Raw genomic sequence first — 109,078 nt, 5'->3', positions numbered from 1 at the left:
CAATGCACGCGCCGGGTTCCTCGCCGAAGAGCCATCCGAACTTCCGCATGCCATCCGCGACTATGTCGAAAGACTGGTCGCGCCCTATTTTGCCGCTGTCGTCGACTGGTACGAAGCGATCGGCATCGGCACCACGGGAGGCACGCTGTGGAAAGCGGTGCATGACCGCATAGGCGATCCCTTCTTTGGTGTTTCACTCAATCCCGGCCATCTCGTCCATATCGACGAATGGATGCATTCGCCGGTGTTTTCCGGCTCCGACATCAGACTGCGATCGGGCATGGCGCTGCAGGTCGACGTCATCCCGGCGACCGGCAGCGCCTATTTCACCACCAATATCGAGGACGGCATCGCGCTCGCCGACGAGCCTCTGCGCGAGGAGATCGCGGCGCGCTATCCCGAGGCCTGGAGCCGCATCGAGGCGCGACGCGGCTTCATGGCGGATGTACTCGGCATCCGCCTCAAGCCGGAGGTGTTGCCCTTCTCCAACATTCCGGCGTTTCTGCCGCCGTTTTGGCTTTCGCGCAACAGTGCGATGACTGTGACCGGGCGCTGACCACATTTCGGCTGGACGCGACTTAGTTCTGCCGCACTCTGGCTGTCCGGGATGTCGCGGGGGTAGGCAGGCCTTTTGGCCGGAGTTGGAATTTCTGAGTGCCTTTGAAGAATATCTTTGCCATTGTCCTTGCCTTGCTCGTCGCCGGCTGCGCCGGTACGCAAACACAGGAACTGCTTGGTAGCGCGATCGTCGCGACGCCGGTGACGGAGATCGCCGGCAACCACAGCATCTTCATCGCGACGACGCGCAAGAAATCCGACGATCCCAACAAGGTTTTCGACGGTGAGCGCTCGGCCACGCTGAATTACGCCCGCGTCACCGTCACGGTGCCAGGCTCCCACCAGACCGGCCAGATCGAGCGCCGGTCGCGCGGCAAATCCGACGACCCGACGAAATATTTCATGGCGTCCGAAGTCGTCGGCTACGACGCACAGCCGAAGTTCTCCAGCGCGCTCGACGCTGACATCGCGGCGCGCGGCGGCCGCGTCATGGTCTTCGTCCATGGCTACAACACCGGCTTCGATGATGCCGTCTACCGCTTGACCCAGATCGTTCATGATTCCGGCTATCCGGGCACGCCGGTGCTGTTTTCCTGGGCCTCCGGCGCCAAGACCACCGACTATGTCTATGACAAGGAAAGCGCCAGCGCGGCCCGCGACCAGCTCGAAGTGACCTTGAGGATGCTTGAGCAGTCCGGAGCGCGGCGCATCGACATCGTCGCCCATTCGATGGGCACCTGGGTGACGATGGAAACGCTGCGCCAGATGGCCATCAGCGGCGACCGCGATCTCGGCGGCAAGCTCGGCGACGTGGTGCTGGCCTCGCCCGACATCGATGTCGATGTGTTCAAGAGCCAGATGAGGCGCTACGGCAAGCCTGACAAACCATTCATCCTGCTGTTGTCCGACGACGATCGGGCACTGAGGCTCTCCGGCCTGATTGCCGGCTCGCGGCCACGCGTCGGCGACTACAAGGATGCCGCCGATCTTGCCTCCTACGGCGTGACCGTGGTCGATCTTTCAAAGGTCAAGGGAAGCGATAGCTTCAACCACACCAAATTCGCCGACAATCCCGAACTGGTGAAGATGATCGGCCAGCGGCTGCGCGACGATGACGGCTTTGCCAGCGATCGTGACGTGACCGATCGCATCGGCCTGCTCGGGAAATAGACGAAATCCCACGATTTTGCCGTGCCTGTTCAGCATTGCCGACGTCTAGGCGCACTTTGAACTGGACCGCGCCGCGCTCTGGCTTTATCGGGATATCCAGCGACGTCATGCGTTTGACGTCCCCCTTTGCGGAGCCGGCGTGTGACCGTGCGTTCGAAGAGCTACCTTGTCGTCGCATTCGCGCTCGCTGTCACCGGCTGTGCCGGCCAGAAAACCCATGATCTGCTCAACAAGACGACGATCACGGTGCCCGCTTCCGACATCGCTGCGACGCATGAGATCTTCGTTGCCACCACCCGGCAGAGGGCAACAAAGAACCCGCGACAGGTCTACGACGGCGACCGTTCGCTGACCACCAGTTTTGCCCGGGTCGACGTGACCGTTCCCAAAAGCCATCAGCTCGGCGCCATCGAGCGGGTCAAGGGATCCGCAAACAGCAATCCGGCCAAGGATTTCACCGCCAAGGACGTGACCTTCTATGAAGGCGCGCCGCAATTCGCCAAGGCGGTCGGCGCCGACATCGCCATGAGCGGCGGACGTGCGCTGGTTTTCGTGCACGGCTTCAACAACGGTTTCGACGACGGCATCTATCGGCTGACGCAGATTGCCCACGACACGAAATATCCCGGCACTCCGGTGGTGTTTTCCTGGGCGTCAAGCGGCAAGACGACCGGTTATATCTACGACAAGGAAAGCGCCAACGCGGCGCGCGACGACCTCGAGGCGACGCTCAGGATGCTGGCCAAGACGCGGGTCAAGAGCATCGACATCATCGCTCACTCGATGGGAACCTGGGTGACGATGGAAGCGCTGCGGCAGCTCGCCATCACCGGCGATCGCGATCTCGGCGGCAAGCTCGGCTATGTCGTCCTGGCCTCGCCGGACATCGATGTCGATGTGTTCAAGAAGCAGATGATCCGCTACGGCAAGCCGGACAAGCCGTTCGCCATCCTGCTCTCGGGCGACGACCGCGCGCTCAAGCTGTCTTCCCTAATCTCTGGCGACAAGCCGCGCGTTGGCGATTACGGCAATGCCGCCGACCTTGCCAGCTATGGCGTGGTCGTGGTGGACCTGACCAAGACCAAGAGCGGCGACCGTTTGAACCATGCCAAATTCGCCGACAACCCGATCCTGGTGCAACTGCTCGGCGACCGGCTGCGCACACCGGCCGCTTTACGAGCGGACGAGCCCGACGCGGTGCGGTTCGATGACATCGGCCAAGGTATAGGCAAGGCCGTCGGCTCGGTCGCCGAGGTCGTGATCACCACGCCGTTCAAGGTGCTGACCGTCGGCGCTGGCGGGTGATCAGCCGAGCGCCGACGGCTGATCTCAGACGAAAAGATCGACCTTCTGGAACGTCGTCACATCGATCAGCCCGACGTCGGAAATCCTCAGTTCCGGAATGACGACCAGTGCCAGCAGCGAGTGCTGCATATAGGCGTTGTTCAACGAACAGCCCATCTTGCGCATCGCTTCGGTCAGCTTCTCGGCCTTGGCGGCGACGATTTCCGCCCGCTCGTCCGACATCAGCCCCGCGATCGGCATTTCGACCAGCGCCAGTTCCTTACCCTTGGAGAACAGCACGACGCCGCCGCCGACCTCGCCCAGTCGGTTCACGGCCAGCGCCATGTCCTGCTTATTGGTGCCGACAACGATGATGTGGTGCGAATCGTGCGCCACGCTGGAGGCCATGGCGCAATCGCCCATGTAGCCGAAGCCGGAGACGAAGGCGTTGGTGACGCCGCCTGTGCCCTTGTGGCGCTCGACCAGCGCGATCTGGCAGATATCGTTGCGGCGATCCATGGCGACCAGCCCGTCCTCGACCGGCAGATCCGCTTCCAGTGCACGCGTCGGCGCCTGGTTCTCGATGACGCCAATGACGCGCACGCGGACCTCGTTGGCGCCCTTGGGAGCCGCGATGTCGAAGTCGCCGGCCTTGAGTTTCTTGCCGAGCTTGACGGTGTTCTTGGCCGTCTTCGGGTAGTCATAGGCCGGAATGTCGATTTCGAGCTTGCCGCCCTTGGCCAGCCTGACGCCACGCGCATAGACCTCGTCGATGGTCATCGCCGAGAGATCCGAGACGATCAGCAGGTCGGCCAGCCGGCCCGGCGCGATCGAGCCGATCTCGCGTTCGAGCTTGAAATGCTGGGCGGTGTTGAGCGTCGCCATCTGGATTGCCGTTACAGGCTTCAACCCTTGCTGGATGGCGTGCCGCACCACCCGGTCCATATGGCCTTCATGGACCAGCGTACCGGAATGGCTGTCGTCCGTGCACAGGATGAAGTTGCGCGGATCGATGCCGCTCTCGGTCACCGCCTTGATCTGCGAGGCGACGTCATACCAGGCCGAGCCGAGCCGCAGCATCGCCTTCATGCCCTGGCGCACACGCGCAATGGCATCTTCGGCCCGCGTACCCTCGTGGTCGTCTTCCGGCCCGCCAGCGACATAGCCATGGAACGGCAGGCCGAGATCGCGCGAGGCATAGTGTCCGCCAACCGTTTTCCCCGCTTTCACGGTCGCCGCGATCTCACCAGACATGACCGGGTCGTTGGCGGCGACGCCGGGGAAATTCATCACTTCGCCCAGCCCGATGATGTTTTCCCAAGTCATCGCTTCGGCGACATCGGCGACCGTCAGCTCGGCGCCGGCATGTTCCAGCCCTGGTGCCGAAGGCACGCAGGACGGCATCTGAACATGCACATTGACCGGCATCGCGACGGCTTCGTCATGCATCAGCCGCACGCCGGGCAGGCCCAGCACATTGGCTATCTCGTGCGGATCGATAAACATCGAGGTGGTGCCGTGCGGAATGACGGCGCGGCAGAACTCGGTGACCGTCACCATGCCGCTCTCGACATGCATGTGCGCGTCGCAAAGGCCGGGAACCAGATAGCGCCCGCCGGCGTCGACCACCTTTGTGCCCTGGCCGATGGCATGGCTGGCGTTCGGCCCGCAATAGGCGAAGCGCCCGCCGGCAATGGCGATGTCGGTCCCGGCGATGACCTCGCCAGAATGGACGTTCACCCAGCGGCCGTTGCGGATGACGAGATCGGCGGGTTTGCGGCCCATGGCGACATCGACCAGCTGCGTTGCCATCTCGGTCCAGGGTTTGGGTTTTGTCGCATGCGCCGATGGCTTCTTGGCCATGAAAGACTCCTGTTTGCCCGACTGTGCCAAGCCGGTGTGGTTTTGACCAGCATCAAACTGGGACCTGTTGCGCCATGACAAAGGCCGTCCGGCTTTTCACCAAGGCTACTGCGCGCTGACGTCGACCGTGACTTTCGCCTTTCCGGCCGAAATTTGATCGGCGAGACGCCTGAGTTCGCCCTTGGCGAACCTGCCGTTGATCATGACCTCGCCGCCGAGGATGGGTTCGACCAGCCGCGGCGACATCACGACGTTGCCGCCAACGCTGAGATCAATCGTCTTCCCGACATTCGCCTTGGTGAAAGCGGCGAATGCACGCCCACTGTCCGGCGCCATCTTGAGGTTGAGCGCCACTTGTCCTGGCGCCGGATCGGGTACCACCACGGCCTTGGCGATTGTTAGCGTCAATGGCTCGGCCATGGCGAGGCCTCAGGCGAGCAGTCCGATGGCCGTTGCAGCAATCGGGAGAAACAGGACGCGCATCGGGAATTTTCTCCAAACCGCCGATCTTGCACGGCGACGCTGCCGCGCCAATGCCGCTTGTCTCCGGTCTGGCGGCACCGGGCTTGCGACCGGTATCGGCCAGAATAGGATTCCGTTTTGTCGTAAATCGGGTTACCCTTCCGACAAGGGCCTTTCTGAATTCGTCATTTCGGGGAGTTCGATGTGCGTCGCCTGATGGTCGCAACTGCCGGTTTTCTCGCTGCCCTGGCCGTGCCGGCTTCCGCAGCCGACCCCACCGTCGACGTCCCGATGACCGCGCCCGGCTTCGACTGGACCGGCTACTACGCCGGCCTGCAGGCTGGATATGGCTGGGGCCAGTCCGATATCAACGGGACGGGGGGCGAGCCATTTTCCGTCTCGCCCGATATCGACGGCGGTTTTGTCGGCGGCCATATCGCCGGCCTGTGGCAGTTCGACCAGGCAGTGATCGGCGCCGAGGCCGACCTCAACTATTCCTCGGTCGACGGCTCGACCGAGGCGGAGCCGGGAAACACTTTCGGCACCGACGTCAAATGGTTCGGATCAATCAACGCCAAGGCCGGCTACGCAATGGACCGGCTGCTGGTCTATGGCATCGGCGGCATCGCCTTTGCCGGCATCGAAACGTCGCAAGCGACAGGCACGGCGTTCGACAGCTCACGCACGAGTGTCGGCTGGGCAGTGGGTGCCGGCGTCGACTACGCGCTGACCGACAAGTTCGTCGTCGGCGCCCAGTATCGCTACTATGATTTCGGCTCGGAGCATTTTGACGCGTCCGGCGATTTCACCGACCGCGACCAGGATGTGAAGCTGAACACGGTGGGTATAAATTTGAGCTACAAGTTCTGAGCCTCGCCAGCGGCCTGGCGCGACCCGGCCAAGGCTGTGGCTTAAGAAGCTCTCTGGTGGAAGGGGCGGCCGACGCCCCCAGTTGGGCGGGGTGATGGGTTGGGCTGAGAAGCGCCGGCCTGGGCGGGTTTGATCCGCCGAGTAGTATCATACCAGTACCTCCGGCGCGCATAATTCCGTGATCGCACCATTCTGTTCAAACCGCCCGGTCTGGCTTCCGTATTCAGACTTGACCAGGAACACGACTGGACGGCCCGCATCCTGACATCTGAAAAAGGCCGGCCTGCGGATGTGGTAGAATTGGTAGAGGCAAGGGATCTTAGATGCGAGCTAGCCCATCCAGACGCGTCCTTCGCAGTCTTGGCCGGCCTTGTTTTCCGGGCTTTGCAGGCGCGACCTGAGCCCGACATATCTATCAATCCCTACCCTTCCCTGCTCTTCCGGTGCCAATTGCGGTGCCAAATCAAAAGCCCGCCACCTTGAGGCGGGCCGTTGGCGGCGCGGTGTACCTCATCCGGCTGTACCTCATAGAGCCATCTTGCATTTCGCGTTCTTCCCTGCACTCCATCGGGAGCGGCCCGCTTCAGGGGAACGCTCAAAGCTGGTTGACCAGGGGAGAGGTTGACCAAGATTTGTTCAAGTGCCACGAGGGATGTACCTCGTGTTTCCGCCTTGAAGAGGCCCGCCGTCGTTAGCCAGGCGGGCCAAGACGAGAAGGAGAACGAACTTGGACACCTTATTAGCGCTTGCCGCTCTGGCCGTATCTCTGGTTGCACTTGGCATGTCCGTCTTCTTCTGGAGGCGACAATTTCGCCCGATCGTAACGGCCGCGGTTAAAACTCACAGCGGCGGGAACGATGGGATCGCCTACAATCTCGTGGTGCTGAACTCTGGATCAATTCCCGCGAAAAATATCCGCCTGATCGTTCACGACCAGGCCGGCCTCAAAGCGGCGCTCGGAGTCGGTGCCAATGAGGATGCCAAAAAGCGGTGGCTGGCGTGTTTCACTCAGTCGACGGAAATTCCACTCCTCCAAAACGGCGATAAGACGACCTGCTCATTTGGGATGACACACAGCGATCCGCGGCGAAGCTTTTGGAAACCGCAAGCCCAGTTTTGGATCCGCATTGAATATGAAGGTTGGTTCGGCGCTAAGTACGATTCGGACCCGCTTAACGTTTTGCAGATCGCCGATTCGGACAGCTTCACCGGAGGGATGTGGGCACCGGTGAGAAACCCGCCACCAGGGACAGCGGGAATGTCTCAAACCGGGTCGAAACTCAGATTCCGTCCACCGTCCGGCATTCCTCGGGCATCTCCCCAGCGTCCTGTTCGCCATCCTCGATCCACGCGGTATTATCGACCTTCATCGTGAGCCGCTGATCGGTTGCTACGGTCCGGCCGAGTGATGGCTCGTCTGCACCCGTGCGGCTCGTCCAGCACGTCGCCGCCGTGCTCGTTTCCGGCTTCGCACTCGTCTTTGCTTGGGAACGTGGCGTATGCCCAGCCAAAATGCGGTTGCACGACCTTACACCCCAGCTCCCGCACTGATCGCCAGTGGGCTCGATGTGGTTGCAATCAGCCGTCGCCTAGGGCATGCGTCACCTGTGGTCACGCTGTCAGTCCACGCCCATCTGTTCACACAGTCGGACGAAGGTGTTGCAGCGGCGATTGAAACCGCAATGAGAATGGGCGCAGAACAGTAATCCGGCCTTTCAGTGCCAATCCGGTGCCAAGCGGGCTTGAATGGCTGGACCTATGTTCGCTTAAGTGCTTGTAATCGCGGCCTGCGGACGTGGCGGAATTGGTAGACGCAAGGGACTTAAAATCCCTCGATCTCTGATCGTACGGGTTCGATTCCCGTCGTCCGCACCACTCTTGGCTCACGCGCCTCCAGGCAAAAGGCTCCCTCGGACGAACCAGGGACCGCAGCCGAACGGCTGCCGGCGCGCAGTGTCACGCCAGCGGCTTAGCGAAAAGGCTGTTCGGGGCCTCTGCGGTGAGGCGAGCGCCCTTACTTGATATAAACCAGCACGTAGCGGCCCTTGTAGGGCTGGTAATACTTCGTCCCGCATTTCCAGACCACGGCGCCACCGCTGTAGGTGGTCTTCACGCATCCTTTGGGCAGGGTCGTGATGTAGATGGTCGTCCTCTGGATCACGACCGTCTTTGCTTCCGCCGAGTTGACCATGCGAAAGCCCAAAATGCCGTCAAAGCCGTCGCCGGCCACCGAAGAGATCGCGAGCACGCCACAGATGGCGACCGCGCGAAAGAACGAACTGCAACTGATCATAAGCATTCCCCTTCCCTTTACTTGCCGCTTTGGCAGCCTACCAGCAACGCGCAAAGCCTCAAAGGACTTAAAATCCCTTGCGCTTTGATCGTGCGGGTTCGATTGCCATGTTGAAAATAAACGCTCAATGGAGAAGCCCGCCACCGGTCGGGCGGCGGGCCCTTCGTCGCGCCCCTGCGATCAGGACTTCTTGTCGCCATTTGGATTTGGTGCCGGGGCCTCTCGCACGTCTCGCGGTGGCGGATCGACATGTTCAGGCTCCGGCGATGCTTCCTTGTCAGGACGACGGAGTGTCTTCTTCGTGTCAGGCTTCGGTGGCGGGTCCTTGACTTTGCTTGGCATGTCCAGTTCCTCCCATCCCCCTGAAACCGGATCCCCGCTCTCTTGTTCCGTGAGCCGGTCAAAAGGCTCGCCATGTGAGGCGCGGCTGTACCTCATCCGGGTGTACCTCATAGAGCCATCTTGCATTCGGGGTTCGTCCCTCACACTCCGTCGGCAGCGGCGCGCTTCAACCTTTCGGTGGTAGCCCTTCATGCGGATGCGCTCTGGCTCTCGCATTAGCGCGGGCGCATGCTTCGGGTCAGCCAGCACAGCGCCTCCTCGAGCCCGGACTGGTTAGGCCCAGCGGCCACCGCTGCTAGTCCCCTAGCAAGTCGCTGGGCCGCCCCGGCAAAAATCCACTCCCGTCAACGCATCACCTTCGGCGCGATCTCCTCGACCCTCACCTTGTCGCCGATCTCCCTTGCCGCCATCGCTTTGGCCCTGTCTCTGGTGGTCCAGCACGGTCCGCCAATGCGGCTTCTCGAAAACGCTCACCATCTAGATTGCGGCCGGTTTGTGCTCCACCTTTTGCTACTTCCTTCGTTCATATGGGTGTGTTCCCCTTATATTAGCAGTGGCATATATATCGTCGCCAGCCGGCGCCGCCCCAACCCGCCCCGCCGGTCAGGCCCAGCCGCCTAGCTGCCGGTCACAACTAGCAACCAGGCCGCTGGGCCGCCCCGCCCGGGTCGTGTCCACCGCAAAGTCGGTATGATCCAAACGGCAAAAATGCAGGCTCCGCGCCACTCTCCGATATCGTCAAACACGTCCCGCACCAGTTTCCCAATGCATCGACTCGCGATCCGGCCGAGCCAGTCGATCAGCGCTTGAACATCCAGCTTTGTGGACTTGCAGCACAGCGGCCAATAGCAGGGGAAAACGTCCGAACAGGCTTCTGTTGCAGGGTAGCTAATATTAGGGTTGGCTTCAGCCGGCTTGCCCCAACAAGAAGCCCCAAGCCGGTTAGGCTCGGCGGCCTCTCGTCACCCCGATCGGCTGTCGAGCCGCATGAAGGCTGATGGCTGAACGAAAAGCCTCGCCGCTCCATTTGCGAAGCGGCGAGGCCCCCACCCACCCCAATGCCGGCCCCAACACCCGGCATTGCTGACACTGCAAATCTGGTGCCAAGCGCAAGTGACCCATTACGGGACATCTGCGTGCGTCAGCTTGGGAGGCCGTGGGCAAGGATTGGTCCGGCCGGAATCGCGCGTGGGCGCAGGCGTGGCACGGTTCTTGCTCCGACAGTTTCAGACATGCCGGGCGCAAGACGCTGTTCCACATCGACACCGGCGTGTGAGGTTGGGACAATGATGTCGCGCAAGCTTCTGTTCGGCCTTCCCGCAGTGTTCCTGGTCACGGCCCTGGCGGTAGCCCTCTTGTCGTCCGAGATGTCATGGGAATTTCTGACGGCGATCCAATCCGATTCGGTCTTTTGTTCAAGCGGTCCATCACGTGAGACCGTATCGGCGTCGGCTTCAACGTCACGGACTTTGCCGTCATGTGGATAGCACAGCCAAAATTCGAAAACGAACAGCCTCCTGCGGCGGCGTCTTACCTGGATTGGGTCATGGCACGCTTGGCCTTGATCACTCGGTTGACATCGGCCTTTCGCGAATTCGTCGCACCGCGCTACCGGCCAGAACTTCACTATATGCGCGGCCCCGGGCCGGCCTCCGCGCGCCGGGCGCGCGAACGCTGAATATCCACGGCCAACGTCCTTATTCGGCCATCGATCCGAGAGCCCGCCTGGCGACAGGATGCAACGCGAGAAATCGATCAAGCAGGAATCGGATTCAGCTTCAGATGCTGGATGAGGATGATGGTCTTGGCGTCGATGATGCGGCCATCGGCAATACCGGCCAGCGCCTCGTCGAGCGGCATTTCCAGCACTTCGATGTCCTCGCCCTCTTCCGGCGCGCCGCCGCCGGCCGAGATGCGGTCGGCAGGCGAATAGCGGGCGACGAAGAACCAGAGCCGTTCGGTGACGCTGCCCGGGCTCATATAGGGTGAAAACAGCCGTTCCACGTTCTGCAGCCGGTAGCCCAATTCTTCCTCGGCCTCCTTGCGGATGCAGGTTTCCGGATCGTTTTCGTCCAACAGGCCGGCACAGGCCTCGATCAGCGGCTCGCGATGACCGGTGACGTAGGCGGGATAGCGGAACTGGCGCACCAGAAGCACGGTCGAGCGCGAGGGATCGTAAGGCAGGATCACCGCGCCGTCGCCGCGATCATAGGTCTGGCGGATCTGCGTTTCCCACTGTCCGTCACGCCGGCGGTAGTCGAGGACGGTCTTCTTCAGGACAGCCCAGTCGTCCGAGAGGATTTCCTCCGAACGGATGCGAATGCGATCTTCCATCGTGGTCTCCATGCTACCCAGTCGAGGCGTAGCCGCGAACCGGCATTTGCGCAATGCAGGCAATCGGTCCAAAAAGGGCGTGTCACCTTCTCGTGTCTGGCGCGTCTTCGATCCACTACCTAGATAGCGGTTTACCCCTCCCGGAGCCCTTTCTCATGACCGCATCGCTTTTTCAGCCAATCACCCTTGACGGCCTCACCTTCCCCAATCGCATCGCCGTCGCGCCGATGTGCCAATATTCCGCCGAAGACGGCTCGGCCAGCGACTGGCACCTCTACCACTGGATGAACCTTGCCATGTCCGGCGCCGGCATGGTCACGGTCGAGATGACCGATGTCGAACGGCGCGGGCGTATCACGCATGGCTGCCTCGGCCTTTATTCCGAAGACAATGAGGCGGCCGCCCGCCGCACACTGGATGCGGCCAGACGCGTCGCCGCTCCCGGCACGAAGTTCGGCACGCAGCTTGCCCATGCGGGCCGCAAGGCCTCCAACCGCAAGCCGTGGGAGGGCGGCGGGCCGCTGCAGCCAAACGAGGATCCCTGGCAGACGGTGTCGGCCTCGGCCATCGCCTACGACACCGGCTGGAACGTGCCGCGAGCGCTGGAGGAAGAAGAAATCCTGCAGCTCATCGAACGCTTCGCCGAGGCGGCAAGACGTGCCGAACGCGCCGGCTTCGATTTCCTCGAACTGCACGCGGCACACGGCTATCTGATCTTCCAGTTCCTGTCGCCACTGTCCAACCAGCGCACGGACCGCTGGGGCGGCTCGCTGGAAAACCGCATGCGTTTTGCCGTCGAGATCGCCAAGGCAGTGCGGAAGGCAACGCCAAATCTGATGCTCGGCGCGCGGCTGTCGGTAAAGGACTGGGTCGACGGCGGCTTCGACATCGAGGATGCGATCGAAGTGGCAAAAGCCCTCAAGGATGTCGGCGTCGCCTATCTCTGCTGCTCGAGCGGCGGCAATTCACCGTTGCAGAAACTGCCCACCGGACCGGGCTACCAGGTGCATCTGGCGGAAGCCGTGCGCAAGGGCGCCGGCATTGCGACCCGCGCGGTTGGCCTGATCGACGACCCGAAGCAGGCCGAAGCGATCGTCGCCGAGGGCCGCGCCGACATCGTGGCGCTGGCGCGCGCCTTCCTGGCCGATCCGCGCTGGGGATGGCGTGCGGCGGCCACGTTCAGCGAGACAATCCACCCGGCGCCGCAGCTTGCCCGTTCGGTGACGACGATGCAGCACTGGATGAAGGCGGCGGGCTGATCGATCGGTTCTCCTGATCCCGGCGCGGCCCGCAGTTCTGGACAGTTTGCCACGGCTTGGCTTCAATTCTGTCCGCGAACTGTTACCTTGGGTGAGGCTGCGGCGGGCGCGGTCAGGCTTGGGAGGAAATCATGTCGTTCAGGGCATTCTTGCCTGTTGCAGCACTGACAGCTGTGGCCGGACTTTGGATCGGCGCGTCGACACCGGCCAGCGCGCAATATTGCGAGGGCACGGTGCACGGCCTGTCCGGCCGCTACAATTTGGCGACCGGCAGCGGCTTTCTTGCCGTGCGGACACGGCCGAACTCGTCATCGCGGATGATCGGCCAGCTGTTCAATGGCGATCACACCGAGATCTTCGACCGCCGCGGCAACTGGTATCAGGTCGAGATCGGCGGCAGGACCGGATGGGCAAATGCACGCTGGTTGCGCAACGATTGCGGCTACTGAGACGCCCGAGCATGTCACCCAAAAGTGGATCCGGTTTGGAATGACGACATGCGTCAAACACTGACCTAGAGCGTGTCGCAAACGCGACGCGACTTTTGGGCGCAGGCTGAAGGACATGGTTGCAACCAAATTGGCTGCTTTGCGTTGCGGCCATGATGGACAACAAACCTTTTGAAGTGCCGGTCGTCGTCGAACTTGGCCACGTCGGCAAATATCGCCATATCCGCAGCGCCCAGGAAGCGGCGGAGTGCCTGATGACCGTTTGGCCGCTCAATCGCGGTCCGCGCCATCGTGATGCCCTCGACACTTGCCTCAAAGTGCTGGAAGGTTATCGTTCGACAGCAGATGCGCGCCGGGCACTGATTGAAGCCGCCAAGGAATCGGAAGTGCTGGTGCCCGACGACAGACTGCCCGACGGCCGGCTGCATTGAGCAGACGGACCTTTCAACTGGAGGTTTTGATGGCGAAGCTGACTTACAAGATCGTCGAGCATGACGGCGGCTGGGCCTATAAGGTCGGTGCGACCTTCTCGGAGACGTTTCCCACGCATCAGGACGCGCTGCGCGCCGCCGAAATCGCTTCGGCCGAGCAACAGGTGGCCGGGGCTACGGACGGCATCCAGTACGAGGACGCCGAAGGCAAATGGCACGACGAACTGGCCGACGGCCGGGACCGCCCGCAGACAGAAGTCTCCGAGTAAATTCTTGTATCCTGGTCTCAGTAATCGGGCAGGCACGGCGCCGACCGCAGACGTCTGGAGAGAAGACGTCCCGCAGCCGGCGGTTGCCCTGCGGGTTTTGTCTTTTGAGCGAGATCTTTTCCGAAAACCGATTACTCGGTTTTCGGGCTCGTGCTCCGACTATTTGCCGCAATACTGATCGTTCACGTTTCCTTGGGCATTCGCATCGGGACCGGCGGTGTCGGAGGCACAAGGGCCGATCGGGCCGGTATTGCCCAGGGTGTTCAATCCTGAGCGGTCGCTGTTGATGCTTCCGGTGGTGGTGGTATCGACGCTTGTATGGTTTCCATTGCCGAACGGCCACCAGTCGTGATTGTTGGAATAGGTGCTGTCCAACGACTGTGCCATTGCCGATGTGGCAAGACCAATCGTCAGGACGGATGCTGCCAGAAGTTTCGTGACCATTGAATTGCTCCGTGTCTTTGCCGCCTTGGGTGCGACACGGGTAAAACCGGCAGTCAGCCTGATGGTTCAGTGAAATTGTCGTGAGCCGGCGGTGATGCCCGACCGGCGAAGGCTCGATTGGCGACGCGCTCGATGAAGGCGACGATCCGCTCCGGCGCGACGAATTGCGGCATGTGCCCCATGCCCTCGACCAATTCGAAATCGAGCCCCTCGATCCTTGACCTCATCGGCGCACCCTGGGTGTGAAAGGTGGTGACGCGATCGGCATCGCCGAAGAGAATGCCGGCCGGCATGGCGATCTCGCCATAACGCTTCTCGATGCGGCCAAGGTCGCGCTCAATCGCCACGACATCGGATGACATGGCGTAGAAATGGGCCGGCCTGAGCCCGAGCCAGCCGCCGCCTCCGACCATGTAATCGCCGGGCAGGACCTGCGGCGCGAAGATGAATTCCATTGTCGGCCGCGCATATCTGAGGCTTGTCGGTATCGCCACCGTATAGCTCATGATCCAGCGCCACAGGCGTGACGGAATATAGAGTGAGCCGAACTTTTCGCGCCCGCCCGCTTCCATATGGGTCAATGGCGCCAGGAGAGCGATGCCGGAAATCGCCTCGGGATGTTCCACCGCCAGGGTCAGCGCGATGGCACCTCCCAGGGAATGACCGACCACCAACGGCTTTTCCAGCCTGAGAGCTTCAATGAAGCGTCGCACGATCTCGGCCTGTTCGGGCAGCCGCCCCGTTGCGCCGCTCGCCCGCACCGAATAGCCCGCTCCCGGTCGATCGAGCGCGATCAACCGGTAGCCCGCACCTAGCCGCCCGAACAGCCGGTAGCCCGCACCTAGCCGCCCGAACAGAGTGTGCCGGAAATGGTGGAGCTGGGCGCCAAGCCCGTGCAGGAACACGATCGGCAGCCCCTCGCCCTGGTCGACATAGTGGATGCGGTTGCCGTCTACCTCGATGAATTTTCCGACCGGCGGCACCAGCCTTTCGGCCTTGGCCGCGATCCACAGCGTCGCCAGCACCAGGCTTGTGATCCCCAGGACCGCCAGCAACAACAGTCCGGCCAGCAGCCATGACAGAATCGACAGGAGCATTGTTCACCCGCACCAGAACCGGCTTGAGCTTAGCCGCATCCGGTGCCGCTGCAACCTTGCATCGAAACCGGCCCGGTTCGATGGATATCTCGCATATCGATACAGATTGTTCGCCGCCCAGCCGGCATTGCGGCTGCTGCCGCGCCGCGCTATCTGAGGCGACTCGTCTTGCCGGAGCCTTCCATGCCCGAAATCGTAACCGCCGCCATGCTCGTCATCGGTGACGAGATCCTGTCCGGCCGCACCAAGGACAAGAACATCGGCCATCTCGCCGATATCATGACGGCGATCGGCATCGACCTGAAGGAAGTGCGCATCGTTCCGGACGAGGAAGACGAGATCGTCGCGGCGGTCAATGCCGTGCGCGCACGCTACACCTATGTGTTCACCACCGGCGGCATTGGCCCGACACATGACGACATCACGGCCGATTCGATATCCAAGGCCTTCGGCGTGCCTTGCGAATACGATGCCAAGGCCTATGCCATGCTCGAGGCAAGCTATGCCGCGCGCGGCATCGAATACACCGAGGCCCGCAAACGCATGGCGCGGATGCCGCGCGGCGCCGATCTCATCGACAACCCGGTGTCCGTTGCGCCCGGCTTCCGTATCGGCAACGTCCATGTCATGGCCGGTGTCCCGTCGATCTTCCAGGCGATGCTCGACAATGTCGTGCCAACGCTGAAGGCCGGCACCCGGATGCTGTCGGCGAGCGTGCACTGCCCATTCGGCGAAGGCCTCATCGGCGGACCGCTGGGCGACATCCAGAAAGCGCATCCGGACACGATCATCGGCTCCTATCCGAAATATGGCGATGGCAAATTCTGGACCGAACTGGTCGTGCGCGCCCGCAGCCAGGAAGCGCTTGACGCAGCGCGTGCCGATGTCGAGGCAATGGTGGCCGGGTTCGCCAGCAATCCCGGCTGATCTGGTCCAGACCGGAACCAAGCACGACGCTGCGACGTTTCCTTCTGGCGAGTTCGATCGGCCGCAATTCTATCGCTTGTAAACTGAGGGGATTACCATGCGATTCAAGACCATCGTCGCCATTTTGCAAAACGAACAGGACGCCGAGCGCGTGCTGGACTGCGCCGTTCCGCTCGCCAACCGGTTCCAGAGCCATCTGACCGGTATCCACGCCGAAACGCTTCCGGTGCCCTACACCTCGGCCACCGGCTTTCCGGACACCGAGTTCCTGCAGGTTTCGGCCGACATGAACCGGGAGCGGGCCGAGAAGCTACAGGCCATTTTTCTCCGACATATCGAGAACTCCGGACTTTCCTTCGAGTGGCGAAGCCTGGAGAGCTTTTCGGGCGACAGCGCGCTGACCGGCATTTCCAGCGTGCGCGCCGCCGATCTGATCATCGCCGCGCAGCGCGAGACGGGCGGCGACCCGAGCGCGGATGTCGATACGCTGGTCTATGATGCCGGGCGGCCGGTGCTGGTGGTGCCGCACGCCGGCCCGCTGGTCACCACCTTCAAGCATGTGCTGCTCGCCTGGAACGGCAGCAAGGAGGCCGCCCGCGCCGCCTTCGACGCGCTGCCGTTCATCATCGAAGCCGAGAAAACCGACATATTGGTCATCGACCCACCAGACTCGCTCGACGAGAGCCCGGAAGCCGCCGGCGCCGAAATCGCGTCCGCGCTGTCGCGCCATGGCGCCACCGTCAGCGTTTCGGTGCAGAGATCGGGCGGCAATTCGATCGACGATATCATCCAGACCAGAATCGCGGAAACCGGCGCGGATCTGCTGGTGCTCGGCGCCTATAGCCATTCGTGGCTGCGCCAGCTTCTGTTCGGCGGCGTGACGCGCACAGTGCTGCGCACGGCGCCGGTGGCGGCCTTCCTGTCGCGCTAGTGCATGTGGCCAAAAAGTGACCCTGGTTTTGGGAGAACGACATGCAGAAAACAAAAACTTAAAGCGCGTCGCTTGAATCCGTTCAACGCGACGCGCTTTAAGTCCACAGCGATCGCTGGCCCTGCCCTTGCCAAGGCCAAGGCTTTCCAGTTAATTCCGCGCGCATTCCCTTGTTTTCTTGCGCGCGGTCCCCGCGCGCTGCGGAGTGCGCGACATGTCCCTTCCCGAAAAAGCCTTTCCAGTCTCCTGGGACCAGTTCCATCGTGACGCCCGGGCGCTTGCCTGGCGGCTTGCGGGTGCCAACAAGGGGCAATGGAAAGCGATCGTCTGCATCACGCGCGGCGGGCTGGTTCCGGCTGCCATCATCTCGCGCGAACTCGGCATCCGTGTCATCGAGACGGTCTGCGTCGCCTCCTATCACGACTACACCAGCCAGGGGCAGTTGCAGGTTCTCAAGGAGATCACCCCCGCCCTGCTGGCCGATGACGGCGCCGGCGTGCTGATCATCGACGACCTGACCGATACCGGCAAGACGGCGGGCATTGTGCGCGCGATGATGCCGAAGGCGCATTTCGCCACTGTCTACGCCAAGCCAAAAGGCAGGCCGCTGGTCGATACGTTCGTCACCGAAGTCAGCCAGGACACCTGGATCTATTTCCCGTGGGACATGGGCTTCACCTATCAGAAGCCGATCGCCGACGATCACGCCGGCTGATTCGCGACAGCGCGTTTTTACTAAATTTGTAGCCACTCCCGGGTACCATTTGCTTTCGGAATGGGCCCACAGGGTACGATTTCCTGTGAATTCGACCTTTGTTGGCGGAAATTGGCCAGTGCATCCAAAGTTTTTACTTTTATTGCTGACCATTGGCCGTAAGATTCGTGAGGCGGCAAAACGATTCTGGAGGCTGGGGCTAGCTTCTCCGATGTTGACAAGGCCAACGACGCACAACCATCTGGCTGAAAGGGTCCGGCGACTCTTCGGCACGGCGCCGTGCCGCCTGCAGGTTGCCGCCCTGCCCTGGCGGGATGCCGGCAACGGCGTCGAGGTCATGCTGATCACCAGCCGCGATACCGGGCGCTGGGTGTTGCCCAAGGGCTGGCCGGAGGCCAGGGAGCCGCTCTGCGAGGCTGCCGCGCGCGAGGCCGGCGAGGAGGCCGGACTGCGCGGAACGGTGTCGCACCTTGAGGCCGGTCGTTATTTCTACGCCAAGGTGTTGGCTTCCGGCGAAGAAGTGCCGTGCGAAGTCCTGGTGTTTCCGCTGCACGTCGACAAGATCGCCGATCGCTGGAAGGAAAAAAACTCGCGCACCCGCAAATGGGTCAACTCCAAGGACGCGGTACGCATGATCAACGAACCCGACCTTTGCCAGATCATCGCCTATTTCTGCGCCGACCCACATAGATTTCCCTGATCGGACGTCCGGCGCCAAGGGCCCCGTCCACACCTGTCAGGCACACCGGCACGGTTTTCGATGCGACGTCATGAATGGTTTGCTAACCATTCACGGATAAGAATCGTTCGGCGTGTTATCGATGGTGAACCCTGTAGACCCACTGCCGGAAGATCCCGGCGAGCCCAAGCGCGAGCATCGTCCGCGCGTGCTCAAGGGTGGAACGATCATCACCGGGATTCAGAACTCGGAGGTCGGCTGCACGCTGCGCAATCAGCACGACAGCGGCGCCGAATTGAAGATACCGCTCGAGGCCCGGGTTCCCGATCGCTTCCTTCTCTACGTGCCGCTCGACGGCATCGCCTATCGGTGCGAGGTTCGCTGGCGCCGCAAGGACCGTGTCGGGGTGCAGTTCACCGGCACCGAGCCAAAGCCGAAAATGCATTACGGCTGATCCCTCGTGATTCAGCGGCGAAGTGGTCGCCGCGCGGCAATTCTATCCCCGTTATCCACATATGTGACACACAAGATGTTGGGGTCACAAAAGCTACGCAAACGAATCCTTGACGGCGCAAAACGAGTCGCCTTTTATAGGCCATGCGCTCCTGTTGAGAGTGCGACCGGAAAGTTCTGAGCCCGGTCTTTTTCCCGGATTATGTGCGTTTTTGCCCGCATTTCCGCCCGTTTACGAGGCCGGCGGAAGCGTTGGGGTTATGGGGCGGTTGGGGACAATAGGGAGAATTGTCGGACTGGAATAAATTGTCTGTTAACACTATATTTAGTGTTTGCAGGCAGGTTCGACGCTAGATAGTGTGAACTTCCCTCGAGTGAGGGAATCGGAAAAAAAATCAGTTTTGAGGGACCCGCGGGGTTCGTCAGCACGTTGGACAGGCACTTCGCAAGGAGTTTGACCAGCAAGGCCGGCGGAGACTGCGAAATGGAGAGCCGGCCGTTTTCGAACGCCGGCAGGCGGCGGACATGCGCGTTTCGCATTGGGGGCAGAAATCCCCTGACGAAAGCGCTATATATAGACAAAAGGGATCGGACCAATGCGCATCGAGCGTCGTTTCACCAAGCAAGGGCAATCTGCTTACGCGGAGATCGAATTCCGCAAGGCGCTTTCGGAGATCAAGAATCCGGATGGCTCGGTGGTGTTCCGTCTCGACAATATCGATGTGCCGGCGCAGTTCTCCCAGGTTGCCGCCGACATCCTGGCGCAGAAGTATTTCCGCAAGGCTGGTGTCCCTGCGCGGCTGAAGAAGATCGAGGAGAACGACGTCCCCTCCTTCCTGTGGCGCTCCGTTGCCGATGAGGCCGAGCTTGCCAAGCTGCCGGAAGCCGAGCGCTACGGTTCCGAGATCGACGCGCGCCAGGTCTTCGACCGGCTGGCCGGCACCTGGACCTACTGGGGCTGGAAGGGCGGCTACTTCAAGGCGTCGGAGGAAGACGCGCGCGCCTTCCGCGACGAGCTTGCCTACATGCTGGCCACCCAGCGCGTGGCGCCGAATTCGCCGCAATGGTTCAATACCGGCCTGCACTGGGCCTATGGCATCGACGGCCCAAGCCAGGGCCACTTCTATGTCGACCCGTTCACCGGCAAGCTGACCAAGTCGAAATCCTCCTATGAGCATCCGCAGCCGCATGCCTGCTTCATCCAGGGCGTGCAGGACGACCTCGTCAACGAGGGCGGCATCATGGACCTTTGGGTGCGTGAAGCGCGCCTGTTCAAATACGGCTCCGGCACCGGCTCCAACTTCTCGCTGCTGCGCGGCGAAGGCGAAAAACTGTCAGGCGGCGGCCGCTCGTCCGGCCTGATGAGCTTCCTCAAGATCGGCGACCGCGCGGCGGGCGCCATCAAGTCGGGCGGCACGACGCGCCGCGCCGCGAAAATGGTCATTGTCGACGCCGACCATCCGGACATCGAGGAATTCATCGACTGGAAGGTCAATGAAGAGCAGAAGGTCGCCTCGCTGGTCACCGGCTCCAAGATTGTCAAGAAGCACCTCGAAGCGATCATGAAGGCCTGCGTCAACTGTGAAGGCCATGACGACGATTGCTTCGACCCGTCGATCAACACCGCGCTGAAGCGCGAGATCAAGGCGGCCAAGAAGTCCGCTGTGCCGGAGAACTACATCTACCGTGTCATCCAGTTCGCCAAGCAGGGCTACACGTCGATGTCGTTCAAGACCTACGACACCGATTGGGATTCGGATGCCTATCTCACGGTTTCGGGCCAGAACTCGAACAATTCGGTGTCGCTGAAGGACAATTTCCTGCGCGCTGTCGAGGACGATGCCGACTGGCACCTCACCGCCCGCAAGGACGGCAAGGTGTTGAAGACGCTGAAGGCGCGGGACCTGTGGGAAAAGATCGGCTACGCCGCCTGGGCTTCGGCCGATCCGGGCCTGCATTTCAACACGACGATGAACGACTGGCACACCTGCGCTTCGGCCGGTGCGATCCGGGCGTCCAATCCGTGCTCGGAATACATGTTCCTCGACGACACGGCCTGCAACCTGGCCTCGATCAACCTCCTGCCCTACCGCAACGCCGACGGCACGATCGACATCGCTGCCTACGAGCATACGGTGCGGCTGTGGACCATCGTTCTCGAAATCTCGGTCATGATGGCGCAATTCCCGTCGAAGGAGATCGCCAAGCAGTCCTACGAATACCGCACGCTCGGTCTCGGCTACGCCAATATCGGCGGCCTGCTGATGACGTCGGGCATCCCTTACGACTCCGACGAGGGCCGCGCCATCTGCGCCGCGCTCACCGCGATCATGACCGGCACGGCCTATGCCACTTCGGCCGAGATGGCCGCCGAACTCGGCGCCTTCGCCGATTACGACCGCAACGCGCAGAACATGCTGCGCGTCATGCGCAACCATCGCCGTGCCGCCTATGGCGAGAAGCAGGGCTATGAGAAGCTCGCCGTCAACCCGGTGCCGCTGGTCGCTTCCGACCTGAAGCAGCAGGACCTTGCGTTGCACGCCAAGGCCGCCTGGGACCGCGCCATCGAACTCGGCGAGGAGCACGGCTACCGCAATGCGCAGGCAACCGTGATCGCGCCGACCGGCACGATCGGCCTGGTCATGGATTGCGACACCACCGGCATCGAGCCCGATTTCGCGCTGGTGAAGTTCAAGAAGCTGGCCGGCGGCGGCTACTTCAAGATCATCAACCGCGCCGTGCCGGAAGCGCTGCGTACGCTCAGCTACTCCGAAGCCCAGATCGGCGAGATGGAGGCCTATGCGGTCGGCCACGGCAATCTCAACCAGGCCCCCGCGATCAATCCCGGCGCGCTCAAGGCGAAGGGGTTCACGGACGACAAGATCGCGGCGCTCAACGCAGCCTTGAAGTCGGCCTTCGACATCAAGTTCGTCTTCAACCAATGGACGCTCGGCGCCGACTGGGTGAAGGAGACGTTTGGCTTCACCGACGAGCAGCTCAATGACTTCTCATTCGAGATGCTGCCGGCGCTGGGCTTCTCCAGGAAGGACATCGAGGCCGCCAACATCCATGTCTGCGGTGCGATGACCTTGGAAGGCGCGCCCTTCCTCAAGGCCGAACACCTCGCCGTGTTCGACTGCGCCAGCCCGTGCGGCAAGATCGGCAAGCGCTCGCTGTCGATCAATAGCCACATCCAGATGATGGCGGCGGCACAGCCCTTCATCTCCGGCGCCATCTCCAAGACCATCAACATGCCGAACGACGCGACGGTGGAAGACGCCAAGGGCGCCTACATGCTGTCGTGGAAGCTGGCGCTGAAGGCCAACGCGCTCTACCGCGACGGCTCGAAGCTCTCGCAGCCGCTCAACGCCTCGCTGCTCGCCGATGGCGAGGACGACGAGGACGAGGCGATCGAACAGCTGATCGCCGCCCCGGCGGCGGCGCGCGCCGCACAGATCACCGAGCGGATCGTCGAGCGCATCATCGAGCGCGTGTCGCGCGAGCAGGAAAAGCTGCCCGGCCGCCGCAAGGGCTACACGCAAAAGGCCAAGATCGGTGGCAACACCATCTTCCTGCGCACCGGCGAATATGACGATGGCCGTCTCGGCGAAATCTTCATCGACATGAACAAGGAAGGCGCGACGCTGCGTGGCCTTCTCAACAACTTCGCCATCGCCATCTCGCTCGGCCTGCAATATGGCGTGCCGCTCGACGAATATGTGCACGCCTTCACCTTCACCAAGTTCGAGCCGGCCGGCATGGTGCAAGGCAATGATGCGATCAAGAGCGCGACGTCGATCCTCGACTACGTGTTCCGGGAACTCGCGATTTCTTATCTCGGCCGCAACGACCTCGCCCATGTCGACCAGTCGGACTTTTCAAACACCGCACTTGGCCGCGGCATCAGCGAAGGCAAGACCGACGCTGTCTCCAAGGGCCTGACCCGTGGCGCCTCGCCGGTGAAGCTGGTGTCGCGGGTGAGCGGCAACGATCCGAAGGGCTTCGCGGCTCCCTCGGGCGCCCCTACCCGCTCAGCGCCGACCGCCTTCTCCGGCTCCAACGTGCTGGCGCTGAAGCCGGCCACCGACGAGGCGGTCGCGTACAAGCGCGACTATGAGGAACGGGCGAAGGAATTGGCCGAGGACATCGCTTTCGAGGAAGCGGCGGGCGCTGCTTCGGACGCCACGGCGGCACTGTTCACCGACGCCGCGGCCAATGAAGCGGCCGAGGCAAAGAAACTCGCCAACGACCGCCGCGCCAAGTCGCTGCTCCAGGGCTACACCGGCAATTCCTGCTCCGAATGCCAGAACTTTACGATGGTGCGGAACGGGACTTGCGAGAAGTGCGATACGTGCGGCGCGACGAGCGGGTGCAGCTGAGGAAATTCTGAGGCGCTAGTCTAAAACGTAACGTTGTCGGCCCGGTCGTAAGATCGGGCCGAAATATTTTAAGAGTAGCGATCAGGTGAGTCTCCCCTTCTCCCCTTGTGGGAGAAGGTGGCCGAGCGAAGCTCGGTCGGATGAGGGGTGCTGGAAGGGTCACCGCGCCCAAGCCGTAAAGATTTAAAATCATTCGATATTTTATAACGCCCAGTTTCTTCCAGCACCCCTCATCCGTCTCGACGCTGCGCGCCGATCCACCTTCTCCCACAAGGGGAGAAGGGGAGAGTCGCCCGCCCAATCCGGATCACACTCCCTACCCCGACGGCAACACCCGCAATGTCTGCTCATCGAACAACGGTTCGTCCTGGCCGATGCGGACAAACAGCACCTTGTGCGCAGCGCCCTTCGGCACCTCGAAATACTGGATGCCATCAGGCATTTCGCCCCGATCGCCGCAGGGTGGATCGGGGACTTCGTTGGGATCGGCCTTCGCTTCCAGCTCTCTTGCGTAGGCGGCGTCGGGGCTGAATGTGTAGCGTTTGACGCCGGCGGGCACCGCTCCCTCCGTGTAAGGCGCCAGCACGCAGCGGGCGCTGACGGCCTTGTCGGTCTTTTCCTGGAACAGGCGCTGCAGTGCAGCCTCTGCGGTTTCGCCGGGCTTGATGTCATACAACTCGACAAGAGGATCGGCCGCGCCGCCATCGCTGTATTTGATGGCGAGAGCGTTGCCGGTGAATTCGAAATGGATCTGGCGGAAGCCGAAATCGCAACGCTGCACCCAGGCGGCAAGCCCGACAGTTTTGTCCGTCAACTTCTCCCAGACGCATTTGTCGATGGGCGGGCGCGACGGAGCCGGCTCGTCCGCACGTGCCACGGCGGATACCGTCACGCATGCAAACAGGGCGCAGGCCCGGGTGATCGATCTCATGGCGCTATTCATCGCTGCATCCTGTCAAAGTAAAGGCGTCCCATGCCGAGCCATTGGGATTGGCATTGGCGAAATCGGCCCATTCGGTGAAAGCGGCGCCGAAATCGGGCAGCAGAAGCCCCTTCGGCGCCGGTGTCGCTTCGCTCGAATTCAACTGCTCGGCGCCGCCGCCGGTCAAGGCATAGACCTGTCCATCCCATATCCTGCACAGGCCGCTGCCATCCTGCAGGCCGGCTTCGCGGTCGTCGTCGGTGCAGGTGTGGCGGATGGTGCCGAGCGGAAACGAATTCTTGCCGTTGGTCCAGGTGATGTCGGCCGGCAGGTTTTTGTCGGCGTTGGGCACGCTCAGCGAGAACACCTGCGCCGTCAGCGCCGCCGGCTCGTTGGCGAGCGGCCGAAATTGCATGACCGCGCCCGAGCGCGGTTCCCGATAGGTGGCATGGCTCAGCAGACATTCCCCGGCGCTCGCCGTCTGCGGCGGGCCGAGCAGGCCCAGGAACGCGAAGGCCAGTTTGCGGATGATCATCAAATGTCTCTGGGAAAGCGTGGTGACAGCCAAAAACCTGTCCTCACAGCAGCCCGACCAGAAAGGCAGCGCCGCCGAGAAATCCTGCCGAACAGACCCACAGCAGCCAGAGCCCGCGCACCCGGCATTCGAGCACGGCCGAGCCGGGGTTGGCGGGATCATAGTGCACGTCGACCTTGCTGCCCTCGACATAGCGACGCGCCTGGCCACCGACGAGGCCGGGCAGCGAAGCCGTGACCGTGGCGCCGAAGGTGACGCGGTCGGCGCTGTAGCGCTGGCCGGCGACGCCATAGCTGTAGACGATGCGAGATTTGAAAACGGTGCGCCAGCGTTGATAGCTTGAATGGCTTCGCAGCGCCTGTAGACCTGACGCATCGATGCGGCCGGCGGCGACCGGCCATTTTGCCGCCTGCTCGGCAAGCGACTTCTGGGCAAAGCCCATGCGCAGGACGAACAGGCCCATAAACAGCAGCAATGCCGCGGCACCGAGGTTTTGCGGTTTGGGCAGATGCGGCCGGATCGCCTCGAGCACGCCGCCGACGGAAAACACCAGAACCGCCGTGCCGATCACCAAACCGGCCGAGAGCTGGACCATGAACTTGAAGGCACCATCCGGCATGGTGCGCTCGATTACGGCTTTGCTCGGGTCGGCTGGATTGTAGAAGACGGTCACCTCCGCGCCGCGGGGAAACTGCGCAAGGGTTTCGGGGACTTCAAAGTTCCCCAAGTTCTCCTTCACGCTGTAGCGCGAGCTTTGAAATTTCTTGCCGCCGACTTTGTATTCGAAGGTGATGGCCGGGAAATTGCGCATCTCCGTGGTATCGGTGCTGTCCGAGCCAGCGCCCGAGCTTCTGACCTCACGCGCCTCGACGCGTGACGAGATGATCTTTCCCGGCGTCGGCAACCAGCGGCTGAGGGTCTGCACCTCACGCCATTTCACGAAGGTGATGAGCGACAGCATGCCGGAGACCGCGCAGGCAAAGCCGACAAGCAGAAATTTGAGTTCCAGCTCCACCCTGATCCCCCCGGAGCGCAGGAACAGACACTAGACAGCACTGCGGCGGCAATGTCTCGCTTATTCGCAAAGGCGAGAGATGAGCGATGGGGCGTAACGCTCGCCCCTCTCCTTCTCCCCTTTGTGGGAGAAGGGAAAAGGTCCCTTCATGACGGCCTCACAGCCAGGAACGTGTTCCACTCTTCGTTGTTGCGGCCGATGTTGAAGTCGTCCCTGATAAGGACCAGCCCAGCGGCTTCGATGCGGGCGGCGAAGTCGTCCCTGCGCCAGTAGACCGTGTGATATTCGCCGCCCGTCTCGCCATCGCCATTACGCATCGACACGAGGAAGGCGCCGCCTGGCCGCAGCGACCCGGCTATCTTGGCAAGGACCTGGTCGGTCTGGTCGCGAGGCACATGGATCAGGACGCACAGGGCCAAGACTGCGTCGTAGGGGCCGCGGAGATCATCGGTGATGAGATCGAGCAGTTCACCGTGCTTGCCGCGCGCGGCCTGCAGCTCAAGAAACCGCCTTGTCGCGTCGGTGCGCCGAACCCTAGCGCCCAAGGCCTCCAGAAAGTCGGCGTCGTATCCCGCTCCCGACCCGACTTCCAGAATCTGGCCGCCTGTGCCGGCGATCGCCACGAGGCGCTTTAGCGCTGCTTGCTCTCTCGGGTTGGGAACGTGGCGCACGATTGCATCATACTGTTCCGCATAATCCTCATAGGAGGAGATCGTCTGACGGCTCTTCGCCAGGGCCTCTGCAGATACGCTCATCTTTTCCTCCTGTTGCACCAGTCAATGCACGCAAGTCAGCGGGGCACGCAAGTCAGCGGGGCACGCGAGTCAGCGGGTGCTGCCGGCAGAGGCGTGTCCGTCGAGCACGCCGATATCACGCAGGAAATGATCCGACAGCGCACGCTGGTCGAGCACGCCGCGCGTGCGGGGTCTGAACGGAGCGGTGAAGAGGTCGAGCACCGGACGACGAAGTGTGTTGTAGAGGGTCATTGCCGTGTCCTTTCGGGTTCGAGTTGATGACCAGAGTATGCCTGTTCGCGGCCTTGGCTTCCAATCGAACGTCGCGTAGCATGCATCAGGAGGATTGATGCGTCATGAGTTGGGAGCTACCACCACTGGGTGCCATTCGCGTCTTTGAAGCCGCGGCGCGGCTGGGCAGTTTCACCAAGGCGGCCGAGGAACTCGGCATGACACAGTCGGCGGCCAGCTATCAGATCAAGGTGCTGGAAGAGCGCGCCGGAACGCCGCTTTTCATAAGAAAAACAAGGCAGGTCGCTTTGACCGAAGCCGGACAGCAATTGGCGCCGCACGCAACGGGCGCATTCTCGGCCCTGGCCGACGCGTGGGTCGCCACGAAGGGTGGAGCGACTGGCGTGCTGTCCGTCACAACCTCGGAAACATTCGCATCGAACTGGCTGGCCGTGTGGCTCGGAACATTCCAGCTGATGCATCCCGATCTCGCCGTGAAGGTGAATACATCGTCCCGGCTGGTCGATTTCACACGCGAGGACATGGATATCGGGATCAGAACCGGCACCGGAAAATGGCCCGGCCTGACGGCTCATTACCTGTTCAAAGCAGACTATACGCCAATGCTCAGCCCGAAACTGGCCGAGAGCGTGGGCGGCATTCGCCACCCCGAGGATCTCTACAAGGTGGCGCTGTGCTGTGCCGACGATCCCTGGTGGAAAATCTGGTTCGAAACAGCCGGCGTACCCTTCGAGCCCGATCGCGTCATGGCCGGACCGAACTTGGGTTCGCAGGCTTACGATGCAATGGCGGCGCTGACCGACCAGGGCGCCGCGATCCTGACCCGCAACATCTACAGCGCCCTGCTGGCGAAGGGCCAGTTGATACAGCCATTTGAAGTGCTGGGATCAGATGGCGACGGCTATTGGCTCGTGCACCTGGAAAGCCGCCGCAACACGCCGAAGATCAAGGTGTTCCGGGACTGGGTGCTGGCCCAGACGGCTGACATACGCGAGCGCGAAGTACGCCGGGCCTGATAGGCTGCCTCAGTCAGCGTCGGCGACGGAAATCCGTCCGCCGGCCCAGGCGCGCCATTGCCGTTCGTCGCCATGGAAGACGTTGAGGTCGATGCGGCCGGTGACACCATGCGACAGGCCTGAGCCGGAATACTGCCAGAACAGCCATTTGCGGTCGGGGTAGACCTTCGACGGATGCCGCGCGACGGCGCGCACCCAGAACGGATAATCGAGGAACTCACCCCGAAGATTGTCGCGGTAGAAATCAGGCGCGGTGTAGATGATGGGCCGCTGGCCGTAATGGCGCTCCAGCTTGTCCATGAACACCTGCATCTTTTCCAGCACCTTTTCGCGCGACGGCCGCCGCTTGCAGCTGGATTCGCCGTTCCATTCGACGTCGATCACCGGCGGCAGTGCACCATCCATCTTAGGCACGTTGCGGATGAACCAGTCGGCCTGTTCGCCCGCCGTGCGGCACCAGTAGAAGAAGTGATAGGCGCCGCGCTTCAGGCCGGCGGCGTCGGCATTGCGCCAGTTCTTCATGAACATCGGATCGAGATGGTCGCCGCCATCGGTCGCCTTGATGTAGGCGAAGTTGGCGCCCTGCGCGCGCAGCTTTTCCCAATTGACGTTGCCTTGCCAGCGAGAGATGTCGACGCCATGCACGGCAAGGTGCCGGGGCGAGGACCGACCAAAATTGATCGGCTTGGCATCGCGAAAGCCGTAACGGGTGACCGGCCCGGCGAGCATGGGCGGCGCCGCGCGGCTCAGCAGCCTGGGCGGCGACACGAGCGCAGCCGGCTCGACCGGCGGTTCCGCGCTGTCGGGCAGCGCCGGAAATGACACTGTCTCTTCTTCCGCCAGGCCGAAAGGCCGAGCATTTTCGGCGGCGGCATTGTCGTCTTCCAGACCATTTTCAGGCAGACCATTTTCAGGCTCGGGCGCCCTTTCGGCCCTCGGCGCGCTCCTGGCCATCGCCTTCGGAGCCGCGGCGATCGGCGCGGGCGGCCGTATCACGGAACTGGTGGTTTCGTTCGACGGTTTCTGCAAATCCAGCGCGTCGACGCCGGCCGTCGATGTACAGCCGGCAAGGCATAGCGATGCGATCAAAAAACTGATGGCGCCCGGAATCCGCATCTGGACCTGTACTCAAAACACAACAGACCGAGGGCAAAACGACAGCCGACGGACAAACCAGATCGAGTTATGAACGAGAAATTACCAATAAAGTTTGAATCAAGTTTTTTTCGAGCGCGACAGGTCGCAAAATCTGGCTCCCGGTGCGAGCGATCGGCGGGGCAAGCGGGTTGGCAAAGCCGCTAGGATTTCCTGAAGACGCCGATCATCGGCCCGAGATTCCAGTAGTCGTCGTTGCGGCCGATGGCCGGCGCGAACAGGCTCGATATCGTGCCGTCGAGGAAAAGCGCGTTGTCGCAGCCGAGCGCATCGCGGAAAAGACGGGCGAAGGCATGGAAGGTCACCGTGCCGTTCGAAATGGCAAAGACGGCAACACCGTCCTTTCGCACGCCGACGCCGTCGCGCGTCTTGCGCGAGGTGCTGTCGGCCTGAAATTTCGGATGCAGCTTGCCATCGATCACCAGCATCGGCCCGGATTGCGTCGCATAATCGAGCGGCGGTCGCTTTTTCAGGAAGTCCCTGGTGGCGCGGACCGTGGCCTTGCCGTTGCTCATGTAGAAAATGCCGTTCGGCTGCAGGGAAAAATTGCCGCTTCCCGATCCCGTTTTCACCGATGCCATTTCGTTGCCGCGCTCGACATACAGACCGACCGGATCGAGGTCCGGGTGATACATGCCGGCATTGATGGCAAACAGCATGGTGCGCCCGGCCGCCTGCTCCGAGGCATTGAGATTGTGCAGCGACTGAAACGGCTTGCCCGCCGGATCTTTCCAGAACAGTTCGATCGAATACCGTTTCGGGTCGACCTCGCAGACGAGGTAGCTGGTCGCCTCAAAGGCAAAGTCGCGGCATGGCGGCAGCGAAGCGACCCAATGGCCAAATCCCATGCCGAGCGCCGCCACCGACGGCAGCGCGCCCTTGGCGAGCGCCAGCAGCAGCGGCAGCGATTGCAGGAGGGTCAAAAAGTCCATGCGTGTACCGGAATCGAAGTTCAGGAGGATCCGGTAGGGATATAGCCCGTTTCAAGCGAGACTGTGAAAGTGCCCTAGGCAAGCCATCCCATCGCCACGCATAGCAGCAGGACGACGCCAAGCACACCGCGATAGATGACGAACGGCCAGGCCGAAAAACGCTCCAGAACGCGCATCAGGCCCCATATGGCGAAGAAGGCGGAAACCGAGGCGACGACCAGTCCGACGATCAGAACCGACCAGCCATGCGCGTCGAGATGGACCTTGTGCAGTTCCCAAAGCTCCTTGAGGCCGGCCAGTGCAATCGCGGGCAGCCCAAGCAGGAACGAGAACCGCGCCGCCTCGGCCCGCTTGAAGCCGAGCCCGAGTGCGGCCGTCAGGGTCGAGCCGGAACGAGAGACACCCGGAATCAGCGCGCCGATCTGGGCGACGCCGACTAGCAGCGCGTCAGTCAGCGATGCCTCGCCGACGGTGCGCCGGTGGCTGGCAAAAATCTCGGCCAGCGCCAGAAGGATCGCCATCACGATACAGGCCCAGCCGATCACCGTCAGGCTGCGCAGCGGCGAGTTGCAGGCGTTGAGCACGCCCGACAGCGCCACGCCGGCGATGACGATCGGGATGGTCGCCAGCACGATCCACAGCGCCAGCCGGAAATGCCGGTCGCCGAAATCACGTCGCGTCAGGGCGTCGAGCGAACCAAACAGGATATCCCTGACATCGCTCCAGAAATAGCTGACCACCGCGGCCAAGGCCGCAAGCTGCATGGCGGCGGAGAAGGCGGAGCCCGGATCCTGCCAGCCGAGTACGGCCGGCACGATGCGCATATGGGCGGTCGAAGAGATCGGCAGCAATTCGGTGATGCCTTGCACCAGGCCGAGGAACGCCACCTTGGCGAATCCCAGCCCGACAAAGCCGGTGTCGACGCCTTGGGTGCAGATGTCTGCCATATCGAGCCTTTCTGTCGAACAATCGTGAGGGGCGATCCCCGCCGAGCCATAGTCTGGCGATCCCCGGAATCCAATTTACGGATTTGTAAGGCGCCGCTTGACAAGCCATGCGGTTATATTAAAATCCGCTAATCTTACACTGTAAGGCATATGACGGAGGAGAGCCATGCAGACCGCCCTGTCAGAGTTGCAGCCCCTTCCCGAACCATGCCCGCCTGTCATCGCGATCGAGGATGTCTCGCGCGACCTCAGCCGTATTATCGAGCACGCCGAGGTGAATGCCTGGCTCGACCTCTACGCCGCCGTGCCTGCCGATTTCGCCGCAAGCCAAGGCCTTTCGATAACGGAAGAAGGCGGCCTGGCCTGGACCACCTGCACGACAATTCCGTTCGTCCATTTCAACTGCGTGAAGAACTTCGGCGTCGACAGCCCGGCCACCGAAAGCCAGCTCGACGCGCTGCTGGCGCACTACCGCGCCGCCGGCATTTCGCGGCCCTGGTTCTATGTCAATCCGCACACTGAACCATCGCGCCTCAGATGCTGGCTCGAGGCGCGCGGCCTGCAGCGCCAGGGCGGCTGGGAGCGGATTTATCGCGGGGCAGAACCGCTGTCATCCGAGCCGCTCTTCACGGCTGAGGGGGTTTCAGTAGAACGTGTGATGAAAGCATCGGCAAGCGAATGGGCCCGCTTCATCGACAGCCGCTACCGGCTGCCCACCTCACCATGGCTGATGGCGTTGGTCGGCCGGAAGGGCTGGCATCACTACATGGCCAAGCGGGACGGCGCGGTGGTGGCGGTGCGCTCGCTGTTCATCGGGCCTGACGGCGCGACCTGGAGCGGCATCGACGCGCCGGTGCCCGGCGTCATGGCGCCGAGCTTCGATCTCGACGCGGTGCTTGGGGAAGCGCTGGTGCGCGACGGGATTGCGGCCGGCGCGAAACTGTTCGTCGCCGACATCGAGGCGCCGCACGAGGAGCGCGACGGCCCTGCCTATCGCAACTACGCACGCATGGGCTTCAAAATCGCCTATTTCCGCAGCCATTACAGCTATTTGCCGGCCAGCTCCAACTGACCGTACCTAAGTAAGCAGCCATTGCTGGAAACAGCTTTTGGCCACCATATGGGCCGGCGGCACCATAGGCTCGTCGACGGTAGTCCGGCGAACCCGTTCGAGCAGCATGCGCACCTGTTCGGGGCGCACACGATCGCGCTCCATCACAAGCAGGACCATCGGATCGCTCAAAAGCTCGTCCAGGGTGCTGATGCTGTCGTTCATCCGTCGTCTCCTCGAATGCCGTACCCGCGCCCCCTAAATAGGGAGACGAAGATGGCCCGCCAATGACGCTTTGCCGGCTATCTCGTGTCTCTTTCGATTAAATTTTGTTCATGCTTGAGGCTTCCTTTCTCCTTGCGGAAAAAGGGAAAAGCTTCAGCCTGGCGGTGCGCCTTCGTATTGCGGCAGGCCATCATCGAGCACCACCCAGGGCTGCTTCGAGGCCGTGAAAATATGCATTTGCGGTTTGAAAACGGTCGGATCGTCAAGCGAGCCGGTGGTGATGCCGATGATGCCAGCAGAATCGCGCCGGGAGAACATCGTCGTGCCGCAGCTTCGGCAAAAGCCGCGCTTGAGATCCGGCGAGGTGTTCACGGTCGCCAGCGGCCCCTCGATCGTCACTTCGTCGATGCGAAACAGCACGCGTGCGTTGAAGGCGGCGCCTATCACCTTCTGGCACAGCCGGCAGTGGCAGACGCGTTCGTTGATGGGGGCTGCGTCGACGCGATAGCGCACCGCCTTGCACAGGCATCCGCCCTGATATTTGGCCATCGTCCTTGATCCATAGGTGAAGAGAATAGGCGGCAAGGTAATGGCCGACCCGATTGGGTCAATTGAAAAGCTTTGATACAACGCCATCGCTTATCGTGATACAGTGGACCTGAAGCCATGACACCGGAGATCGAAACCATCGGCATTGCGGATCTGTTCGGGCCGTCCTCGCCCGCCCGTGACCGTACCGACGCCAGGATCATGGCCGCAGCTTCGGGGATCGGCTTCATGGCCGTCCGCGACTTTCCCGGCGATGACCGGCTGACGCCAGAAGGAAGAGCACAATTGCTGCGCATCTTCGCGCTTCCCGATACGGAGAAGCAGAGATTGCTGCGCTGGAATTTCGACCGCAGCAAAACGAACGTCTATCGCGGCTGGTTCCCTTTGCAGACGGCAGCCGTTTCCTACAAGGAAGGCATCGACATGGGTCCGGACCTTGCTAGTCCGGCCGATGCCTCGGTTTCCGACGATCCGTTGTGCGAGCCGACACCCCTGCCGGCCGAAGAGGTCCTGCCTGGCTGGCGCGCGGCGGCAGCCAACTACTACCGCGCCATGGAGACGGTGGGCAACGCGCTGATGCGGTCGATCGCCCGCGGACTTGGCCTGCCGGAAACGATCTTCGACGCCTATTTCGATCACGGCATCTCGACGCTGCGCCTGATCCGTTACCCCTTGCGTGACGCCAATGCCGGCGTCGACACCAGCGGACCGGAGTTTTCGGTGGTGCACAAAGGCGAGACGCGCACAATCATCGGGCGCGAGCATGCCGATTCAGGCTTCGTCACTTTGCTGGCGCAGGACGGCGTCGAAGGTCTGCAAGCAAAGAACCTCACTGGCGAATGGATCGACGTGCCGCCGGCCAACGGCACGCTGGCGGTCAATTTTGGCCAGTTGCTGGAGCGCTGGACCGGCGAACGCGTCCGCGCGACGCGACACCGGGTGATCGCGCCGAAGACGGCGCGCTTCTCGATCCCGTTCTTCTACGAGCCACGCGTCGACGCGGAGATCGCGCCGCTGCCGCTGACCGAGGCGGAGCCTTTCGAGCCGTTTCTCTACGGTGACCATCTTTGGGAATCGGCAACGAATTTCGTCGAGATGAGCGGCATCAAGCATCTCAGGCAGCCGCGCCGGGCGAAGGCTTCATAAACAAACCAACGGCCGCCTCAATCGAGACGGCCGGTGGGGACGGCAGGCAGTAATTCCGTTTCGCTGACGACCTCATCCCAGGTCTTCACCTTGGTCTCGCCGTTGAGGAACGGCAATGCGGCAGCGGTCAGTTCGGGGGCGAAGAAGACGTCGTAGTGGGTGCGGTTGGGCAGGATCGCCAGGCGGTTCTGCGAAAGGTTCTCACGCATCCAGCCGGCGTCCTTCAGCCCGCCGCCGAGCATTTGGTAGAACTTGATCTCATGCTCGGGCCTGTACATGTCGCTGTCGCCATAGGCCAGCATGACCGGCATCTTCAGCTTGGCGACGTCGGCGGAGTAATCGTAGTTCTGACGCATGAAGTTGCCGAGCGTGTCGAGGAGCCTCGGGAAGTCCTCGGGATGCGGCGCCACCGCGACGTAGGATTTGTACATCGGCGTGTCCTTCATGAAATCGGCCGCCGCCGCGCTCACCTGGGCCTGCTGGCCGCGCATCTCGGCGTAGAAACCGTCCGCGGCATAGCCGGTCGAAACCAGCACAAGGCGGCGCACCGTTTCAGGATGCTGGACCGCCATGCGGAAGGCGACGCCGCCGCCCAGCGAATAGCCCATGACGTCGACCTTGTCGTAGCCGAGCGCCTTGACGATATCAGCCATGTCGTCACYGATCGCCTCCAGGGTAAACGGCCGATCGCCGAGTGCCGTGCGGCCATGACCCTGCAGGTCGACGCCGATGACAGTGCGGTTCTCGGCAAGCTTCGGCAGAATCGGCGCGAACATGTCAGTGGTGCCAAGACCGCCATGCAGCAGAAGCAGCGGCTCGCCCTTGCCGTAGACTGCATAATAGTAGTTCAGGCCGTTGATCGGCAGCAGGCCGGATCTTTCCGGCTTCGGCAATGCGTTCGTAGCGGTCGTCATGGCAGGTTTTGCCTCCTCTGCATTGGTGGCGTCCGGTGAAGCCAGAAGCGCTGCAGCCGAAGCAAGAATGGCGAAAATCAAGGTTTTGGACATATCGATCTCCTCCTCGTCCCGACAGTATCAAAGCGTTCTGGCGAGCTCTTCGAGCTGGTCGGTGCACTGGCCCCAGCCTTCGTGAAAGCCCATCTTCTCGTGCTGCTCGCGGTCGGCGGCATTCCAGTGCCTGACCCGAGCAATGTAGCGGGTCTTGCCATTGCCCTCGTCCTCGAAGGTCAGCACGCCGGTCATGAACGGCTTTTCCGATGGCTCCCACGCCTTTGTGTAGGCGTCGGTAAAGACGATCTTCCTGCCGGGGACGACTTCGAGGAAAACGCCGGGGTTGGGGAATTCATTGCCGTCGGGGTCGGCCATGACGACAAGGCTCGAGCCGCCGGTGCGCACATCCATCTCGGCGCGCGGCGTCGTCCACGGCTTTGGCGAGAACCACTGCGTCACCAGTTTCGGGTCTGTCCAGCAGCGATAGACGTTGTCGCGTGGTGCATCGATGATGCGGGCCAGAACCAGTTCGCGGTCATTGGCGGGGGCGATGTCGAGCTTGGTGGTCATGATGGGGTCCTTGCGTGGTTTCATCTGGCTTGCGTCCCTAGGACGAACGGATGACGCGCAAGTCGACATCGCCAGCGAAAAATTCTGGGCCACCAAAAAATTCTGGGCCAGCGAAAAAATCTGGAGAATGCGCCGGCTGGATAGTGCTCACGAACGAAGGAGCCTCAGTGGCGCTTGGCTTGCACCAGATAGGCGTCGATCTCGGTCTCGCCGAGCCACTTGGCCGCCTCCAGCCGATGCAGGCCTTCGACCAGGATGTGGCGCTTGCCGTCGTGGCGGACCTGGATCGGCGTTTTCATGCCATTTTCGAGGATGTCCTCGGCCAGATGCCGGACGGTCTCGGGATGCAGCGTCTTCTTGCGTGCCGTCGGCACGTAGATGTCGTCGACCTTGACCTTCTGGATTCTCAGCATGCCGCCTCCGGTGGCGGAAAACGCCGCCCTTTGTGGAGATAGTCTTTTTGGCCACAGGGGCCAAGGGCGCGGCTAACGAATGCTGGCCCGATGGTTTCCATTTGACGCTTGACCGCCAGATCGCCGAAATGGCGCCTTTGAAACTTCAGGGCTTCATGATCAACCTTCCGACCGAATTCCCCGATTTCGGACTGACGCCGGAGCAGCGCCGCCACGCGGTACGCGGCCATTACTACGAATGGCCTGGGATGGATGGCGAGCGCGGCGAGATCTGGTGCTACAGCGACCGGTTTTCCTATCGCGCCGGCGAGACAGTGGCGTTGCATGTCAGTTCGACGGCTCCGGCATTCAACATGGCGATCGTCCGCGACGGCGGCACCGAGACCAAAGTGTTCGAGAAATCAGGCATCGCGGCGCGCTGGCAGGACTGCCCCGACCAGTGCTCGGCCGAAGGCTGCGGCTGGGAAGCCTCGTTTGAATTCCGCGTCGGGGCAGACTGGCCGTCCGGCGCCTATCGCGTGACGCTTGAAGCGGACGGCCGCGACGGCAAGCCGATCCATTGCCATCATCTCTTCATCGTCAGCCCGCAGCCCGGCAAGAAACCCGGCCGCGTGCTGCAGGTGGCGGCGACGGGCACCTGGCTCGCCTACAACACCTGGGGCGGCTCCAACCACTATCAGGGCATCACGGGGCCGGACCGCAACCAGTATTCGCCCATCGTGTCGACGCAACGCCCGTGGTGCCGCGGTTTCGTCGTGCTGCCGAAAGATGCGCCGCGTGTGCCGCTGGAAGTCGCCGTACCGCCAAAGACGGTGCCGCGATATCCACACATGGAATGGGCGCTCGCCACCGGTCATTCGAAGAAGTACGCCTCGTCCGGCTGGGCCAGCTACGACAGCCATTTCCTCCGCTTTGCCGAACGGTGCGGCTATGGCGTCGACCTCGTCAGCCAGCACGATCTGCATTTCTCACCTGAGATTCTCGACGGTTACGACTGTGCCGTCTTCGTTGGCCATGACGAATACTGGACCTGGGACATGCGCGATGCGGTCGACGCCTATGTCGAGCGCGGCGGCCATGCAGCGCGCTTTGCCGGCAATTTCATGTGGCAGACGCGGCTGGAGGACGAGGGCCGCCGGCAGGTCTGCTACAAATACCGCGCACGTGCCGAGGACCCCGCCTATCTCCACGGCGGCGACGTCACCCGCGCCACCAATTCCTGGGAAGCGCCGGAAATCGGCCGGCCGGGTTCAGCGACCTTCGGGCTCAACGCGACGCGCGGCGTCTATGCCGGCTGGGGCGGCTGCGCGCCGCGCGGCGTGCGCGGCTTTCCGGTCTACCGGCCAGAGCATTGGGCCTTTGCCGGCACCGGCGTCTATTATGGCGACCTGCTGGGCGCCGACAGCCATGTCTATGGCTATGAGGTCGATGGGCTCGACTTCGAGATACGCGGCGGCCTTCCCTACCCCACCGCGACCAGCGGTGCGCCCGACGGGTTGCAGGTTCTCGCCGTTGGCATGGCATCCCAGGTCGAGGAAAGCGCAGATATCCCGATAGAGGACCAGTTCCTTACCGACGAGGATGGCCGCTTCACCGCCGAAACGCTGTTCGGCGAGGCCAGCGACGCCAATCTGGAAAAAGTCAAACGCGGCAACGGCATGATCGTCAATTTCCCGCGCGGCAAGGGCGAGGTGTTCCATGCCGGAAGCTGCGAGTGGGTCGCCGGCCTGCTAAGACAAGACCCGATGGTCGAACGCGTCACCAGGAATGTCCTCGACCGTTACCTCGGCCGAAAAAAGAGGGGCGAATGATCGCTGTGCAGTCCGTTGAAACCGACCGCCGACCGAACCTTTTCCATTTCACACGAATCCAACGGCCAATTGTGGACCGCGCCGATGGGATCTACCTATGGGACAAGAGCGGCCGCCGCTACATCGACGGATCGAGCGGCGCGGTTAACGTCAACATAGGTCATGGTAACCGCAACGTCATCGACGCGATGACGCGGCAGCTTGATCGCGTGAGCTTCGCCTACATCTTTCAATTTGAGAACGAACAGGCCATCGAACTCGCGCGGGGGCTGGCCGATCGGCTACCGAACGGACTCGACCGCATCTATTTCGTCTCGGGCGGCTCTGAGGCGATCGAGGCCTGCCTCAAGCTTGCGCGGCAATGGGCGGTAGCAACAGGTCAGGACAAACGCTGGAAAGTCATCGGACGTATGCCCTCCTATCACGGCGTGACGATCGGCACGCTTGCCGTCACTGGCGACGACATCCTCACCAAGACTTTCGATCCGATCGGTCGGCCGATGCCTTTGGTGCCGGCCCCTTTTGTCCATCGCGATCACGACAATCTGTCGACGGAACAGCGTGGCATCCGCTACGCCGATATGCTGGAGGAAAAGATCCTGGAGGAAGGGCCGGAAAGCGTGCTCGCCTTCGTCATGGAACCGATCGGTGGTGCCGCGACCGCAGCGCTGGTGCCGCCCAACAGCTATTTTCCGCGTATCCGCGAAATCTGCGACCGCTACGGGATCCTGTTGATCCACGACGAGGTAATGACTGGCATCGGACGCACCGGAAAATTCCTGGGTGGCGACCATTGGTCCTGCCGGCCGGATATCGTCGCGCTGTCGAAGGGCCTTTCATCTGGCTATGCCCCGCTTGGGGCACTTGCCGCGACACAGAGGATCGTCGGGCCGGTTGTGGAGACCGGTGGCTTCCTGCACGGCCACACATATGGCGGCAACCCGGTCGCTTGTGCAGCGGGCGTTGCGGTGCTTGGAGAGGTCGACCGCCTTGGCCTGGTCGAGAATTCGGCCAGCATGGGCGAATTGCTGAGGGGTGAACTCAAGGCCCTGACGCGGCGCTTTCCTTTCATTGCCGACGTGCGGGGCAAGGGGCTGTTCATGGGAGCGGAGATTTACGCGGATCCGCTGGCCAAGGAGCCATTGCCACAGGGCCTCAACGCCAATTTGAGGCTCATCGATCTGGCGTTCGAGCGCGGATTGATCATCTATTCGCGGCGCGTGCGTGGCGGGCCAGTGAGCGACAATTTCATGGTCTGCCCGCCTCTGATTGTGACCCGCGATCAGATTGGTGAGATCATCGCGGTCCTTGGCGACTCGCTGCAGGCGCTGGCCGCCGAACTCGACCTGCCGGTCGAAGGCTGAGGGGCAAAGATGGCGCCGCGAAAAGTCATCATCACCTGCGCCATAACAGGCTCGGTGCACACGCCGTCGATGTCGCCCTACCTGCCGGTGACGCCGGACCAGATCGCCACCGAGGCGATCGCGGCCGCCGAAGCCGGGGCCTCGATCCTGCACCTGCACGCCCGCGATCCCGGGGATGGGCGGCCGACCGCCGATCCGGACGTGTTCATGAAGTTCCTGCCGCGCATCAAGCAGGCCACCGACGCGGTGATCAACATCACCACCGGCGGCTCGTCGCTAATGACGCTGGACCAGCGGCTGGCTGCGCCGCTCAGGGCCGAGCCAGAAATGTGCTCGCTCAACATGGGCTCGATGAACTTCGCGCTGTTTCCGATGCTCGACAAGCCCAGGGAATGGCAGCACGAGTGGGAGCCGAAGCTGCTCGAAGCCACGCGCGATACCATCTTCAAGAACACCTTCGCCGACATGGAGGGCGTGCTTGAGCGGCTGGGCAAGGGCTGCGGCACGCGCTTCGAATTCGAGTGCTACGATGTCGGGCACCTCTATTCGCTGGCACATTTCCGCGACCGCGGGCTGGTGTCGGGACCGCTGTTCATCCAGTTCGTGCTGGGCATACTGGGCGGCATCGGTGCTGACCCGGACAATCTCGTCCATATGAAGCGGATCGCCGATAAGCTGTTCGGCGATAGCTATCAGTTCTCGGTGCTGGCCGCCGGCCGCAATCAGATGCCGCTGATCTCGATCGCCGCGGCGATGGGCGGCAATGTCCGCGTCGGGCTGGAGGACAGCCTCTATGACGGCCGCCAACTGGCGAAGTCCAATGCTGATCAGGTGCGCCGCATCCGTGGCATTCTCGAGGGGCTGTCGCTGGACGTTGCCTCACCCACCGAAGCGCGCGACATGCTGGCGCTCAAGGGTGGCGACCGGGTGGCGTTCTGAGGGCGTACTGGGTGTCGAGCGGCAAGGGAGGAGCTGATATGGAAAAGGTTCTCATTTCAGCCTGCCTGCTCGGCAGCAAGGTTCGCTACAACGGCTCCTACCGGCTAAACGACCATCCCATTCTTGCGCGCTGGCAGGCGGAGGGGCGGATCGTGCAGATCTGCCCGGAGGTTGCCGCAGGCTTCTCCACGCCACGTCCTCCGGCGGAAATTCGAGGCACAGGCGACGGCCGCGCAGTGCTTCACGGTCAAGGCCGAGTGGTCGAGCAAACAGGAAACGATGTGACCGCACTTTATCTCGAAGCCGGGCAGCTCGCACTCGATCTCGCCCGAGAAACAGGGTGCCGGTATGCGGTCCTTACTGACGGCAGCCCGTCCTGCGGCAGCAGTTTCATCTATGACGGGAGTTTCAGGGGTACCCGGGTGGCTGGCCGTGGCACGACCACCGCGTTGCTGGAAGCGAACGGCATTCGCGTCTTTTCGGAAGACGGCATTGACGAGCTTGATGACCTTCTGACCAGGCCGGGCTCGGCCGGCGCCGCGGCCTGACCCATGCCAGAGAAGACCCAAGCCGGGACCACCGACACCGTTATCCGACCCGGCCGCATCGACGACGTCGACACCATCCATGCGGCGATCCTGAAACTCGGGACACACATCGGCGCGCCGGAGGAGATCATCTCGACCGCAGATGATCTCAGAGCCTACGGCTTTGGCGAAAAGCCTGCCTTCTCGACCCTTATTGCCGAAGTGGGTGGCGAATTCGCCGGCCTGTGTCTGCATTTTCCGATCTTCTCGACCTGGATGGGGCGGCCTGGCGTCTATGTGCAGGATCTCTATGTCGAGGACCGGTTCCGTGGTCGCAAGATCGGCGAGCGCCTGCTGCGGCATGTCGCGGCGCAGTGCCGGAAGGAAGGCGGCGTTTATCTGAGGCTGTCCGTCGACACCGACAATGAGGTCGCCAAGGCATTTTATGAAAGGCTGGGCATCGCCTGGTCGAGCTACGAGCAGACGCAGAAGATCATCGGTGATGCCTTTTTTGCCTTTGCCGACGCGCCGCAGAATGGGGAGCAGGAATGAAAGCCTTCTATGCCGAGGAACAGAAACGCCACGACCCCAAGGCCTTTCTTTCGAGCGGTGCCGCGAAGCCCAATCCGGAACAGCCCGAACGGGTCGAACGACTGTTGGCCGGGGCATTATCTGCCGGCTGCACGATCGAGCGGCCGCGCAATCACGGGCTTGGCCCGGTCTCGGCCGTGCACACGCCGGAATATCTCGACTTCCTCGAGCACATTTTCGAGCGCTGGCAGCGCATTGAGGGCGCTTCCGCCGAGGTCATCCCCAACATCCACCCGATCGCGCGGTCAGGCAGCTATCCCGCCTCGGCGGTCGGCCAGGCCGGCTATCATATGGCCGACACCGCTTGCCCGATCTCGGGCGAGACATGGCAGAGCGCGCTGTGGAGTGCATGGAGCGCCGTCGAAGCCGCTGAAGCCGTGACGTCAGGCGCGCCGGCCGCCTATGCGCTATGCCGCCCGCCCGGCCACCATGCCTTTGCCGATGTCGCCGGCGGTTTTTGCTTCATCAACAATTCGGCGGTCGCCGCTCAGGTTCTGCGCAAACAGGCTGCGCGCGTGGCGATCCTCGATGTCGACCTGCACCACGGCAATGGCACGCAAGGCATCTTCTATGAGCGGCCGGATGTGCTCACCGTCTCGCTGCACGCCGATCCGGTGCGCTTCTATCCGTTCTTCTGGGGCCATGCCGATGAGCGGGGCGAAGGCGCGGGCCTTGGCTACAATTTCAACCTGCCGCTGCCGCGCAAATCCGCCGATGCGGCGTTTCTCGAAGCGCTAGCGGTGGCGTTCCAGCGCATCCGCGCCTTTTCGCCGGACGCGCTGGTCGTGGCGCTCGGCCTCGACGCGTTCGAGGGCGACCCGTTCGGCGGGCTTTCGGTGACGACACCGGGCTTCTCACGCATTGGCGAGGCCATCGCCAAGCTCGGCCTGCCGACCGTCATCGTCCAGGAGGGCGGCTATCTCTGCGACGAACTCGGCGACAATTTGACGGCCTTCCTCACCGGTTTCGGTGGCAAGAAGGCGTGATTTCAAGCGGGCGTCAGGAGCGCTGCTGCCTGAGCTTGGCGATGACCCGGTGCACGCTCTCCAGCGTTTCGTCGATTTCGGCCGCCGTGTTGTAATGCGCGATGCCGATGCGCACGACCCCATGTTCGGCCGGAATGCCGAGCTGGTGGACGATCTCCCAAGCGTAGTTGTGGCCGGACCACAGGAAGATGTTTTCGGCGTTCATCTGCCGAACGATCGTCTCCGGCACAATGCCGTCGACGGTGAAGGACACTGTCGGCACACGTTCGGCCAGCCGCTTCGGATCGGTGATGCCGTGAATGGTCAGGCCTGAAATGTCCGACAGCCCGTCGATCAGCCTTTGCGCCAGCGGGTTTTCGTAGGCGATCGACACCTCGAACGCCTTGGCGATCTTGCGCCTTCGCGACCCACCCTCGCCCGCTGCCGCACCCAATCCTGAGAAATAATCGACCGCGGCTGTGAGGCCCGCCATCAGCTCGATCTGCGGCGTGCCGAGTTCGAACCGCTCCGGCAGGCCATCCGACGAACAGCGGCATTTGTAGGGTTGCAGGCCATCGATGACATCGCGCCTGCCCCACAATATGCCCATGTGCGGACCGAAGAATTTATAGGCCGAGCAGATCAGGAAATCGCAGCCGAGATCCCTGACGTCGATCAGGCCATGCGGCGCAAACTGCACGGCGTCGACATAGACCAGGGCGCCGGCATTCCGGGCGATGGCGGTCAAAGCCTTCACCCGGTTGATCGAGCCAGTGAGGTTGCTGGCGTAGTTCAGCGCGACCAGCCGGGTCTTCTCCGAAAGCAGACCCGCCAGCGTCGCCTCTTCGACCTGCCAGCTCTTTTCGTCGAACGGCAGCCAGCGCACCACCAGGCCAAGGTCCTCGGCCAGTTGCAGCCAGGGCGAGACATTACCCTCATGGTCCATGCGGGTGAGGACGATCTCGTCGCCGGGCTTCATCGTGCGGCCGAGCGTGCGCGACATGTGATAGGTCAGCGTCGTCATGTTGGCGCCGATGATGATTTCCTCAGGGGTTTCCGCACCGAGGAAATCGGCCATCGCCTGATGCGCCTCGTCGACGACGGCCTGCGCTGCGACAGTCGTTTCGAAATAGCCGCCAAGGTTGGCGTTGGTGGTCAGAAGGCAGCGCGACACGGCGTCGGCGACTGCCTGTGGCACCTGCGTGCCGGCAGGATTGTCGAGATAGATACGCCGCCGCCCCTTGTCGGTCAGGGAGAGGGCCGGAAACCTTCCACGCACTGCCTCGATCGGAAAATCCACCATTGTCTCCACCCTCTGTCATTCCTGGATAATTCTGTCCCCCATCAAGGACAGGGATTGCCGACGCGCTGATGGATCGCGTCCACCGCCTTCTGCATCTCTTCGGTCCAGACGACGTCGACCGAAGACAACGCCATGTCGAGCTGCGCAAGGGTGGTCGCGCCGACGATGTTCGAGGTGACGAAGGGCCGGCTCGAGACATAGGCATTGGCAAACAGCGCCGGTTCGAGGCCAAAGGAGCGCGCCAGCTCATTGTATTCGAGCTGTGCCTCGGCCGCGTTGGGTGTCTCGTAGCGCTGGCCGCGGTTGAAGAGCTGCGTGCGCGACCCCTGAGGGCGGGCGCCATGGTCGTATTTGCCGGTCAGATAGCCCTGCGCCAGCGGCGAGTAGGGAAGCAGCGACACCTCTTCGCGTTCGCAGACCTCGGCGAGGTTCACCTCGAAGGTGCGGTTGACGAGATTGTAGGCGTTCTGGATCGACGCGACGCGGGGACCGATGCCTTTGTCGGCCTCGGCCAGGAACCGCATCACGCCCCAGGAACTTTCGTTCGACAGGCCGAAATGGCGGATCTTGCCGACTTTCACCAGTTCGTCGAACACGGCAAGCGTCTCGGCGATCGGCGTTTCGTCGGTTGGTGCGCCCACAGAATCGGCGCGGCGCGGTACGGCGCCAACGCGCGTCGGGTTGGCGCCCCAGGGTATGTCGCGTTCCGGCCAGTGGATCTGGTAGAGGTCGAGATAGTCGGTGCCGAGCTTGGCCAGCGATTTGTCGATGGCGTCAAAGATATCGGCACGCACCAGTTGCGACGGCCTGTCGCCGCGAAACCAGCCGTTGGCGGTGCGGCCGACGACTTTTGAGGCCAGGATCACCTTGTCGCGGTTGCCGTTGGCCTTCATCCAGCTGCCGATGATCTTCTCGGTCCGCCCTTGCGTCTCCGCCTTGGGCGGGATCGGGTAGAGCTCGGCGGTGTCGATGAAATTGACGCCGCGCGAGAAAGCCAGATCCATCTGGGCGTGGCCATCTGCCTCGGTGTTCTGTTGGCCCCAGGTCATGGAGCCCAGGCAGATCTGGCTAACAAGAAGATCGGTCCGACCGAGACGGCGTTTGTGCATGGAATTCTGCTCCGGAGGGAAAGCTTGCGTGGCGGCGTGGGAAGGAAGCCGCATCTATAGGGAAAGCAGAGGCGCTCTCCAAGCCTCGCCAGCCCGACTTTTGGGTGAACCAGTGGCGTTTAGCGGCGAGCGCCGGCCAGCGCGCGGCGCTTTGCCTCGTCGATCAGCATATTGGCCACCTGCATGCGGATCATGGCGCGCTGGCGCAGGTGCGGAGCGACACGGTCCGGATGGTTGGCAAAGGCGAAGCTGCGGCGCATGCGGCCAAAATCGGCGACCTGCTTGGGCTGATTGAGGCCAAGTTCGACGGCAATGGATTCCGGATCGATCGGCGGCAGGCTTTCCTCGGGCTTCAGCTCTTCGCCGGCGAGTGCCAGTCTGGCATGCTCGAGCAAGGCGGCGAATTCGGTCGCCAGATCGGCGCCGGCCTCGCGATATTCAGTGGAAAAGCTGCTGCCCGAAACCTTGATGCGGCCGGAATGGAGTTCATCGGCCACCGAGAGATAGTCGAACGGGATGGATGGACGAGCGCCGGACTCTTCGCCCTCGATCCCGTCGAGCTTGTCCGAAGCGACGAAGAGGTCGTCGAGCAACGAAGCGAAATCCCGCTTGGCGCCAGTAGCGATGTCAGCCTCCCCCTTGCTCGACTATCCAAGCTTCGGACCATAGAACCGGCTCGTTAAAAATGCATGCCACCGATGTTAACGAATTTAGCCGTTGCCGGGACCAAAGCTGCGGTATCTGCCGTCCCAAAACAAAAAGCCGGACTGCACTTTCACGCAGTCCGGAATTCGCCAGGAGTGGCGAGGAAAAGCCGGCCATGTGCCGGCGTTCAGCCTACGGTGCGCATCGGGAAAAAGTTTCACCCGCTCGCAAAACTATGCTCGGAAAAATCATCAGGACATGGCAGGCATGCAAATGCTGCACTGCACAATTGTCACGATTCACCTATATTAGCAGCCGTGGAGGAATCAACCAGGAGCCTGAACCATGGGTTTCTTCACTGAAATGTTCGCCCGGCCGCGGCCGCAGGAACATCTGAGATACCGCTCGGCACTCGCACTGCTTCATTCGATGAGCAATGCCGACCGCGCCGACATCGGCATCAAGCCCGCCGACTTTCCGCGCATCGCCCGCGAAATGTCCATTCGCTAAACACGTACGCTCGCGAGATGTCCCGGACCCGTCCAGGACATCTCAAAAACCTCAAGTCCTTCAGCGCGCGCCGAGGAACGTCGCCTTGCCCAATGGCACGCCATTGTGACGAAGGATGTCGTAAGCGGTGGTGAGGTGGAAATAGAAGTTGGGCATGGCCACATGCAGGAGATACTGCAGGCCGGGCATCGAGCGTTCGCGCCCGCCAAGCTTCAACTCGATCACCTTGTCATCCGACCCGTCGAACTCGGCGGCTGAAAATGTCGCCAGCAGGTCCAGGGTCTTCGTGATGCGCGCCTGGATATCGGCAAAACTCGCCTCGTTGTCCTCGTAACTCGGCACTTGCCGACCGGCGAGCCGTGACGGCGCCCCCTTGGCATGGTCGGTGGCGATCTGCACCTGCCTGGTCAGCGCAAACATGTCGGGCGCCAGCCTGGAGGTCAGGAACACCTGCGGGTCGATCTTGCGCTCAAGCGCATTCTGTTCGGCTGCCGCCAGTATGGTGGAAAGGGCTTTCAGCCTCTCGGTAAACACAGGCACGGACACCTCATACATCGATATCGTCACGTCAAATCTCCTTGTCCGGCCGGAACGCCGGCGGATGGACGTAGCGCCTTCAGGCACGATTCTTCAAGCACCACCAGCGCCACGTCACCACGTTGCCGCAATCGCCATAGTAGAATCTCCCCATCGAGCGGAGATTCCCGATGAGACGCGCCCTTTTCGCAGCGACTGCCTTTCTCTCCCTTGCTACAGCAGGCCAAACAGTACTGGCCGCCAACGATACACCCGAAACGCCGTATGTCGACGATCGATCAAGCGCCGACGCCGTCGTCCGCTCACTTTACAGCGCGATCAACCGGCATGAATTCGCTCGCGCCTGGGGTTATTTCGGAGATACAAAGCCAGCAAAGGACTTCGACAGTTTCGTCAAGGGCTATGACGGCACCGACAAGGTCGAGGTCGAGACCGGTGCAATTTCAGACGAAGGCGCTGCCGGCAGCATTTTCTACAATGTCCCTGTCGCCATTCGCGCCACCGACAAGACCGGCGGCGAAAAGGTCTTTGCCGGCTGCTATACGCTGCGCCAGGTCAATGCCCAGGTCCAGGCCGCGCCGCCCTTCGATCCGATCCACATCGAAAAAGGTGCGCTGAAACCCTCCACCGCCGATTTCGAGGAGGCGCTGCCGCCAAGCTGCGGCGACGGGCCGCCACCTCCGAAGAAGGACACGGCACTGGAGCAGGCCAAGAAGGCCTTCCTGGCGACTTATGGCGACCAGTGCGACAAGCAGTTCCTGGCCGATGAGCCGACCGTTTTTTCGATCAAATACAAGGACAAGGATGCAGCGCCCGGCGACCCCGACAAGGAAACACGGCTGTTCCATTTTTCCTGCTCCGCCGCTGCCTACAATGAAAGCTCGGTCTACTACATGACCGACGAGCTATCGGCCGTGCAGCAATTGCAGTTCGCCGAACCCAAGATGGATATCCGCTACGAGAACAATAACAGCGACGGCAAATTGCTGGGCATGAGCATCGTCGGCTTCCAGACGACCGGCTGGGCGGTCAATTCCGATTATGACGAGGAAGCCCACACGATCACCACCTTCAACAAGTGGCGCGGCGTCGGCGATGCATCCGATTCGGGGACGTATCTGTTCCGCAATGGCAATTTCTCGCTGGTCCAGTACGACGTCGACGCATCCTACGACGGCGAGGAGAATCCGCAGACGGTTGTCGACTACAATACCGCGCCCTGAGGGTTAGCCCGGCTTCCCGCACCGTCGATCAAGGTGCTTTCGACAGCATCCAGTTGAGGGTGCCGCGCCAATCGGTCATGCGGATCGGCGTGCCGTGGGTGCCTGTCTCGAAACGGACGAAGCGGGTCGGATAGGGATAGGCTTTCGATTTGGCGATGATGGCACGGAAGAAGGCTTCCTGCTTTTCCACCGGGAAAACCACGTCATGGCTGCCCTGTCCGAAGAAGACCGGGACGTGACGCCTGAAGGCCGGGCTTGAGAAAAAACTCTCGTCCCATAGCGAGCCGAGCAGCAGCAGGCCGTTGATGCGCCGGCCCGTGTCGTTGCGGGCAGCAAGCTTCCAGCACAGGGACCCGCCCATCGAGCCACAGGCGATGAAAATCTTCGCGCTGGGAGATTGTTCGGCATAATGATCGATCAGCGCCGCCACCTGGGCCGCGCCCTTGTCGCCGAAATCGGGAAAGTCGGGGCTGAGATAGAGGCCGCCATTGCCGGCCATCAGGTTCTTGAGCCGGTTGAAATTGCCGCCGAAGGTGAAGTCGTCGACGCCTTGCTTGCGGCTGCCGCCCTGCCCGTGCAGGTAAAGCACGATGATGCCGGCGCCCTCGGTCTTGCCGACGGCAACGTGCCTGACATCGCCGGCATCGGTTTTCAGCAGCAGATCCTGCTGCACCTTGCGCACGCTGGTGTCGGTGTATTGGGCGCGCACCCTGCGCTCCGGCACCTCGTCACGCTGGTTGATGTCGCGTAGCTCGTGGTAGTCGAGGACGGTGTAGGCGCCGCTGGTGTCGGACGACAGCACGGCCGGATAGGCGAAGAGATCGTCCTTGAAGGGTTTTAGCGACAGCGTCTGACTTTGCGCGGCCGCCGACAACAGGGCCGTCGCGGTTACAAAGACACAGAAAAATCGGAAGCGGAAAGACATGCCAGCAGGCATGCGTTTTTCAGCTTCGGTTTGTCAATCCTGCAATACGCCGCCGGCGCCTTCCAGCGCTTCGCGGGTGTCGACATCGACGGACGCCGCTGCGCCGATCTCTACATCGATGACATCGAGCCCTTCGGCCTCGACCAGATGGCGTGCACCGGTGTCGCCTTCCAGATGGGCGATCGCCGGAAACAGCGAGCGCGGCAAAAGCACCGGGTTGCCGCGCTTGCCATCATGCGAGGCGCGCACCACCGAATTGCCGCCGGCCTTGCGGAATGCATCGATCAACCTGTCGAGGTCATCAGACGAGACGCCCGGCATGTCGCCGAGAACGATCATCACGCCGGCGGAGTCTTCGGGCAGATAGGCAATGCCGGCCTTCAGCGAGGTGGACAGGCCGTCGGCGAAATCGGGATTGTCGGCGAAAGCGACATCCAGCCCCGCCAACGCCGCCTGCACCCGCTCGCGCTGGTGGCCGGTGACGACAATTGTGCCCGAAGCCTTCGAGCCGAGCGCTCGCTCGGCGGTGCGGCGCACCAGCGGCTTGCCGTCGAACAGCGCCAAGAGCTTGTTCGGCCCGCCCATGCGGCTCGACCGGCCCGCCGCCAGAAGCACGATGCCAACCTTGAGCTTGTTTTTGGGCGGCAGCGGTTCACGCGGCTGCGGTCGGGTCGGGATTTCCATCAACAGCCCGCCGACGCCCATGCCGGCGATATCCTTGGCGGTCACGTCAAGGCCGGCGATCAACCGGTCCAGCACCCAGTCGAAGCCATTTTCCTTGGGGCTGCGGGCGCAGCCGGGTGCACCGATGACACGTTTGCCGCCGAGCGTGCCGAGCACCAGCAGATTGCCGGGGTCGACCGGCATGCCCGCGCGGATAACAGTACCACCCGCCCTCTCGATCGCCGCCGGAATGACATCGGCGAAATCGCTCATCGCCGAGGCGCCGAAGATCACCACCATGTCGTTGTCGCGCGCCAGCAAGGCCGCGGCCTCCGCCACCGGAGCGATCTCGTGCGGGGTGCGACGCTCCGCCGTCAGCCTGCCGCCGGTGCGCGCCAGCCGCGCTTCGGTGACGCGCAGCGTCTTGTCGAGCACGCTCGGCTTGATGCCCGGCAGGACGGTCTGGATGACGCCGACATGGACGGGCTGATAGGCGTTGACGGCAAAGATTTCCCCGCCGGCGCAGATTTTCGTGACCGCATCGACCAGGGCAGAGCTGACCGCGAAGGGAATGATCTTCACCGTCGCGACCATCTGGCCTTTCTCGACCGGCGCATGCTGCGCCAACGTGGCGATGGTGATGGCGGGATCGACGGCGTTGATGGCGTCGATGACAGCGGCGTTGACGGTGAAGATTCCGGCTGACCCGGCGTGGAGATTGACCCGCCCGGTCGCGGCCGGCCGGGCGTCGATGCCGCGAAAGGCCATGCTCTCGGCTATTTCCTGCGCGGCGGCGTCCTCACTGAGATCGTCGGCGGCCAGCACGGCCGCAACGACCTGGGAAATGCCGGCGCCGCGCAGCAAGGCCACGTCTTCGGCGTTCAGCCTGTGCGCCTTGCGAAAGCGCCGTTCGCCGGCCGTGGTGGCATGCGCCAGCACCGCACCTTCGGCCGCTTCGATCGGAATCGGGCCGAATTTCACGCTGCCGCGCCTTTCACTTCCAGACCGCGCGAGCGGAAGGCATGGACGACCTGCGCCAGCACCGCGACCGCGATCTCGGCTGGGCTGGCGGCACCGATGTCGAGCCCGATCGGCGCGTGAATGCGGGCGATCTCGTCGGCGCTCGCGCCAAGCGCCAGCAAGCGTTCGACACGCTTGGCGTGGGTTTTGCGGCTGCCAAGCGCGCCGACATAGAAGCAGTTGGCGTCGAGCGCTGCCTTCAGCGCAAAATCGTCGATCTTCGGATCATGGGTGACAGCGGCAAGCGCCGTGTAGCTGTCGAGCGGCTCGCGCTTCAGCACGTCCTCCGGCCATTCGGCGTGCAGGGTGACGTCGGGAAAGCGGTCTGATGTGGCAAAGGCGGTGCGGGGATCGATGATCTCCAGGGGATAGCCTGCGATCCTGGCCATCGGAGCCAGTGCCTGGCTGATGTGCACAGCGCCGACGACAACCAGCCGCGGCTGCGGCAGATGCGCGTTGAGAAAGAAGGTCCGTCCTTCGGCCTCGACCGAACCGGAATTGCCTGATCGAAACGCCCTGGCGACAGCAACGCCGAGATCGCCTGCAACCTGGTCGCCTTCGCGCACGATACGGTCGCGGCCGTCACCGAGATCGGTGACGAGGATCGCCGCGCGGCGGGCGCGGCGTTCGGCGTTCAACATCTTGAGCGCATACGGGTCCATAAAGGTCAGCCCAATCTTTCAACATAGACTTTGATGCGGCCGCCGCAGGACAGGCCGACCTGCCAGGCGGTTTCGTCGGCAACGCCGAACTCGAGCATCCTGGCCTTGCCTGTGTCGATCACATCGATCGCTTCGGTAACCACCGCGCCTTCGACGCAGCCGCCAGAGACCGAGCCGTGGAAATTGCCGTCGGCGTCGATGACCAGATGGCTGCCCACGGGACGAGGCGCCGATCCCCAGGTCTCGACCACCGTGGCGATGGCGACATCCTTGCCGTCCTTCATCCAGGCTTCCGCGATGATCAGCGGATCGCGGGCCTCGTCGAGATAAATGCTGTTTTCCATGATCGCTTCTCTTGGAGTCTGTTTATGATCTGGGCACCGCCAGTTCGCGCAAGCGGGTTCGTCGTGATCCACTTGGCGCGTGGCAAACGCATGGTCAATCAATCACCGCGAATGCGTCAACTTCGATGAGGTAGTCGGGGGACAGGCTCGCCACGCCAAGCACCACGTCAGCTGGTTTGTGATCTCCGAACAACCCTATCCGCGCCTTTTCGATGATCGGCAGGCATTCATCGCGATTGTAGTTGACGACATAGATCGTGATCCTGGTGACCTGCGTAGGCGCCGCACCGGCGGCGGCAAGTGCTCGGCCGAGATTGGCAAACACCTGGCGCGCCTGAGTCGCAAGATCACCACGGCCAACAAGCTTACCATGTAGGTCTTCGGGCTCCTGGCCCGAGATGAACACCAACTTGCTCCCTGTCGCAACGACGACCTGGCTGTACGTCTGCGGAACTGGCAGATCCTTGGGGTTGATGCTTTGGAGCGTCATTGATCGGGCCTCCTGCGCGGTGATTTCAATTTTTTCTGGGAGTCTGTTTTCCGATGGATAGACATATGGCTATGCGGCGTGCCTGACACCAGCTTCCAGCCAGCGGCGCGGATCGACCGAAGCGGCCGATTTCTTGTCCAGCGAGGCACAGAGGTCGGCGAGCGCATCGAGATTGTGCACCGAGCGGAATTCGTCGACATGCGGCAGCATCGCCTTGACGCCGCGGGCGCGCGCCTGGAAACCGTCGAAGCGCAGCAACGGGTTCAGCCAGATCAGCCGCCGGCAGGATTTGTGCAGGCGCTCCATCTCCTCCGAGAGGCCGACGACATCGTCGCGCTCCAGCCCGTCGGTGATCAAAAGCACCACCGCCCCCTGCCCCAGAACGCGGCGCGACCACAGCCGGTTGAACTCGGCCAGCGTATCGCCAATGCGCGTGCCGCCCGACCAGTCCTTGACCGCCGCCGAGCAGTCGGCCAGTGCGGCATCCGGATCGCGGTGGCGCATCTGCCGGGTCAGATTGGTCAGCCGGGTGCCGAAAACGAAAGTGTGGACACGGCGGCGCTTTTCGGTCAGCGCATGCAGGAAGTGCAGGAAGATGCGCGTGTACTGGCTCATCGAGCCGGAAATGTCGGCCAGCACCACCAGCGGCGGGTGAACTTCGCGCCGTGAGCGGAATTTCGGCAGGATCAGTTCGCCGCCGGTGCGGGCGGCCGAACGCATCATGGCGCGCGGATCAATGCGGCGGCCATGCGCATCGGCCTTGAAGCGCCGGGTCCGCACCATGTCGAAAGGCAACCGCAACTGGGCGATCGCCTTCCTGGCATCCGCCATCTCGGCTGCGTTCATCTGGGCAAAGTCCTTGCCGCGCAGCACCTCGTTGCCGGAAAAAGTAAAGCGGGCATCGACCTCGATTTCCGGGATTTCCTGCGTCGGCTGGCTCTTCTGGTGGCCCTCGAACATCGCCTGGCTGACGCGGTTTTCGGCGGCGCGTGGCTTCTGTTTTTCCCTGGTGTCGGGTGCCACCGGCGAGAACATCGCCAGCATCTTTTCAATCAGTTCGCGCGACTTCCAGAACAGCCGGAAAGCTTCGTCGAAGATGGCGTGGTCCTCGTGGCGTGACACCAGCACAGCATGCAGCGTCCAGTAGAAATCATCGCGCGAACCGATGCCGGCGACGAGCACTGCCTCGATGGCATCCTTGACCGACGCCGGTCCGACCCGCATGCCGGCCTTGCGCAAAGTGCGGGCGAAATAGACGATATTGTCGGCAATCCGACCGTCCGCTGTCGCCTCTTTCGGCTCGGGGCGCGGCATCGCCTACTCCGCCGCCGAAAGCTCAGCCTTCACCTCGTTGAGGATGCGCCGGCCTTCGCCCTGTTCGATACGGGCAATGTCGTCCTGGTATTTCAACAGCACGCCGATGGTGTCCGATACGGTTTCCGGATCAAGCGCCACCTTGTCGAGCTCCGTCAGCGCGCCGGCCCAGTCGATGGTTTCGGCGACGCCCGGCACCTTGAACAGCTCGATCTGGCGCAGCTTCTGGATGAAGGAGACCACCTCGGCCGAAAGCCGCTGGTTGGCCTGCGGCACCTTTCGGCGCACGATCTCCAGTTCGCGCTCGGCATTGGGATAGTCGACCCAGTGATAGAGACAGCGCCGCTTCAGCGCGTCGTGGATCTCGCGGGTGCGGTTGGTGGTGATGATGACGATCGGCGGTTCTTCCGCCTTGATCGTGCCGAGTTCAGGCACTGTCACCTGGAAATCGGACAGGATTTCGAGCAGGAAAGCCTCGAAGGCCTCGTCGGTGCGATCGAGTTCATCGATCAGGAAGACCGGCGCGGCGCCCGTCTTGCCGGTCAGCGCATCGAGCACAGGGCGACGGATCAGGTATTTCTCGGAGAAGACGTTACGCTCCATGTCGGAGCGGTCGACCTTGCCGGCCGCCTCCTCCATGCGGATCTCGATCATCTGCGCGGCGTAGTTCCATTCGTAGACGGCAGACGAGACATCGAGGCCTTCATAGCACTGCAAGCGGATCAACCGGCGGCCAAGTGCTTGCGCCAGCACCTTGGCGATCTCGGTCTTGCCGACACCGGCCTCGCCCTCGAGGAACAGCGGCCGTTTCATGCGCAGCGACAGGAACAGCACGGTTGCCAATGACCGGTCCGCCACATAGTCCGCACCGGTCAGGAGATCGAGCGTCTCGTCGATCGTCCGCGGCGCGGCACGCGGTTTCAGCTCGTTCATTCTTTCTCCGTGAACGCCGCCGCCCCGCTGTCCAGGACATGGTAGCCGCGGGCGTGATAGATCAGCGGCCGCAAATTATCGCCCATGCGCAGACCTGTCACCTTGCCAAAAAGCACACGATGCGTGGCCAGATCCTTGCTGTCGATCAGCTCGCAGTCGAACACCGCGAGCGCGCCCTTCAGCGTCGGCGCGCCGGTCGAAATCACGTCCCATTCGCCCAGCGCGAAGCGTTCCTCGACCGGCAGGCCGGTGATGCCGGAAAAGCCGATCGAGAGCGGCTCCTGATGCGAAGCCAGCGTGTTCAGGGCAAATCTGCCGTTTTTCACGAACGGCTCATTCTTGGGGTTTTCACGGTTGAGGCAGACGAGAATCGTCGGCGGCGTGTCCGACACCGAACAGGCCGCGATCACCGTCGCGCCGCGCTTGCCAGCCGGCCCATCGGTGGTGACCACATGGACGTGGCCGGCAAAATGGCTCATCGCGTCGCGATAGGCCTGCGGCCCAATGTCATTCTTCTTCAGCACCGGAAATTGTCCACAGCCAGAAACCTACCGCTATATATGGCGACATACGACATGCCACAAGCGAAGTGCTTGGCCCATATCGTGAAATTCGCGTGTTGCACCAAGCTCGGCCAGCCTTTAGGTCTTGGCGGGAATTGGCGGCTGCGAGATGTCGCCAGTTGGGAGGAATTCATCACCAGAATGCGCCCCGGGGTAACGATATCTGCCGCACTGGCCTGGCTGTTCATGGCCGGCGTCGCCAGCGCCCAGACGCTTCTGGTGGGCGTGGCTGCGCCCTTGTCCGGACCATCTGCCATCCTCGGCAAGCAGATCGACGCCGGCACCGGTCTCGCAGCCGAAGCGAACGGCGTCGAACTCAAGACTATCGATGACGCCTGTACCGCCGATGGCGGAGCCGCCGCGGCCAGGGAATTCGTGGCGGCCAAGGTCACTGTGGTGGTCGGTTTTCTCTGCACCGACGCGATCGAGGCGGCGATGCCGATCCTGAAAGACGCCAACATTCCGGTCATCACCGTTGGCGTACGAACCGAAAGCCTGACCGACCGGCGCGCCAAGACCGGTTGGCCAGTCTATCGTCTCGGGCCACGCGGCGACGACGAGCGCGATGCGGTCGCCGCCAACCTCACCCGCCTGTGGCAGGACGAACTGTTCGCCATCATCGATGACGGGACCATCTATGGCCGCGAAATGGCCGAGACGTTTCGGGCGGCGGCCGAACAGGCGGCGCTGAAGCCGGTTTTCGTCGATACGTTCCGGCCGCAGCTCGACAACCAGATCGGCCTGGTCGGCCGGCTGAAGAAGGCCGGCGCGACGCATGTCTTTGCGGGTGGCGACGGCGACGATGTCGCCATCATGGGCCGTGACGCGGCGCAACTCTCTGCCGGTATCGTGTTCGCCGGAGGCGAAAATCTGCGCACACCGCCCGGCGATGTGCCCTATGCGACGGGCACGCTGATGATCGCACCGCCTGATTGGGCCGATGTCGCCGATCCAAAAGTGCTGGAAAGCTTCTCCGCACGCAGGATCGTGCCCGACGGCTACACACTGCCGGCCTACGCGGCGGTCGAGATCGCCAAGGCAGCATCAGGCCTGCCCGAAACTTCAGGCAAGCCGCTGGCCGACGCGCTGACCGGGCATGATTTCACCACCGCGATCGGCCCGGTCCGCTTCGACGCGAAAGGCGACCTCAGCCAGAGCCCTTACCGCGTCTTCCGCTTCGACGGCACACGTTTTGCGCCTTTGGAAAGCAACTGATGTTTCGCACCGGCCCGCGCAATCTGATCACCGATGTTGCTGGCCTGCGGGTCGGCAACGCTTCCGACGCCAGGCTGAAGTCCGGAGTCACCACCATCCTTTGCGACGAGCCGGCGATTGCCGGCGTGCAGATCCTGGGCGGTGCACCGGGCACCCGCGAGACCGACCTGCTCGAACCACACAATTCGGTCGAGGCGGTCCACGCGGTGGTGCTTTCAGGCGGTTCGGCTTTCGGTCTCGATGCGGCATCCGGCGTGCAGGCGGCCCTGCGCGAGCGCGGCATCGGGCTTGAAGTCGGTGGCTTTCGCGTGCCGATCGTGCCGGCGGCGATCCTGTTCGACCTGCGCAATGGCGGCGACAAGGACTGGGGCCGTTATCCACCCTACCGCGACCTCGGCTATGAAGCAGCGCAAGCCGCCACTACCGATTTCCAGCTCGGCACGATCGGCGCCGGCACCGGTGCACTCACCTCCGGTTTGAAGGGCGGCCTCGGCTCGGCCTCGACGCTGCTCGACAATGGCATCACCGTCGGTGCGCTCGCCGCCGTCAACCCGACCGGCTCGGTGACCGTCGGCCGAACCCACCATTTCTGGGCGGCACCCTTCGAAATCGGCGACGAATTTGGCGGACTTGGCTACCCCTCACCGATGCCGGACGACGCGAAACGGATCCTGTTGAAATACCGCGACAAGCATGTCGACGGACAGATGGAGACCGGTGGCAACACCACCATCGCCGTTATTGCCACGGACGCGGTTCTCACCAAGGCCGCCGCAAAACGACTGGCGATAGCAGCGCATGACGGGTTCGTGCGCGCCATCTGGCCGACGCACACCCCGGCCGACGGCGACCTGGTGTTTGCGCTGGCGACGGGTACCAGTGGTGTCGAGCTTGCGGCCGATGCGGCGATCGACCTCTATGCCGCGGCCGGCGCCACGATGGCGCGCGCCATCAGCCGCGGTGTGTTTGCGTCGACGCCTGCCGATGACGACCTGTTTCCGGTCTGGTCGTCGCGCTCGGGGTGAAGCAGCCGATCAGACGGGATCGGACTTTTCTTCCTCGAAGGTCACCGCGACATCGGAATTCGCCGACAGCCACACCTTCTTGCCATCGACCTCGGCAACCAGAGCCAGGGAAATGTAGTGGTGATGGCCCTTGTGAGCGCCCTCGCCGCTGTCGGCCTTGGTCAGCTTGATCCGCTTCCCGTCGACCTTGTCGACGGTGCCGACATGCACGCCATCGGCGCCGATGACTTCCATATGCTCACGAATTTTGCTGGTGTCGGTCATGGTGGTTCTCCATTGGATTGCCGACAATAACAAATGACCGGCCGATTGGATGCATCGGCCCTCGGACTGCACGACGTTTTGATTCCGTCGTGCTAATGCATGTCGCGCAAAAGTGGTCCCGGTTTTGGGAGAACGACATGCATAGAAAGAAAGATCTAAAGCGCGTCGCCTGAATCCGTTCAACTGCGACGCGCTTGGGGGGATTGAAACGATCACGGCTGCCGGAGTGAAAACCGATGCGACTGCTCTTCCTGTTTGTCGTTGCCATGCTTGCACAATTTGCGACGTCGAACGCCGCCCATGCCGGCGATGTCGCCGAGCTTGAAATCCTCGGCTTCACCAAGGACGGCGGCGTCTTCGCCTTCGAGGAATATGGCGTCCAGGACGGCTCGGGATTCCCTTATGCCAATCGTTATTATATCGACACGAACGACGACAGCTTTCTCAAGGGAACGCCGATCAGGGTCCGGATCGACGATGAGAATGCCACGCTCGAAGCAGCCCGCCTCGAGGCCCGGCAGAAAGGCGAAGCGATCGTCAAACAGGCTGAGTTGACGGCGAACAGGGGCATCACCGCAGGCTTCAACCCGGTGACCGAGCTTTCGGCCGATCCGCACCGGATGGCGGTCAACCCACGGCCGATCTTTTCGCCCGTCGACCAGCCGCTTGAATTCCGGCTCGACGAGGTCGGCTTGAACAACACCGAAGGCTGCGAGAGCCAGGGCGAGATCAACGGCTTCCGGTTGCTGCGCATCGAGGCGCAGGATGGTGGCACGACCAAGCTGTTGCACGAGGACAAGTCGATCCCCAAGAGCCGGGGTTGCCCGAACGGCTACCGGATCGGCGCGGTGCAGACGTTTTCAATGGACAGTCTCAGCGGCTATGCGGTGCTGATCAGCGTGCGCCAATACGGCTTCGAGGGGCCGAATTTTCGCTGGATCGCAGTGACCGGCCGCCTGTGACATCGCTTGTTCAACCCGCTGTGCGCAATCGTGCCCTGAGCCGGCTTCGCCGCGCTATACCGGCGTCGCGAACAGCGCTTTTCGGCGCCTTGTTGTGGGCCGTGGCGATGGGCGCCAGCGCGCTCGTCACCCTGCTGTTGGATGGCTGGGAGACGCCTGAAAAGATCGGCACCGTCTCGCTGCTCTATGCCTGCGGCGGAGCACTTGCCTTTCCGCTTGGCCTGTTCGCGGCGCGGCTGGTCTCGCTCGGAAGGCGCTGGGAGGTTGCGTTCGCAGCCGCGTTTGTGTGCCTGCTCGGCGCAACCATCGGCCTGACCGGTGGGCTGTATGCCTTGCAATACCGCTCCTATTATGCCGAGTGGCATGCACCGGCTTTCACCCGCAACTGGGCCATCCAGTTCGTCTTCACGGTGTTGATTGCGCTCTACCAGTTCGTGGTGCTGGGCATCCGGCACTATTTTCCGCTCGGTTTCGCCGCCTTGCTTGCCGCGAGCGTCTGGTTTGCGCGGCAGCGGCGTTGAGCATTTTGCCCGCCTCTGTTAGGACGCGGGCAAACTCCTCGACAAATCAGGACTGACCGATGATCCCTCGTTATTCCCGGCCGGAAATGGTCGCCATCTGGTCGCCCGAAACCCGGTTCCGCATCTGGTTCGAGATCGAAGCTTACGCGTGCGATGCGCTGGCCGAACTCGGTGTCATCCCCAAGGAAGCGGCTAAAACCATCTGGGAAAAGGGCGGCGCGGCAAAATTCCACGTGGAAGCGATCGACGAGATCGAGCGCGTCACCAAGCATGACGTCATCGCCTTCCTCACCCATCTTGCTGAATTCGTCGGACCCGACGCCCGCTTCATCCATCAGGGCATGACCTCTTCGGACGTTCTCGACACCTGCTTTGCCGTCCAGCTTGCCCGGGCCAGCGACATCCTTCTGGCCGACATTGACGGCCTGCTTGCGGCACTCAAGCGCCGTGCCTTTGAGCACAAGGACACCGTCACGATCGGCCGCAGCCATGGCATCCATGCCGAGCCGACGACCTTCGGCATCAAGCTGGCGCAGGCCTATGCCGAGTTCTCGCGCTGCCGCGAGCGGCTGGTGCATGCGCGGGAAGACATCGCCACCTGCGCCATTTCGGGCGCGGTCGGAACCTTCGCCAACATCGACCCCTATGTAGAGGAACATGTGGCGGCAAAGCTCGGGCTGAAGCCCGAGCCGGTGTCGACGCAGGTGATCCCGCGCGACCGTCACGCCATGTTCTTCGCCACGCTCGGCGTCATCGCCTCGTCGATCGAGCGGCTGTCGATCGAGATCCGGCATTTGCAGCGCACCGAAGTGCTGGAAGCGGAAGAGTATTTCTCGCCGGGTCAAAAGGGCTCGTCGGCGATGCCGCACAAGCGCAATCCGGTCCTGACCGAAAACCTGACCGGCCTGGCCCGCATGGTGCGGTCCATGGCGCTGCCAGCGATGGAGAATGTGGCGCTCTGGCACGAGCGCGACATTTCGCACTCCTCTGTCGAACGCATGATCGGCCCGGACGCCACGGTGACGCTCGATTTCGCGCTGTCACGGCTGACCAGCGTCGTCGACAAGCTGCTCGTCTATCCCGACAACATGCTGAAGAACATGAACAAGTTCCGCGGCCTCGTGCATTCGCAGCGCGTCATGCTGGCGCTAACGCAGGCCGGCCTGTCGCGAGAGGACTCCTACCGGCTGGTGCAGCGCAATGCCATGAAGGTGTGGGAGCAAGGCGCTGATTTTCTTGAAGAACTATTGGCCGACAGGGAAGTGACCGCCGCTTTGCCCGAAGCCGAGATCCGCGAGAAATTCGACCTCGGCTATCACACCAAGCATGTCGATACGATCTTCAAGCGGGTGTTCGGCGAAGCCTGAGGCGAGCTTTGTCTTCTCCCCGTCACTATACGGGGAGAAGACGCTCTCCAAATGGCAATCAGGCCTTGCCGGGAACGGTGTTGATCACAGTCCCCCACGGGTCTTCGCGGGTTACCGGGCTGGTTGCATTGTCCGAACGCATCTCGACCCAGGCCAGACCCGCCCGGCTCGGATCGCGGCGGCTGGCGCCGGGGCTGCGCCAAGCATTGGCGCCGATGTGGTGGTGATAGCCGCCCGACGACAGGAACACCGCCTGGCCGCCATATTTCGCCACCGTGTCAAAGCCGAATTCCTGATTCCACCAGGCTTCGGCGTCCTCCGGCCTGCCAACGCGCAGATGGACATGGCCGACAATGCTGTTTTCCGGCGCGCCCTGCCAACCGGCGTCACCCGCCGGCACCTCGGCGACGATAGACGGAATGTTCAGCCGCTCGGTCGCCATGGCAATCTTGTCGCCATTCCACTTCCAGTCGTGCGGACGGCGGTCGGCGTAGATCTCGATGCCGTTGCCTTCCGGATCGGTCAGGTAAAGCGCTTCGCTGACCAGATGGTCGGAAGCCCCCTCGATGGCGATCTTGTCGGCAATGGCGTGGTTGATCCAGCGCCCGAGATCGGCGCGGCTGGGCAGCAGGAAAGCGGTGTGGAACAGGCCCGCACTTTGCGGATCATCCGGCTTTGCCGCCGCGTCCGCCTCGATGACCAGCAACGGACGGTTGCCGGCCCCGAGCGTGATCGCGCCATCGGCGCGGCTCAGTTCCTGCAGTCCGACGACGCTGCGATAATAGGCGGCAAGATTTTCGGCGTCGCGCGCCTTCAGCCCGACGCGGGCAACGCTGACGGGTGTCGTGGCGGCAAAAGGCAATTCGCTCATCAAATTCTCCGTTCGGCCGGCCTGCGGTGAAACTTCCAAGACAAGGAGCCCCGCGCCGCCAGTCATTGTACGCCGCGCATGGGAGCCCGCACACGGCTGTTTCTCTCCTCACGACAAATCGTCCATCGGCATCGTTCACACAAGACTTGAAGAAGCGAACATCGTGTTCACTATTTGTGACCAAGAGCGCGATTCATGGCCGTTGCACGAAGCGACGCCGCTCGCTATTTCAGCGCCATGAAGGTCAAGGAAGCAGATATTCTCATCGTGCCGGGTTACACCAATTCCGGCCCGGACCATTGGCAGAGCCGCTGGCAGTCGAAGCTGTCGACGGCGCGCCGCGTCGAGCAGGCGGAATGGTCCAAACCGGTGCGCGAGGACTGGACGGCGAGCGTGGCCAAGGCGGTCAACGAGGCCGAGCGGCCGGTCGTCATCGTCGCGCACTCGCTGGGTGTGGCCGCGGCAGTGCAGGCCATGCCGCAGTTCCAGAGGCCGGTCGCCGGCGCCTTCTTCGTGGCGCCGCCCGACGTCGCCAACCCCGGGATCAAGCCCCGGCACCTGATGACCTTCGGTCCTTATCCGCGCGAGCCGCTGCCCTTTCCTTCGATCGTGATCGCCAGCCGCAACGACCCGTTCTGCGCCTTCGATGTCGCCGAGGACATTGCCGGGGCCTGGGGCTCGCTTTTCATCGACGCCGGCGAGACCGGTCACCTCAACGCGGATTCGGGCTTTGGTCCGTGGCCCGAGGGCTCGATGACCTTCGCCAAGTTCCTGACCGATCTGAAACCCTGAGCTCTCTCAGGCGTCGATCGAATCCCTGACGCTCTTCAACAGGGTTTTTGCGCCGAGCCCGATCAGCGCGTGCTCCGAGCCCATGGCCAGCAGCCGGTAGCCCATCGAGACGACGCGACCGGCAATTGCCGGCTCGACAACATAGATCGCCGCATGTTTTCCCGCCTTGCGGGTGCGCTCGGCGACCGACGCCACCGTTTCCATCATGCTTTCCAGCGTCGAATTGATGGTCGCGCCGTTGCTCCAGGCGATCGAGAAATCCGACGGGCCGAGGAAGATGCCGTCGATGCCCGGCGTGTCGAGGATGCCGTCGAGCGCATCGAGAGCAGCACGCGTCTCGACCATGGCGAAGGCCATGGTGCGCTGATTTGTGTCGCGCAGCCATTCAGCCTGGTCGCCCTTGCCGTGGCGCGGAAAGGCATAGGTCGGGCCCCACGAGCGCTCACCAAGCGGCGGGTATTTCATGGCGGCGGCGAACAGTTTTGCATCGGCCACCGAGTTCACCATCGGCGCAATGACTGCCTCGGCGCCGAAGTCGAGCGCACGGCTTGCCATGTCGAAGCGGCCGACCGGAATGCGCACCAGCGCCGGCTTGTTTGCAGCGAGCACCGGCACCAGACCGCGCAGCACGCTGTCCTCATGATGGCCGCCATGCTGCATGTCGAGGGTGACCGCATCGAAGCCCTGCTTGGCGACGATCTCGACGGTCAGGGCATCCGGCACGCCGGACCATGCGGTGAACAGCGTTTCATCGGCGGCAAGGCGGGACTTCAGGGACATCTACACTTTCCTCGTTAAGGATCGCAGTTTCAGCCGGAAACCGCTGCAAGGCAAAGAAAAACCGCCCGGATAGGTCGGGCGGTCGATTGGTCCAGAGTGTGGTCGGATCAGGTGTTCTTGATCTGCTCGATCGCCTGCGCCATCAACTCGTCCATGGTGCGGCGGATCTGATGGTCCGACTGGTCGACACCGGCGTCGTCGAAATCCTTGCGGATCTTGCGGAACACGTCGTGATCGCCGGCTTCCTCGATGTCGGAGACGACCACTTGGTTGGCATAGGCGTCGGCATCGGCGCCCGACTTTCCAAGCTTTGCGGCGGCCCACAGGCCGAGCGCCTTGTTGCGGCGAGCCGAGGCCTTGAACCGAAGTTCCTCGTCGAATGCGAATTTGCGTTCAAAGCCCTCTTCGCGATCCTTCATGCTGCTCATGGCATCCCTCCGATGAAAATCGATTCGCTGGTGATGACGTATATGTGTTGGGGAAGCACAAACCAAAAGGTCGCGAGCCGGTCAATACGCTTCGTTGCATGCTGCGCTGCGGCATTTCAGTCCCGAAAGCGGTTGATTGGAAGGATTTGCCGATTGAGCAAACGATGTGATTGGGATAGACCCGGCATTGAACCCTACAGTAGCCGCACTATTTCAGGCAGACGGACAGGAAATGGTCGATTGCCGCCTGTCTGGAACCCCAGAGAAAAAATCAGATGAAAAATCGCCGCCGCATTTATGAAGGCAAGGCCAAGATCCTCTATGAGGGACCCGAGCCGGGTACGCTCATCCAGTTCTTCAAGGACGACGCAACCGCGTTCAACAAGAAGAAACATGAAGTCGTCGACGGCAAGGGTGTGCTCAACAACCGCATTTCCGAGCACATCTTCAACCATCTCAACCGGATGGGCATCCCGACCCACTTCATCCGCCGGCTCAACATGCGCGAGCAGCTGATCAAGGAAGTCGAGATCATTCCGCTCGAAGTGGTGGTGCGCAATGTCGCCGCCGGTTCGCTGTCCAAGCGCCTCGGCATCGAGGAAGGCACCGTCTTGCCGCGCTCGATCATCGAATTCTATTACAAGGCCGACGCGCTCGACGATCCGATGGTGTCGGAAGAGCACATCACGGCGTTCGGCTGGGCGAGCCCGCAGGAAATCGACGACGTCATGGCACTCGCCATTCGCGTCAACGACTTCCTCTCCGGCCTGTTCATGGGCGTCGGCATTCAGCTCGTCGATTTCAAGATCGAGTGCGGCCGCCTGTTCGAAGGCGACATGATGCGCATCGTCGTCGCCGACGAGATTTCGCCGGATTCCTGCCGTCTGTGGGACGTGGCGACGCATGACAAGCTCGACAAGGACCGTTTCCGCCGCGACATGGGCGGCCTCGTCGAAGCCTATCAGGAAGTTGCCCGCCGCCTCGGCATCATGAACGAGAACGAGCCGCCGCGCCCCACCGGCCCGGTGCTTGTCGCCTCGACCGATGGCGCCAAAGGCAAGCCGCACTGATAGCGGCTTGCGTCCCGATATTGAGAACAGGAGCATGTCCAGCGTGATCAAGGCCCGCATTACCGTCACCCTCAAGAACGGCGTGCTCGACCCGCAAGGCAAGGCAATCGAACACGCGCTGTCCGGACTGGGTTTCGGCGGCGTCGGCGCGGTGCGGCAGGGCAAGGTGTTCGACGTCGAGCTTTCCGAGACCGACAAGGCCAAGGCCGAGGCTGATCTGAAGGCCATGTGCGACAAGCTGCTGGCGAATACGGTGATTGAGAATTATAGTGTGACACTTACCTGAGGTTGTGTCGGAGGCACTATGTCGGAAGTCACGAATGAATTGATGTTCGAGCTTCTGAACCGCGTGCATCACGAAATCGGTGAGCTTCGTCAGGATGTTTCCGAGACGAAACGGGAATTGAATGTGATGCGGGGCCACATGGTGGCAACGCAAAGCGATATCCACAATGTCTACGGCATTCTAGCCCGACAAGACGAGCGTCTTGAACGCATCGACAGACGTCTCGACCTGCGCGAACTTGCCGAAGCACAAAAGCCTTATGAGCCGACGTGACACCAGTTCGGCAATTGGGGCTGAAACCGCAATGCCGCCATGCCGAACGACACACAGATTTCAAAATTCATGAGCCTGGTCCTGCGGCACGCGCCGCAGGAGGCGGGACTGTCGCTCGACGAAAACGGCTGGGCCGATTTTGGCGCCCTCTGCGCGGTCATCCAGTCGAAGTTCGGCGCATCGGTCGCCGATGTTGCACGCATCGTCGAAGAGAACCCGAAAAAACGCTTTGCCACCGACGGCAATCGCATCCGCGCCGTGCAGGGCCACAGCGTCGATATCGATCTCGGCCTGTTGCCATCGGTGCCGCCTGATATGCTCTACCACGGCACCAAGGAAGAGTTTCTTCCCAGCATTCTCCGCGAAGGCCTGACCAGCCAGTCGCGTCAGCATGTTCACTTGTCAAAGGACGTCGAAACGGCTCTGATCGTCGCACGGCGTCGCAATGGAAAAAGTGTTATCCTGCAGGTCGACTCGGCAACCATGACGAAGGACGGGGCGTTATTCTTTCTCTCCGACAACGGCGTCTGGTTGACCAACCACGTTTCACCCCGGTATCTGGTTCAGATGCTCGAACGGGAATTGCCATGAAATCCGCCGTCGTCCTTCTGCCTGGCCTCAACCGCGACCGCGACATGATCGCGGCGCTGACCAAGATTTCGGGAAAGCCGCCGGTCACCGTCTGGCAGACCGACACCGAAATCCCGGATGTCGACCTGATCGCCATTCCCGGCGGTTTTTCCTTCGGCGACTATCTGCGCTGCGGCGCCATCGCCGCGCGCATGCCGGTCATGCGGGCGGTTGCCGAACAGGCGGCCAGGGGCGTGATGGTCATCGGCGTCTGCAACGGCTTCCAGATCCTGGTCGAGGCCGGGCTGCTGCCGGGGGCGCTGATGCGCAACACCTCGCTCAAATTCGTCTGCCGGCAGGTCAAGCTGCAGATCACCAACGCCAACACCATGTTCACCCGCCGATACCAGCCGGGCCAGATCATCCGCACGCCGGTGGCACATCATGATGGCAACTATTTTGCCGACGCCGACACACTTGCCCGCCTCGAAGGCGAAGGCCAGGTGGTGTTCCGCTATGCAGACGGCACCAATCCCAACGGCTCGATCAACGACATTGCCGGCATCATCAACGAACGCGGCAATGTGCTCGGCTTGATGCCGCACCCGGAAAACCTGATCGAAGCAGCCCACGGCGGCACCGACGGCCGGGCGTTGTTCGAGGGCGCGCTTGGCATTGCTGCCTGACATCATCAAGGCGAACAGCCTGAAAACAGCCGGACATTCCAGCCCATCTTGTTGGGTAAGTCCGCTTCATGAGGGAGAGAGACGGTCATGAAACTCTATTCGCGGCCGTTGTCGCCCTACTCGTCGATCGTGCGGGCGCTGGCCTACATCAAGGATGTACCGCTCAAGATCATCGCGCCGCCGCCCGGTTTTCCGATCCCGGAAGAGTTTCGCGCCATCTCACCGCTCAACCGGATTCCGGTGCTGATCACCGGTTCGGGTGAAACGATCGTCGAATCGGTGGTCATCGCCGAATATCTCGAGGAGCGCTTTCCGGAACCGGCGCTGCTGCCGCCCGATTCCAAGGACCGCGCGCTGGTGCGCATGTTTGCCCGCATCACCGATCTCGACGTGCTGACCCCGACGATGAAGCTTTTCGAGCTTCATTTCGTGCCCAAGCGAAACAATGCCGAGATCGACGCCCAGTTCGCCCGCCTGCATCACGGGCTGGCGGCGATCGAGGAACGCATGGCGCAAGGCCCCTTTGCGCTTGGCAACGACATCAGTTTCGCCGATGCGTGGCTGACGCCGACGCGGTTCATCTTCAACAATTTCCGGGCCATGACAGGACGCCACGACCTGCTCGACGCGTATCCCAAATTCGATGCCTACGAACAGATCGCCTCGCAGCATCCGGCATTGTCGCGTGTGTGGGGCGAGATGACCGACGGGTTGAAGATTTTTCTGTCTGAACTTGAGATGGGTGCCGCTTGAGCAGGAGCAAGACGATCGCCTTGGTTGCGGCCGTAGGTTTCGCCCTGGCGTCCTGCCAATCGAGCCCGAAGAGCACACCTGTCCCCTCGGGCAAAAGTGCCTCGTTGCTGGCCATGGAACAGGTGGCGATATCGGCCCACAAATGCTGGATCGCCAGCAAGGATCCGGCCTTCAAGCAATACCAGATGGCCAATGAGTTGAATTCGTTCAGCGGCACGCCGCGTTTCCTGCTGGTGCCGGCCAAGCACTATGGCGGCAAACCGTTGCTGGTCGTTCAGGCACAAGGCAATTCCAGCCGCGTCGACGTGTTCGGACCGCTGATGAACGACCCGCTCGGCGCGCGCATCGGCTCCGACATCGCCCGCTGGCAGGCGGGCAATCCCTCCTGCGCGGCGGCCGCATAGGGCAATGGGCCGGTTCCTGCAGATCGCGGGTCTGGTCATCGGTCTGGCCGGACTTGTCCTGCAGTTCTGCATCAGCATTCCGGCGTCGATGGAAGCTGGCCGCAGCCTGCTCGGTTCCATCATCTTCCTTTTCAGCTTCTTCACCATCCTGACCAATATCGGCGCGGTGCTCGTCCACACCTCGCTGCTGTCGTCCACCGGCTATGCTTGGCTGCCTGCCTTCGCGGGATCATGGATGCGCGCGGGCATCGCCGTTTCGATCGCCCTGGTGTTCATCGTCTATGCGACGGTACTGGCGCAGCTCTGGCAGCCACAGGGCCTGTTCCTGCTCTGCGACGTCCTGCTGCACTATGTGACGCCGGTGCTGTTCGTGCTGTGGTGGCTGGTCGCAGGCGCCGACGGTAGGACCAGATGGAGCGACATCTCATGGTGGATGCTCTTTCCCGTGGCCTATCTGATCTATGCGCTGGCGCGGGCCCCGTTTGCCGGCGAGGTACCCTACCCTTTCCTCGATGTCGCCAAGAATGGCGCAGCCAGCGTCGCCATCTCGGCGGCGGCCATCACCGGGCTTTTTCTGGTGCTGTGCGTGGTCGCCGTCGTCGTCGACCACGGCGTTGCTCGCATCAGAACATCGAGCGTCCGTTAGTCAAGCTGACTCCGGTCCCGCTTGTTGGGATGGTCAGTCCCAGAACGGCCTAATGGCCTCGCGGTGGGCATCGCAGCGCGAGACACCGATATCCTTGAGCTGATCATCGGTCATCTCAAGCAATACCAGCCGGCTGCGCCGGCGCTCCAGCAGATAGTCGATCCATTTCGCCAGCGACCGGACCACATGCACCAGACGGCCGGCAAAGCCGCGCCGGCCCGATGGGCGTGTCGATTGACCCGATGATTCGGCTCTCGAATGGCTGATTGTCGCGATTGTATTCATTTTCTTTCTACCAGATTTCCAAATTGCACCCTTTTTTGGCGCCGATCTGATATGTATTGACTCACAATCCGGTGCAATATAGAAAATTGTCACCATGACAAATTGGCTTCCAGATCTCACCGCCGGCTCCGGGCCGCTGTATCAACGGCTTGCGGATTCCATCGAAACGGACATTGACCGGGGGGTGATCGATGCGGGGGCAAAGCTGCCGCCACAACGCGACCTCGCTTACGACATTGGCACCACCGTCGGCACGGTCGGCCGGGCCTACCAATTGCTGCGCGAACGCGGGCTGGTGAGCGGCGAAGTCGGGCGTGGAACCTATGTGCTCGGGCAGCGCGGCGATGATGCGAGGCCGAGCTCGCTGGCCCCAGACGTCACCGGCGAAGGCACACGCCACATCGATGCACCGCGCGGCAAGCTGCATTTCGACAGCACGGCCGCGCCCGACATCGGCCAGGGCGCCATAGTCGCCGATGTCCTGACGCGCGCGGCGCAGGATTATCCGCATGAGATTTCAAGCTACACGCGGGATTTTCCGGACCGCTGGTACGAAGCCGGCGCCCGCTGGCTGTCGCGCAATTCGTTTCGCCCGAACGCCGACGCCATCGTTCCAACGCTGGGCACACATGCCGCTGTGATGGCGGCGATCGCAGCGCTGACAACGCCCGGCGATTATGTCGCCTTCGAGCACCTCACCTACTCGCAGATTTCCCGCAGCGCCGGCCTGATCGGTCGGCGCACCGTGCTGGTGGCGTCGGACGACCAGGGCATCGACCCGGCCGATTTCGAGCGCGTCTGCGCGCAAAAGCATCCCCGAATGATCTTCCTGATGCCGACGGCGCAGAATCCCACGCTGGTGACGTTGTCGGCGGCGCGCCGCGAGGCGATCGCGCGTGTCGCACGCGAATACAATGTCGTTCTCATCGAGGACGATCTCTACGGCAACCTGACTGATGATCCGACGCCGCTGCTGGCCGAATACGCGCCCGAACGCACCATTGTCGCCGGCGGCCTGTCGAAATCGGTCGCGGCGGGTGTGCGCGGCGGCTGGCTGTCCTGCCCGCCCGCCTATCGCCATCGCATCCGCGTCGCCCACAAGATGATGACCGGCGGCATGCCTTTCCTGCTGGCGGAGGTGAATACAAGGCTCGTGCTGTCCGGCCAGGCGGACGAGATACGCAAACGCAGTATCTCCGAAATCGGCGCCCGCATCGCGATTGTGCGCGAGACCTTGGCCGGGTTCGCGTTCAAGTCACACGAAAAGGTGCCCTTTGTCTGGCTGACCCTGCCCGACCCCTGGCTTTCCGGCACCTTCAAGAACGCCTGTCTCGAACATGGCGTGCTGATCGACGACGAGGACGAATTCAAGGCCGGCCGCTCCGAGCAGGTTTTCCACGGCGTCCGCTTCGGCGTTTCACAGCCGAGGCAGCGCAAGGACATTGCCGAAGGCGTCGCGGTCATCAGGCGTCTGCTGGATGAGGGCCGCGCCGGCTACGACAGCTTCTCCTGAGCCACAAGGCGTCTTGTCGCGAGGGATCGATACCTGCTCGGGATCGGTCTGCGGCTTTGTCCGGCTTTCGCGCGTTTTTCGTCGATTCATGGGGTGTATCGGCCGCAAGGCTTGCGATAAGACGGGACTCAAATCCCAACGCTCCGGATACAAACCGCCGCCCATGACCATTTCCAATTCCGTGCCGATCACCCCCGAGCTCATCGCCGCGCATGGGCTGAAGCCCGACGAGTACCAGCGCATCCTCGACCTCGTCGGCCGTGAGCCGAGCTTCACCGAACTCGGCATCTTCTCGGCGATGTGGAACGAGCATTGCTCGTACAAATCCTCGAAGAAATGGCTGCGCACCTTGCCGACCACGGGCCCGCAGGTCATCCAGGGTCCAGGCGAGAATGCCGGCGTGGTCGACATCGGTGACGGCGACTGCGTCGTCTTCAAGATGGAGAGCCACAACCATCCCTCCTTCATCGAGCCCTACCAGGGTGCGGCGACCGGCGTCGGCGGCATATTGCGCGACGTCTTCACCATGGGCGCACGGCCGGTCGCGGCGATGAATGCACTGCGCTTCGGCGCGCCCGACCATCCCAAGACCAGGCACCTGGTCTCCGGCGTGGTTTCCGGCGTCGGCGGCTACGGCAACGCCTTCGGCGTGCCGACGGTGGGCGGCGAGGTCAATTTCGACGCCCGCTACAACGGCAACATCCTGGTCAACGCCTTTGCGGCCGGCATAGCCAAGACAGACGCCATCTTCCTGTCGGAAGCCAAGGGCGTCGGCCTGCCGGTCGTCTATCTCGGCGCCAAGACCGGCCGCGACGGCGTCGGCGGCGCCACCATGGCGTCGGCCGAATTCGACGACAAGATCGACGAGAAGCGCCCGACCGTGCAGGTCGGCGACCCCTTCACCGAAAAGTGCCTGCTGGAAGCCTGCCTCGAACTGATGGCCTCCGGCGCGGTCATCGCCATCCAGGACATGGGTGCGGCCGGCCTCACCTGCTCGGCGGTCGAGATGGGCGCCAAGGGCGATCTCGGTATCGAGCTCGACCTCGACAAGGTGCCGGTGCGCGAAGAGCGCATGAGCGCCTATGAGATGATGCTGTCGGAAAGCCAGGAGCGCATGCTGATGGTGCTGCGCCCCGAAAAGGAAAAGGAAGCCGAGGCGATCTTCCACAAATGGGGCCTCGACTTCGCCATCGTCGGCAAGACCACCGACGATCTGCGTTTTCGCGTGCTGCACCAGGGGGACGAGGTCGCCGACCTGCCGATCAAGGATCTCGGCGACAAGGCACCGGAGTATGATCGCCCCTGGGTCGAACCCAAAAAACCGGCGCCGCTTGCCGCCAGTGACGTTCCGCAGGCCGATGTCGCCGAGGCGCTTTTGAAGCTGCTCGGCGGACCGGACCTATCGTCGCGCCGCTGGGTGTGGGAGCAGTACGACACCCTGATCCAGGGTAATTCGCTGCAGCTTCCCGGCGGCGATGCCGGCGTGGTGCGCGTCGACGGCCATGCCACCAAGGCGCTCGCCTTCTCCTCCGATGTGACGCCGCGCTATTGCGAGGCCGACCCCTATGAGGGTGGCAAGCAGGCGGTGGCCGAGTGCTGGCGCAACCTGACTGCCACCGGCGCGCTGCCGCTGGCGGCCACCGACAATCTCAATTTCGGCAACCCGGAACGGCCTGAGATCATGGGCCAGTTGGTCGGCGCGGTGAAAGGCATTGGCGACGCCTGCCGCGCGCTCGGCTTCCCGATCGTCTCGGGCAATGTCTCGCTCTACAATGAGACCAACGGCCAGGGCATCCTGCCGACGCCGACCATTGGCGGTGTCGGCCTGATCGCCGACTGGTCGAAGATGGTGCGCACCGGTTTTGCGGCGCAAGGCCAGATGATCCTGCTGGTCGGCGCGCCCGCTTCCTGGGGAACGCATCTCGGCCAGTCGGTCTATCTGCGCGACATCCATGGGCGCAGCGACGGTCCCCCGCCGCCGGTCGATCTTGAGCATGAAAAGCGCGTCGGCGACCATGTGCGCGCTCTGATTGCATCCGGCATCGTCACGGCGGCGCATGACGTTTCCGACGGTGGCATCGCCGTGGCGCTGGCTGAGATGGCGATGGCGTCGGGCATCGGCGCCACGGTTCCCGGACTTGTCGGCACCGACGCGATCCCGGTCTGGTTCGGCGAGGATCAGGGCCGCTATCTCCTGACGCTGTCGATCGATCCGGATAGCGATGAATGGGACGCCATTCGCAAGCAGCAAGGCGAACTCGGCATCTTCGCGCCCTGGATCGGTTCGACCGGCGGCAGCGCGCTGAAGCTTGGCGAGGCGCGGGCGATTCCGGTCGGCGAACTGAGCGTGGCGCACGAAGGCTGGTTCCCCCGCTTCATGGATCAGGCCAGTTGAGCAGACTGGCTGCCCGGGCACTGCTTGCAGTCGTTTTCTGGCCGTCGCTGTTCTTCTTCTGGTTCCTCGGGCCGTTCGTCCTGTTCCTGCTGTCAACGACCTCGAGCGAGGTTTGCGCGCGGCTGGAAACACGTGCCGAGTTCCTCGCCGCGGCCAACGGCACCATTCCGATGCTTGCGGTACAGAACTTGATCTATGCGATTCCAATCCTGTGCCTGGTGCTATGGGATCGGCTTTTGCCAGAGCCGGCGCGAGCAAGGCATATTGTCACTTGCATCAAGCTTTTTGCCGCCGCGGTGGTCGTTGGAGCGCTGTGGGAATATGGCTCCTCGCTTGTCTGCGATGGCTACGGCCAGCCATTCTTCTCGCCCGCCTGGCAAATGACGAGCTATCTCCCCGTCGTCGGCCTGATTCTTAATGCTCCGCTCTATGTCCTGGCCTTCAGCCTTGGTCGCGCCTTTTCGACGCGCGAGGATGCTGCCGAGGACCAAGCAAGCCCGCCAGCCTAGGTCTGCTTCTGAGGCCCCAGGACCTTCCTGCCGGTGGCAAGGTCTGAACGGCTTCAATCCGGACCAGAAAGGCTTTAGGCTCACCCGACTCTTAACTTATGGCCGGCCGCCGGCCGCTCGAAACAGGATTTTGCCATGGCAATGGATGCCCACGACATCGAAAAACTGATCAAGGACGGCATTCCGGACGCCAAGGTGACGATCCGCGATCTGGCCGGTGATGGCGACCACTACGCGGCCGAGGTGGTGGCCGAGAGCTTTCGCGGCAAGAGCCGCGTCCAGCAGCACCAGATGGTCTATGACGCGCTGAAGGGCAATATGGGCGGCGTGCTGCACGCTCTGGCGCTGCAGACCAGCGTTCCCGACTAATCCGCACCAGAACAAGACCGCTTGACCGGCAGCAGCGAAGACCGCTTGGCCCAAAACGGCCCATCCTTTGCGCCATTTCAGCTACGGCACGGCTAACGTCTTGTTTCGAGCAATCGTTGGGTTTATTTGAAAGGTATGTTTCGAGCCTGACTCCCACAGGCGGGAAAGGATATTTTATGAGCGGCATCAACGACTACATCGACAATGAAGTGAAGGGCAACGACGTCGTCCTTTTCATGAAGGGCACGCCCGGCTTTCCGCAGTGCGGATTTTCCGGCCAGGTCGTCCAGATCCTCGACTATATCGGCGCTGACTACAAAGGCGTGGACGTGCTGACCTCGGCCGAGCTGCGCCAGGGCATCAAGGAATATTCCAACTGGCCGACGATCCCACAGCTTTACGTCAAGGGTGAATTCGTTGGCGGCTGCGACATCATCCGCGAGATGTTCCAGGCAGGCGAACTGCAGACGTTCCTCGTCGAGAAGGGCGTCGGCGTCAAAGGCGCCGCCTGATTTCTGTTTTTGCATGAACTGAAAATCGACGTCGATTTTCGGTTCATGCACCAGGCGCCCGGGCAGCCCACCTCGGCAATTAATATGTCCCGGATACCGGGACCAAGACGAGCCAATGCGCCGGCCCGCCGGCGCGTTTTCGTTTGAGAGATCGGACTTGCCGTGGACCAGCCAACAGCAGCGCCGCTATCGGCAAGCAAACTGCCCATTCCGCGCTGGGAGTTCATCGCGCTGTGCGCCGCGCTGATGGCGCTGAACTCGCTGGCCATCGACATCATGCTGCCGGCCCTGCAACAGATCGGCGCCTCGCTCGGCGTCGAGAATGAAAACCATCGGCAATATGTCATAACAGCCTATATTCTGGGTTTCGGCGGCGGCCAGCTCTTTTTCGGTCCGCTCTCCGATCGTTTCGGACGTCGCGCGCCGCTGGTTGCCGGGCTGGTGATCTATGTCGCCGCGGCTGCGGCGGCCGCAGTTGCGCCAAGCTTTGAAACACTTCTGCTGTGCCGCGCCGTGCAAGGCATTGGCGCTGCCGCCACACGCGTCATCGCCATCTCGATCGTGCGCGATACGTTCGACGGCCGTCGCATGGCCGAGGTGATGTCGCTGATCTTCATGGTGTTCATGGCGATACCCGTCATTGCGCCGGGGATCGGCCAGTTCATCATGCTGTTTGCAAGCTGGCACTGGATCTTCGTCACCATGGCTGTCGGCGCCCTGATCGTGTCGGCGTGGTCGCTGCTGCGCCTGCCCGAGACGCTGCATCCGGAGTATCGCAGGCCGCTGACGGTTTCATCCGTCGTTGGCGGGTTCCGCATCGTGCTGACCAACCGCATGGCGCTCTGCTACGCCTTCGCCAGCACTTTCATCGTCGGCGCCATGTTCGGCTTCATCGCTTCGGCGCAGCAGATTTATGTCGACGTCTTCAACGTCGGCGAGATGTTCCCGGTGATCTTCGCCGGTGTCGCCGGCGTGCTCGCTTTTTCCAACTATTTGAACTCACGCCTTGTCGGCCGCATCGGCATGCGCCGCCTGTCGCAGAGCGCTCTCCTGCTGTTTTTGACCATCAGCCTGGTCTGGCTGGTGGTTTCCCTGGAAATGAAGATGCCGCTCTGGCTGTTCATCACCCTTTTTGCCAGTGCCATGCTTCCGTTCGGTGCACTCGGCGCGAATTTCAATGCGCTGGCCATGGAGCCGCTCGGCCAACTGGCCGGCACGGCGTCATCCATACTGGGCTTCATGCAGACCTTTCTCGGCGGCATTCTCGGCACGCTGATCGGCCAGGCCTTCAACGGCACGGTAACGCCATTGGCCGCCGGCTTCTGCAGCGTGTCGGTGGCAGCGCTTCTGATGATCCTGATCGCCGAACGCGGCAAGATGTTTCAGCCACACAACCCGCCGGTTTGAGGCGACCCTGCCCGTTTGAGGCGACTCTGCACAGAGCGGTGCGGCTACTCAGCCCAGAGTTCGTGACGCAGGACCTGCCAGCTTTCCCTATCCGGAGCGACAAGCAGGCCACCGCCGACATGCGACGGCAGATAGGCGCTGCCGTCGAAACGCGCGGCGTGGCCGCCGGCCTCGACATGGATCAGCACACCGGCCAGATGATCCCACGGCATCAGCTTGTTGTAGACGACGAAATGGGCATGGCCGCTGGCCAAGAGGCGATATTCGTGCGCCGCGCAGCGATAGGCGAATTGCGACAGGATCTTCGTCTGGTTGCGCGCCAGCCGTGACCGCTCCGGTTCGGGCATGTATTGCCAGGAGACCGAGCCGGTCATTTCCGAGATCGGCGCAGGCGCCGCGACGTGGACCTTCTCAAGGTTGCCATGCGCATGCTGGATATGGCTGCCGGCGCCCTTGGCGCCGATCAGCCAGTCCTTGCCGACCGGATCGTGGATGATGCCGGCAACCGTCTCGCCCTTGACCACGACCGCCAGCATGACGCCGAACAGCGGCACGCCGGACGCGAAATTGAAGGTGCCGTCCACCGGGTCGATGACGAACGCCAGATCGGCATCGCCAAGACCATTGAGCAGCGCCGGATTGTCGGAACAGGCTTCTTCGCCGACCACCATCGCCGAGGGATAGCGCTTGCGCAGCGTGGCGGTGATGAGGCGCTCGGCATTGACGTCGGCCTCGGTCACCAGGTCGGCGGCCGAGGTCTTCTGCCGGATGTCGCCCTCGCCCAACTTGCGAAAGCGCGGCATGATCTCGACCTCTGCCGCCTCGGCCAGAATGCCGGCCAGCCAGTCGATCGCGGTGTCGTCAAATGTCATTGGAAATATCTTGCCTGGTGGTGAGGGTGTCGTTGAGCGCGGCGAAGTCGAACAGTTTTCTGTCGAGCAGGTGCGACGGCCTGGTATTGGACAGCGCGCGGATCATGGTGTCCTTGCGGCCGGGCATACGCTTTTCGATATCCTCGAGCATCGCCTTCATTGCGTTGCGCTGCAGGCCTTCCTGACTGCCGCAGAGATCGCAGGGAATGATCGGGAACCGCATCGCCACGGCGAACTTCTCGAGGTCGGTTTCGGCGCAATAGCTCAGCGGCCGCAGCACCATGACGTCGCCCTCGTCGTTGAGCAGTTTCGGCGGCATGGCGGCGAGACGGCCGCCATGGAACAGGTTCATGAAGAAGGTCTCCAGAATGTCCTCGCGATGGTGGCCGAGCACCAGCGCCGAGCATCCCTCTTCCCGCGCGATGCGATAGAGATGGCCGCGCCTGAGACGCGAGCAGAGCGAGCAATAGGTGCTGCCCTCGGGCAGCTTGTCGGTGACGACGGAATAGGTGTCCTGATACTCGATCCGGTACGGTATGGCGTGGCTGTCGAGATAGTCCGGCAGAATGTGTTTGGGGAAATTCGGCTGGCCCTGGTCCAGGTTGCAGGCCAGCAGATCGACAGGCAAAAGCCCGCGCCATTTGAGATCGAGCAGCACGGCGAGCAGCCCGTAGGAATCCTTGCCGCCCGACAGCGCTACGAGCCAGCGCTGGCCGGGCTTGACCATCGAGAAATCCTCGATCGCCTGACGGGTGAGACGCAGCAGCCGCTTGCGCAATTTGTTGAACTCGACCGAGGACGGCACATCGGCAAACAGCGGATGGAAGCCGCCTTCGCCGTCGGCAATCGGTTCAAGCGTTTCGATGTCTGGCAGCATGTTCATGGCATGTCGCTTTCGGTGGACACTTTGTTCGGAGTAATTCCGGGCGGAAAACCGGTTCCCACTTTTCCTGGAATTGCTCGGAGCGCCCGGATTAGCGGACATGGCAGACAAAGAAAAGGCCGCCTCGACGGGCGGCCTTTGGATGGTGTCGCAAAATGGGTTCGCTTAGCGCGAATAGAATTCGTCGCTTAGCGCGAATAGAACTCGACGACCAGGTTCGGTTCCATCTGCACGGCGAACGGAACGTCAGCCAGGCCGGGAATGCGCGAGAAGGTCGCGACCATCTTGTTGTGATCGGCTTCGATGTAGTCCGGCACGTCGCGCTCGGCCAAGCCCACCGATTCCAGAACGATGACCAGCTGCTTCGACTTTTCGCGGACTTCGACGACGTCGCCCGGCTTGCAGCGGAACGAGCCGATGTTGACGCGCTTGCCGTTGACGTTGACGTGACCGTGGTTGACGAACTGACGGGCGGCGAAAATGGTCGGCACGAACTTGGCGCGGTAGACGACCGCGTCGAGACGCGACTCGAGCAGGCCGATCAGGTTCTCGGAGGTGTCGCCCTTGCGGCGATCGGCCTCTTCATAGACCTTTCGGAACTGCTTTTCCGAAACGTCGCCATAGTGACCCTTCAGCTTCTGCTTGGCGCGCAGCTGCAGGCCGAAATCGGAAAGCTTGCCCTTGCGGCGCTGACCATGCTGGCCGGGGCCGTATTCACGCTTGTTGACCGGGGACTTCGGGCGGCCCCAGATATTTTCGCCGAGACGGCGGTCGATCTTGTACTTCGCGGATTCGCGCTTGCTCATCGCATTCCCTTTTCAAAACAACACACCCGGAACCTCATGGTCCGGGTGAAGGAAACGCGCCCTCCTCTGGCCTCCGTTTTCGAGACCTGACAGGGTTTTCCCACGCAACGCGGCGGAAAACCCACGGGACACGTCATTTCAAACAAGATCGGAAACGACTAGACATCCTGATCTTGCGCATACAAAACAAACACCGGACATCGCTGCCCGGTGGTTGTGACGGCTGGTTAAACCGAGATTCATCCGGTGTCAAGCTTGTGACTGGCATAGGGCCCGGCGACGAGATACCCGTTTTCCCGCGCAGATGCGGTGCACTTTGGTGCAGCTTCCAGACGACACGCGACCAGGGTCAGCTGTCCGACTTCTTTTCCGGCAGTCCCTTGCGCTTCGTCTCGGCGAACTCCTCGAGCTGCTTTTCGCTCATCGATTCATACATTCCCTTCGAAGCGCCTTTGAGCTCGCGCTTCTTGGTCTCGCCGCGCTTGGCCGACAAAGCGGCGCCGGCGGCTTTCTGCTGGGCTTTCGAGGTGGCTGGCATGGCTGTTTGTCCCTTTATTGCCTGGGAGAAAACGCAACGGCCCCGCCAATGTTCCTGATATCAGGCGACCGTCAGCCCGAACCCCTGCATCAGCCGGCTGGTGGCGAAATCCACCTTGCCGGAGGTGAAGACCGCAATGTCAGGCTCACCCACCGGCAATGGCCCGTCGACCGGCGCCAGCAGCGACATGGCGCGGCGGGCGATCGCTTCGGCCGGATCGATCCAGTCGACCGGCCAGGGCGCGGTCTTGCGCATGCGATTGGCCAGGAACGGATAGTGCGTGCAGCCGAGCACGACGATGTCGGTGCGGGCGCCGTCCTTCTCGACGAAGCATGGCGCGATCTCCTGGCGGACGATCTCCTCGTCGACGAACCCCTCGCGCATGTAGATTTCCGCCAGCGGCGCCAGCCGGTCCGAGCCGACAAGCCGCACATGGCATTTCTGCGCCCATTTGCTAATCAGGTCGCGCGTGTATTGACGCTTGACCGTGCCTGGTGTCGCCAGCACCGAGACGAGGCCTGAGCGCGTGCGCTCGGCGGCCGGCTTGATCGCCGGCACCGTGCCGACAAAAGGGTGACCGGGAAATTTCTCGCGCAACGCGTCGATCACCAGTGTCGATGCGGTGTTGCAGGGGATGACCGAAATCTCGGGTTGGAATTTTTCCAGCAGCGCGCCGAACAGGCCAAGGATATGGGCGTTGAGGGCCGGCTCCTCCCAGGCGCCATAGGGGAAGGCGGCATCGTCGGCGACATAGACAAAGCGGCGGTCGGGCATCAGCACGCGCGCCTCGCGCAGCACGGTGAGGCCGCCGATGCCGGAATCGAACATCAGGATCGGCCGCTCAGTCATTATCGGTTCCCTTTCCGCCGAGCGGCGGCATGTCGTCGTCCTTGCCGGTGCCGTCTGCCTTGTCCGCCAGGCGATCGCCTTCCGCCTTGCGGGCGCGCGCCACGGCCGCCGGCAATCGTCTTGGATCGTCGCCCGGTGAACCCTCGCCACGCGGCATCGCCGGTGAAAACCTGTCCAGGGACGAAATGATGCCGCGCAGCACCTTCAGCTCCGGCTCGGCGAAACCGGCACGCGTCAGCACGGCGCGCAGATTGTCGACCATCTTCGGCTTCTTCGGTGCGGGGCGGAAATAACCGCGCGCTTCCAATGCGCCTTCGAGATAGGCGAACAGGCCGTGCAGCTCTTCCTTGCTTGCCGGCTTCATTTCCGGACCCGAAAAATTGGTTTTGGTCTCGTCTTCCAGCCCGGACTTCATCCACTCGTAGGACATCAGCAAGGCCGCCTGGGCGATGTTGAGCGAGGAGAAATCGGGATCGACGGGGAAGGTGACGATCTCGTCGGCAAGGCCGACCTCGTCATTGTAGAGGCCGAAGCGCTCGCGGCCGAACAGGATGCCGGTGCGCTGCCCCATTGCATGACGGGTCCGGAGCACCCTGCCCGCTTCCACCGGGCCGCGCACGGATTTGAAGCCGTCGCGCTGTCTGGCCGTGGTTGCGAAAACAAAGTTCAGGTCGGCGAGCGCCGAGGCCAGGTCGTCGAACACCTTGACTGCGTCGATGACATGGTCGGCGCGGCTGGCGGCCGCGCGCGCCTTCTCGCTCGGCCAACCGTCGCGAGGGTTGACCAGGCGCAGTTCCGACAGGCCGAAATTGGCCATGGCACGAGCCACCATGCCGATGTTCTCACCGAGCTGCGGCTCGACGAGGATGATCGCCGGGCCAGCGGTCGTGAGGCCGTGCTGAAAGTCCGTTCCGGTCATGTTTTCCAGGTGAATGCGCCACGAAGTCTCCGCGTCGTGCCATATCGATGCGGCTTTTTGAAGAGTTATCCGCCACTTGACCGACAAATAGCCTTATACCGTCCCTTGGAAGATTGGCGGGATGCGGGGCCGCACTCGTGCTCTCAACCAAAAGACATTCGATCTCGTTTCTGCGAGATGGCTCGACCATGGCGCCTCAAACCGCCGGCAAACGGACCGGCCGGCATTCGCTGTTGCTATTGACGATATCTTCCATTTTTAGAAATCATCTACGAACCGAATGCATATTTATTTACGATGACGCATCTCGTCGGTGGAAAATCAAACTAGAAAAAGGTAATCTCCCGCCCGCTTGGGTCCAGCGTGTATTGACGAATGGTATTGAGAAGACGGAGCGTGCCTTGCACACTCCCGTCATCTATTCATGCCCCAGGCATTTCATCACGGATTTCAACGGCCGACGCAGGCGTTGGCCAAAATCTAGGAGGGGCAAATGAAAATCGTACGGTTTTTCCTTTCACTCGCCGTGTTGCTTGCAGCGTCAATCTTCCTGATCGCGCCAGCTTCCGCGCAGGCGACACGGACGTGGGTTTCGGGCGTTGGCAACGACGCCGATCCGTGCAGCCGAACCGCACCTTGCAAGACGTTTGCCGGTGCCATCTCGAAGACAGCGACGGCCGGCGAGATCAACTGTCTCGATCCGGGCGGCTTTGGCGCGGTCACCATCACCAAATCCCTCACCATCGACTGCAGAAACACTGAAGCCGGTGTGCTTTTTACGCTCGGCACGAACGGCATCATCGTCAACGCCCCCGCCGGCTCGATAGTGCATCTCCGCGGCCTCGATCTAGACGGTGTAGGCACAGGCGCCGACGCCGTGCGTATGCTTGGTCAAGGTCAACTGCATATCGAGGACTGCAACATAGAGCGGGTGACCAGCAACGGTGTCGAATTCGCCGCCAACGCGAACAGCGAACTCTACATAAGCAACACGCGGATAGCTGAGGCAGGCGCCGAAGGTGTTCTTATCAAATCGTCCGTGGCTGCTGGTATTAACGCCATCCTTTCGAAGGTGGAAATCACCAACAGCGGCAGCGGCATTCTTATCGACGGCACGGGCAACACCGTGGCCATGAACCTGACGCTGACCAACAGCCTGATCAGCGGCAACACCGGCAACGGCGTGGTGGTCAAATCCGTCGCAGCGGCATCGCCGGTGCGCGCGACGATTACCGGCAACACGATCAGCGCCAATGCCGGCGCCGGCGTCAACGCCAACGGTGCGGCTGCCAGCGGCAGCGGAAGCGCCATCGCCTTTCTCGGCGGATCGACGATCTTCGGCAATGTCACCGGGGTCAGCAATACCGGGAGCGGCGCCGTCCAGTCGTTCAAGAACAACATGATCGCCGGCAACGTAACCGACGGCACACCGCTCACCGCCTTCCCGGGCCCTGGCGGTACGCCGCTGCAATAAGCGACCACAGCCCGCGCGGTAGCGTGAACAAAGGCGATGCCGGCTGCCCCTCAAGGGATAGGCGGCATCGCCTCTTTGTTCCCGACTGCCATAGTGGGAGCCTGTCTTCCGCTGCCCGGTTGCACCGCTCGACCATGGCGCTTCAAACCGTCGACAAATGGACCCGCCCTGTGCTCGCTGTCGGCATCGGCGATATTTTCCATTTGTAAAAATCATCAACGATCCGAATGCATATTTATTTACGATGACGCGTCGCGTCACTGGAGAATCGAATTAGAAAAAGGTAATCTCCCAACCGCTTGGGTTTTCAACGTGTATCGACGGTTGGTATTTGGAAGATGGAGTGTGTCCTGCACGCTCCCGTCGTTTATTTGTGCCCCAAGCATTTCGACACCGGTTTCCATGGCCGACGAGGCGTTGGCCAAATCTAGGAGGGGCAATTGAAAATCTTACGGTTTTTCCTTTCACTCGCTGTGTTGGCTCTGGCGTCAGCCTTCCTGATTGCGCCAGCTTCCGCGCAGGCGACGCGGACGTGGGTTTCCGGCGTTGGTGACGACGCCAATCCATGCAGCCGAACCGCACCGTGCAAGACTTTTGCCGGTGCCATCTCGAAGACGGCTACGGCCGGCGAGATCAACTGCATCGACCCGGGCGGCTTTGGCGCGGTCACCATCACCAAATCCATCACCATCGACTGCAGAAACACTGAAGCTGGCGTGCTCGCGTCCCTCGTGAACGGCATCATCGTCAACACGCCGGTCGGCTCGGTGGTGCATCTTCGCGGTATCGACATAGACGGTATAGGCAATGGCCTCGACGGCGTGCGGATGGTTGGCCAGGGTCAACTGCATATCGAGGACTGCAACATAGAGCGAATGGGCGGCAACGGCGTCGAATTCGCCGCCAATGCCAACAGCGAACTCTACATAAGCAACACGCGGATAGCCGAGTCAGGCGCTGAAGGCGTTCTCATCAAATCGTCCGTGGCTGCTGGTATCAACGCCATCCTTTCGAGGGTGGAAATCACCAACAGCGCCAGTGGCATTCTTGTCGACGGCACCGGCAATACCGTTGCCATGAACCTGACACTGACCAATAGCCTTATCAGCGGCAACACCGGCAACGGCGTGGCGATCAAATCCGTCGCCGCGGCATCGCCGGTGCGTGCGACGTTGACCGGTAACACGATCAGCGCCAACGCCGGCAGCGGTGTCAACGCCAACGGTGCCGCGGCGAGCGGCAACGGAAGCGCCATCGCCTTCCTCGGCGGATCGACGATATTCGGCAACGTCACCGGGGTCAGCAATACCGGGAGCGGCGCCGTCCAGTCGTTCAAGAACAACATGATCGCCGGCAACGTAGCCGACGGCACGCCGCTCACCGCCTTCCCGGGTCCTGGTGGTGCGCCACTGCAATAAGCGACCGCCGCTTCCGCGGCAGCATGAAACAGGCGATGCCGGCTGCCCCGCGAGGGGCAGCCGGCATCGCCCTTTTTTTGTTCTCGATTGCCAGAGCGGTTCACCGTTTCACGGAAACGCCGAACCGCTCTATCTTTTTTGTTTTTGTCGCAATTCCCTGAGAGAAAGCGCCATGCGCTTTTCCCGAGAAAACCGCTTCACACTTTTCCTGGAATTGATCCGGCAGCAGGCTGCCTCGGCGTCGTCCCGGTTTGCACCACTCTGATCGCTTTGCTATAGGCGAAGTCCCTACTCTGGCGAGGTCTGCCCCGCCATCACCCAACTGTTGAACGAGGCATTCTTTCCATGGCGAAGATCAAGGTGGCGAACCCGGTCGTCGAACTCGACGGCGACGAGATGACCCGCATCATCTGGCAGTTCATCAAGGACAAGCTGATCCACCCTTATCTCGACCTCAAGCTTGAATATTACGACCTCGGCATCGAGCACCGTGACGCCACCAACGACCAGGTGACCATCGATTCGGCCAACGCCATCAAGAAATACGGCGTCGGCGTGAAATGCGCGACGATCACGCCCGACGAGCAGCGCGTCGAGGAATTCAAGCTGAAGAAGATGTGGAAGTCGCCGAACGGCACCATCCGCAACATCCTCGGCGGCACCATCTTCCGCGAGCCGATCATCATGAAGAACGTGCCGCGCCTGGTGCCGGGCTGGACCAAGCCTATCATCGTCGGCCGTCACGCCTTCGGCGACCAGTACCGCGCCACCGATTTCCGCTTTCCCGGCAAGGGCAAGCTGACGATCAAGTTCGTCGGCGAGGACGGCAAGGTCATCGAGCACGATGTCTACGATGCGCCGGGCGCCGGCGTCGCCATGGCCATGTACAATCTCGACGATTCCATCCGCGAGTTCGCCCGTGCTTCGCTGAACTACGGCCTGCTGCGCAACTATCCGGTCTATCTCTCGACCAAGAACACCATCCTCAAGGCCTATGACGGGCGCTTCAAGGACATCTTCCAAGAAGTCTACGAGGCCGAGTTCGAGGCCGAGTTCAAGTCGAAGAAGCTGTGGTACGAGCACCGGCTGATCGACGACATGGTGGCGTCCAGCCTGAAATGGTCCGGCGGCTATGTCTGGGCCTGCAAGAACTATGACGGCGACGTCCAGTCCGATACCGTTGCGCAAGGGTTCGGTTCGCTCGGCCTGATGACCTCGGTGCTGATGACACCGGACGGCAAGACGGTGGAAGCCGAAGCCGCGCACGGCACCGTCACCCGCCACTACCGGCAGCATCAGAAGGGCGAGGAGACCTCGACCAATTCGATCGCCTCGATCTTTGCCTGGACGCGCGGCCTCGCGCACCGCGCCAAGCTCGACGACAATGCCGAACTGAAGCGCTTTGCCGAGACACTGGAAAAGGTCTGCATCCAGACGGTCGAGAGCGGTTTCATGACCAAGGACCTGTCGCTGCTGATCGGCCCCGACCAGCCCTGGCTCTCGACCACCGGCTTCCTCGACAAGATCGACGAGAACCTGCAAAAGGCGATGGCCTGACCAGGCGAGACCCGGGAGGGGTACAATGGGCAAGCCCGTCGTCTACGGCGCGGACTACAGCGTCTATGTGCGCATCGTGCGGCTCGTGCTCGAGGAGAAAGGCATCGACTACGGGCTTGTGCCGGTCGATGTCTTTGCCGCCGAGGGCATTCCCGCCTGGTATTTCGAACATCACCCGTTCGGCCGCATTCCGGCCTTCGAGCATGACGGGTTTCGCCTTTTCGAGGCGAGCGCGATTGCAGGCTATGTCGACGAAGCCTTTGACGGGCCGGCGCTGCAGCCGAAGGATCCGCGCGGCCATGCGCGGATGAATCAGTTCATCGGCATGCTCGACGCCTATGCCTATCGGTCGATGGTCTGGGATGTCGCCGTCGAACGGTTGGAGAAGGAGGCGCCCGACGAGGCACTGATCGCCAAAGGGCTTTCGCAGGCGAGCAAGGCGCTTCAGACGCTCTCCTCACTGAAAGTGCCAGGGCCATGGTTGCTTGGCGACCAACTGACGTTGGTCGATCTGCATGCGGCGCCGATCATCGGCTACTTCGTCAAGGTCGCCGAGGGGCAAAAGCTGCTCGCGGAGTTCCCCGAGATCCAGGCCTGGTGGGACCGGATCGCTGCCCGTCCAAGCTTTGCCGCGAGCGGTCCTGCGGCCTGATCAGCCTGCGCCTGCTGTTCAATCCGGCCGGTTGTTCATTTCGGCCGCCGTTCATTCCGGAAGATAGATTTCCGCCTTCATGAAGGTCTTGGCGCGACCCAGGATCAGCACGCGATCGCCGGCCAGGTCACACAAGAGATGCCCGCCCCGTTGTGAGCACTGGAAGGCCGACAGGTGGGTCTTGCCGAGTTTTTCAGACCAGTACGGCACCAGCGTCGCATGAATTGAGCCGGTCACCGGATCCTCGGGAATGCCGGCTCCGGGAACGAAATAGCGGGAGACGAAGTCATGCGTTTGGCCGCGCGCGGTAATGACAAGGCCGAGCGGGGTGGAAAGCCCCTATCCTGAGCAGGTCGGGAACGAAGGACCGGACGGATTGCTCGTCGGCAAGCTCGACGAACAGGTTCTCAAAATTGCGAAAGCCCGCAACCGGATGCGGCGTCAATATCTCCTGCAGCGCCAGCATGGTTTCGCCATCGACAGGCTGCGGCGGAAAGCATGGCAGATCGAGCTGGTAGGCGCCTTGCCGCTGAGAGACCCGCAACTCGCCCACTCGCGTGGCAAAGGCCATGTCATCGGCCACATCGTGTTGCGAGGCTAGCACATGGGCGGTCGCCAGGGTGGCGTGTCCGCAGAAGTCGACTTCATGAACGGGTGTGAACCAGCGCAAGTCCCAGCCTTTGCCGTTCGGCCGCGCAAAGGCGGTTTCGGCAAGATTGTTCTCGTTTGCGATGGCCTGCATCATCTCGTCCGCCAGCCAGTCCTGCAAGATGAGGACGGCAGCGGGGTTGCCCTGAAAGGCGCGCTCGGCAAAGGCATCGACCTGGTACATGGTCAGCGTCGGCACGTCATCCTCCAAAAAGAGTGATCGCCGGCCGGGCGACCATCAGCCAAACGATCTGCAGCACTGCCGGCAAGAACAGACATGTCCGCCAAACTCGCCGACACGCCGCGTGAGACAAGAATGGAAGCGGCCTCGTCTTGCCGGATCAGGCCGATGATTCCCGAAGCAAGCCAGAATAGAGCCAGGCAGCCGAAGATGACAGGTTTTGCCAGCCAGAGGCGCGCGAACCATCGCTCCTGGACATGGGCGGGCATGGCGGCCAGCGTTGCTTCCAGCGGCTACAGCGGGTGGCCGCAAATCTGGTTCCATGGCCCGGCATTTCCGGTCACGCCACGCGCCAGCGCGGCAAGGGCTGCGCTGCGCAACGGCGATCGCCAGCTAAGGAGGCCAAGGCCATCGGCGATGGCGGCAGCAAGACGGCCGACAATGGCCGGCATCGGTACGACTTTCGCCTGCGGCAGGCCAAGCCATGCCCGAAAGGCCAGGAGAACATCGGCGAGCGGCCTGGCCTGCGCCTCGACGAGATCGACGGCAGTACGGGGCGGCAGCGATCCCGCGACCGCGCGCGAGACCGCTTCAGCAACGTCGGTGACCGCCACGGTCTGGATCGGCTGGCGCGACATGACGGCAGGGACAATACCGGGGAAGGCCGCAAGGGCGCGCAAAAGGGCTGTCCCGCCATAGGCGGCGGGCGCGATCACCAAACCCGGGCGCAGGATCGTCCACTCCAGCGAAGAGCCTGCGACAGCCCTCTCGCCCTGCGCCTTGCTGTTGAAGAATTGGTCGGCGGAGGACAGGTCGGCGCCGATCGCGGAAATCTGCGCAAAACGGCGCACGCCGGCCTGTTCGCAGGCCGCGACCAGCGCCACCACCGAATGCCGGTGGATGGCGTCGAGGCGATCGCGCGGGCCGTCCTGCAAGGCGCCTGCCGCATTGACGATTGCATCCATGCCGGTGACCACCGGCAGCCAGTGCTCAGCGGCAAGCAGCCGCGACATGTCGGTGGCGATCCAGCGCACCGCCGGCCAGCGCCGCTCGGCATCCACGACATCGCGACCAAGGCCGGCCACATGATGACCGTCGCGAAGCAGACGGCCGACGAGGGCTTCGCCGATCAGACCGTAGCCGCCAAGGACGAGCACCTTCATGCAGGGACTTTCAGGCTGCCTCCAGCGCCGCCTTGACCGCGGCGATCGCATCACTGGCTTTCGAGGCGTCCGGGCCACCGGCTTGCGCCATGTCGGGCCGCCCGCCGCCGCCCTGACCGCCCAATGCTGCGGAGGCCACGCGCACCAGATCGACGGCGCTGAAACGGCTTAGCAGATCATCGGTGACAGCGACCACGACGCTCGCCTTGTTGTCGTCGCCGGCGCCGACGAAGACGACGACGCCGGAACCGAGCGAGCTCTTGCCGGCATCGGCCAGCGGCTTCAGATCCTTCGGCGAAACACCCGAAACCGCCTTACCGAGGAAGCCGACGCCGGCGACAGTCTCGTTCTCCGACGGTGCACCCGCCGCGGCACCGCCGCCCAGCGCCAGTTTCTTGCGCGCCTCGGTCAGTTCCTTCTCGAGCTTCTTGCGCTCGTCGAGCAGCGCCTCGACACGCGCCGGCACGTCGGCCGGCGAGATCTTCAGCGTCGCGGCCACCGATTTCAAACGCCGGTCCTGCTCGTCGAGATGCTTGCGCGCGGCCTCGCCGGTCAAAGCCTCGATGCGGCGCACGCCGGCGGCGACCGCGCTGTCCGACACGACACGCACCAGACCGATATCGCCGGTCGCCCTGACATGCGTGCCGCCGCAGAGTTCGACCGAATAGGGCCGGTTGGCCTTGGCGCCATGCAGGCCCGTGCCCATCGACACGACGCGCACTTCATCGCCGTACTTCTCGCCGAACAGCGCCATGGCGCCCTCGGCAATGGCGTCGTCGACCGACATCAGGCGGGTGCTCACCGGGCTGTTCTGGACGACGATCTCGTTCGCCATGCGCTCGACCTCTTCGAGCTCCTCGAGCGAAATCGGCTTGTTGTGCGAGATGTCGAAGCGCAGGCGCTCGGGCGCAACCAGCGAGCCCTTCTGCGCGACATGGGTGCCCAGAACCTCGCGCAGCGCCTCATGGATCAGATGCGTCGCGGAATGGTTCGCACGCAGCCTGGAGCGGCGCGCATGATCAACCTTCAGCTCGACGACAGCGCCGGTCTTGACCGTGCCGCTGGCCACCTTGCCGACATGAACGAACAGCCCATCGGCCTTCTTCTGCGTATCGGAAATCTCGATCGAGAAGCCTTCGCCTGACATGATTCCGGTATCGCCCATCTGGCCGCCGGACTCGGCATAGAACGGCGTCTGGTTGACGACCACGGCAACTGCCTCGCCCTTGCTTGCGCTGTCGACGGTCTTGCCGTCCCTGACCAGCGCCTGGATGAGGCCTTCCGCCTGCTCGGTCTCGTAACCGAGGAATTCGGTGGCGCCCGCCTTCTCGCGCACCGGGAACCAGATCGTCTCTGTGGCCGCGTCGCCGGAGCCTGCCCAGTGAGCGCGCGCCTCGGCCCTCTGCCGCTCCATGGCATTGGTGAAGCCGGCCAGATCGACCGAGATGCTGCGCTGGCGCAATGCATCCTGCGTCAGATCGAGCGGGAAGCCGTAGGTATCGTAGAGCTTGAAGGCCGTCTCGCCATCCAGCATGTCGCCGGCGCCCAGTTTTTCCGTCGCCTCCGAAAGCAGGCCGAGGCCACGCACCAGCGTCTTGCGGAAACGCGTTTCCTCGAGCTTCAGGGTCTCGGTGATCAACTGCTCGCCGCGCACCAGTTCCGGATAGGCCTGGCCCATCTCGCGGACCAGGGCCGGCACCAGGCGCCACATCAAGGGATCGCGGGCACCGAGCAACTGCGCATGGCGCATGGCGCGGCGCATGATGCGGCGCAGGACATAGCCACGGCCTTCGTTCGACGGCAGCACACCGTCGGCGACCAGGAAAGACGACGAGCGCAGATGATCGGCGATGACGCGGAAGGACGCCACCGTCTCCTTGTCGGGACCGTGCCCGATGGCGGATGACGCCGCGTCGATCAGGTGACGGAACAGATCGGTCTCAAAGACGCTCTCCACCCCTTGCAGGATGGACGCCATGCGCTCCAGGCCCATGCCGGTGTCGATCGACGGGCGCGGCAGGTCGATGCGCTCCTCCTTCGTCACCTGTTCATACTGCATGAACACCAGGTTCCAGAATTCGAGGAATCGGTCGCCATCTTCCTCCGGGCTGCCGGGAGGGCCGCCCCAGATGTGTTCGCCGCGGTCGATGAAGATCTCCGAGCACGGCCCGCACGGTCCGGTGTCGCCCATCGCCCAGAAATTGTCCGAGGTCGCGATGCGAATGATGCGGTCGTCGGAAAACCCGGCGATCTTCTTCCAGAAGCCCGCCGCCTCGTCGTCCGTGTGATAGACGGTGACCAGAAGCTTGTCCTTGTTGAGCCCGAATTCCTTGGTGATCAGGTTCCAGGCAAGCTCGATGGCGCGCTCCTTGAAATAGTCGCCAAAGGAGAAATTGCCGAGCATTTCGAAGAAGGTCAGATGGCGCGCGGTGTAGCCGACATTGTCGAGGTCGTTGTGCTTGCCGCCGGCGCGAACGCTCTTCTGCGCGGTCGAGGCGCGCGAATAGGCCCGCTTCTCCAAGCCGGTGAAGACGTTCTTGAACTGCACCATGCCGGCGTTGGTGAACATCAGCGTCGGATCGTTGCGCGGCACCAGCGGGCTCGACGCGACGATCTCGTGACCCTCCTTGCGGAAGTAGTCGAGAAAAGTCGACCGGATCTCGTTCACGCCACTCATGAATGCTGCCTTTTCGAGAAAACCGCCGGCAAACCGGCGGAAAATGGGCTCTGGGTCTCAAAGCGCGTCGCGCTGAAAACGGATTCAGTCGATGCGCTTCAAGTTTTTGCTTCCATGCATGTCGTTGTCCCAAAACCGCTGCGCACTTTTGGGCGACATCCACAAAAAATAGACTTGGCCTTTTAGCGGTCGCACCGCACCCTGTCCAGAAACACGGAATTGGTCCAAATCGCGCGCTTGCCGACCATCGACGCCGGCCGCAAAACGAAAAACCGCCGGCTCGAAAGCCGGCGGTTTGGAACGCAAAAAACACTGAACTCAATTACATAAGCTTGAGATAATAGAACAGGATTATGGCCGATCTTCGGCCGGCATCCTGTGCACGAAGTTGTTACATCGCGCCGGATTCCTCCTCGAAGCCGTCGTCGCCGCTCTCGGCGCCGCCATTCTCGAGGAATTTCTCAGCGATCAACCCGGCATTCTGCCTGAGCGCCAGTTCGATCTCGCGCGCAGTGTCGGGATTGTCGCGCAGGAACAGCTTGGCATTCTCGCGGCCCTGGCCGAGACGCTGCGAATTGTAGGAGAACCAGGCGCCCGACTTCTCGACCACGCCGGCCTTGACGCCGAGGTCGACCAGTTCGCCGGTCTTGGACACGCCCTCGCCATACATGATGTCGAACTCGACCACCTTGAAGGGCGGCGCCAGCTTGTTCTTGACCACCTTGACGCGGGTCTGGTTGCCGACGACCTCGTCGCGGTCCTTGACCGAGCCGATGCGGCGGATGTCGAGGCGGACCGAGGCGTAGAATTTCAGCGCGTTGCCGCCCGTCGTGGTTTCGGGCGAACCGAACATGACGCCGATCTTCATGCGGATCTGGTTGATGAAGATGACCATGGTGTTGGAGCGCGAGATCGAGGCGGTCAGCTTGCGCAGCGCCTGGCTCATCAGGCGGGCCTGAAGGCCGGGCAGCGAATCGCCCATCTCGCCTTCGATTTCGGCGCGTGGCGTCAGCGCCGCGACTGAATCGACCACCAGCACGTCGATGGCACCGGAGCGCACCAGCGTGTCGCAGATTTCCAGAGCCTGTTCACCGGTGTCTGGCTGCGAGATCAGAAGGTTTTCCAGATCGACGCCAAGCTTGCGGGCATAGACCGGATCGAGCGCATGCTCGGCATCGACGAAGGCGCAGATGCCGCCCTTCTTCTGGGCTTCCGCAACAGTGTGCAAGGCAAGCGTCGTCTTGCCCGAGCTTTCCGGCCCGTAGATTTCGATGATGCGGCCGCGCGGCAGGCCACCGACGCCAAGCGCGATGTCGAGGCCAAGCGAGCCGGTCGGCACGGTTTCAATCTCGACGACCTGCTCGTTCGCGCCGAGCCGCATGATCGAGCCCTTGCCGAAAGCCCGCTCGATTTGCGACAGCGCCGCATCCAGAGCCTTTGATTTGTCCACCGCTTTGTCCTCTACCAGCCGCAAAGAATTCTGAGCCATGATACATCACCCCTTGGTCGTCAATGAAGGCCGGACAATCCGTAATCCCTGCCTATTTGTACCTTTTTTGTTCTCGTTTGGCAAGAGGGTTCAAGTATCTGAAAGGCAATCAATATCCGGATTTGTTCTTTTTTTGTCCCAAGAATCACATCAGGAGCGCACCTCGCATTGGGCCAGTCGGCTCGATTGTTTCGATCTGCCGAATCGCCGCCCCGCATGCGAAGCTTCTTCACGCAGCCTAGCGCTTGTGCGGCTGGAATAACAAAGGTCATATCGCCGGCATGTTGAAATCTCCAAGAATCCTGGCCGTGGGCGGCGCCCATATCGACCGCCGTGGGCAGGTGTCCGGCGCTTATGTGCCGGCCGCGTCCAATCCCGGCACGATGCGCGAGGATGTCGGCGGCGGCGTCTTCAATGCCTTGCGCAGTGCGGTCCGGCGCGGTGTTTCGGCCTCTCTGCTGTCGGTGCGCGGCGGCGATGCCGCCGCCGATACGGTTTCACGGGCCATCGCCAAGGCCGGGATCGCCGACCTGTCGGCGGTGTTCCTCGATCGCACGACGCCAAGCTATACGGCGCTGATCGACAGCGAGGGCGAGCTGATCGTCGGCTTTGCCGACATGGCGCTCTATGAGCTGGCGTTTCCCAAGCAGGTCAGGCGCTCCAAGGTGCGCGAGGTGCTCGCTGCCGCCGATGCCGTCTTCTGCGACGCCAATTTGCCGACGGCGGCGCTGGAGCGGCTCGTGGCACTCGCCGCCGGCAAACCCGTCTTCGCCATTGCCATTTCGCCGGCCAAGATCGTGCGCCTGAAGCCGGTGCTCGGCAATCTGGCGGTGGTCTTCATGAACCAGCGCGAGGCGGTCGCACTTGCCGGCCTGGACAGTGCGGCCTCCGGGCAGGACATCGTCGACGGGCTGAAACGTGCCGGGCTCAAAAGCGGCGTGGTGACAGCGGGCGGCGCTCCGATGCTGGGCTTCGATGAAGCCGGCGCCTTCTCGATCCTGCCGCCGACGCCAAGAAGGGTCGCCGATGTCACCGGCGCCGGCGATGCGCTGGCGGGGGCAACGGTCGCTGCCTCGCTGCGCGGCATGCCGTTGCGCGCAGCCCTGCGCGAAGGCATTGCCGCGGCGACGCTGGCCATCGAAAGCGCCGACGCCGTTCCCGATTTCACCGCTGCTGATTTCACCGAGGCACTGGCTCTTGTGCCGGATGCGCAGGAAATGGCATGAGACCGGCCAGTTCATAGTGTCGGAGTGTTTCCGCGCGTCCAAGTGGAGGCGCATCGCTCCGGATTGGAGATCAGGATGACACCAGAAACCGCCCGTCCCTTTATCGATATCCATGCGCCGGTTGCACAGGCCCTGGCCGCCGGGCGGCCGGTGGTGGCGCTGGAAAGCACCATCATCACCCATGGCATGCCCTACCCCGACAATGGCGCCATGGCGGCCGATGTCGAAAAGATCATCAGCGACGGCGGCGCCGTGCCGGCGACGATCGCCGTGGTTGGCGGCCGCATCAAGATCGGGCTTTCGGACGGCGAGCGCGAATCGCTCGCCATGACCGGCGACGCCATGAAGCTGTCGCGCGCCGACCTCGGCTTCGCGGTGGCGCAAGGGCGGACGGGCGGCACCACCGTCGCCGCCACAATGATCGCGGCGCATATGGTCGGCATCAAGGTGTTCGCCACCGGCGGCATCGGCGGCGTGCACAAGGGTGCGGAAAAGAGTTTCGACATTTCCGCCGACCTCGACGAGTTGGCGCGCACGCCGGTCATCGTCGTGTCGGCCGGCGCCAAGGCCATCCTCGACATCGAAAAGACGCTGGAAGTGCTGGAGACGCGCGGCGTGCCCGTGGTCGGCCATGGCTGCGAGACGATGCCGGCCTTCTGGTCGCGGCATTCGCCCTTCCGCGCGCCGCTGACCTTGCACCGACCGGAAGAGATCGCGCATTTCTACCAGACCCGGCAGGCGCTGGGGCTCGCCGGCGGCATGCTGATCGCCAATCCGGTGCCCGAAAACCACGAAATCCCCGCCGAAGAGATGGCCGGCTATATCGAGGCCGCGCAGAAGGCCGCCGAAGCGCTCAACGTGACCGGCAAGGCGGTGACGCCGTTCCTGCTGTCTAAAATCCTGGAACTGACGGGCGGCCGGAGCCTGAAGACCAACATCGCGCTGGTCGAAAACAACGCGCGGTTGGCAGCCAGGATAGCAAAAGCGCTTTAAAGCGACTGCCAAGTTCCTTCACACCCCCTCTGTCCTGCCGGACATCTCCCCCGCAAGGGGGGAGATCGGATGTCACATCGGCTTTCGCCAATCATCAATGTTGAAAGCGAGAGCCAGCGGTTGAGCTGCCAATCTCCCTCCTTGCGGGGGAGATGTCCGGCAGGACAGAGGGGGGTGCTGTCCYGCCGGCGTTTCCAACCCTGCACAGCCGCAACGCACCAAAGTCACCCGTCACTTCCCCACCCGCCGCCCTGCCTCATAGGCGCGGCGTGCCCAGAGCGTCATCTCGTCGGGATCATCAAAAGCGCTGTCGGGAATGTTCCAGTAGGGCATCGAGACCAGCTTGCCGTGCCGGGACCCGGTATAGGTCCACTGCCGGCAGCCGGCGGCCTCGAAGTCCGGCGCGCTTTGCTCGTCGGCCTTCAGCATCAGTTCGCCGCGCAGCACGACGGCGATGATGACACCGTCGAAATAGATGCCCTTGCCGCCGAACAGTTTGCGGATGCTGACCGGACCAAGGCCCTCGAACAGTTCGGCGATGCGTTCGTTGTCCATGCCGCGATCATGTCACCGGCATTTGACATTGTCATCGCGCAACCAAGATCATGCTGACAGATTGAGAACATCCGTCGGAGTCGTTTTGTCATGCCGCTTCTGCTCAAAGGGTCCTGCCGCTGCAATGCCGTCCGTTTCGAGGTGGAGAGCCACACGCCGGCGCCGTTCATGCTGTGCTACTGCTCGATCTGCCGCAAGCAGCAAGGCGGCGGCGGCTTCGCCATCAATCTCGGCGCCGACAACGAGACCCTGAAAATCAAGGGCAAGAGGAACCTCGGCGTCTACCGGGCCGAGATCGAGGACGACGAGCATCCGCGTTGCGAGATATCGACCGGCGAGCGCAATTTCTGTCGCAAATGCGGGTCGGCACTGTGGCTCTACGACCCCACCTGGCCGGAGTTGGTGCATCCCTTCGCCTCGGCGATCGACACCGACCTGCCGGAGCCGCCGAGCCGGGTGCATCTGATGCTGAAATACAAGGCCAACTGGGTCGAACCCGTGATCGGCAAGGGCGACAGGACGTTCGACGTCTATCCGGAGGAATCCATCGCCGACTGGCACAAGCGAACGGGCATGTGGGTAGACTAGCGTTCGTCGCCCTGGCGAGGGGAAATCTCAGGCCGAGGCGCGTGCTTCCGCGAGAGCCTTCAGGTCAGCCGGCTTCAGTTCGACGGATTCGCCGCAGCCGCAGGCCGAACTCTGGTTCGGGTTGTGGAAGGTGAAGCCGGTGCGCAGCGTCGTCTGCTCGAAATCCATCTCGGTGCCGAACAGGAAAAGGGCAGCCTCCGGCGCCACATAGACATGGGCGCCATCACGCTCGATATGGTCGTCCTTGGTGTTGGGTTCGGTCACCAGGTCGACCGTGTATTCCATGCCGGCGCAACCGCCCTTCTTGATGCCGAGGCGAATGCCATGCGCGTTTTCGCGGGTGGCGACGATCTCGCGCACCCGGTCGGCGGCCTTTTCGGTCATCGTGATGACGGCAAAGCGTCCCATCTGTTCTTTCTCCATTCCGTGCAGGTTCAAGGCCTGCCGAACGATTCCTCACCTAAAATGGTGAAGTTTTACCACTGGCGCAAGGGCGCCAACCTTTGTGAGGCTAGTACCAGCCGACCGCGACCTGCGCCTCTTCCGACATGCGGTCGGGTGACCATGGCGGGTCGAAGGTCATGTTGACCTCGACACCCGACACGCCTTCAACGGCGCCGACTGCATTTTCCACCCAGCCGGGCATTTCGCCGGCGACCGGGCAACCCGGCGCAGTCAGCGTCATGTCGATCTTGACGGAGCGGTCGTCCTCGATGTCGATCTTGTAGACGAGGCCAAGCTCGTAGATGTCGGCCGGGATTTCCGGGTCGTAGACCGTCTTCAGCGCCGAGACGATGTCGTCGGTCAGCCGCGCCAATTCGTCGGCGGGAATGGTCGAAGCAGACACCTCGCTGTTGGCGGCGGCTTCCGGCGTGGTTTCGGCAGCGATGCTCACATCATCCATGGTCGTCACCCAAAAAACTTGCGCGCTTTTTCAAGCGCCTCGGCCAAAGCGTCGACTTCGGCCCTGGTATTATACATGCCGAACGATGCCCTGCATGTGGAGGTTACGCCAAAGCGTTTCAACAGCGGCTGGGCGCAATGCGTGCCGGCGCGCACGGCAACGCCTTGCCTGTCTATCACCATCGACACGTCATGGGCGTGAATGCCCTGCAGTTCGAAGGAGATGATGGCGCCCTTGCCGGGCGCGTCGCCGAAGATGCGCAGCGAGTTGATGGCGCGCAGCCGCTCATGCGCATAGGCCTTGAGGTCTTCCTCGTGCGCTGCGATGCGCTCGCGGCCGATTTTTTCTATGTAGTCGAGCGCAGCACCGAGCCCGATCGCCTGCACGATCGGCGGCGTGCCGGCCTCGAAGCGATGCGGCGGCTCGTTGTAGGTGACGATGTCCTCCGTCACCTCCTCGATCATCTCGCCGCCGCCCATGAACGGCCGCATGCCAGAGAGAATGTCCTTCTTGCCGTAGAGCACGCCGATGCCCGACGGACCGTAGACCTTGTGGCCGGTGAAGACGAAGAAATCGCAGTCGAGATCCTGCACGTCTACGGCCATGTGCACGGCGCTCTGGCTGCCGTCCACGAGGACCGGAATTCCACGTGCATGCGCAATGCGCACGATCTCCTTGATCGGCGTCACCGTGCCTAGCGCATTCGACATCTGGGTGATGGCGACCAGCTTGGTGCGATCGGTCAGCCGCTTCTCGAACTCCTCGATGTGGAAGACGCCGAGATCGTCGACCGGCACCCAGACCAGTTTGGCGCCCTGCCGCTCGCGGATGAAATGCCACGGCACGATGTTGGAGTGATGCTCCATGATCGACAGCACGATCTCGTCGCCCTCGCCGATGTTGGGCATGCCATAGCCATAGGCGACCGTGTTGATCGCCGAGGTCGTGTTCGAGGTGAAGACGATGTTGTCGGTGCTTGGCGCGTTCAGGAAACGGCGCACCGTCTCGCGCGCCTTCTCATAGGCGTCGGTCGCCGCATTGGAGAGGAAATGCAGGCCACGATGGACGTTGGCGTATTCCTGGGAATAGGCATGCTGGATGGTGTCGAGCACCACCTGCGGCTTCTGCGCCGAGGCGCCATTGTCGAGATAGACCAGCGGTTTGCCGTAGACCTCGCGAGACAGAATCGGGAAGTCGCGGCGGATAGCCTCGACGTCGTAGGGGATGTTTTCGACTTTCTGGTCCATTTCGAAGTCCTTGCCGCTCTAGGCCGCGTTCCTTCCAGCACCCCTCATCCGTCTTGGCGCTTCGCGCCAATCCACCTTCCCCCACTGGGGAAGGGAGGGAGCTTACCCGTGTGTCACAAACCAGTCGTCGAGCTTCGCTTCGAGCGCGTCGACGATCGTCTCGTCGTCCAGTTCCTCGATCACCTCGGCGACGAAGGCTTTGACCAGAAGGCCGCGCGCGGTCTTCTCGTCGACGCCGCGCGCCATCAGGTAGAACAGATGGTCGTGGTCGATTTCGGTGACCGTCGCGCCATGGCCGCAGACCACGTCATCGGCGAAGATTTCAAGCTCAGGCTTGGTCGAGAACTCGCCATCGTCCGACAGCAACAGCGTGTTGCAGGCCATCTTGGCGTTGGTCTTCTGCGCGTATTGGTGGACATTGATGCGGCCCTGGAACACGCCCCGCGCCTTGCCCGTCACCACGTTGCGGATCACTTCCGTCGAGGCCGTATGCGGCACGGCGTGGTCGAGCACCATGGTCACGTCGGTATGGGTGTCGCCGGCCAGAAGATTGATGCCGCGCAGTTTGAAGTCGGCGCCTTCGCCCGTCGTCCTGACCATAACCTCCTGGCGCACCAGCCTGCCGCCGGCGTTCATGACGAACAGCGTCAGTTTCGCATTCTTGCCGATATGGGCCTTGAACTGCGCCAGATGTGTTGCCGTCTCCGGCTGCTCCTGGACGATCAGCCACGTCACCTCGGCGCCTTCGCCGAGCACGAGCTGGCTGACCGAGCTCGTCAGTGCCGCGCCCTCGCCGGCCTGACGCTCGACGATAACGGCCTTGGCGCCAGCGCCAACACGCGCCATGAGGCGCACATGGGTCTGGCCGCCGGCCTGCAGGTTCTGCAGTTCGATCGGCTTTTCCAGTTCGGCGCCGTCGGCGATGTCGACAAAATAGCCGTCGGCGACGAAGGCGGTGTTCAGCGCGCCGATGGCGTCATCGCTGCCATAGGGATCGAGCCCTGGTGCTACGCTGCCGTCGGTGAGTTTTTCCGACAGGCGCTGCACGGTGACGCCTTCGACGGCCGGCGTCTTCGCGTCGGACTTCCCGTTCAGGATCGCCAGCACGGCGGAGCCTTCCACGATCGGTGCAACAGCCTTGGTCATGGCGGCCGGATCGAAGTCCGGCACCGCGTTCAACAGCCGGCGCAGATCGGTGTAGTGCCAGGATTCGATCCGCCGTGTCGGCAGGCCGTGCTTGATCGCTTCGATGGCGTTGTCGCGCCTGAGCATCACCGCGCCGTCGCCCGGCAGCAGCGACAGCCGGTCGCCGAACGCGTCGATCAACGCTGTTTCGGCCGGTGTCCGCTGGGGCTGAGTGTGCATATTCATCAGTTTGACCTTGCCTTCTGGCATCTCACGCGGCTTCGCCGATCACGCCGGCATAGCCATTGGCTTCCAGATCGAGCGCCAGCGACTTGTCGCCGGACTTGATGACCTGGCCCCTGTAGAGCACGTGCACCGAGTCAGGCACGATGTGTTCGAGCAGGCGCTGGTAGTGGGTGATGACCAGGAACGCACGGTCGGGCGCGCGCAACGCGTTGACGCCATCCGAAACGATCTTGAGCGCATCGATATCGAGGCCGGAATCGGTCTCGTCGAGCACGCAGAGCTTCGGTTCCAGCAACTTCATCTGCAGGATCTCGGCGCGCTTCTTCTCGCCGCCGGAGAAGCCGACATTGAGCGGCCGCTTCAACATCGCCATGTCCATGCTGAGCGAGGCGGCGGCTTCCTTCACGCGCTTCAGGAATTCCGGGATCTTCAGCGGCTCTTCGCCACGCGCCTTGCGCTGCTCGTTCATCGCAACCTTCAGGAATTCCATGGTCGCTACGCCCGGTATCTCCATCGGATACTGGAAGGCGAGGAAGATGCCCGACGTGGCGCGCTCGGCCGGATCCATTTCGAGGATCGACTGGCCATTGTAGAGGATGTCGCCCTCTGTCACCTCATAGTCCTCTCGGCCGGCGAGGATATAGGACAGCGTCGATTTTCCGGAGCCGTTCGGCCCCATGATCGCGGCGACTTCACCGGCTTTCACCGTCAGGTTTAAGCCGCGGATGATCTCGGTGCCGTCATCGACGATGCGGGCGTGCAGATTTCTGATTTCAAGCATTCTTTGTTTCCTGAATATTTGTCCGGTCAGCCGACCGAGCCTTCAAGCGAGATCCCGATCAGCTTCTGCGCCTCGACGGCGAATTCCATCGGCAGTTGCTGGATGACGTCCTTGACGAAGCCGTTGACGATCAGCGCGATCGCTTCCTCTTCGGGAATGCCGCGCTGCATGACGTAGAATTTCTGGTCCTCGGAAATCTTCGACGTCGTCGCCTCATGCTCGAACTGCGCCGTCGAATTCTTGGCTTCCATGTAGGGCACGGTGTGTGCGCCGCACTGGTCGCCGATCAGCAGGGAATCGCAGTTGGTGAAGTTGCGGGCATTGGTCGCCTTGCGGTGCGCCGAGACCTGGCCGCGATAGGTGTTCTGCGAGAAGCCGGCGGCGATGCCCTTGGAGATGATGCGGCTCGACGTGTTCTTGCCGAGATGGATCATCTTGGTGCCGCTGTCGACCTGCTGGTAGCCGTTCGACACGGCGATCGAATAGAACTCGCCGCTGGAATCGTCGCCTCGCAGGATGCAGCTCGGGTACTTCCAGGTGATGGCGGAGCCGGTCTCGACCTGCGTCCACGAAATCTTCGAGCGGTCGCCGCGGCAGTCGCCGCGCTTGGTGACGAAATTGTAGATGCCGCCCTTGCCTTCGGCGTCGCCGGGGTACCAGTTCTGCACCGTCGAATATTTGATCTCGGCATCGTCGAGCGCCACCAGTTCGACGACCGCGGCGTGAAGCTGGTTCTCGTCGCGTTGCGGCGCCGTGCAGCCTTCGAGATAGGAGACGTAAGCCCCCTCCTCGGCGATGATCAGCGTGCGCTCGAACTGGCCGGTGTTCTTCTCGTTCATGCGGAAATAGGTCGACAGCTCCATCGGGCAGCGCACGCCCTTGGGCACGAAGACGAAGGAGCCGTCGGTGAACACGGCGGAATTCAGCGTGGCGTAGTAGTTGTCGGAGGTCGGCACGACCGAGCCGAGATACTTCTTCACCAGTTCCGGATGCTCGCGGATGGCTTCCGAGATCGAGCAGAAGATGACGCCGGCCTGCGCCAGCTCCTTCTTGAAGGTGGTGACGACGGAGACGGAATCGAACACGGCATCGACAGCAACGCGGCCCGATTTGTAGACATTGTCGCTGACTTCCTCGAGTTCCGAGGCGTCGGTCTTCTGCACGCCGGCGAGGATTTCCTGTTCCCTCAGCGGGATACCCAGCTTCTCGTAGACCTTCAGCAGTTCGGGATCGACATCGCTGAGCGACGTCGGGCCTGGCGTGCTCTTGGGCGCCGCGTAGAAGTAGATGTCCTGGAAATCGATCTTCGGGTAGTGAACGCGCGCCCAGGTCGGCTCGTCCAGCGTCAGCCAGCGGCGATACGCTTCCAGCCGCCATTCCAGCATCCAGGACGGTTCGTCCTTCTTCGCCGAAATGAAACGGATGATGTCTTCGCTGAGGCCCTTGGGGGCCTTGTCCATCGCGATTTCAGTCTGGAATCCGTATTTGTATTGGTCGACGTCGATCTTTCGGACCCGATCGATCGTGTCCTGCACAGCAGGCATATGCGTTCTCCATCCACGCCGGGGTCAAGGCCCGACAGTTTTCAAACTATGGCACCGCCAAATGAACGCCGAAGAGGCATTCGCGGCAGCGTAAGTTCCATATAGTGCGTTTTGACCGGAAATTCACCCGTCCAGCATAAAACGCACGGCTCTACCAGACCGAAGGCCTGTCTATATCCGGCCGCTGCTCATGCGGCCCTTTCCCTACTCGCCCGACGCGCGGCGATTGCCGCCAGCGCGGTGCGAAACAGTTCGATGTCCTCAGCGCCGGTCGGGGCACCGATCGACACGCGCAAGGCGCCAAGGCTGTCGCCGTATCCCATGGCTTTCAGCACATGGCTCGGCCCGACCTTGCCCGACGAACAGGCGGAGCCGGCCGACAGCGCCACGCCGGCCAGATCGAAGGCGATCTGCGCGGTTTCGGCTTTGATGCCCGCAATAGCGAAGAATGTCGTGTTGGCAAGCCTTGGCGCGCCGGTTCCAAAGATTTCCGCATCCGGCACCAGCATTTTCACGATGGCCTCGATTTCGTCGCGGCGCTGCCGCACCGTGTCCATCGCCCGCAGCCCTTCGAGCGCCTCGCGTGCCGCGGCGCCAAAGCCGGCGATGGCGGCAAGGTTTTCGGTGCCGCCGCGATGGCCTTTTTCCTGGCCACCGCCATTGATCAGCGGCTTCGGCATCATCAGATCGGAGGCCGCGACGATGCCGCCGACGCCCTTGGGACCGCCGATCTTGTGCGAAGACAGGATCAGATAATCGGCGTAACCCGATGATAGATCGATCGAAACGCGTCCCGCTGCCTGGACGGCATCGACGACGAGGACACCGCCCGCAGCCTTGACGACCAGGGCGATACGATCGATCGGCTGGATGACGCCGGTCTCGTTGTTGGCGGCATGGATGGCGACCAGCGGCAGGCCCTCGGCCTTGTCGTGACGGGCGAGTGCGGCTGCCAACGCGTCGAGATCGGCGATGCCGTCGGCATCGACGCCAATCCGCGTCACCTGCGCTGCCGGGAAGCGCCCGCCATTCAACAGGCAGGGATGATCGGCCTCGGACACGTAAAGACGGCTCATGCGCACGCTGCCGCGCCCCATCTGCCAGTCTGATGTCAGCAGCGTCGAGGCCGCTTCCGTCGCGCCGGAGGTGAACACGACATGCTCGGCCTTGGCGTTGACCAGTGCCGCGACATCTCGCCTTGCGGTCTCGATCAGGCGCCGTGCGGCGCGCCCTTCGGTGTGGACCGATGACGGGTTGGCGGCGACATCAAGTGCGGCGACCATAGCTTCGCGCGCCGCGGCAAGCAGCGGAGCACTGGCATTATAGTCGAGATAGGCGCGCATTCCGGCCATTTTCGTCCGTTTGGTTCCCGTCAGAAGCCATTCCGCTGTCGTATCGCGTTATTTCCTTGAAATTCCAAGGCGAGCCGTCCTATTTACGCGGCTTGCGGCGCGGGTGGCCCGGCTCGACGTCTGGCCACTCAGTTTTGAACAATTCTAAACTAGCTTCTAAGAAGACGCTCGCCCTGCGTCAAGGCCAGAGGAAGACACGTTCCGGGCGCCGCGCATTCGTATTACCCAAGTGGAGTATTTCATGCCTGAGGTCATTTTTACCGGTCCTGCCGGCCGCCTGGAGGGACGCTACCAGCCTTCCAAGGAAAAGAGCGCGCCGATTGCCATCGTCCTGCACCCGCACCCGCAATTCGGCGGCACGATGAACAACAAGATCGTCTACGACCTCTTCTACATGTTCCAGAAGCGGGATTTCACCACGCTTCGCTTCAATTTCCGCGGCATCGGCCGAAGCCAGGGCGAGTTCGACCATGGCACCGGCGAGTTGTCTGATGCGGCGGCGGCACTCGACTGGGTGCAGTCGCTGCATCCGGATTCCAAGAGCTGCTGGGTCGCCGGTTACTCGTTCGGCTCCTGGATCGGTATGCAGCTGCTGATGCGCCGGCCGGAGATCGAAGGCTTCATCTCGATCGCGCCGCAGCCCAACACCTATGATTTCTCGTTCCTGGCGCCCTGCCCGTCATCGGGGCTGATCATCCATGGCGATGCCGACAAGGTGGCGCCGCCCAAGGATGTGCAAGGCCTGGTCGACAAGCTGCACACACAGAAGGGCATCACCATCACGCAGAAGACCTTGCCCGGCGCCAACCATTTCTTCTCCAACGATGCCGACCTGCTGCTCGAGGAATGTGCCGACTATCTCGATCGCCGGCTGGCCGGCGAGCTGTCGGATCCGCGGCCGAAGCGGCTGAGATAGGCAGGGAAGCGGGCAGCGATGTACGAGCCTCCTCATTTCAGGGAAACACGGCCGGAAATCCTGCACGGGCTGATCCGGGCGCATCCGCTCGGCCTGTTGATTTGCAACGGTGCCGAGGGGCCTGTCGCCAACGCCATCCCGTTCCTGCTCGACGCAGACGTGCCGCCGAACGGCAGGCTGCGCGCCCATCTGGCGAAGGCCAATCCGCAATGGCAGCTGTTGGCCGACAATCCGGCGTCGCCGGTGCTGATCGTCTTCCAGGGCACCGATGCCTATGTGACGCCGTCCTGGTACGAGACCAAGCGCGAGACCGGCAAGGTGGTGCCGACCTGGAACTATGCCATCGTGCAGGTGCGCGGCACCGTCAAGGTGATGGATGACCAGGCCTGGCTGGCGCAGCAGATCGCCGACCTGACCGCGTCCCAGGAAGGCACCCGCGCCGCACCCTGGGCGGTGACCGACGCGCCGGCGCCCTTCATCCAGTCGCAGATCAAGGGCATCATCGGGCTGGAAATCGAGATCGCAGAAATCCACGGCAAGTGGAAGGTCAGCCAGAACCGGCCGGTCGCCGATCGCGTCGGCGTTGCGCAAGGGCTCGAAAGCGAAGGGCAGCAGTCACCCGACATGGCCCGCCTGGTCAGGTCCTACGGCGGGCTGGACAGCAACTAAGCCTCAGCAAACCCGAGCTTCACCCGGCCTTCGCTGCAACCAGCCGGAACGTGTTTTTGCGGACCGGCAACCCCGACGGCATCTGGCGAAAGATGAAGCCGAGCCGGGCAAAGACAAGCCCGCACACCAGCGCGAAGGCGCAACCGAGGCCGAAGCCGGCGACGGTGTCGCTGGGATAGTGCGCGCCGACGAAGACGCGCGTCGAGGCAATGCAGGCGGTGATCGCCAAGGCGATGTACCAGCGCCGGGGAAACAACAGCAGAGCGACCCCGAACACGGCGCCCATGGTCGTGGCATGGCCGGACGGGAAACCGGCGAAGCGCGCATCGAAGGCAAAGGGATGAAAGGCCAGCACGCCAAAATCGTCGAAATAGAGCGGGCGAGCCCGACCGATTGCATATTTCAGCACATTGACGGCAAGGCCGGACAGGCCGGCGGCGCTCAGCACCAGAAAAGCCAGGCAGGTCCAGTTGTAGACCAGTATCAGCGAGCGCCTTGAAAGGCTTCGCCAGTCCGTCAGGTTCGCAGCGACCAGCAAAAGCGCCGATGGAATGAGATACCAGCCACCGAGGCCGAACTGCGTGAAAAAATCGGCCAGGTGAACGAACCCTGGCGACCACTGGCCATGAAGCATCCCTGCCGGGGTGTCGAGGCGAACAAACGCCGCCGCCGTCAGCAAGATCCAGACCAGGCCCCAGACCGGCCACACTATGTTCGGGTATCTGGCGGGACGAGCGGCAAAGCGCTTTCTTGCGATCTGCATCGTGTCGCGAAAATTGTCGAGGGATCGGCGCCCCACCCCAAGGAGCATACCGGAAACGGAGGGGCGCGATTTCACCAGCATAGGAAATTCGAGCCTGTCATCGACGAGCCGTCATGGCGCCACACGATAGAGACCGAGCGACAGTTTGTCGCCCGACGAATAGTTGAGCCCATCGATCAGGGCAACGCGGTTCACCGATTTGCCCTGTGCCGCCAGCAGGCCAGTCAGTTTCTGCTCGTCCTCGACCGATGCCAGTGCCAGCGCGCAGGCCGGATCGGTAAACAGATGCCTGGCGACGCCCTCGACATTGGTCAGCACCGTTTTCGTGCCGACCAGGAACACCAGGCTCGGTTCCTGAAATCGCGACGAGGCCAGCACGGTGGTGTCGCAGGGCTTGTTGGCGCGCACCGCCGCCTCGATGGCCGGGCTCAGCCAGATCGGCTTCAGCGACGGCGCTATGACGCCGAACAGCAGCGCATAGGTGATGCCCGCGCAAACGGCGATGGCGCCGATGCGGCCGAGCGGCACTTGCAACTGCCGCGAAAAAGCAAAGTAGCCGGCGCCCAGCGCTGCCGCGGCGGCCGGAATGCTCCACCATGAGAACGTGCCTGTGAGGTAGATCGGCGCTCCGACGCAGACCGCCGCCAGGCCGAGGCTGACCACGCCAAGACCAAACGCCGTCGACCACCACAACCAGTCCTGCCAGCGCCTGAGCGGCGCATTCGCCTCCTGCGGCGACAGCGTCAAAAGCCAGCCGATCAGCAATGCCATGCCGGGATAGGCCGGCAGGACATAATGCGGCAGCTTGGTCGGGATCAGCTCGAACAGCAGCCAGAACGGAATGTACCAGGCGAGGCAGAAACGCAGCCTCGGATCGTCGCGCAAACGGTTCAGTGCCTGGAGCCCGGCGCCGACCGCGATCAGGCCGAAGGGCCACATGAACAGCGAATAGGTCAGCATGTAGAAGCCGGGCGGCAGGCCGTGTGATTCCTCACCCGAAGCGACCTTGCCGATCATGTCCTTGCCAACGGCCTGCTGCAGGAAGGCGCCGCCGCTCTTCCAGGTGATCAGCGCGAGCCAGGGCAGCACGATCAGCACGACGAGCGCCAGGCCGCGCCCCACCTTGAGCTTCGACAGCCAGCGCCCGTCGCGCTCGAAGGCGAACAGCACGGCGATGGTGAGTGCCGACAGCAGCGGCGCAATCGGGCCCTTGATGAGGATCGCCGCGCCCTGCGCGATCCAGAAGATCCACCAGAGATGGCCGGCCACAGGTTGGTTCCGGCGCGACGCCAGATAGATCTGCGCCAGCGCGCCTTGGGCCGCCACGCAACAGGCCAGCAGCATCGCGTCGGTCTTGGCGTCGCGGCCTTCGAAAGCGGTGGCGAAGATCGCCGCCATGACCAGGCCGGCAGCGATGCCGGCATTGGCCCCGAACAGATTGGTGCCGGTCCAGGTGATCGCCAGGACAGCAATGGCAATGCCAAGCGCCGAAACCGTGCGATAAACCCAGATCGGAGCGGCAGCGCCCTCTCCGCTCAGCGCGACGGCCGCCGATTGCAGCCAGTAGATGCCGATCGGCTTCTGATAGCGCGAGGCGTCCTGAAAGCGGATGTCGACATAGTCCCCGCTCTCGGCCATCTGCTTGGTGGCCTGGACGAAGCGCGACTCGTCGCGGTCGATCGGCGGCATCGACGCCAGCCCCGAAACCGTCATCACCAGGCTGAACAGGAAGAGAAGGATGTAATTCCTGTTCACCGCCATATCCCGGCCTCTGTGACGAATTTTGATTGATATGCCACGCTGCTCAATCGATCGCTGTTCAATCGACCTTGCTCATCGCGGTCTTGCGCTCGTTGGCGATCAGCCAGAGATTGCGGATGTAGATGAACAGGCCCATGGACTGGCCGGCGATGAACACCGGATCCTGACGCTGGATGGCATAGATCAGAAGCAGGCCGCCGCCGAACAGCGAAAAGAACCAGAAGGCGACCGGCACCACGCTGCGCTTGGCTTTTTCCGATGCCAGCCACTGCACGACGAAGCGCATGGTGAAGAAGAACTGCGCAACGAAGCCGAGCAGGATCCACGCATCGAACTGCTTGATGAAAACCTGGTGAAGCCAGGTCACCAATTCCTGAAGCACGTTAACCACGGCTGATTTCCTCTACTTTAGGCATTCTGCGGCGCCGGCGGCGCAGCCACCAGACACCGGCGAGATCGAGAACCCCCTGCAGGCCGCGATCGAATATGCCGTAATTCGACTTGCCGTGCCGGCGCGAGCGATCGATGACATCGCAGTGCACGACGCGATAGCCCTCCTGGATGACCAGGGCCGGAACGAAGCGATGGGTGCCGTCGAAGAACGGCAATTTGCGCAGGATATCGGTATGGACCGCCTTCAAGCCGCAGCCGGTGTCGCGCGTCTCGTCATGCAGGATGGCATTTCTCAGCCAGTTGGCGAAACGTGACGCCATTTGCTTGACCTTGCTGTCACGGCGCTTGAGACGCTGCCCCTGTGCGGCGCCGAAATCGGGGCCGGCCTCTACAAGCGCATCGATCAGCACCGGAATGTATTGAGGATCGTTCTGGCCGTCACCGTCGATCGTGGCGACGATGCTGCCACGCGCCGCCCAGGCGCCCGAGCGCACCGAAAGGCTCTGGCCAGCGGATTTCCGGTGGCGCAATTCCCGCACCGGAAACGGGCGAAGTGCAGCTTGCGCTGCGAGCACCGAAGCGGTGTCGTCGGTCGAGCCGTCGTTGACGATGATCAGCTCGAAGTCGCGCCCGGCCATGGTGGCCTCGATCTCGTCGATCAACAGCGGCAGATTTGCCGCCTCGTTCCTGCAAGGAATGACGATGGATATCAATGCGTCCGGCATGTCGCGTCGGGGCTCTGTCGTCGGATATGGCATTTTGTGGATGCCGTGCGGTGCCGCTTGAGGTCGTGGACTGCTAGAACCTTTGGCGCGGCGCCTCATTACGCCAGCCGAAACGATGAAGCAAGCATTGGGCCGATGGTCTCAGACTTCATCCGCGCGGACCGCAAAACCGGATTCCACTTTTGCTGATCGCGGATCTCTGCCTGACGCGCGATCGAACGCAAAACCGGATTCCACTTTTGCTGATCGCGCTTGGGTGCTAAACGCGCCCGTTCATGCACGCCACGCCCGGGCCAGATTGGCCGGACGCTTTCGGGAAACACAAAATGCCTGCCTTCAAATCGGATTTCCTGCGCACGATGAGCGAGCGCGGTTTCATCCACCAGACTTCGGATGATGCCGGCCTCGACAATCTCTTCGCCACGGAGACGGTGACGGCCTATATCGGCTTCGACGCGACCGCCAAAAGCCTGCATGCCGGTTCGCTGATCCAGATCATGATGCTGCACTGGCTGCAGCAGACCGGTCACCGGCCGATCGCGCTGATGGGCGGCGGCACCTCGATGATCGGCGACCCGTCCTTCAAGGACGAGGCACGCAAGCTCCTGACCCCGCAGGACATCGACGATAACCTCGCCGGCATCCGCCGCAACTTCATGCCGTACCTCAAATTCGGCAGCGGCCCGAACGACGCGGTCATGATCAACAACGCCGACTGGCTGATGGAGATCAACTACGTCAATTTCCTGCGCGACGTCGGCCGTCACTTTTCGGTCAACCGCATGCTCGCCTTCGATTCCGTCAAGCTGCGGCTCGATCGCGAACAGTCGCTGTCGTTCCTCGAATTCAACTACATGATCCTGCAGGCCTATGATTTCGTCGAGCTGTACAAGCGCCTCGGCTGCCGCCTGCAGATGGGCGGCTCCGACCAGTGGGGCAACATCATCAACGGTATCGATCTCGGCCGCCGCATGGAGGACGCGCAGCTCTATGCGCTGACCACGCCGCTGCTCACCACCTCATCGGGCGCCAAGATGGGCAAGTCGGCGTCGGGCGCGGTCTGGCTCGATGCGGAGATGCTGAGCCCCTACGAGTTCTGGCAGTACTGGCGCAACACCGAGGATGCCGATGTCGGCCGCTTCCTGAAACTCTACACGACGTTGCGGCTGGACGAGGTCGCGCGGCTGGAGCAGCTCGGCGGATCCGAGATCAATGAGGCCAAGAAGGTCCTCGCCACCGAGATCACGGCCTTGCTGCATGGTCGCGGGGTCGCGGAACAAGCCAGCGAGACGGCGCGCAAGACGTTCGAGGAAGGCGCGCTTGCCGAATCGCTGCCGAGCGTCGAGGTGGACAAGGCAGCGCTTGGAGTCGGCGTCGGCGTCCTGTCGCTGCTGGTGACAGCCGGACTGGCGGCGTCGAACGGCGAGGCGCGGCGGCATGTGCAGGGCGGCGCGGTGCGGTTGAACGACCAGCCCGTCAGCGACGAGCGCCGGCTGGTGACGCTTCAGGATTTGAGTCCGGAAAACATCGTAAAGCTTTCACTCGGCAGGAAAAAACACATTTTGGTGCGGCCGGTCTGAGATCAGTCACCGGTATTCGAAGATCGACCTGAAGATACCGGGTGCGATCACCGACAGCGGGTTGATATCCAGCACCGGCTTGTTGGCATTGCCCTTGAGCCGGTAGGTGACGCCGATCAGGCCGCGGTCGCGGCCATTGCCGAGAAGCGCGCCAACGATGGGCAATTCGCCGAAGATGCGATTGAGGCCATAGACCGGCATGAACGTGCCGGTCATGTCCATGTTGTTGTCCTGGTCATAGAGGGTGCCCTGGAACGTCGTGCCGATGCGGGGGCCGCGCAGCACGCCATTGGCCAGTTTCACATAGCCGCTGCCCTTGTCGATCTCGGCGTAGCCGCGCTCGAACTTGACCCGCGAGGTGTCCAGGTTGCCCTTGACCGCCTGGTTGAGGCTGCGGCTGTCGCCGGCCGGCGTGGTCGAGACGATGGAAGCCAGTTTCGGCTCATTGACCACGAAGAAGTTGCTGGTATCGACCTTGCCCCTTAGCGATCCGTCGCTCGGCCCCGCCAGCGCCAGGGTAATCGCTCCGCCTTCCATATGCTCATAGATGTTGAGGAACCGAAGGATGGCGCCAGCGTCCGCGGACTGCATGTTGAGTGTGCGCTGGCCAGCACCTGTGGTGTTGCTGATGGTTATCGCGGCGCCCGAACTTGCCGTGGCGCTGACCTTCAGGCCGTTCACCCGCGAACCGGCAGCGCTATAGTCGAGCTTCAGGTTGGACAATTGCTCGTCGTGGAAACCGGTCAGTTGATCGACATCGGCGCTGACGGAAATAGAGTCGGTGCCAGTGGTCTTGGTTGCCGTGTCGACGTCCGAGGTGAATTGCTTGATCAGTGAACGGGCATCCAGCGCGTTGCCTGATATGTCGACCGCATAGCCCTTGCCGGATCGCTTGACCGACACAGCGACATCGTCGCCCCTGTTCAAGGTCACCTTGCTGAACTTCGCGGACGACAGGGCGCCATTGACCAGCACGATGTCGCCTTCGATGGAGAAGGTTTTCCCGTCGAGATCGAAGTCGGACAGCGTCGTGGTGTCGCCGGACTTTGTCATGACGAATGTGACTTTGGCGGGAACCCCCGCCCCCTTGCTCCAGCCGGCCCAGGGAATGTCCAGCCTGGCGTTGGTCAGATCGGCCGAGACGTTCTGGTCGCCGCTGCCGCTCTTGTCGATCGCGACCTTCACCGTGCCGCCAAGCAGCGGCGTCAAACCGGGCATTGCGGCGGCACGGATCTTGTCGTCGAGCACCAACGCCACCTTGCGGCTGGGCGGCGGCCCGTCATCCCTGAGCGGTTCGATCAGGTCGAGCTCGGCCGGAATGCCGTTCAGCGATGCCTTGGCCGAGATCACCGCCTTTTCAGGGTCGACGGTGATCGACCCGTCCGCATCGGTCACGGTCTGCCCCTCGAACGGCTTGGCCAATGACATGCCGCTGTAGTCGAGCGACACCAGCCAATCGAGCTTCGAGGAGTCGACGCCGGACTGCAAAGGAATGTCAGCCCTGACATGGCCGGTGACGCTGCCCGACAGATCTTCCGGCAAAAGGCCGACATGGCGCATGGCGTTGATCGGCTCGTAGGAGGCGAGTTCGGCAACGGCGGAGGCGTCGCCCTCGACATCGA

At 62.5% G+C, this 109,078-nt stretch carries 116 protein-coding genes, 1 tRNA gene and 1 pseudogene (1 of these 118 cut by a window edge); 57 read left to right on the top strand and 61 right to left on the bottom strand.

Annotated elements, in window-relative coordinates; all coding sequences use genetic code 11:
- The 3 genes from AC1D2G_RS26950 to AC1D2G_RS26940 all read left to right on the top strand — a co-directional run.
- Window positions 1–556 carry the 3' end of an aminopeptidase P family N-terminal domain-containing protein gene (locus tag AC1D2G_RS26950; RefSeq protein ID WP_477417812.1) on the top strand. The gene continues 848 nt to the left of window position 1, outside the view, so only the last 556 of its 1,404 coding nucleotides appear in the window; its start codon lies beyond the left edge, outside the window; it ends in the stop codon at window positions 554–556.
- 98 nt (window positions 557–654) lie between these two features.
- Entirely contained in the window at window positions 655–1,728 is a 1,074-nt protein-coding gene (locus tag AC1D2G_RS26945) for an alpha/beta hydrolase (protein WP_477417810.1), read from the top strand.
- 141 nt (window positions 1,729–1,869) lie between these two features.
- Complete coding sequence (locus AC1D2G_RS26940) at window positions 1,870–3,033, top strand: alpha/beta hydrolase (RefSeq protein ID WP_477417808.1); 1,164 nt, start codon at window positions 1,870–1,872, stop codon at window positions 3,031–3,033.
- A 24-nt stretch (window positions 3,034–3,057) separates the two neighbouring features.
- Here AC1D2G_RS26940 and ade read toward each other — a convergent pair whose 3' ends face one another.
- A complete protein-coding gene (ade, locus tag AC1D2G_RS26935) occupies window positions 3,058–4,875 on the bottom strand; it encodes an adenine deaminase (RefSeq protein WP_477417806.1) in 1,818 nt (605 codons plus the stop codon).
- A 105-nt stretch (window positions 4,876–4,980) separates the two neighbouring features.
- Window positions 4,981–5,295 (bottom strand): SecDF P1 head subdomain-containing protein, encoded by a 315-nt coding sequence (locus AC1D2G_RS26930; RefSeq protein ID WP_477417804.1) that lies wholly within the window; start codon window positions 5,293–5,295, stop codon window positions 4,981–4,983.
- Window positions 5,296–5,541: 246 nt separating this feature from the next.
- Here AC1D2G_RS26930 and AC1D2G_RS26925 point away from each other — a divergent pair, with 246 nt between their 5' ends.
- The 3 genes from AC1D2G_RS26925 (at window position 5,542) to AC1D2G_RS26915 (ending at window position 8,082) form a co-directional block, all read left to right on the top strand.
- Window positions 5,542–6,207, top strand: coding sequence for an outer membrane protein (locus tag AC1D2G_RS26925; protein ID WP_457153912.1), 666 nt, complete (start codon window positions 5,542–5,544; stop codon window positions 6,205–6,207).
- 727 nt (window positions 6,208–6,934) lie between these two features.
- A complete protein-coding gene (locus tag AC1D2G_RS26920) occupies window positions 6,935–7,582 on the top strand; it encodes a hypothetical protein (RefSeq protein ID WP_477417802.1) in 648 nt (215 codons plus the stop codon).
- A gap of 414 nt (window positions 7,583–7,996) precedes the next feature.
- Window positions 7,997–8,082, top strand: a tRNA-Leu gene (locus AC1D2G_RS26915).
- 139 nt (window positions 8,083–8,221) lie between these two features.
- On the opposite strand, the gene AC1D2G_RS26910 is transcribed toward AC1D2G_RS26915, so the two are convergent.
- Window positions 8,222–8,500: a hypothetical protein gene (locus tag AC1D2G_RS26910; RefSeq protein WP_477417800.1), complete on the bottom strand. Its 279-nt coding sequence runs from the start codon at window positions 8,498–8,500 to the stop codon at window positions 8,222–8,224.
- 2,097 nt (window positions 8,501–10,597) lie between these two features.
- Window positions 10,598–11,176, bottom strand: a complete 579-nt coding sequence (locus AC1D2G_RS26905) for an NUDIX domain-containing protein (RefSeq protein ID WP_477228523.1) — start codon at window positions 11,174–11,176, stop codon at window positions 10,598–10,600.
- 155 nt (window positions 11,177–11,331) lie between these two features.
- Here AC1D2G_RS26905 and AC1D2G_RS26900 point away from each other — a divergent pair, with 155 nt between their 5' ends.
- The 4 genes from AC1D2G_RS26900 (at window position 11,332) to AC1D2G_RS26885 (ending at window position 13,584) form a co-directional block, all read left to right on the top strand.
- Complete coding sequence (locus tag AC1D2G_RS26900; RefSeq protein ID WP_477228524.1) at window positions 11,332–12,435, top strand: NADH:flavin oxidoreductase/NADH oxidase; 1,104 nt, start codon at window positions 11,332–11,334, stop codon at window positions 12,433–12,435.
- Window positions 12,436–12,566: 131 nt separating this feature from the next.
- Window positions 12,567–12,884, top strand: a complete 318-nt coding sequence (locus tag AC1D2G_RS26895; RefSeq protein ID WP_095090747.1) for an SH3 domain-containing protein — start codon at window positions 12,567–12,569, stop codon at window positions 12,882–12,884.
- Between the two features lie 152 nt (window positions 12,885–13,036).
- Complete coding sequence (locus tag AC1D2G_RS26890; RefSeq protein ID WP_477228526.1) at window positions 13,037–13,315, top strand: DUF982 domain-containing protein; 279 nt, start codon at window positions 13,037–13,039, stop codon at window positions 13,313–13,315.
- Between the two features lie 29 nt (window positions 13,316–13,344).
- A complete protein-coding gene (locus AC1D2G_RS26885) occupies window positions 13,345–13,584 on the top strand; it encodes a DUF2188 domain-containing protein (RefSeq protein WP_095090749.1) in 240 nt (79 codons plus the stop codon).
- Between the two features lie 159 nt (window positions 13,585–13,743).
- On the opposite strand, the gene AC1D2G_RS26880 is transcribed toward AC1D2G_RS26885, so the two are convergent.
- Together AC1D2G_RS26880 and AC1D2G_RS26875 are read right to left on the bottom strand one after the other, a co-directional pair.
- Window positions 13,744–14,028, bottom strand: coding sequence for a hypothetical protein (locus AC1D2G_RS26880; protein ID WP_477417798.1), 285 nt, complete (start codon window positions 14,026–14,028; stop codon window positions 13,744–13,746).
- Between the two features lie 53 nt (window positions 14,029–14,081).
- A complete protein-coding gene (locus AC1D2G_RS26875; RefSeq protein ID WP_477417796.1) occupies window positions 14,082–15,125 on the bottom strand; it encodes an alpha/beta fold hydrolase in 1,044 nt (347 codons plus the stop codon).
- Between the two features lie 183 nt (window positions 15,126–15,308).
- On the opposite strand from AC1D2G_RS26875, the gene AC1D2G_RS26870 reads away from it, so the two are divergent.
- The 6 genes from AC1D2G_RS26870 (at window position 15,309) to AC1D2G_RS26845 (ending at window position 23,209) form a co-directional block, all read left to right on the top strand.
- The gene (locus AC1D2G_RS26870) at window positions 15,309–16,052 is read left to right on the top strand and encodes a competence/damage-inducible protein A (protein WP_457153475.1); all 744 of its coding nucleotides are present in this window, start codon (window positions 15,309–15,311) and stop codon (window positions 16,050–16,052) included.
- A gap of 97 nt (window positions 16,053–16,149) precedes the next feature.
- Window positions 16,150–16,983 carry a universal stress protein gene (locus AC1D2G_RS26865; protein ID WP_457153476.1) on the top strand — a complete coding sequence of 278 codons (834 nt, stop codon included), beginning with the start codon at window positions 16,150–16,152 and terminating at the stop codon, window positions 16,981–16,983.
- A 214-nt stretch (window positions 16,984–17,197) separates the two neighbouring features.
- A complete protein-coding gene (gene gpt / locus AC1D2G_RS26860; RefSeq protein WP_006200882.1) occupies window positions 17,198–17,698 on the top strand; it encodes a xanthine phosphoribosyltransferase in 501 nt (166 codons plus the stop codon).
- Window positions 17,699–17,909: 211 nt separating this feature from the next.
- Window positions 17,910–18,398, top strand: coding sequence for an NUDIX hydrolase (locus AC1D2G_RS26855; protein WP_477228605.1), 489 nt, complete (start codon window positions 17,910–17,912; stop codon window positions 18,396–18,398).
- A 121-nt stretch (window positions 18,399–18,519) separates the two neighbouring features.
- A complete protein-coding gene (locus AC1D2G_RS26850) occupies window positions 18,520–18,831 on the top strand; it encodes a PilZ domain-containing protein (protein WP_477228531.1) in 312 nt (103 codons plus the stop codon).
- 595 nt (window positions 18,832–19,426) lie between these two features.
- Window positions 19,427–23,209 (top strand): vitamin B12-dependent ribonucleotide reductase, encoded by a 3,783-nt coding sequence (locus AC1D2G_RS26845; RefSeq protein WP_477417794.1) that lies wholly within the window; start codon window positions 19,427–19,429, stop codon window positions 23,207–23,209.
- 316 nt (window positions 23,210–23,525) lie between these two features.
- Here the strand turns inward: AC1D2G_RS26845 and AC1D2G_RS26840 are convergent, their stop codons facing one another.
- The 5 genes from AC1D2G_RS26840 to AC1D2G_RS26820 all read right to left on the bottom strand — a co-directional run bounded on the left by AC1D2G_RS26840 (window position 23,526) and on the right by AC1D2G_RS26820 (window position 26,667).
- Window positions 23,526–24,023 (bottom strand): hypothetical protein, encoded by a 498-nt coding sequence (locus tag AC1D2G_RS26840; RefSeq protein WP_477417792.1) that lies wholly within the window; start codon window positions 24,021–24,023, stop codon window positions 23,526–23,528.
- A gap of 121 nt (window positions 24,024–24,144) precedes the next feature.
- Window positions 24,145–24,666, bottom strand: a complete 522-nt coding sequence (locus AC1D2G_RS26835; RefSeq protein ID WP_477417790.1) for a hypothetical protein — start codon at window positions 24,664–24,666, stop codon at window positions 24,145–24,147.
- A 43-nt stretch (window positions 24,667–24,709) separates the two neighbouring features.
- Window positions 24,710–25,681 (bottom strand): DUF3592 domain-containing protein, encoded by a 972-nt coding sequence (locus tag AC1D2G_RS26830; protein WP_477417788.1) that lies wholly within the window; start codon window positions 25,679–25,681, stop codon window positions 24,710–24,712.
- Window positions 25,682–25,827: 146 nt separating this feature from the next.
- On the bottom strand, window positions 25,828–26,436 hold the full coding sequence (locus AC1D2G_RS26825) for a class I SAM-dependent DNA methyltransferase (protein WP_477417786.1): 609 nt from the start codon (window positions 26,434–26,436) through the stop codon (window positions 25,828–25,830).
- 69 nt (window positions 26,437–26,505) lie between these two features.
- A complete protein-coding gene (locus AC1D2G_RS26820; RefSeq protein ID WP_477306230.1) occupies window positions 26,506–26,667 on the bottom strand; it encodes a hypothetical protein in 162 nt (53 codons plus the stop codon).
- Window positions 26,668–26,771: 104 nt separating this feature from the next.
- Here AC1D2G_RS26820 and AC1D2G_RS26815 point away from each other — a divergent pair, with 104 nt between their 5' ends.
- Window positions 26,772–27,683 carry a LysR substrate-binding domain-containing protein gene (locus AC1D2G_RS26815; RefSeq protein WP_477417784.1) on the top strand — a complete coding sequence of 304 codons (912 nt, stop codon included), beginning with the start codon at window positions 26,772–26,774 and terminating at the stop codon, window positions 27,681–27,683.
- A 9-nt stretch (window positions 27,684–27,692) separates the two neighbouring features.
- Here AC1D2G_RS26815 and AC1D2G_RS26810 read toward each other — a convergent pair whose 3' ends face one another.
- The 3 genes from AC1D2G_RS26810 to uppP form a co-directional block, all read right to left on the bottom strand.
- Window positions 27,693–28,799 (bottom strand): glycoside hydrolase family 25 protein, encoded by a 1,107-nt coding sequence (locus tag AC1D2G_RS26810; RefSeq protein WP_477417782.1) that lies wholly within the window; start codon window positions 28,797–28,799, stop codon window positions 27,693–27,695.
- 182 nt (window positions 28,800–28,981) lie between these two features.
- Entirely contained in the window at window positions 28,982–29,770 is a 789-nt protein-coding gene (locus AC1D2G_RS26805; protein WP_477417781.1) for a phosphodiester glycosidase family protein, read from the bottom strand.
- Window positions 29,771–29,844: 74 nt separating this feature from the next.
- On the bottom strand, window positions 29,845–30,717 hold the full coding sequence (gene uppP / locus AC1D2G_RS26800) for an undecaprenyl-diphosphatase UppP (protein WP_477417779.1): 873 nt from the start codon (window positions 30,715–30,717) through the stop codon (window positions 29,845–29,847).
- 166 nt (window positions 30,718–30,883) lie between these two features.
- On the opposite strand from uppP, the gene AC1D2G_RS26795 reads away from it, so the two are divergent.
- Window positions 30,884–31,789, top strand: coding sequence for a hypothetical protein (locus AC1D2G_RS26795; RefSeq protein ID WP_477417777.1), 906 nt, complete (start codon window positions 30,884–30,886; stop codon window positions 31,787–31,789).
- A gap of 6 nt (window positions 31,790–31,795) precedes the next feature.
- On the opposite strand, the gene AC1D2G_RS26790 is transcribed toward AC1D2G_RS26795, so the two are convergent.
- Complete coding sequence (locus AC1D2G_RS26790; protein ID WP_477417775.1) at window positions 31,796–31,993, bottom strand: hypothetical protein; 198 nt, start codon at window positions 31,991–31,993, stop codon at window positions 31,796–31,798.
- A gap of 153 nt (window positions 31,994–32,146) precedes the next feature.
- Window positions 32,147–32,542, bottom strand: coding sequence for a GFA family protein (locus tag AC1D2G_RS26785; protein ID WP_477417773.1), 396 nt, complete (start codon window positions 32,540–32,542; stop codon window positions 32,147–32,149).
- A gap of 117 nt (window positions 32,543–32,659) precedes the next feature.
- Between AC1D2G_RS26785 and AC1D2G_RS26780 the strand changes: the two genes are divergently transcribed.
- Complete coding sequence (locus AC1D2G_RS26780; RefSeq protein ID WP_477417771.1) at window positions 32,660–33,688, top strand: isopenicillin N synthase family dioxygenase; 1,029 nt, start codon at window positions 32,660–32,662, stop codon at window positions 33,686–33,688.
- Window positions 33,689–33,705: 17 nt separating this feature from the next.
- Here the strand turns inward: AC1D2G_RS26780 and AC1D2G_RS26775 are convergent, their stop codons facing one another.
- From AC1D2G_RS26775 to AC1D2G_RS26765, 3 genes are all read right to left on the bottom strand, one after another.
- The gene (locus AC1D2G_RS26775; protein WP_477417769.1) at window positions 33,706–34,695 is read right to left on the bottom strand and encodes an alpha/beta fold hydrolase; all 990 of its coding nucleotides are present in this window, start codon (window positions 34,693–34,695) and stop codon (window positions 33,706–33,708) included.
- Between the two features lie 27 nt (window positions 34,696–34,722).
- Complete coding sequence (locus tag AC1D2G_RS26770) at window positions 34,723–35,208, bottom strand: SRPBCC family protein (protein WP_477417960.1); 486 nt, start codon at window positions 35,206–35,208, stop codon at window positions 34,723–34,725.
- A 164-nt stretch (window positions 35,209–35,372) separates the two neighbouring features.
- Entirely contained in the window at window positions 35,373–35,621 is a 249-nt protein-coding gene (locus AC1D2G_RS26765) for a ParB N-terminal domain-containing protein (RefSeq protein WP_095085577.1), read from the bottom strand.
- 155 nt (window positions 35,622–35,776) lie between these two features.
- Here AC1D2G_RS26765 and AC1D2G_RS26760 point away from each other — a divergent pair, with 155 nt between their 5' ends.
- The 6 genes from AC1D2G_RS26760 to AC1D2G_RS26735 are packed head-to-tail and all read left to right on the top strand — an operon-like array spanning window position 35,777 to window position 41,839.
- Complete coding sequence (locus tag AC1D2G_RS26760) at window positions 35,777–37,432, top strand: N,N-dimethylformamidase beta subunit family domain-containing protein (RefSeq protein ID WP_477417958.1); 1,656 nt, start codon at window positions 35,777–35,779, stop codon at window positions 37,430–37,432.
- A complete protein-coding gene (locus tag AC1D2G_RS26755; RefSeq protein ID WP_477417767.1) occupies window positions 37,429–38,796 on the top strand; it encodes an aminotransferase family protein in 1,368 nt (455 codons plus the stop codon). The genes AC1D2G_RS26760 and AC1D2G_RS26755 overlap by 4 nt, the downstream gene beginning before the upstream one ends.
- Window positions 38,797–38,805: 9 nt before the next feature.
- Complete coding sequence (gene kce / locus AC1D2G_RS26750; protein WP_477417765.1) at window positions 38,806–39,735, top strand: 3,5-dioxohexanoate:acetyl-CoA acetone transferase; 930 nt, start codon at window positions 38,806–38,808, stop codon at window positions 39,733–39,735.
- A 38-nt stretch (window positions 39,736–39,773) separates the two neighbouring features.
- Window positions 39,774–40,283, top strand: coding sequence for a 2-thiouracil desulfurase family protein (locus AC1D2G_RS26745; protein WP_477417763.1), 510 nt, complete (start codon window positions 39,774–39,776; stop codon window positions 40,281–40,283).
- Window positions 40,284–40,286: 3 nt separating this feature from the next.
- Window positions 40,287–40,814 (top strand): N-acetyltransferase family protein, encoded by a 528-nt coding sequence (locus AC1D2G_RS26740; RefSeq protein ID WP_477417761.1) that lies wholly within the window; start codon window positions 40,287–40,289, stop codon window positions 40,812–40,814.
- Window positions 40,811–41,839: a histone deacetylase family protein gene (locus tag AC1D2G_RS26735; protein WP_477417759.1), complete on the top strand. Its 1,029-nt coding sequence runs from the start codon at window positions 40,811–40,813 to the stop codon at window positions 41,837–41,839. Before AC1D2G_RS26740 ends, AC1D2G_RS26735 begins: the two co-directional genes overlap by 4 nt.
- 13 nt (window positions 41,840–41,852) lie before the next feature.
- Here the strand turns inward: AC1D2G_RS26735 and AC1D2G_RS26730 are convergent, their stop codons facing one another.
- From AC1D2G_RS26730 to AC1D2G_RS26720, 3 genes are all read right to left on the bottom strand, one after another.
- Complete coding sequence (locus AC1D2G_RS26730) at window positions 41,853–43,121, bottom strand: cysteine desulfurase-like protein (protein ID WP_477417758.1); 1,269 nt, start codon at window positions 43,119–43,121, stop codon at window positions 41,853–41,855.
- 41 nt (window positions 43,122–43,162) lie between these two features.
- Window positions 43,163–44,230, bottom strand: a complete 1,068-nt coding sequence (locus tag AC1D2G_RS26725) for an aldo/keto reductase (protein ID WP_477417756.1) — start codon at window positions 44,228–44,230, stop codon at window positions 43,163–43,165.
- A gap of 119 nt (window positions 44,231–44,349) precedes the next feature.
- Window positions 44,350–44,823, bottom strand: a complete 474-nt coding sequence (locus tag AC1D2G_RS26720) for a hypothetical protein (RefSeq protein WP_095085555.1) — start codon at window positions 44,821–44,823, stop codon at window positions 44,350–44,352.
- 397 nt (window positions 44,824–45,220) lie between these two features.
- Between AC1D2G_RS26720 and AC1D2G_RS26715 the strand changes: the two genes are divergently transcribed.
- Window positions 45,221–45,385, top strand: coding sequence for a hypothetical protein (locus AC1D2G_RS26715; protein ID WP_023810361.1), 165 nt, complete (start codon window positions 45,221–45,223; stop codon window positions 45,383–45,385).
- Between the two features lie 60 nt (window positions 45,386–45,445).
- On the opposite strand, the gene AC1D2G_RS26710 is transcribed toward AC1D2G_RS26715, so the two are convergent.
- Window positions 45,446–45,952 carry a DUF1993 domain-containing protein gene (locus AC1D2G_RS26710; RefSeq protein WP_095085553.1) on the bottom strand — a complete coding sequence of 169 codons (507 nt, stop codon included), beginning with the start codon at window positions 45,950–45,952 and terminating at the stop codon, window positions 45,446–45,448.
- 140 nt (window positions 45,953–46,092) lie between these two features.
- On the opposite strand from AC1D2G_RS26710, the gene AC1D2G_RS26705 reads away from it, so the two are divergent.
- Window positions 46,093–47,145 carry a DUF1176 domain-containing protein gene (locus AC1D2G_RS26705; RefSeq protein WP_477417754.1) on the top strand — a complete coding sequence of 351 codons (1,053 nt, stop codon included), beginning with the start codon at window positions 46,093–46,095 and terminating at the stop codon, window positions 47,143–47,145.
- Between the two features lie 28 nt (window positions 47,146–47,173).
- Here the strand turns inward: AC1D2G_RS26705 and AC1D2G_RS26700 are convergent, their stop codons facing one another.
- The 8 genes from AC1D2G_RS26700 to AC1D2G_RS26665 form a co-directional block, all read right to left on the bottom strand.
- Window positions 47,174–48,070: an alpha/beta hydrolase family protein gene (locus AC1D2G_RS26700; RefSeq protein WP_477417956.1), complete on the bottom strand. Its 897-nt coding sequence runs from the start codon at window positions 48,068–48,070 to the stop codon at window positions 47,174–47,176.
- A gap of 33 nt (window positions 48,071–48,103) precedes the next feature.
- Window positions 48,104–49,714, bottom strand: a complete 1,611-nt coding sequence (locus AC1D2G_RS26695) for an NTP transferase domain-containing protein (RefSeq protein ID WP_477417752.1) — start codon at window positions 49,712–49,714, stop codon at window positions 48,104–48,106.
- Entirely contained in the window at window positions 49,711–50,415 is a 705-nt protein-coding gene (locus tag AC1D2G_RS26690; RefSeq protein WP_477417750.1) for an XdhC family protein, read from the bottom strand. Before AC1D2G_RS26690 ends, AC1D2G_RS26695 begins: the two co-directional genes overlap by 4 nt.
- A gap of 5 nt (window positions 50,416–50,420) precedes the next feature.
- Window positions 50,421–50,759 (bottom strand): XdhC family protein, encoded by a 339-nt coding sequence (locus AC1D2G_RS26685; RefSeq protein WP_477417748.1) that lies wholly within the window; start codon window positions 50,757–50,759, stop codon window positions 50,421–50,423.
- Between the two features lie 94 nt (window positions 50,760–50,853).
- Window positions 50,854–51,249, bottom strand: a complete 396-nt coding sequence (locus AC1D2G_RS26680) for a RidA family protein (RefSeq protein ID WP_477417746.1) — start codon at window positions 51,247–51,249, stop codon at window positions 50,854–50,856.
- Window positions 51,250–51,318: 69 nt separating this feature from the next.
- Complete coding sequence (locus AC1D2G_RS26675; RefSeq protein ID WP_477417744.1) at window positions 51,319–52,563, bottom strand: vWA domain-containing protein; 1,245 nt, start codon at window positions 52,561–52,563, stop codon at window positions 51,319–51,321.
- Between the two features lie 3 nt (window positions 52,564–52,566).
- The gene (locus tag AC1D2G_RS26670; protein ID WP_095085532.1) at window positions 52,567–53,496 is read right to left on the bottom strand and encodes an AAA family ATPase; all 930 of its coding nucleotides are present in this window, start codon (window positions 53,494–53,496) and stop codon (window positions 52,567–52,569) included.
- A complete protein-coding gene (locus tag AC1D2G_RS26665; RefSeq protein WP_095085520.1) occupies window positions 53,493–54,020 on the bottom strand; it encodes a flavin reductase in 528 nt (175 codons plus the stop codon). Before AC1D2G_RS26665 ends, AC1D2G_RS26670 begins: the two co-directional genes overlap by 4 nt.
- 180 nt (window positions 54,021–54,200) lie before the next feature.
- Here AC1D2G_RS26665 and AC1D2G_RS26660 point away from each other — a divergent pair, with 180 nt between their 5' ends.
- Together AC1D2G_RS26660 and AC1D2G_RS26655 are read left to right on the top strand one after the other, a co-directional pair.
- Window positions 54,201–55,274 (top strand): branched-chain amino acid ABC transporter substrate-binding protein, encoded by a 1,074-nt coding sequence (locus AC1D2G_RS26660; protein WP_477417742.1) that lies wholly within the window; start codon window positions 54,201–54,203, stop codon window positions 55,272–55,274.
- Window positions 55,274–56,299, top strand: a complete 1,026-nt coding sequence (locus AC1D2G_RS26655) for a P1 family peptidase (RefSeq protein WP_477417740.1) — start codon at window positions 55,274–55,276, stop codon at window positions 56,297–56,299. The genes AC1D2G_RS26660 and AC1D2G_RS26655 overlap by 1 nt, the downstream gene beginning before the upstream one ends.
- A 9-nt stretch (window positions 56,300–56,308) precedes the next feature.
- Here AC1D2G_RS26655 and AC1D2G_RS26650 read toward each other — a convergent pair whose 3' ends face one another.
- The gene (locus tag AC1D2G_RS26650) at window positions 56,309–56,563 is read right to left on the bottom strand and encodes a DUF2171 domain-containing protein (RefSeq protein ID WP_184870741.1); all 255 of its coding nucleotides are present in this window, start codon (window positions 56,561–56,563) and stop codon (window positions 56,309–56,311) included.
- 236 nt (window positions 56,564–56,799) lie between these two features.
- Here AC1D2G_RS26650 and AC1D2G_RS26645 point away from each other — a divergent pair, with 236 nt between their 5' ends.
- The 3 genes from AC1D2G_RS26645 to purB all read left to right on the top strand — a co-directional run bounded on the left by AC1D2G_RS26645 (window position 56,800) and on the right by purB (window position 59,413).
- Window positions 56,800–57,525, top strand: coding sequence for a DUF2259 domain-containing protein (locus AC1D2G_RS26645; protein WP_477417739.1), 726 nt, complete (start codon window positions 56,800–56,802; stop codon window positions 57,523–57,525).
- A 107-nt stretch (window positions 57,526–57,632) separates the two neighbouring features.
- The gene (locus AC1D2G_RS26640; protein ID WP_477417737.1) at window positions 57,633–58,046 is read left to right on the top strand and encodes a hypothetical protein; all 414 of its coding nucleotides are present in this window, start codon (window positions 57,633–57,635) and stop codon (window positions 58,044–58,046) included.
- A 59-nt stretch (window positions 58,047–58,105) separates the two neighbouring features.
- Window positions 58,106–59,413, top strand: a complete 1,308-nt coding sequence (purB, locus tag AC1D2G_RS26635) for an adenylosuccinate lyase (protein ID WP_477417735.1) — start codon at window positions 58,106–58,108, stop codon at window positions 59,411–59,413.
- Window positions 59,414–59,471: 58 nt separating this feature from the next.
- Here the strand turns inward: purB and AC1D2G_RS26630 are convergent, their stop codons facing one another.
- The gene (locus AC1D2G_RS26630; RefSeq protein WP_477417733.1) at window positions 59,472–60,284 is read right to left on the bottom strand and encodes a VOC family protein; all 813 of its coding nucleotides are present in this window, start codon (window positions 60,282–60,284) and stop codon (window positions 59,472–59,474) included.
- Window positions 60,285–60,521: 237 nt separating this feature from the next.
- Between AC1D2G_RS26630 and AC1D2G_RS26625 the strand changes: the two genes are divergently transcribed.
- Complete coding sequence (locus tag AC1D2G_RS26625; RefSeq protein ID WP_184872185.1) at window positions 60,522–61,076, top strand: RBBP9/YdeN family alpha/beta hydrolase; 555 nt, start codon at window positions 60,522–60,524, stop codon at window positions 61,074–61,076.
- 6 nt (window positions 61,077–61,082) lie between these two features.
- Here AC1D2G_RS26625 and AC1D2G_RS26620 read toward each other — a convergent pair whose 3' ends face one another.
- Both AC1D2G_RS26620 and AC1D2G_RS26615 read right to left on the bottom strand, forming a co-directional pair.
- On the bottom strand, window positions 61,083–61,856 hold the full coding sequence (locus AC1D2G_RS26620; protein ID WP_095085493.1) for an HpcH/HpaI aldolase family protein: 774 nt from the start codon (window positions 61,854–61,856) through the stop codon (window positions 61,083–61,085).
- A 107-nt stretch (window positions 61,857–61,963) separates the two neighbouring features.
- On the bottom strand, window positions 61,964–62,284 hold the full coding sequence (locus tag AC1D2G_RS26615) for a DUF1476 domain-containing protein (RefSeq protein WP_457154072.1): 321 nt from the start codon (window positions 62,282–62,284) through the stop codon (window positions 61,964–61,966).
- A 275-nt stretch (window positions 62,285–62,559) separates the two neighbouring features.
- On the opposite strand from AC1D2G_RS26615, the gene purC reads away from it, so the two are divergent.
- From purC to AC1D2G_RS26575, 8 genes are all read left to right on the top strand, one after another.
- Window positions 62,560–63,354 (top strand): phosphoribosylaminoimidazolesuccinocarboxamide synthase, encoded by a 795-nt coding sequence (purC, locus tag AC1D2G_RS26610; protein ID WP_095085488.1) that lies wholly within the window; start codon window positions 62,560–62,562, stop codon window positions 63,352–63,354.
- A gap of 43 nt (window positions 63,355–63,397) precedes the next feature.
- A complete protein-coding gene (gene purS, locus AC1D2G_RS26605) occupies window positions 63,398–63,640 on the top strand; it encodes a phosphoribosylformylglycinamidine synthase subunit PurS (protein ID WP_095085690.1) in 243 nt (80 codons plus the stop codon).
- Window positions 63,641–63,658: 18 nt separating this feature from the next.
- Entirely contained in the window at window positions 63,659–63,913 is a 255-nt protein-coding gene (locus AC1D2G_RS26600; RefSeq protein ID WP_477417731.1) for a hypothetical protein, read from the top strand.
- Window positions 63,914–63,952: 39 nt separating this feature from the next.
- Window positions 63,953–64,504 carry an RNA 2'-phosphotransferase gene (locus AC1D2G_RS26595; protein WP_477417729.1) on the top strand — a complete coding sequence of 184 codons (552 nt, stop codon included), beginning with the start codon at window positions 63,953–63,955 and terminating at the stop codon, window positions 64,502–64,504.
- Window positions 64,501–65,169: a phosphoribosylformylglycinamidine synthase subunit PurQ gene (gene purQ / locus AC1D2G_RS26590; RefSeq protein ID WP_477417728.1), complete on the top strand. Its 669-nt coding sequence runs from the start codon at window positions 64,501–64,503 to the stop codon at window positions 65,167–65,169. The genes AC1D2G_RS26595 and purQ overlap by 4 nt, the downstream gene beginning before the upstream one ends.
- 87 nt (window positions 65,170–65,256) lie before the next feature.
- Window positions 65,257–65,922 (top strand): glutathione S-transferase family protein, encoded by a 666-nt coding sequence (locus AC1D2G_RS26585; RefSeq protein WP_095085469.1) that lies wholly within the window; start codon window positions 65,257–65,259, stop codon window positions 65,920–65,922.
- Entirely contained in the window at window positions 65,919–66,326 is a 408-nt protein-coding gene (locus AC1D2G_RS26580) for a hypothetical protein (RefSeq protein WP_477417726.1), read from the top strand. The genes AC1D2G_RS26585 and AC1D2G_RS26580 overlap by 4 nt, the downstream gene beginning before the upstream one ends.
- Before the next feature lie 4 nt (window positions 66,327–66,330).
- Entirely contained in the window at window positions 66,331–66,972 is a 642-nt protein-coding gene (locus AC1D2G_RS26575; protein WP_477417724.1) for a Pr6Pr family membrane protein, read from the top strand.
- A gap of 33 nt (window positions 66,973–67,005) precedes the next feature.
- Here the strand turns inward: AC1D2G_RS26575 and AC1D2G_RS26570 are convergent, their stop codons facing one another.
- Entirely contained in the window at window positions 67,006–67,257 is a 252-nt protein-coding gene (locus AC1D2G_RS26570) for a DUF1127 domain-containing protein (RefSeq protein WP_457151347.1), read from the bottom strand.
- 94 nt (window positions 67,258–67,351) lie between these two features.
- Between AC1D2G_RS26570 and AC1D2G_RS26565 the strand changes: the two genes are divergently transcribed.
- The 6 genes from AC1D2G_RS26565 to AC1D2G_RS26540 all read left to right on the top strand — a co-directional run bounded on the left by AC1D2G_RS26565 (window position 67,352) and on the right by AC1D2G_RS26540 (window position 73,962).
- Window positions 67,352–68,770 carry an aminotransferase-like domain-containing protein gene (locus tag AC1D2G_RS26565; RefSeq protein ID WP_477417722.1) on the top strand — a complete coding sequence of 473 codons (1,419 nt, stop codon included), beginning with the start codon at window positions 67,352–67,354 and terminating at the stop codon, window positions 68,768–68,770.
- A gap of 163 nt (window positions 68,771–68,933) precedes the next feature.
- On the top strand, window positions 68,934–71,165 hold the full coding sequence (gene purL / locus AC1D2G_RS26560) for a phosphoribosylformylglycinamidine synthase subunit PurL (RefSeq protein WP_477417720.1): 2,232 nt from the start codon (window positions 68,934–68,936) through the stop codon (window positions 71,163–71,165).
- Complete coding sequence (locus AC1D2G_RS26555; protein ID WP_477417718.1) at window positions 71,162–71,674, top strand: hypothetical protein; 513 nt, start codon at window positions 71,162–71,164, stop codon at window positions 71,672–71,674. The genes purL and AC1D2G_RS26555 overlap by 4 nt, the downstream gene beginning before the upstream one ends.
- A gap of 135 nt (window positions 71,675–71,809) precedes the next feature.
- Window positions 71,810–72,043 carry a BolA/IbaG family iron-sulfur metabolism protein gene (locus AC1D2G_RS26550; protein WP_010909092.1) on the top strand — a complete coding sequence of 78 codons (234 nt, stop codon included), beginning with the start codon at window positions 71,810–71,812 and terminating at the stop codon, window positions 72,041–72,043.
- 176 nt (window positions 72,044–72,219) lie between these two features.
- Window positions 72,220–72,555 (top strand): Grx4 family monothiol glutaredoxin, encoded by a 336-nt coding sequence (gene grxD / locus AC1D2G_RS26545; protein ID WP_095085430.1) that lies wholly within the window; start codon window positions 72,220–72,222, stop codon window positions 72,553–72,555.
- A gap of 162 nt (window positions 72,556–72,717) precedes the next feature.
- Window positions 72,718–73,962, top strand: a complete 1,245-nt coding sequence (locus AC1D2G_RS26540; RefSeq protein ID WP_477394834.1) for a multidrug effflux MFS transporter — start codon at window positions 72,718–72,720, stop codon at window positions 73,960–73,962.
- A 44-nt stretch (window positions 73,963–74,006) separates the two neighbouring features.
- Here AC1D2G_RS26540 and AC1D2G_RS26535 read toward each other — a convergent pair whose 3' ends face one another.
- The 6 genes from AC1D2G_RS26535 to AC1D2G_RS26510 form a co-directional block, all read right to left on the bottom strand.
- Window positions 74,007–74,834: an inositol monophosphatase family protein gene (locus tag AC1D2G_RS26535; protein WP_477417716.1), complete on the bottom strand. Its 828-nt coding sequence runs from the start codon at window positions 74,832–74,834 to the stop codon at window positions 74,007–74,009.
- Window positions 74,824–75,717: a tRNA 2-thiocytidine(32) synthetase TtcA gene (gene ttcA, locus AC1D2G_RS26530; RefSeq protein WP_477417714.1), complete on the bottom strand. Its 894-nt coding sequence runs from the start codon at window positions 75,715–75,717 to the stop codon at window positions 74,824–74,826. Before ttcA ends, AC1D2G_RS26535 begins: the two co-directional genes overlap by 11 nt.
- A gap of 188 nt (window positions 75,718–75,905) precedes the next feature.
- The gene (gene rpsD / locus AC1D2G_RS26525; protein ID WP_095085417.1) at window positions 75,906–76,523 is read right to left on the bottom strand and encodes a 30S ribosomal protein S4; all 618 of its coding nucleotides are present in this window, start codon (window positions 76,521–76,523) and stop codon (window positions 75,906–75,908) included.
- Between the two features lie 349 nt (window positions 76,524–76,872).
- Window positions 76,873–77,061 carry a DUF3008 family protein gene (locus AC1D2G_RS26520; RefSeq protein ID WP_477417712.1) on the bottom strand — a complete coding sequence of 63 codons (189 nt, stop codon included), beginning with the start codon at window positions 77,059–77,061 and terminating at the stop codon, window positions 76,873–76,875.
- A gap of 60 nt (window positions 77,062–77,121) precedes the next feature.
- The gene (murI, locus tag AC1D2G_RS26515; protein WP_352655826.1) at window positions 77,122–77,910 is read right to left on the bottom strand and encodes a glutamate racemase; all 789 of its coding nucleotides are present in this window, start codon (window positions 77,908–77,910) and stop codon (window positions 77,122–77,124) included.
- Window positions 77,903–78,829: an RNA methyltransferase gene (locus AC1D2G_RS26510; RefSeq protein WP_477417710.1), complete on the bottom strand. Its 927-nt coding sequence runs from the start codon at window positions 78,827–78,829 to the stop codon at window positions 77,903–77,905. Before AC1D2G_RS26510 ends, murI begins: the two co-directional genes overlap by 8 nt.
- 493 nt (window positions 78,830–79,322) lie before the next feature.
- Between AC1D2G_RS26510 and AC1D2G_RS26505 the strand changes: the two genes are divergently transcribed.
- From AC1D2G_RS26505 to AC1D2G_RS26490, 4 genes are all read left to right on the top strand, one after another.
- Window positions 79,323–80,303: a right-handed parallel beta-helix repeat-containing protein gene (locus AC1D2G_RS26505; RefSeq protein ID WP_477417708.1), complete on the top strand. Its 981-nt coding sequence runs from the start codon at window positions 79,323–79,325 to the stop codon at window positions 80,301–80,303.
- Window positions 80,304–80,743: 440 nt separating this feature from the next.
- Complete coding sequence (locus AC1D2G_RS26500) at window positions 80,744–81,721, top strand: right-handed parallel beta-helix repeat-containing protein (protein WP_477417707.1); 978 nt, start codon at window positions 80,744–80,746, stop codon at window positions 81,719–81,721.
- A gap of 345 nt (window positions 81,722–82,066) precedes the next feature.
- Window positions 82,067–83,278 (top strand): NADP-dependent isocitrate dehydrogenase, encoded by a 1,212-nt coding sequence (locus AC1D2G_RS26495; RefSeq protein WP_095085403.1) that lies wholly within the window; start codon window positions 82,067–82,069, stop codon window positions 83,276–83,278.
- A gap of 25 nt (window positions 83,279–83,303) precedes the next feature.
- Window positions 83,304–83,930, top strand: a complete 627-nt coding sequence (locus AC1D2G_RS26490) for a glutathione S-transferase family protein (RefSeq protein ID WP_477417705.1) — start codon at window positions 83,304–83,306, stop codon at window positions 83,928–83,930.
- Window positions 83,931–83,981: 51 nt separating this feature from the next.
- Here the strand turns inward: AC1D2G_RS26490 and AC1D2G_RS26485 are convergent, their stop codons facing one another.
- The 6 genes from AC1D2G_RS26485 to recA form a co-directional block, all read right to left on the bottom strand.
- Complete coding sequence (locus AC1D2G_RS26485) at window positions 83,982–84,182, bottom strand: PhzF family phenazine biosynthesis protein (RefSeq protein WP_477417954.1); 201 nt, start codon at window positions 84,180–84,182, stop codon at window positions 83,982–83,984.
- 34 nt (window positions 84,183–84,216) lie between these two features.
- On the bottom strand, window positions 84,217–84,777 hold the full coding sequence (locus tag AC1D2G_RS26480) for a PhzF family phenazine biosynthesis protein (RefSeq protein WP_477417703.1): 561 nt from the start codon (window positions 84,775–84,777) through the stop codon (window positions 84,217–84,219).
- Entirely contained in the window at window positions 84,765–85,028 is a 264-nt protein-coding gene (locus AC1D2G_RS26475) for a hypothetical protein (RefSeq protein ID WP_477417701.1), read from the bottom strand. The genes AC1D2G_RS26480 and AC1D2G_RS26475 overlap by 13 nt, the downstream gene beginning before the upstream one ends.
- Window positions 85,029–85,052: 24 nt before the next feature.
- On the bottom strand, window positions 85,053–85,922 hold the full coding sequence (locus AC1D2G_RS26470; protein ID WP_477417699.1) for an NAD(P)H-binding protein: 870 nt from the start codon (window positions 85,920–85,922) through the stop codon (window positions 85,053–85,055).
- 10 nt (window positions 85,923–85,932) lie between these two features.
- Window positions 85,933–88,599: an alanine--tRNA ligase gene (alaS, locus tag AC1D2G_RS26465; protein WP_477417697.1), complete on the bottom strand. Its 2,667-nt coding sequence runs from the start codon at window positions 88,597–88,599 to the stop codon at window positions 85,933–85,935.
- A gap of 391 nt (window positions 88,600–88,990) precedes the next feature.
- The gene (gene recA, locus AC1D2G_RS26460) at window positions 88,991–90,088 is read right to left on the bottom strand and encodes a recombinase RecA (protein ID WP_095085392.1); all 1,098 of its coding nucleotides are present in this window, start codon (window positions 90,086–90,088) and stop codon (window positions 88,991–88,993) included.
- Window positions 90,089–90,369: 281 nt separating this feature from the next.
- On the opposite strand from recA, the gene AC1D2G_RS26455 reads away from it, so the two are divergent.
- Both AC1D2G_RS26455 and AC1D2G_RS26450 read left to right on the top strand, forming a co-directional pair.
- On the top strand, window positions 90,370–91,314 hold the full coding sequence (locus AC1D2G_RS26455) for a carbohydrate kinase family protein (protein ID WP_477417695.1): 945 nt from the start codon (window positions 90,370–90,372) through the stop codon (window positions 91,312–91,314).
- A 75-nt stretch (window positions 91,315–91,389) separates the two neighbouring features.
- A complete protein-coding gene (locus AC1D2G_RS26450) occupies window positions 91,390–92,307 on the top strand; it encodes a pseudouridine-5'-phosphate glycosidase (protein ID WP_477394813.1) in 918 nt (305 codons plus the stop codon).
- Between the two features lie 231 nt (window positions 92,308–92,538).
- Here the strand turns inward: AC1D2G_RS26450 and AC1D2G_RS26445 are convergent, their stop codons facing one another.
- Window positions 92,539–92,862 (bottom strand): TfoX/Sxy family protein, encoded by a 324-nt coding sequence (locus AC1D2G_RS26445; protein ID WP_457152953.1) that lies wholly within the window; start codon window positions 92,860–92,862, stop codon window positions 92,539–92,541.
- A 90-nt stretch (window positions 92,863–92,952) separates the two neighbouring features.
- Between AC1D2G_RS26445 and AC1D2G_RS26440 the strand changes: the two genes are divergently transcribed.
- The gene (locus AC1D2G_RS26440) at window positions 92,953–93,450 is read left to right on the top strand and encodes a GFA family protein (RefSeq protein ID WP_477417693.1); all 498 of its coding nucleotides are present in this window, start codon (window positions 92,953–92,955) and stop codon (window positions 93,448–93,450) included.
- A gap of 27 nt (window positions 93,451–93,477) precedes the next feature.
- Here the strand turns inward: AC1D2G_RS26440 and sufA are convergent, their stop codons facing one another.
- The 7 genes from sufA to AC1D2G_RS26405 form a co-directional block, all read right to left on the bottom strand.
- Window positions 93,478–93,858 (bottom strand): Fe-S cluster assembly scaffold SufA, encoded by a 381-nt coding sequence (gene sufA, locus AC1D2G_RS26435; protein WP_013895897.1) that lies wholly within the window; start codon window positions 93,856–93,858, stop codon window positions 93,478–93,480.
- Window positions 93,859–93,961: 103 nt separating this feature from the next.
- Entirely contained in the window at window positions 93,962–94,354 is a 393-nt protein-coding gene (locus AC1D2G_RS26430) for an SUF system Fe-S cluster assembly protein (RefSeq protein ID WP_477417691.1), read from the bottom strand.
- A 5-nt stretch (window positions 94,355–94,359) separates the two neighbouring features.
- On the bottom strand, window positions 94,360–95,601 hold the full coding sequence (locus AC1D2G_RS26425; protein ID WP_477417689.1) for a cysteine desulfurase: 1,242 nt from the start codon (window positions 95,599–95,601) through the stop codon (window positions 94,360–94,362).
- A gap of 102 nt (window positions 95,602–95,703) precedes the next feature.
- A complete protein-coding gene (gene sufD / locus AC1D2G_RS26420) occupies window positions 95,704–96,972 on the bottom strand; it encodes a Fe-S cluster assembly protein SufD (protein WP_477417687.1) in 1,269 nt (422 codons plus the stop codon).
- Between the two features lie 25 nt (window positions 96,973–96,997).
- Window positions 96,998–97,753, bottom strand: coding sequence for a Fe-S cluster assembly ATPase SufC (sufC, locus tag AC1D2G_RS26415; RefSeq protein ID WP_095085379.1), 756 nt, complete (start codon window positions 97,751–97,753; stop codon window positions 96,998–97,000).
- 26 nt (window positions 97,754–97,779) lie between these two features.
- Window positions 97,780–99,297 (bottom strand): Fe-S cluster assembly protein SufB, encoded by a 1,518-nt coding sequence (gene sufB / locus AC1D2G_RS26410; protein ID WP_013532161.1) that lies wholly within the window; start codon window positions 99,295–99,297, stop codon window positions 97,780–97,782.
- A 188-nt stretch (window positions 99,298–99,485) separates the two neighbouring features.
- Window positions 99,486–100,649: a cysteine desulfurase family protein gene (locus AC1D2G_RS26405; protein WP_477417685.1), complete on the bottom strand. Its 1,164-nt coding sequence runs from the start codon at window positions 100,647–100,649 to the stop codon at window positions 99,486–99,488.
- 241 nt (window positions 100,650–100,890) lie between these two features.
- Here AC1D2G_RS26405 and AC1D2G_RS26400 point away from each other — a divergent pair, with 241 nt between their 5' ends.
- Window positions 100,891–101,565: an alpha/beta hydrolase gene (locus AC1D2G_RS26400; RefSeq protein ID WP_013532163.1), complete on the top strand. Its 675-nt coding sequence runs from the start codon at window positions 100,891–100,893 to the stop codon at window positions 101,563–101,565.
- Window positions 101,566–101,583: 18 nt separating this feature from the next.
- On the top strand, window positions 101,584–102,234 hold the full coding sequence (locus tag AC1D2G_RS26395; RefSeq protein WP_477417683.1) for an FMN-binding negative transcriptional regulator: 651 nt from the start codon (window positions 101,584–101,586) through the stop codon (window positions 102,232–102,234).
- A 19-nt stretch (window positions 102,235–102,253) separates the two neighbouring features.
- Here AC1D2G_RS26395 and AC1D2G_RS26390 read toward each other — a convergent pair whose 3' ends face one another.
- From AC1D2G_RS26390 to AC1D2G_RS26375, 4 genes are all read right to left on the bottom strand, one after another.
- A complete protein-coding gene (locus AC1D2G_RS26390) occupies window positions 102,254–102,997 on the bottom strand; it encodes a phosphatase PAP2 family protein (RefSeq protein WP_477417681.1) in 744 nt (247 codons plus the stop codon).
- Window positions 102,998–103,108: 111 nt separating this feature from the next.
- Window positions 103,109–104,758, bottom strand: a complete 1,650-nt coding sequence (locus AC1D2G_RS26385; protein WP_477417679.1) for an ArnT family glycosyltransferase — start codon at window positions 104,756–104,758, stop codon at window positions 103,109–103,111.
- A gap of 58 nt (window positions 104,759–104,816) precedes the next feature.
- The gene (locus AC1D2G_RS26380; protein ID WP_095085369.1) at window positions 104,817–105,149 is read right to left on the bottom strand and encodes a lipid-A-disaccharide synthase N-terminal domain-containing protein; all 333 of its coding nucleotides are present in this window, start codon (window positions 105,147–105,149) and stop codon (window positions 104,817–104,819) included.
- The gene (locus AC1D2G_RS26375; protein ID WP_477417677.1) at window positions 105,142–105,876 is read right to left on the bottom strand and encodes a glycosyltransferase family 2 protein; all 735 of its coding nucleotides are present in this window, start codon (window positions 105,874–105,876) and stop codon (window positions 105,142–105,144) included. Before AC1D2G_RS26375 ends, AC1D2G_RS26380 begins: the two co-directional genes overlap by 8 nt.
- A 326-nt stretch (window positions 105,877–106,202) precedes the next feature.
- Here AC1D2G_RS26375 and tyrS point away from each other — a divergent pair, with 326 nt between their 5' ends.
- Window positions 106,203–107,456 (top strand): tyrosine--tRNA ligase, encoded by a 1,254-nt coding sequence (tyrS, locus tag AC1D2G_RS26370; protein WP_477417675.1) that lies wholly within the window; start codon window positions 106,203–106,205, stop codon window positions 107,454–107,456.
- A 6-nt stretch (window positions 107,457–107,462) separates the two neighbouring features.
- Here tyrS and AC1D2G_RS26365 read toward each other — a convergent pair.
- Window positions 107,463–109,078: pseudogene (locus tag AC1D2G_RS26365) on the bottom strand (hypothetical protein); the annotation flags it as partial.

It is taken from the genome of Mesorhizobium sp. P2_C7, assembly GCF_056404515.1.
Note: the sequence above shows the minus strand (reverse complement) of the source record. Positions and strands in the feature narration are given on the sequence as shown.

What these genes read in the sequence shown, in the direction of transcription:
- ade (WP_477417806.1), bottom strand. Translation starts at nt 4,875, where the DNA reads ATGGCCAAGAAGCCATCGGCGCATGCGACAAAACCCAAACCCTGGACC.
- AC1D2G_RS26930 (WP_477417804.1), bottom strand. Translation starts at nt 5,295, where the DNA reads ATGGCCGAGCCATTGACGCTAACAATCGCCAAGGCCGTGGTGGTACCC.
- AC1D2G_RS26910 (WP_477417800.1), bottom strand. Translation starts at nt 8,500, where the DNA reads ATGATCAGTTGCAGTTCGTTCTTTCGCGCGGTCGCCATCTGTGGCGTG.
- AC1D2G_RS26905 (WP_477228523.1), bottom strand. Translation starts at nt 11,176, where the DNA reads ATGGAAGATCGCATTCGCATCCGTTCGGAGGAAATCCTCTCGGACGAC.
- AC1D2G_RS26900 (WP_477228524.1), top strand. Translation starts at nt 11,332, where the DNA reads ATGACCGCATCGCTTTTTCAGCCAATCACCCTTGACGGCCTCACCTTC.
- AC1D2G_RS26895 (WP_095090747.1), top strand. Translation starts at nt 12,567, where the DNA reads ATGTCGTTCAGGGCATTCTTGCCTGTTGCAGCACTGACAGCTGTGGCC.
- AC1D2G_RS26890 (WP_477228526.1), top strand. Translation starts at nt 13,037, where the DNA reads ATGATGGACAACAAACCTTTTGAAGTGCCGGTCGTCGTCGAACTTGGC.
- AC1D2G_RS26885 (WP_095090749.1), top strand. Translation starts at nt 13,345, where the DNA reads ATGGCGAAGCTGACTTACAAGATCGTCGAGCATGACGGCGGCTGGGCC.
- AC1D2G_RS26880 (WP_477417798.1), bottom strand. Translation starts at nt 14,028, where the DNA reads ATGGTCACGAAACTTCTGGCAGCATCCGTCCTGACGATTGGTCTTGCC.
- AC1D2G_RS26875 (WP_477417796.1), bottom strand. Translation starts at nt 15,125, where the DNA reads ATGCTCCTGTCGATTCTGTCATGGCTGCTGGCCGGACTGTTGTTGCTG.
- AC1D2G_RS26870 (WP_457153475.1), top strand. Translation starts at nt 15,309, where the DNA reads ATGCCCGAAATCGTAACCGCCGCCATGCTCGTCATCGGTGACGAGATC.
- AC1D2G_RS26865 (WP_457153476.1), top strand. Translation starts at nt 16,150, where the DNA reads ATGCGATTCAAGACCATCGTCGCCATTTTGCAAAACGAACAGGACGCC.
- gpt (WP_006200882.1), top strand. Translation starts at nt 17,198, where the DNA reads ATGTCCCTTCCCGAAAAAGCCTTTCCAGTCTCCTGGGACCAGTTCCAT.
- AC1D2G_RS26855 (WP_477228605.1), top strand. Translation starts at nt 17,910, where the DNA reads ATGTTGACAAGGCCAACGACGCACAACCATCTGGCTGAAAGGGTCCGG.
- AC1D2G_RS26850 (WP_477228531.1), top strand. Translation starts at nt 18,520, where the DNA reads ATGGTGAACCCTGTAGACCCACTGCCGGAAGATCCCGGCGAGCCCAAG.
- AC1D2G_RS26845 (WP_477417794.1), top strand. Translation starts at nt 19,427, where the DNA reads ATGCGCATCGAGCGTCGTTTCACCAAGCAAGGGCAATCTGCTTACGCG.
- AC1D2G_RS26835 (WP_477417790.1), bottom strand. Translation starts at nt 24,666, where the DNA reads ATGATCATCCGCAAACTGGCCTTCGCGTTCCTGGGCCTGCTCGGCCCG.
- AC1D2G_RS26825 (WP_477417786.1), bottom strand. Translation starts at nt 26,436, where the DNA reads ATGAGCGTATCTGCAGAGGCCCTGGCGAAGAGCCGTCAGACGATCTCC.
- AC1D2G_RS26820 (WP_477306230.1), bottom strand. Translation starts at nt 26,667, where the DNA reads ATGACCCTCTACAACACACTTCGTCGTCCGGTGCTCGACCTCTTCACC.
- AC1D2G_RS26815 (WP_477417784.1), top strand. Translation starts at nt 26,772, where the DNA reads ATGAGTTGGGAGCTACCACCACTGGGTGCCATTCGCGTCTTTGAAGCC.
- AC1D2G_RS26810 (WP_477417782.1), bottom strand. Translation starts at nt 28,799, where the DNA reads ATGCGGATTCCGGGCGCCATCAGTTTTTTGATCGCATCGCTATGCCTT.
- AC1D2G_RS26805 (WP_477417781.1), bottom strand. Translation starts at nt 29,770, where the DNA reads ATGGACTTTTTGACCCTCCTGCAATCGCTGCCGCTGCTGCTGGCGCTC.
- uppP (WP_477417779.1), bottom strand. Translation starts at nt 30,717, where the DNA reads ATGGCAGACATCTGCACCCAAGGCGTCGACACCGGCTTTGTCGGGCTG.
- AC1D2G_RS26795 (WP_477417777.1), top strand. Translation starts at nt 30,884, where the DNA reads ATGCAGACCGCCCTGTCAGAGTTGCAGCCCCTTCCCGAACCATGCCCG.
- AC1D2G_RS26790 (WP_477417775.1), bottom strand. Translation starts at nt 31,993, where the DNA reads ATGAACGACAGCATCAGCACCCTGGACGAGCTTTTGAGCGATCCGATG.
- AC1D2G_RS26785 (WP_477417773.1), bottom strand. Translation starts at nt 32,542, where the DNA reads ATGGCCAAATATCAGGGCGGATGCCTGTGCAAGGCGGTGCGCTATCGC.
- AC1D2G_RS26780 (WP_477417771.1), top strand. Translation starts at nt 32,660, where the DNA reads ATGACACCGGAGATCGAAACCATCGGCATTGCGGATCTGTTCGGGCCG.
- AC1D2G_RS26770 (WP_477417960.1), bottom strand. Translation starts at nt 35,208, where the DNA reads ATGACCACCAAGCTCGACATCGCCCCCGCCAATGACCGCGAACTGGTT.
- AC1D2G_RS26765 (WP_095085577.1), bottom strand. Translation starts at nt 35,621, where the DNA reads ATGCTGAGAATCCAGAAGGTCAAGGTCGACGACATCTACGTGCCGACG.
- AC1D2G_RS26760 (WP_477417958.1), top strand. Translation starts at nt 35,777, where the DNA reads ATGATCAACCTTCCGACCGAATTCCCCGATTTCGGACTGACGCCGGAG.
- AC1D2G_RS26755 (WP_477417767.1), top strand. Translation starts at nt 37,429, where the DNA reads ATGATCGCTGTGCAGTCCGTTGAAACCGACCGCCGACCGAACCTTTTC.
- kce (WP_477417765.1), top strand. Translation starts at nt 38,806, where the DNA reads ATGGCGCCGCGAAAAGTCATCATCACCTGCGCCATAACAGGCTCGGTG.
- AC1D2G_RS26745 (WP_477417763.1), top strand. Translation starts at nt 39,774, where the DNA reads ATGGAAAAGGTTCTCATTTCAGCCTGCCTGCTCGGCAGCAAGGTTCGC.
- AC1D2G_RS26740 (WP_477417761.1), top strand. Translation starts at nt 40,287, where the DNA reads ATGCCAGAGAAGACCCAAGCCGGGACCACCGACACCGTTATCCGACCC.
- AC1D2G_RS26735 (WP_477417759.1), top strand. Translation starts at nt 40,811, where the DNA reads ATGAAAGCCTTCTATGCCGAGGAACAGAAACGCCACGACCCCAAGGCC.
- AC1D2G_RS26730 (WP_477417758.1), bottom strand. Translation starts at nt 43,121, where the DNA reads ATGGTGGATTTTCCGATCGAGGCAGTGCGTGGAAGGTTTCCGGCCCTC.
- AC1D2G_RS26725 (WP_477417756.1), bottom strand. Translation starts at nt 44,230, where the DNA reads ATGCACAAACGCCGTCTCGGTCGGACCGATCTTCTTGTTAGCCAGATC.
- AC1D2G_RS26715 (WP_023810361.1), top strand. Translation starts at nt 45,221, where the DNA reads ATGGGTTTCTTCACTGAAATGTTCGCCCGGCCGCGGCCGCAGGAACAT.
- AC1D2G_RS26705 (WP_477417754.1), top strand. Translation starts at nt 46,093, where the DNA reads ATGAGACGCGCCCTTTTCGCAGCGACTGCCTTTCTCTCCCTTGCTACA.
- AC1D2G_RS26700 (WP_477417956.1), bottom strand. Translation starts at nt 48,070, where the DNA reads ATGTCTTTCCGCTTCCGATTTTTCTGTGTCTTTGTAACCGCGACGGCC.
- AC1D2G_RS26690 (WP_477417750.1), bottom strand. Translation starts at nt 50,415, where the DNA reads ATGGACCCGTATGCGCTCAAGATGTTGAACGCCGAACGCCGCGCCCGC.
- AC1D2G_RS26685 (WP_477417748.1), bottom strand. Translation starts at nt 50,759, where the DNA reads ATGGAAAACAGCATTTATCTCGACGAGGCCCGCGATCCGCTGATCATC.
- AC1D2G_RS26680 (WP_477417746.1), bottom strand. Translation starts at nt 51,249, where the DNA reads ATGACGCTCCAAAGCATCAACCCCAAGGATCTGCCAGTTCCGCAGACG.
- AC1D2G_RS26675 (WP_477417744.1), bottom strand. Translation starts at nt 52,563, where the DNA reads ATGCCGCGCCCCGAGCCGAAAGAGGCGACAGCGGACGGTCGGATTGCC.
- AC1D2G_RS26670 (WP_095085532.1), bottom strand. Translation starts at nt 53,496, where the DNA reads ATGAACGAGCTGAAACCGCGTGCCGCGCCGCGGACGATCGACGAGACG.
- AC1D2G_RS26660 (WP_477417742.1), top strand. Translation starts at nt 54,201, where the DNA reads ATGCGCCCCGGGGTAACGATATCTGCCGCACTGGCCTGGCTGTTCATG.
- AC1D2G_RS26655 (WP_477417740.1), top strand. Translation starts at nt 55,274, where the DNA reads ATGTTTCGCACCGGCCCGCGCAATCTGATCACCGATGTTGCTGGCCTG.
- AC1D2G_RS26650 (WP_184870741.1), bottom strand. Translation starts at nt 56,563, where the DNA reads ATGACCGACACCAGCAAAATTCGTGAGCATATGGAAGTCATCGGCGCC.
- AC1D2G_RS26645 (WP_477417739.1), top strand. Translation starts at nt 56,800, where the DNA reads ATGCGACTGCTCTTCCTGTTTGTCGTTGCCATGCTTGCACAATTTGCG.
- AC1D2G_RS26640 (WP_477417737.1), top strand. Translation starts at nt 57,633, where the DNA reads ATGGGCGCCAGCGCGCTCGTCACCCTGCTGTTGGATGGCTGGGAGACG.
- purB (WP_477417735.1), top strand. Translation starts at nt 58,106, where the DNA reads ATGATCCCTCGTTATTCCCGGCCGGAAATGGTCGCCATCTGGTCGCCC.
- AC1D2G_RS26630 (WP_477417733.1), bottom strand. Translation starts at nt 60,284, where the DNA reads ATGAGCGAATTGCCTTTTGCCGCCACGACACCCGTCAGCGTTGCCCGC.
- AC1D2G_RS26625 (WP_184872185.1), top strand. Translation starts at nt 60,522, where the DNA reads ATGAAGGTCAAGGAAGCAGATATTCTCATCGTGCCGGGTTACACCAAT.
- AC1D2G_RS26620 (WP_095085493.1), bottom strand. Translation starts at nt 61,856, where the DNA reads ATGTCCCTGAAGTCCCGCCTTGCCGCCGATGAAACGCTGTTCACCGCA.
- AC1D2G_RS26615 (WP_457154072.1), bottom strand. Translation starts at nt 62,284, where the DNA reads ATGAGCAGCATGAAGGATCGCGAAGAGGGCTTTGAACGCAAATTCGCA.
- purC (WP_095085488.1), top strand. Translation starts at nt 62,560, where the DNA reads ATGAAAAATCGCCGCCGCATTTATGAAGGCAAGGCCAAGATCCTCTAT.
- AC1D2G_RS26600 (WP_477417731.1), top strand. Translation starts at nt 63,659, where the DNA reads ATGTCGGAAGTCACGAATGAATTGATGTTCGAGCTTCTGAACCGCGTG.
- AC1D2G_RS26595 (WP_477417729.1), top strand. Translation starts at nt 63,953, where the DNA reads ATGCCGAACGACACACAGATTTCAAAATTCATGAGCCTGGTCCTGCGG.
- purQ (WP_477417728.1), top strand. Translation starts at nt 64,501, where the DNA reads ATGAAATCCGCCGTCGTCCTTCTGCCTGGCCTCAACCGCGACCGCGAC.
- AC1D2G_RS26585 (WP_095085469.1), top strand. Translation starts at nt 65,257, where the DNA reads ATGAAACTCTATTCGCGGCCGTTGTCGCCCTACTCGTCGATCGTGCGG.
- AC1D2G_RS26575 (WP_477417724.1), top strand. Translation starts at nt 66,331, where the DNA reads ATGGGCCGGTTCCTGCAGATCGCGGGTCTGGTCATCGGTCTGGCCGGA.
- AC1D2G_RS26570 (WP_457151347.1), bottom strand. Translation starts at nt 67,257, where the DNA reads ATGAATACAATCGCGACAATCAGCCATTCGAGAGCCGAATCATCGGGT.
- AC1D2G_RS26565 (WP_477417722.1), top strand. Translation starts at nt 67,352, where the DNA reads ATGACAAATTGGCTTCCAGATCTCACCGCCGGCTCCGGGCCGCTGTAT.
- purL (WP_477417720.1), top strand. Translation starts at nt 68,934, where the DNA reads ATGACCATTTCCAATTCCGTGCCGATCACCCCCGAGCTCATCGCCGCG.
- AC1D2G_RS26550 (WP_010909092.1), top strand. Translation starts at nt 71,810, where the DNA reads ATGGCAATGGATGCCCACGACATCGAAAAACTGATCAAGGACGGCATT.
- grxD (WP_095085430.1), top strand. Translation starts at nt 72,220, where the DNA reads ATGAGCGGCATCAACGACTACATCGACAATGAAGTGAAGGGCAACGAC.
- AC1D2G_RS26535 (WP_477417716.1), bottom strand. Translation starts at nt 74,834, where the DNA reads ATGACATTTGACGACACCGCGATCGACTGGCTGGCCGGCATTCTGGCC.
- ttcA (WP_477417714.1), bottom strand. Translation starts at nt 75,717, where the DNA reads ATGAACATGCTGCCAGACATCGAAACGCTTGAACCGATTGCCGACGGC.
- rpsD (WP_095085417.1), bottom strand. Translation starts at nt 76,523, where the DNA reads ATGAGCAAGCGCGAATCCGCGAAGTACAAGATCGACCGCCGTCTCGGC.
- AC1D2G_RS26520 (WP_477417712.1), bottom strand. Translation starts at nt 77,061, where the DNA reads ATGCCAGCCACCTCGAAAGCCCAGCAGAAAGCCGCCGGCGCCGCTTTG.
- murI (WP_352655826.1), bottom strand. Translation starts at nt 77,910, where the DNA reads ATGACTGAGCGGCCGATCCTGATGTTCGATTCCGGCATCGGCGGCCTC.
- AC1D2G_RS26510 (WP_477417710.1), bottom strand. Translation starts at nt 78,829, where the DNA reads ATGACCGGAACGGACTTTCAGCACGGCCTCACGACCGCTGGCCCGGCG.
- AC1D2G_RS26505 (WP_477417708.1), top strand. Translation starts at nt 79,323, where the DNA reads ATGAAAATCGTACGGTTTTTCCTTTCACTCGCCGTGTTGCTTGCAGCG.
- AC1D2G_RS26495 (WP_095085403.1), top strand. Translation starts at nt 82,067, where the DNA reads ATGGCGAAGATCAAGGTGGCGAACCCGGTCGTCGAACTCGACGGCGAC.
- AC1D2G_RS26490 (WP_477417705.1), top strand. Translation starts at nt 83,304, where the DNA reads ATGGGCAAGCCCGTCGTCTACGGCGCGGACTACAGCGTCTATGTGCGC.
- AC1D2G_RS26475 (WP_477417701.1), bottom strand. Translation starts at nt 85,028, where the DNA reads ATGCCCGCCCATGTCCAGGAGCGATGGTTCGCGCGCCTCTGGCTGGCA.
- AC1D2G_RS26470 (WP_477417699.1), bottom strand. Translation starts at nt 85,922, where the DNA reads ATGAAGGTGCTCGTCCTTGGCGGCTACGGTCTGATCGGCGAAGCCCTC.
- alaS (WP_477417697.1), bottom strand. Translation starts at nt 88,599, where the DNA reads ATGAGTGGCGTGAACGAGATCCGGTCGACTTTTCTCGACTACTTCCGC.
- recA (WP_095085392.1), bottom strand. Translation starts at nt 90,088, where the DNA reads ATGGCTCAGAATTCTTTGCGGCTGGTAGAGGACAAAGCGGTGGACAAA.
- AC1D2G_RS26455 (WP_477417695.1), top strand. Translation starts at nt 90,370, where the DNA reads ATGTTGAAATCTCCAAGAATCCTGGCCGTGGGCGGCGCCCATATCGAC.
- AC1D2G_RS26450 (WP_477394813.1), top strand. Translation starts at nt 91,390, where the DNA reads ATGACACCAGAAACCGCCCGTCCCTTTATCGATATCCATGCGCCGGTT.
- AC1D2G_RS26445 (WP_457152953.1), bottom strand. Translation starts at nt 92,862, where the DNA reads ATGGACAACGAACGCATCGCCGAACTGTTCGAGGGCCTTGGTCCGGTC.
- AC1D2G_RS26440 (WP_477417693.1), top strand. Translation starts at nt 92,953, where the DNA reads ATGCCGCTTCTGCTCAAAGGGTCCTGCCGCTGCAATGCCGTCCGTTTC.
- sufA (WP_013895897.1), bottom strand. Translation starts at nt 93,858, where the DNA reads ATGGGACGCTTTGCCGTCATCACGATGACCGAAAAGGCCGCCGACCGG.
- AC1D2G_RS26430 (WP_477417691.1), bottom strand. Translation starts at nt 94,354, where the DNA reads ATGGATGATGTGAGCATCGCTGCCGAAACCACGCCGGAAGCCGCCGCC.
- AC1D2G_RS26425 (WP_477417689.1), bottom strand. Translation starts at nt 95,601, where the DNA reads ATGGACCAGAAAGTCGAAAACATCCCCTACGACGTCGAGGCTATCCGC.
- sufD (WP_477417687.1), bottom strand. Translation starts at nt 96,972, where the DNA reads ATGAATATGCACACTCAGCCCCAGCGGACACCGGCCGAAACAGCGTTG.
- sufC (WP_095085379.1), bottom strand. Translation starts at nt 97,753, where the DNA reads ATGCTTGAAATCAGAAATCTGCACGCCCGCATCGTCGATGACGGCACC.
- sufB (WP_013532161.1), bottom strand. Translation starts at nt 99,297, where the DNA reads ATGCCTGCTGTGCAGGACACGATCGATCGGGTCCGAAAGATCGACGTC.
- AC1D2G_RS26405 (WP_477417685.1), bottom strand. Translation starts at nt 100,649, where the DNA reads ATGGCCGGAATGCGCGCCTATCTCGACTATAATGCCAGTGCTCCGCTG.
- AC1D2G_RS26400 (WP_013532163.1), top strand. Translation starts at nt 100,891, where the DNA reads ATGCCTGAGGTCATTTTTACCGGTCCTGCCGGCCGCCTGGAGGGACGC.
- AC1D2G_RS26395 (WP_477417683.1), top strand. Translation starts at nt 101,584, where the DNA reads ATGTACGAGCCTCCTCATTTCAGGGAAACACGGCCGGAAATCCTGCAC.
- AC1D2G_RS26390 (WP_477417681.1), bottom strand. Translation starts at nt 102,997, where the DNA reads ATGCAGATCGCAAGAAAGCGCTTTGCCGCTCGTCCCGCCAGATACCCG.
- AC1D2G_RS26385 (WP_477417679.1), bottom strand. Translation starts at nt 104,758, where the DNA reads ATGGCGGTGAACAGGAATTACATCCTTCTCTTCCTGTTCAGCCTGGTG.
- AC1D2G_RS26375 (WP_477417677.1), bottom strand. Translation starts at nt 105,876, where the DNA reads ATGCCGGACGCATTGATATCCATCGTCATTCCTTGCAGGAACGAGGCG.
- tyrS (WP_477417675.1), top strand. Translation starts at nt 106,203, where the DNA reads ATGCCTGCCTTCAAATCGGATTTCCTGCGCACGATGAGCGAGCGCGGT.